Here is a 114,552-nt window from a genome sequence, read left to right on the forward strand (position 1 = left end):
ATATAGTTTTATGATTTAATTAATTACAAAGCCTTCAACGGGGGGTTTGTATGAAATCCTTTGCGGTAATCAGGGGAGAAGACAAAAACAAAGTCAGGATTGCGCTGCACGATTTGCAGCAATACGGGAGCATGAAGTTCAGCTCCTGTCCAAAACGTATCGAACCAAACTATGCAGACACTCTTCTTGTAAAGGTCGTGGGAGTACCCTTGCGTTCAAATTGTAAGTTTGCAGCACTTGTGGGCCTGGAAAATAATGCCGGCTCTGCGATAAACAAACTGAGGAAAATACATCCACCAGCCCATATTGTAATAATAAGCCCCAGGCACGATGCTTACGAAGAATTAATGGATAATTCTGAAATCTATCCTGAATTCGAAATAAACAATTAATGCTTTTAAAAAACATTAAAAAATAAGTTTTCCTGCGAAAATTAAAGAAAATGGGGCCGGGACCGAGAATCGAACTCAGATCGTAGCCTCCACAGGGCTACAGGATAACCGCTACCCTACCCCGGCATTTTGAGAATACCCTACGCGAGGGTATCCTATACATGTATTTCTCTTAAATAAACTTTTCTCTGGATCAATCTTTCAGACGGGAAATTGCAAGCTGTGCGGCCTTTTCACCTGAGAGAAGCATCCCTCCAAAAACAGGACCCATCCGTGGAGAACCTGCAACGGCATTGGCAGCCATACCTGTAACTATCAAACCAGGATAAACCTCCCGGGTATTTTCCATTACAAGACGCTCACCAGTATCAGCCCACATTGGTTTTTCACCCACTACCCCCTTGCCACCAAAAGCTCCGGGAATCTTGCGCTGCACAGTATTGCATACAGTAGCCTCATGGCCGGTTCCATCAAGTACCAGGCGAGAGCGGATTGTGAGAGGATCAACATGAAGACGACCTATTTCAACTGCTGTCCAGTTAATAACAAGCCCGCATACCTCATCGTTATCCCGTATCATAACATCTTCAAAACTTACCAGATTGAATATCTCAACTCCTGCAGAAACTGCTGCACTTATGAGTTTACCCACGGTACCAACCGAGTTTGCCACATAGTAACCTTCTTCATACTCATGATAAGGCACATCAAAGTCATCAAGTATCCTGCGCGCTTCTTCCTGGACCACAATACGCGGGAACATCATGCCACCGCCCCACATACCGCCTCCTACAGATAGTTTCTTCTCAAAAAGTACAGTCTTTAATCCTGCTTCTGCAAGATAACGTGCAGCAACAAGGTTTGCCGGACCTCCGCCCACAAGGGCCACGTCAACATCAGTATAGTCCAGGAAAACATTGGTAAATTCTTCAACTATCGCTCGGGTAATAATTCTCTCATCAAGTTCCATGATCCTGCCTCAAATGCTGCTAATTCTCTCATTTGATAGGCCACATAGATATTAAAACTATTGGGATACAGGAAAAACAAGACCCCTGTCTATGAAATATATTGAAATATCCCTGGCAAAAAGTGCCAGATATTTATCGAAAAGAGATTAGATGCAGAAGTTGTATTGTAATGAATGCAAGAATGAAGCCCTTGAATAAGTATTTTTATTTCATCGCTGAAATCCCGGAATAATCACAATCAATTCTCGACATAAGATGAGACGGTTTGTTGGAAATCATGTATGTCTATTGGTTTGGATATATAACCCGCACATCCTGCATTAATAAATTTCTTATCATCGCCCCTCATTGCATGTGCTGTCAATGCAACTACAGGCGTATCTTTTGTATTTTCAATCTCTTTGAATTTTTCCAGAACTTCAAGGCCGTCCATTTTGGGCAGCTGCATATCAAGCAAGATGAGATCAAAAGCATTTTTCTCTACAACTTCAAGAGCCTGTGAACCGTCTTCTGCCTGCATTACTTCATATCCGTAAGACTCAAGCAAGTCCACTGTAAGTTCCATGTTCATTGGATTGTCTTCAACTACAAGAATTGTGGTCATTCTTAATACCTCTAAATATGATTTGATAATTATCGATAGCTCCCTTTTCCCGGAAAATACCTGACTGATTTGATCACAACTTAAATTACAAAGCTGTTGTAGAGTATGTTTTCATATATATATAGTAATAGGCATACAATTTATAAATCTGAACATTTTATGCAAAATCAGACATAAGAATTACCAAAATTAATTCTTATGGCCTCATAAATCAAATTAACCGTTGCTAGCAGAATCACCATGACTTCTCTTTGAATCAAGATGTTTTATTATTTCAATCAGATGATTGCGAGTAAAAGTTCCTTTCTGGAGAATTGAAACTACATTACTTTCAAAAACAGCTTTATTTTCCAGATCCTTGGCCGTATGGATAATTATAGGGATGCCTGCAGTATTACTGTTTTCCCTCAAAGCTGCCATAACATCAAACCCACTTGTAATTGGCATCATCAAATCCAGGATAATGAGGTCCGGAGAATAGGAAAATGTTTTATCGATGGCCTCCTGGCCACCATAGGCAGGTATAACATTATACCCCTCAATATCAAGGAAAGATTTGAGCATTTCTACTGCAGATGGATCATCGTCCACAACAAGTATTGAGGAAGGAGAACCGCAAGGGGCCTCGAGACCATCCAATACAGTCAATAACCTTTCCCTATCAATGGGTTTGGAAATATAAGCGGATATGTCATACTCTCTTTTAATTGCGTTGGCATTAAGGACAGAAACAATAATTACAGGAATACCGGTAGTATCAGAACTTTTTTTCAATTTGCCTAAAACATCCCACCCATTAACCCCGGGCATCATGATATCAAGCAATATCGCGAAAGGTTTTACGACATTCACATAGCGGGATACAAGATACCCACGAGAAAGGGGCAATGCCCTGTAGCCGGCATTGACAACAGTTGAAACAAGCAAATTACGTGACGAGTAGTCATCCTCAACTACCATTACAATAGGTTCCTTATTGCTGGAATTCAGAGGTTTTTCCAAAAGGGGAAAAGGATCAATATCAGTGTTTTCAGGAGTCCTGGGTGTAGAACCAATAAAATATTGACCATCTTCGGTTTCACCGGTTTTTTCATGATCAGCTTCACAGGAAACCTGGCTTAAAGGAATCGTAAAAGTAAAGGTACTGCCTTCTCCCTTTTTGCTTGTCACCCATACATCACCACCATGCATATTCACAAACCTTTTTACAAGGGACAAACCAAGACCTGTCCCTTCATAATTGCGTGAAGAAGATGTATCTTCCTGGGTAAAAGCATCGAATAAAGTATCCTGAGCTTTTTCAGAGATTCCTACCCCGGTATCTGATACCGAAACGTACAATACATCGTTTTCCACATGGGAAAGTAAACACACGTTTCCCCCCTCGGGTGTAAATTTTATTGCATTGCTGAGGAGATTGTAAAGTACCTGCTTGAATTTGCCCTTATCGGCACATATCTCTTCCGAATAATTATGTTCAACTGAAAGAGAAAGAGATTTCTTATTTCCAAGAGGCATAACAAGTTCCACTACTTCTCTGGAAGCCTCATTTAAAGAGAAAGTCTCACATTCAAGCTCCATCTTACCGGCTTCCACTTTTGACAGGTCAAGAATATCATTAATCAGGTTTAAGAGATGTTTGCCGCTTTTGGCAATGTTGGACACATATTTCTTCTGAGGATCATTGAGTTCACCCCTTACTTCTTCCAGCAGGATATCCGAAAATCCAATCACCGAATTCAAGGGTGTTCTCAATTCATGACTCATGTTTGCCAGAAATTCACTCTTGGACCGATTTGCCTGTTCTGCAGCCATTTTTGCATTGTAGAGAGCTTCTTCAATATTTTTTCGCTCTGTCATATTATAGACTACACCCACGATTACAAGATCCCCATTGGATTTTTCAAGTGGGAGAAGGGTTTCTTCGACCTGGTAGCCTTCTATAGTGAATTCAAAATTGCGAGTTTGCCCATCCAGTGCAGCATATAAATGAGGAAGGAGGGTTTCAACCATATCTGCAGGCAATACATCTTCAGGCAGCTTACCTACGAAATCATTTTTATCGAACTTAAATCTATCAAGCATTTTACCCCCTATTGAAATATATCTCAAATCACTGTCATGCAGGACAACTATTCCATTGGGAAAATTAGATATGATCAATTCAAGCTGTTTATCACGTTCCTGTTTTTCTTTTTCTGCACGGTCCCTCTGATAGATTTCCACCTGTAAATTACGGTTCTTACTGTTAATAGCCTGACTGGCCCCACCAAGAGTAACTATTGTGATACCCATCAAAAGAAAGACATACCAATACTGATTAATCACATCGGAAAGAGCGACTTGCCCATAGTTTTCATATGGCCCTATTTTTAATTCTTTCATGGAGTCATGGACTGTGCCATAATCCAGAGGAACAGTCCAGCCTGCATATCCACCTTTTATGGTGGCTTCCGAAAAACGAGGCAATTGAAGCAGGTTCGCAAGCATTTTTTCGGCTACATCCTCAGATACATGAGGACTGCGGGAAAAAGCCCACTGTGGATATAGACGGGTGCTGTGCTTCTGTAAGAAAGGAGAAGCAAAATGATCTCCCTCATATAAACCAGTAGAATGATCCACATTCAAGCACTTGATATCAACAAAAGATATCTTGCCTTCCTTTTTCATAGATTCAAGGATCCCGGTACTAACAATCCCCACATCAACATCCCCGCAAAGCACTGCTTCTACCACTTTGTCCTCTGTACCCCCATAAGTGACATCCATGGCATCTATATCCAATCCTGCATCATTAAATTCTCTCGCAGCTATCCACCATCCCCCAAAGGAATGTTCGTTAACTGCCATTACCGATAAACTTTCAACATCATTAAGAGAATTCACATCTATCCTGTCGTTTTTCGTGAATATGACTGAACCAAAGACAGTGTATGAGCGGCCTCCCCAGGATTCTTTCAAAGTTGCTATCCTCTGGACATTGTGATCGACTTCCAGCTCAACATATACCAGTGGGTTTGTGATAAGGAAATCAATTTGTTCATTAGCTATTTCAGAAGGCATCTGTTCAAAATCCATGGGGACAAGCACCACATCCCTTTCCGGGAAACCAGCATCCAGATAATCTATAGTAGGCCCCCATCTCTCCATTGCAGCTTCATCTCCCCTATTTGCAAGCACCCCAATCCTGAGCTGATCATCGGAAGCAGAAACTACAATAATGCAAGTCAAAATAAGAAATAATAAGGTGATAGACATACATAAGTACCTGGATATTGGTTTCATGGGTTAATATATAGAAAAATTATCTCATATAAATATAACCAACTGAATTTGTATTCAAAGACGGAGAATACATATAAAAGTCTCAATATTATCAATATAAAGCAGCAATAATGAAAAACCGAAAGAGTTAGAAGAAGATAACTATCTTTAACAGAGCATCTAAAATTTAAGTTTACAGGAAAAGCTATGGACAAACTTTTAATACTCCAACACGACCCATATGAACTAAAGGAGAAAATATGGCAAGATCCGCACAACGTTCCAGTCTGAAAAAAATACCCCAGGAATCAATCGAGGCAAAAGAAGCTACTGCAGAGATTGTAATTTTGCAACCTATTGGTTATCCCCTCTGTGGAATTATTGAAGAATACCCACGCATCGAAGAACCCGAACTTTTCGAATGTTATGCAAGAATGCAATGGAATGGTTACATTGCCCGAAAAAACGATTACCTCTTTGATCACCGAATGTTCCCTGATTTTGCATACAGGATCCAGGAAGTAAGACCCGAAGCTACAATAATAGGCCAATCCACAACAATTGTAGTAAATCAGGAAGAGAAAGAAAAAACGGATATCGAATACCCCGTGGAAATTGCATTTGATGATATCGTCGGACAGGTTAAAGCAAAACGCAAATGTAAACTCATCGAGCGATATCTGGAAGAGCCCGAAAGGTTTGGCAAATGGGCACCCCGCAATATCCTTTTTCATGGACCATCAGGTACAGGAAAGACCATGGTCGCAAAAGCCCTTGCAAATAAAACTGAGGTGGCATTCCTCCCGATCAAGGCCACACAACTTATAGGAGAGTTTGTAGGTGAAGGATCCCGGCAGATACACCAGTTGTATGAAAGAGCTGCTGAAATTGCACCCAGCATTATTTTCATAGACGAACTGGATGCCATTGCCCTTGACAGGCGATACCAGGAACTCAGAGGCGATGTCGCCGAGATCGTCAACGCCCTGCTCACTGAAATGGACGGCATCAACCAAAGAGAAGGAGTATGCACCATCTGTGCCACAAACAGGACAGCAGTACTCGACGGCGCAGTGAGGAGCCGTTTTGAAGAAGAGATAGAATTTGTACTCCCCGACAAAGAGGAAAGAAAAGAAATAATAGAGCTCAATCTACAGACATTTCCCATAAAAGCTGAAGCTAACGTGGGCGAACTTGCAAAATTGACCAACGGTCTTTCGGGAAGGGACATTGTGGAAAAAGTCCTCAAAAGTGCTCTCCACCATGCAATAATGGATGATATGGAAAAAGTTGAAGCACATTATTTTGAAAAAGCTGCATCCGGGTTGCAGAAAAAGGAAACAAATACCCATCTTTACGCCTGAGAAGAGGTGAAAAAATGACAGAAATAGAAGAATCAGACAGGTTCGAGTGCAAAGTTGTCAACATAATAAACAACCTGAAGTGGAAAGGAGTAATGGTTAAAGAGATAAAAAGTGGAGGGAATGTTTATTTTGCCCGCACTGATCCGAAGAGGGATTTGAAAGCCGGAGATACCCTATACCTGGGAGTCAGAGAATTACCAAGCCAGATGGAAGAGATGCAGGCCGAAGTTACCCTTTACGACAAAAATGATGAGAAAATCGATTGGACCTTCATTTAAAGGCCCAGGAAAACTGCCCTATTATTCCCCATAGAGAACTTCAAATTCCATCAGGTCATCTGCCACACAGGTATTTTCGAAAACTTCTTTTGCCTCCTCCAGAAGTACTGAGGAATCGTCAGTATACCTCGAGCTGATATGAGTCAGGATGAGCCGCTTTACCTTTGCTTTTTGTGCCGCCTCGGCAGCCTCTTTTGCTGTCGAATGCAATGATTCATGGGCCCAATCCGCTTTTTCCTGTGCAAGTGTCCCATCATGAATTAATACATCAGCGTTTTTACTTGCCCTAATAATTGCCTCACATGGACGAGTATCACCAGTATAGATAAGTTTACGCCCTTTGCGGCAGGGACCTATCACTTCATTCGGTTGGACTAGCCTGCCATTTACTTCTACCGGTTCCCCTTTTTGGAGACGGGAAAATAGTGGGCCTATGGGTACACCCAGCTCTTCAGCACGACGACGGTCAAATCTGCCCGGGCGCTCATTTTCTACAAGAGCATAGGCAAGGGAAGGGACACTGTGCTCACTTGCAATGGCATTTATCGCATAACCCTCCCGAAAGACAGTATCCCCGGCTTTGAGAGGTACTGCCTTGACCTCAAAATTCAATCTGCTGTAGCCAAGCAATGATACCAATTTTACAAATTGTTCCACCCAGGCAGGACCGTATATAGTCAGTGGAGCATCCCTGCCGTGGAAAGAAAGAGTTTGCAAAAGGCCCGGGATTCCCAGAACATGGTCTGCATGAAAATGTGTAATGAATATAGAGGAAAGGGACATCATGCCCGTCCTGGCACGCATCATTTGTTGCTGAGTACCCTCCCCACAGTCAAAAAGGAGCAACTCCCCATCCCTGTTAACCAGAATAGAAGAGGGATTCCTGTTCACAGTTGGGAGAGCTCCCCCAGTACCAAGGAACACTACACGAAGCATAATAAATATCATAAGTAAAAGCATTATTTATGATTATCCAAACTCGTGAGAAGTCTATATTCGAAAGGTTCATATACAATATTACAATTAATGAACTCTCCTAATAGCAAAGCTTAGTATTATACTTAAATCACAAAACAGAGGTTCCAATCATGATATCCCAGGGAAGATCAAAGAGAACGGCCACATCTGCCAAGAGAAAAACAGCACGCGGAAAAAGGAAATATGAAATCGGCAGTGAACCTGCAGAAACACATGTCGCGGAAACAAGAAGGAAATCTGTAAAGACCAGGGGCGGCTCCCACAAAATAAAGCTTCTCCAGGAAAAAATTGCCAATGTCACAGATCCCTCTACCGGCAAGACAGTAGCCACAACAATCGAGAATGTTACCGACAACGAAGCCAACGAGCACTATGTCAGGCGTAACATACTCACAAAGGGAAGCATCATCAAGACCGAACTTGGAGATGCCAGGATCACCAGTCGTCCGGGCCAGGATGGCGTTGTCAACGCAATACTTACACAATAAATAAAAAATACAGGTGGTTCAAAGAGCATGGACAGGAAAACAAGGGACATATTGGAGATTCTGGAAAATGATGCCAGATCAAGCTATGAGGACATCTCCGCCCTTGTTGACATGACCCCGGAAGAAGTCCAGAAGCGAATCCATCAGCTTGAAAAAGCAAAGATAATCCGCAAATATAAAACAGTGATTGACTGGGAACTTGCCGGGGAAGATTATGTCTATGCGATCATTGAACTGAAGGTAACACTGGAACGCAAGCAGGGATACCAGGGTATCGCAGAAAGACTGTACCGATTCCCAGAAGTGCGTTCTGTCAGACTGCTTTCAGGAGAACATGACATAGCCCTTACGGTCCGTGGCAAATCCATGAAGCAGGTCGCTTTTTTTGTTGCAGAGAAAATAGCCACCCTGGAACAGGTGCATAATACTGCCACCCATTTCGTACTCAAGACATACAAAGAAGACGGGTTGATTATGGAAGAGCCCGAACATGTAAAACGTCTGCCAGTTTCCCCCTAAAGGAGGTATGAAAACTGACAGAAACTTCACGCTTTGTAGCCAGTTATCTGGACAGGGTTCCCCCTTCGGGAATCCGCCGCTTTTTTGACATGGTCTCCGACAATGAGGACGTAATATCCCTCGGAGTTGGAGAACCTGATTATATTACTCCCTGGCACATCCGGGAAGCCTGCATTCATTCACTGGAACAGGGAGAAACATCCTATACATCCAACTATGGACTTGTAGAACTCAGAGACGAAATATCCAGGACCTATACCCAGAAGCAAGGACTGTACTATGACCCCACATCCGAAATACTGGTGACATCTGGGGTAAGTGAGGCACTGGACCTGGCGGTACGTGCTATCACCGATCCGGGTGACGAGATAATAATTGTGGAACCCTCTTACGTTGCCTATGCACCGGCAATCATTTTTGCGGGAGGATACCCGGTTTCTGTACAAACATGCAGGGAAGACAAATTCAAACTTACTTCCGAAAACCTGAAAAAGGCGATCACTCCTAAAACCAAAGCCATCCTGCTCAATTATCCAAACAATCCCACCGGGGCCGTGATGGATAAAAAGGAACTGGAACCCATCGCAGACATTGTGGAAGAGCATGATATAATGGTCATCTCAGATGAAGTCTATGAGAGAATGACCTATGACACACAGCATACATGTTTTGCCTCCCTTGATGGTATGAGGGAACGCACCATAGTCCTCAACGGATTTTCCAAGGCATATTCGATGACCGGTTTTAGAATGGCCTATGCACTCGCCCCGGCACCGGTGTTATCAGCCATGATGCGCATACACCAGTATAGCATGCTTTGTGCCCCTATAACTGCACAGGTAGGAGCGATCGAGGCCCTCAAGAATGGTGAGGAAGAAGTGGAGAAAATGGTCAATGAATATAACCGGCGCCGCAGACTTATTGTCAAAGGATTCAATAATATAGGCCTGGACTGCTTCAACCCGGGCGGAGCTTTTTACGCATTCCCATCTGTTGCATCCACAGGCCTGACATCGGAACAATTTGCCGAAAGGCTGCTTGAACAGCAACAGGTTGTTACCATACCAGGAGATGTATTCGGCAGGGCAGGAAATGGATACCTCAGATGTGCCTATGCGGCCTCCAGGGAAGACATCAAGGAAGCTCTTGAGAGAATCGAGACTTTCATATCAAACATCTAAAAACGGGCCCGCAAAGTGATTATGAAGGGAAATCACTTCCCATCACTTTTCTTATCTTTCACGTAAATCAACCGGTTATTGCTGGAATTATCCGCCCGGACTTCATCGATATCAAAAAGATCTATTGCCCGGAAAATGTCCCACATTTTTTTGTAACCATAATTACGAGGATCAAAATCCGGCTGTTTCTGCACAAGATTGCTTCCCACATTGCCCAGGAAGGCCCATCCACTTTCTTCAGCTGAATCTTCTACAGCATCCCTTAGCATTTTAACTAGCTTGCTGTCACCTTTGAGGCGGTTAGTATCCCATTTTCCCGGGGCCTGCATTGGTGACTCAGATACTGTGCCTACTACATCTTCCTCTTTACGCAGGTTTTCCGTATATATGAACTTGTCACAAGCCGCAATAAAGGGTTTTGGAGTCTTGATTTCTCCGAAACCATAGACCTTGCGACCTGATTCCCTGATCCGGGATGAAAGACGTGTGAAATCACTGTCACTTGAAACAATACAGAAACCATCCAGGGGCTCGGAATAAAGCAGGTCCATCGCATCGATAATAAGGGAGCTATCGGTAGCATTTTTGCCGTAAGTATAGCTGAATTGCTGTATCGGCTGGATGGAATGTTCCAGGAGGCTGTCCTTCCAGTTTTTCAGATTGGGACGCGTCCAGTCACCGTAAATCCGTTTTACGCTTGCGATCCCGTATTTGGCTATTTCCGAAAAAAGTCCCTCCACTATGGAAGGTTGTGCATTGTCAGCATCGATAAGTACTGCCAGTTTCTTCTGTACTGCATCGGTCTCCATTAATATTCCCCAAAAACATAGTGTGAAATCCAGAGCACATCAATCTAATAAATAACCTACTGGGTTAATAAATATAACGAGTTCATATCGGTTTGTACTGTCGAACCTAACTAAATTCAGACATCAACAAACCATTCCCTAACCATATAAACAGAAATCCCGGCAAACAAAGCCAATAAACCCGCAAGCAAGAAAACAGTTTGCAGCCCAAAATAAAAGTAAACCATCCCCATCAGGGCAGGAGACAAACTCATTCCCACATATTTTGTGGAATTGTGAATGGAAAGTACACCCCCTCGCACCTGAGGCGGGGATATGTGAACTATCATCCCGTCTATGACCGTCTGGGAAAGGCCATACCCACAGCCAAAAATGAACATAAGGGCAAAGACAGGGAGCACAGAGTCCACCTGTGTCAGCAACAATATAGCAACACTTACAAGGAAAAAGCCAATACCTATCATTGAAATCATCTCAAACTTTGCGGCTATTTTACGTACATTTGAAGCGACAATAATAACGGCAATCCCCTGGAAAGCAAGCACAATTCCGGATTTATCTGCAGTATATCCGAAATAATCCTTAAGCATAAACGGAACATAAACTACTACTGAATACAGCAGGAAAAATGTCACAAAAACCAGAAATATTGTGTAGGCTACACGGAAATCCCGCATTGCAACAAATGCATCCAGTAACCCCCTTTTATTGATTTCCAGATTTTGGGGTCTTGTTTCGGGCAGATGGAAAAACATAATTACTGCAAAGGGCAGGGAAAGAGCATAGAACAGGAATGGATAATTCCAGCCGGCAATTGCCAGGCCACCTCCAATAAGAGGAGCCGCGATTACGCCAATCGCTATCGTCGTACTGACCCGACCCATTGCTTGTAAACGTTCACTACCATCATAAGCTTCTCCGATAATCAACATTGCAAGAGACATCATTCCGGCCACTCCCGTACCCTGCAAAAGTCTCAGAACCAGAAGGGTTTGCAAATTAGTGGCAAAAAAACTTGCCAGCCCCATTAAGCCATATATCAAAAGGCAGGGCACCAGTACTTTTTTCCGATTCAGCCGGTCCACAAAATGACCAATGATGAGAGTGAAAATTGCGGTGGAGATGGTATAGACCGAAATAACAAGCCCTATCTCATGAGATGTTGTATCAAGAGGAGACACCATATCAGGCAAAACAGGCGCAAGAATTGCACCGCCTGCCATGGCAAAAAAAGCAGTGATACAAAGCAACAAGAGATGACTTTTCCCGAACTTCATAGTTCACACCAAATACCAGAGCCAACCGACACAGTTGCGAAAGGATTCTTCATATAAATAAATGAGTGAGGAATCAGACAAAACACAGGAATTAAAAATCAGAAAACAGGGGAATTATTCCATACATATGCGGATGTTTATGGCATTTCTTCCCTTACAAGTTCCGTATCAATTTTATTAATAAGATAACTTACTTTATCATACCACTGGTCAACACTTTCCTGAAGCATTCGCCTGACCTCGGCGGGGTTTACGGCCACATATTCATAAAAATAACCACCTACATCTATGGTATGGGTTTCCCTGTAAACGAGTCCACAGGAGATCAGGTTCTGGAGAGAACGATAAGCTGTACTGCGCTCACGGCCCAGATACTTGCCAAGTTTTTCGGCTGTCAGAGGGCCATTGGAAAGCAGTATCTTATAAGCCTTTAGATCCAGGTCTTTTAAACCCAGAATACACTTGGCAACATCATCACATTCACAATTCGCTTTCAGCATTTCCGAAATTGAACCCGTCATTTTAAAATTCACCTGAAGCCCTATAAACAAAGTTGCACAGATTGTACAAAACCATACTAACAAAATCGTTAATTATATATATAGTTTTTTAGCAACGGTAGTCCAGTGCCCCCAATAATACCAGAAAATGAAAGGTCCGATGAACCGCTTGATACAGAGCGATTAATCTATCATCCGGACATGATACGTGCCAATGAGTGGGTACTCAATGAATATGAGGCACCTACGCGCAAATTCTGCATATTCGTCCCCTGTTCGATGAGGAAGCCCTACCATACGAGTCCATCCCACAGGATGTATGACAGGATCATTTTTGATCTGCTAAAGCCCGAAGATGTCCATATCGTAGTTTTCGGGACATGTGGTGTAACTCCACGGGAAATCGATAATGAGTATCCTTTTACAGATTATAAATTCATGATGGGAAAATGCAACGTGGCAAAGATCAAGCGGGATTTTATAAATATGGAAAGCAAAAGAATTGCAACATATCTCGAGAAGACCCGTGATAATTATAGCCACAGGATAGCCTACTGCACGGGAGACTTCAGGAAGGCAATGCTCAAAGGTCTTGAGAAGACGGATATCGAAGTAGATATCGCACCCCGACAGAAAACAATGGAAGAGCACATCCGCCCCAACAAGAGATTCATTTACGGCAGCCTGAGCCAGAAAGGATATCTTCAGGACCTCTCCGATGCAATCACCGCTAAATTGGACATCGAAAAAAGAGTCGTGGGAATTGACCCCGGGTGTTCAGAAAACGATAATGACTGGTATCTTTTATAAACCTGAGCAAACGTGCAGAGTCAATTGCTGGATCACATTAATAAAATATACACAAAGAATAAATAAAAAGAGATACTTTGTCCATCCTAATTGAAATACCTATACATAAATTTTGTAAAAATATTATACATCATATAATATATAATGTGATTGATGTGCATACTTTAGAACTTAATGAACCCGCGAGCAAATCAAAAATATTTGCGGATATGATCCAGCAGTCCACAGATGCCATGATATATACTACTCCTGATTTTACCATCAATTTTGTAAACCGAACTGCAGAAGAAATGTTCGGATGGACCCTGCCTGAAATAAAAGGCAAACCAATAAGCATCTTCCATGAGAACGATATGACTTGGGAACAGAAAAAAGAAATGTTTTCAAACCTTTATTCAGGAAAGGCTCATGAGGTTGAAGGCATCAGTAAACGCAAGGATGGAAGTACGTTTTACTGCCAGATTAAAATATCACCTCTTTTTACAGAAAAATCCAGAATATACGGATACCTGGGAATAATAAGGGACATCACTGAAGAAAAACAGAATGAAGACAGTTTGATTAAAGAAATAGACCTTTTAACCGGCCTAATCGGCACTGCTAGAGTGATTGTGGCTGTTCTTGACAGGCAGGGAAAGATAGTATATTATAATCCCCATATGGAAAAACTCTCCGGCTACGAACTAAAGGAAGTAAAAGGAGAAAATTGGTTTTCCAGATTCATACCTGGCATAGAAAAGGAAAAAATCAAATCTGCATTCAAAAAGGCGATTGCCGGTCATCCTACTGAAGGCAATATCAACCCTATTGTCACAAAAGAAGGCAATGAAGTCATTGTCGAGTGGTATGACACGGCCTTAAAAGATGATAATGGAGAAGTCACCGGCCTTCTTGCCATCGGAAATGACATTACACAAAGAGTCGAAGCTGAAGAAAAATTAAAGACGATATATGAAAACATGCCCGGTGGCATCCTGATGATAGGTCATGATTACATCATAAAAGATGTAAACTACCGTACATGTGAGATTACAGGCTATAAAAGGGAAGAACTTGTTGGACAACTATGTGACATCGTTTGCCCCAAGGGATCCGCCTCAAAAAAATGCCCCATATGGGAGGAAGGAGAGGAAGGATTCAGGGGAATGGATACCACAATAAAGTGCAAAAACGGAAGAAAAAAACCTATATTAAAAAATGCACAGGAAATTACCATAAATGGAGATAAATACATCCTGGAATTGTTTCAGGATATCTCAGAACGTAAGAATGCCGAAGAAAATGCCATCGAAGCAAAAAAGGCTGCAGAACAGGCAAATCGGTCCAAGAGTGAATTTCTGGCAAACATGAGTCATGAATTGAGAACACCTTTGAATTCGGTGATTGGATTTTCGGATATTCTGTCAAAAGAAGTAAGAGGAGAACTCAATGATCCTCAGAAGAAATATGTGTCCAACATTGCCAAAAGCGGCAATCACCTGCTAAGTCTGATTAATGATATTCTTGACCTGTCAAAAGTGGAAGCCGGCAAGATGGAGCTTGAATACAGTAGTTTTGACCTGCATGAAGTATTGGATGAAATCAGCATATTGACCAAACCTCTTACCTCCAAAAAGAGTATAGACCTGCAAATGGATTTACCTCCTGAAGATATCAGGGTTTATGCTGACAGGAAAAAATTCAAACAGATTATGTATAACCTGCTGAGCAATGCATCCAAGTTCACCCCGGATAAAGGAACAATTACAATTATTGCCAATCAAGAAAAGGACGAATTGAAAGTTGCAGTCTCGGACACTGGCATAGGCATACCAGAGGCTGATCGGGCTACAATTTTCGAACCTTTCCAGCAGGTCAAATCCTCCAAATCCAGTGAACATAAGGGCACCGGACTCGGGCTTTCCCTTGTCAGGGAACTCGTGGAAATGCACGGCGGACAGGTCGGACTTAAAAGTGAAGTAGGAAAGGGAAGTACATTTACCTTCACAATACCGGATAAACCGACTACGAATTGATAATTAGAGATTATATAAATTATAAACTGAAACCTATCACTTCATCCCAGGCTTTTTTGAGGCTGATTTCAGTACCACCATCCTCCATGAGAATATTAAGCATCTTGTGTACAACATCCGAATCATGGACAAGCACACAATCTTCACAGCTCCAAACCCTGCTACCTGTAGTGCTATCTATCCATTTACCCCCCGTGCGCATATCCTCGCATGGATAGAAGGGGCAGAAACAGAAAGTACAGTCCTGACCTTCGAAATGACAGGGATAGTATTCACAGGTATTGCGGCTTGAAGAACACCCGGATGAAACGCCTTTTATGGTTTCTTTCAGTTTTTCCTCGGCATAATCCTTACCGGATTCTGTAAGGACCTCACCAATTGCGTGAATCAGTATATCCGTTTCTTCAGGAGGCCGAACGGCAAGACGGATAAAATCGTTTTCCATCAGCGGGAAAGAACTGCAATCCCTTATAAGTACACCATGTCTTGCAAGCCTTTTCGTGAGTTCTACAGAATCCATAAGGAGCTCGGAGATATCCACAAGTATATAATTTACAGAACTTGAATGAGGATGGAAACCGTAGATGTCGATCAGCCGATCTATAAGATAATCCCTGTATTCTGTTATCTTCTGGCGGGACACATCAAGGTATGTTGATTCCATACCGCCCTCCATCCCCATCAGGGCACATCCCACCTCTTCAGCAAGAGATCCCATATTCCAGGGCAGACGGGCAGTATTCAATTTTTCAGCCATTGCCCCAGATGCAACACCAAATCCCATACGTATACCCGGCAGTGCAAATGATTTGGTAAGGGACCTCATTACGAAAACATGATCATTAGAGATGGCAACGTCAACGACAGTGCTTGATACATCGGACAGTTCAATAAAAGCTTCATCAACAAAAAGCAGGGTACCTGTTTCTGCACAAAGTCCTGCAAGGCGCAGGATATCTTCCCTTGCCAGCAACTTACCTGTAGGATTATTTGGATTGCACACAAAAAGGATACGTGCCGATTCCAGGGCATCCTCAGAGATGGAAAGCAGGGATTCTATCGGGTAATACACAATCTTTGCCCCTGCAACCCTGCATTGCTGCTCATATTCAGCAAAAGTGGGCTGAGGAATCATTACCTCATCCCCTTCGTTGAGAATGCAGCCGGCGACAAGCCTGATGATTTCCGATGAACCATTACCGGGGACAATGTTAACAGCACCTGCGCCCCCACCCACAAAAAAGGCAGCTTCAGTCCTGTATTCAAGATAGCGATTATCAGGATATTGCCCCATTCTTTCAAAGGAAGTGGCAAACAAATCCTGCAGGTCCATACCCCATTCAGGATTATCAAAGGGGCTGCCCAGAGGATTCAAACTAGCACTAAAATCCACTATATCGGACAGGGGAATGGAATACTGCTGTGAGGTCTTCCGGATAAGTCCGCCATGGGTGGAAGGAATTAACTCAAGTATATTTTCTTTGAAGGGGAGCATATGTTTATCATCTGCCGGCTTTAATTGGTGTTTTTCAAGATGCATGAAGTTATATAAAGCAATTTTTAGCAGCGAACTTATAATTAATATAATTTATGATAGGAAACTGTTATTTCCCGTTACACACCCATAAAGTTAAATACAAATTCAAAGAAATAAAGCAGACTATCCTGTGGAAACCTGATCAGGTAGATCAAATGGACTCTAGATCCATTCAGCCGGGTTAGATTCCCGGGGTTTCCGCCAGTAAAATAGAAAGTGACGGTCTGGATATGTTGCAAAATTAGACGCCTCAGCAAATGTAGATATCAGAAGTCGCCCCTATAGCCGGAGCAATCCCCTATGGAAAGGAAACCACTAGATTTACTTATAGACACCAACGGAGTGTGGCTCTCAAGGAACGGGTTACTCCATGGTGTAAAGAACTTCGAGGTGTCGAGGAACCATATTCATATCACTACTGACTGCGGAAGCCGTTTTACAGTACGCAATTCCAGAAAAAGTCGCTCCGCAAGGGCGCTACGCAACAATAAATATCGCAAAGCATGCAAAAACTGCAAACTTTCCGATGAGCGTATTAATCGTTTTGTCACAAAAGATTTCGGCAGGGGAAGCCAGGCACGTGTCATCACAGCTTCAAAAACAAAAAAGAGCAAACCTCCAAAGGCAACAGTGGTAAAAGCTGTTTCCAGCAAGTCAAATGAAATGCCTCCTGTTGCAAAAGAGGCAAAAAAAGAAAAGGTTGTAAAACCGGATTACACGCCTGCCCAGAAAAAAAGAATTACAACGCTGCTTAGCCCTGCAGACGACCTTAGTTCGGTAAAAGAACTCCCCCCCTTCAAGGAGCTGGAGACAGAACTTGTCAAAAAGAGAAAGCAAGACCTGCGTCATATGTATGAGAAGGACCGCAGACATCAGCTGGCCCAGCTTGAAAGGGACATTTCCCTCTTTTTAATAGAAAAGGGATTCATGGAAGTACGTACTTCAGTCCTGATCCCGGCTAAATTCATTGAAAGAATGGGAATCACTGAAGAAGATCCCCTCTACAAGCAGATATTCCGGGTGGATGAGAATACATGCCTGCGGCCCATGCTTGCCCCGGGATTATACAATTATCTGCACAATTTTGATAATATAATGCCCGATCCTCTCAAGATATTCGAAATCGGGACCTGCTATAGGAAGGAGTCCGACGGCAAGGAGCATCTTGAAGAGTTTACAATGATTAATTTTTGCCAGATGGGCTCGGGATGCACAAGAGAAAACCTGCTGAATGTTATCGATGACCTGCTCAAATATCTGAACATCGATTACGAGGTAATCTCGGATAATTGCATGGTGTATGGAGATACCATTGACATAATGCATGGAGATATGGAAATATCTTCAGCCGTTGTGGGACCCATTCCACAGGACCTCGACTGGGGAGTAAACAAACCCTGGATGGGCGCAGGAATGGGACTTGAGAGATTACTCAAGGTAAAGCACAAATACACAAACATCAAGCGTTCAAGCAGGTCTATATCATACTATAACGGAATTACAACCAATCTCAGGTGAATAATTTGTTTGAAAACATGGACAATGAACAGCTGGACAAATTTGCATCCTCAATAAATAAAGGATACCAGCTCAGGGACCAGGAAATAAGAGACCTGCTGGCCATAGAGGATGAAGAAGAGATGCAGAAGTTGTTCCATGTGGCACGCATGGTGCGGGATGGCTTTTTTGGAAATAAGGTCTTCCTGTACAGTTTTGTGTATTTTTCAACATACTGTAAGAATCAGTGTTCGTTTTGCTACTATAACTGTAAGAACAATATCCCCCGCTACAGGCTCACCCCTGATGAGATCGAAAAGGTCTGCGAGGCACTTGAAAATGATCCCATCCACATGGTAGACCTGACAATGGGAGAGGACCCTTATTATCACGACCATCCTGAGAGACTGGCCAGTGCTGTACAAAAAGTTAAGGACAAACTTGGCCTTCCAATAATGATTTCCCCGGGAGTAGTGGGAAAAGATACCCTCAAGCAGATGTATGATAACGGGGCCGATTTCCTGGCACTATACCAGGAAACATATGACCAGGAATTATACAACAAGCTCAGGGTAGGTCAGGTATACGACCAGAGAATAAACTGCCGCCAGAATGCAAAGGAAATTGGTTACTGTGTAGAGGACGGAATCCTTACCGAAATAGAACCTGAAAACGAATCAACTCTGATATCCCTCAAGGGCCTGCGTAAATCAAATCCAAATATGGTACGTGTAATGACATTCGTACCCCAGGAAGGCACACCTCTGGCAAGCCGAGAACCCGGAAGCAGCAAATCAGAACTAAAAATAATATCGATCCTAAGACTCATGTTCCCGGACAGGTTGATCCCTGCTTCCCTTGACCTTGAAGGCATGGAAGGTATGGTTTACCGGCTGGATGCGGGAGCAAACGTTGTGACATCCATCATTCCTTCCGGATCTGCACTGGAAGGCGTAGTTAACTATGACAGGGAACTGACAGAACGCAACCGTGATGCATGGAGCGTGGTGGAAAAGCTTCAGAGCATGGGAATGGAACCGGGAAAGCAGGAAGATTTCAATCAGATACTGGGAAGGTAGAATGAAAACAATATGTCTGATTGGGGGCAAGCTACAGGGCTTCGAAGTGGCTTATCTTGCCAGGAAATCCGGGATACAGGTACATCTGATCGACAGGAAAAACAAACCTCTGATACGTAATATGGCGGATGAGCATTTCTGCTTTGATATTACAGAAAGACCAGAAAGGCTCATAGAATTATCCTGCCACTCAGATGCTATAATCCCGACAAATGAAAACCTTGATACCCTTCTCTTTTTGAAAAAAATAGAACCAGAACTACATTGCCCTCTTCTTTTCGATTTTACCGCCTATCATACCAGCATGGACAAAAAGCGTTCAAGAAAATATTTCAAATCGAACGATATACCCATCCCTTCAGAAAAACCCCAATCTCCTCCTTATTTTGTGAAACCCCCATGCATGAGCAGCAGTAAGGGGGCGCGCATAATTGACAACGAAAGTGAACTGGCAAACATTGATGAGTCGATGGTCATTGAAGAATATGTACCCGGACCAGTTGTTTCACTGGAAGTGGTGGGTGACGGGAACAATTTCATGATAGGCCAGCAGACACAGGTCCATATTGACCAGGAATATGATTGCCACAGGGTCACCCCAATGGAGACAGATGCAAATTTCAGGGAAATAGCACACCTGCTGGCCAGCAATCTGTGCCTTAAAGGAATCATGGATGTGGAGGCAATACTCTCCCCTGAAGGAATCCGGGTTATTGAGATTGATGCACGATTCCCCAGCCAGACACCTACCGTAGTATATCACAGTAGTGGTGTAAACCTGCTCGAATGGCTAATGGGAAGTTTTGCAGGAAAAACAAGGGAAAACAAACCTCTTCCTGTTGGCAAACAATGTAACTATGAGCACCTGATGGCATCCGATGGAAAACTTATCCCTGTTGGAGAACATGTACTTTCAGGCGGTGATGACTACCGGCTATTCCATGAGTCAAACGGGTTGGAAATATTCAAATGCAGGTGTGAAAGGCCAACCTATACCCTTATATGCAGCGCCACGACCCGGCAAGAGATGTGTGGTAAAAGAAAAAAAGCAATTCAACTCATCAAATCCGATATGAAGCAATAAAAGGAGGATCAATATGGCACTACTTACACCACAAGATCTGGAAGGACTTACAAAGCAACTTGAGTGCAATAACAATACTATCAAAAAAGCAACCGGAATGGACATTGCTGACATATGCAAACAAATATATGGCACCACTCTTGACGGAGAAAAGGTAGGTATTGTGCCTATAACTTCCGGTAACGGTATCATTACCAATTTTTCATCATCCCTGCTTACGATAACCGAATATTTCGGCCTTGATGGTGCTGTAACCGAGCATCCTGACGTTACCGGTTACTATGAAGCTGTTTCCAGTGATGCCGATATAATACTGATGGCAGATGACCACATTTTTATTGCACATAATATGAGAAACGGCAAAATTGCAACCAATCATGTATGCACAGGCGTGGTTTACGCTGAAATCGCCTCCCGTTACAGATATGCCGACTCAAAAGATATACTTGTAATCGGCCTGGGAAGAGTGGGTTATGCCGGAGCACAACATCTTGTAAAAAGGGATTTCGATGTGTATGCCTATGACCCCGACCGGGAAACTATGGAAAAAGCCCGCAAAGAACTGGGCATCATACCCTACGAACCCGAAGAAGAACACAAGTTCTCCATGGTCCTGGAGGCTACACCAAACCCCAATACGATCTCTGAAGGCATGGTGGCAGAAAGATGCCTCGTATCCACACCGGGAATCCCCTGTGGCTTACCTGAAGACATTGGGGAAAGGAACGAAATCGATCTGGTAATGGAACCTCTGATGATCGGCGTGGCTTCAATGCTTTATGCTGTAATGTAAAGTAGAGAGCCCTCAAGATCAAAACAAGTGTATTGATAGCGCTTTTTTCATGAAAAATTAGACATGAAAAGATATATATATGCTAAATGCGTAGCCAGATTACCTTTTAGAATAAAAATAAGTTTTAAGGAGTAAAGGTTATGGTTGAATATACACCCAAAGAGAGATTAGCACGCGTATTTGCAGGTGAAAAAGTAGACAGGATGCCTGCTATCTGTGCCACCCAGACAGGAACAGTAGAACAGATGGATGCAGTAGACGCTTACTGGCCAGAAGCTCACGAAGATCCTGTAAAAATGGCAGCATTGGCAGAAGCAGGGCACACAGTCGTAGGATTTGAAGCAGTGCGTGTTCCTTTCGACATCACAGCAGAAGCAGAATTTTTCGGATGCGGAATCAAGCCAAGTACCAAGGAACAGCAGCCATCCGTAATCAGCCACGTTGTCAGCAAGATCGAAGACGTCGAGCAATTCGAAGGATATAACGTTGAAGATGGCAGGATCGGAAACGTATGTAAGGCAGTCAAGATCCTCTCAGACAAATACGGCGACGAACTTCCAATCATCGGCAGTATGATCGGACCATTCTCCCTCGCACAGCATCTTAACGGTGACTCCTGGTTCATGAACATCATGACAGATCAGGAATTTGGCCTCAAGCTCATGGAATTCACCACTGAATTCTGCACACAGTACGCCCTCAAGCAGGTCGAGAACGGTGCCGACACCTTTGCAATCATTGATCCAACAGCCAGCTACCAGCTTATTGGTGCTGACTTCTACAAGACTTTCGTAGTCCCATTCCACCAGAAGATTGTTGAAGCACTTCACGAGAAGGGAGTACCATCCATCCTCCACATCTGCGGAGACACAACAAACGGACTTGCGATCATGGAAACCTGCGGCGTAGACGCAATCAGTGTAGACCAGAATGTCGACCCTGCAGCAGCAGTTGAGAATGTGGACAAGGCCCTCATCTTAGGTAACCTCGACCCTGTAAGTGTCCTATGGAACCAGGGTGAAGACAATGTCGAAGGCGTAAAGGAAGAAGCCAAGAACGTCCTCGATGCAGGAGTACAGCTTCTCGCACCGGGTTGCGGTATTGTGAGCAAGACTCCTACCCAGAACCTTCAGGCAATGATCGAAGCAGCAAAGAACTGGACATACTAAGTCCAGTTTTTTATCTCTTTTTTTATAAATTCTAAATTTGTTTGATTTTTACAAGCTTTAGATGCTTACTGCAGTATTTATATTTGCATTATCCTACTGGCATCATTAGCTTAATATATGCAGCATAAGAGATTTTCTATAATATCATTTTGAGAAAGTTATATATACTTCCTCCTTTATGTGTCAAATATAGTACATTAGAGGAATAACAATGAAAATCTGCATAACATCAAAAGGCAATGAACCTGATTCAGATATTGAGCCCCGTTTTGGCAGAGCTCCTTATTTCATAATTGCCGACACCGAGAACGGAGAATTTGAAACAAAGGAGAACCCCGCAGTGAGTGCTACCGGTGGTGCCGGCATACAGGCTGCCCAAGAAGTCGCAAAAATGAAGGCAGATGTTTTGATCACCGGTAATGTGGGACCTAATGCCTACGAAGTCCTTTCCACAGCAGGGATAGAAGTCGTAACCACTTCCGGTGTATCAGTAAAAGAAGCAATTGAACAGTATAATAAAGGAACCCTGGAAAAAGTATCCGGTCCAACTGCCAAAGCACATGCAGGCATGGGTCGCGGACAGGGCAGAGGAGGAAGAAAATGAAAGTATGCATACCGGCAACCGAAAACAGTGGAATAGATTCACCCGTAGGGCAGCACTTTGGTAAAGTCCCTTATTACGCAATATACGACAGTGAGACCGGCAAGATAAATGTTCTGGAAAATACCAGTGAGCATATGGGCGGCGTCGGATTGCCCCCCGAATTACTTGCAAATGAAGGCGTTGAAACCATGCTCTGTGGAGGCCTGGGGTGGAAAGCTGTCCAGATGTTCGACCAGTTTGGCATCAAAGTTTTCGTGGGAGCACAGGGAAAAGTTAGTGATGCCATAGAGGACTGGAAAAATGAAAGGCTCGAACAAGCTGGTGCAAACAACTCCTGCAGTGGACATGATCACGAACACTGATGTGATCGTATGCTAGAAAAAAAATGGTTCCTGAAAGATGCTATTGTAGATACGGGCATGTGCACCCTTTGTGGTGCATGTGCTGCTGTTTGTCCTTATGATCTTATACGTTTTGATGAAAACGGACCATATCTTAAAGATGAATGCTACAGGAATGGAGAGGGAGCATGCAAAGATGTATGTCAGCGGGTAATGACCGATGCTTCCCGGATAGCGCTTAACACTTTCAATTTCAAGGCAAAGCCTCCAAGCTTGTTGGGACAATACGAAAAGATAGTGTCCGCAAGAGCAACAAATGAGACTCTTGCAGAGAAAGGACAGGATGGAGGAGCTGTCTCATCCCTTATTGCATACTGTATGAACAAGGGACTTATAGACGGTGCCATAACAACAGCTGGTTTTGCCAAACCTGCAGCAAACATAATTGGAAAAGGGGAAGATATAACAACATCTCAGGGAGCAAAATATTCAACCGTTCCATTATTATCCACCCTCAGAAATGAAAAAGATAATTTCAACAAAGTAGCACTCGTAGGAACTCCATGTCAAACCTATGGTGTCCGTAGAATGCAATATTTCAACGGCCTTAACGTGCACCCTGTAGAAATAGGAATGGATGGAGAATTTGCCAATAATCCTACTATTGAATACACGATTGGTCTCTTTTGCATGGAAAATTTCAATTATCACAAGCTATCCGATTTCCTGGAAAATCAGGGAATCAAACTTAACGATATTAAAAAATATTCCATCCAACTTGATGAAATGATTATAACCACGGATAATAAAAATATTGAGATCTCTCTGAAGGACCTTCAAGATTGTGTATGGGATGGCTGTAAGATATGCAGGGACGCAGTATCAAAGGTCGCTGATATTTCTGCAGGAAGTTCCGGGTCTTCAAAAGGGTGGACTACATTGATAGCCCGCAATGCCAAAGGATTGAAATTGCTTAATGATGCAAATGAAGCGGGCTATATTGAGATTTCAAATGAAGTAGATATTGAAATGACAAAAGAACTGGCAGAATTCAAAATGAGAAAGTTCCGTCATGAACTTGACAAACGTCTCAATTCAGAAAAAAAAGTCAGCTGCTACTGGGTTCGTGACTATCCGGGCGTAAGGCCTGAAGTAAATGGAACCAATTTTGTCAAAATAAAAACCGATTCAGGGATTACCACCCATGAATACCTGGGAAAAGTTGCCGAACTTGCCAAAAAATATGGTGACGGTACACTGGAAATGACCACAAGAAAAAGCATAGAAATACAGGGCGTGCCTGGAAGAAACATCGATGATCTTATGGCAGAGATCTATGACAAAGGGTTAAAAACAATTGGAATGGGGTATGCTACAGCATGCCCGGGAATGGATTATTGCCCCGAAGGCCTGGTAAGTACAAAAGAAATTGCCAACAAACTTACAATGCATTTTGCCCAGAAATTGACTCCACATAAAATGAAAGTAGGTGTCGCCGGTTGTCCAAATAGTTGTGTCCGCGTAAGAGACCATGACATAGGTATAATGGGCCAGCTCAGGCCTGTCATTGATGAAATAAAGTGCACAGGCTGTGGAAGATGTACCGAACTATGCAAATTTAATGCCATATCAATAAAGGGAAGAAAAGCAGTTATAAACCGGGATCTTTGTGGAAATTGTGGATGGTGTGTCCGAGGATGCCCCCATGAAGCTGCTCTGGAAGATAAACGCGGTTACTCTTTATGGATAGGAGGTAATGGTGCACGCCGTCCTACAGAGGGAGTATTGATCAAATCATTCTGTGACGAGGAAGAAATCATAGAAACGATCAATGATATAGCTAGAGCATTCATAAAATATCGCACAAACCCCGGTAAAGAAAGGTTAGGCAATATTATGGACAAAATCGGCCAGGGAACTTTTATCAAAGAAATCCTGAAAAACTGAAGTGAATAACTATGAAAATAACTGTGGCAAGCGGAAAGGGAGGAACCGGGAAAACAACAGTTGCTGTAAATTTCTTCCTTTCCGTTCCAAAAATCAGCCTCCTTGACTGTGATGTGGAGGAGCCAAATTCCAATCTGTTTTTACACAATGACCTTGAAAAAGTAAAAGATGTTACGATACCAGTTCCTGTAATCGATGAGCAAAAATGCGAACATTGCGGCAAATGTGCTGATTTTTGTAATTACAATGCACTTGCAGCACTACCACAAAAGGTGATGGTCTTTTCCGATCTATGTCACGGTTGTGGAGGCTGTAGCCTCGTCTGTCCCAATGATGCTATCAGTGAAACAGGACGCAGCATAGGGGACATAGAGCGATCCTTTTCAGGAAAATTCCATACAGGACTCCTGAATATAGGAGAAGCAATGGCATCACCCCTGATAAAAGAACTCAAGACCTATGCAGGCGAAAATACAGTAATAATGGACGCCCCCCCTGGTACCGCATGCCCGATGATCACAACAGTTGAAGATACTGACTATTGCATCCTTGTTACCGAACCCACACCATTTGGACTCAATGACCTGAAACTAGCAGCGGAAGTTGTCCGGGAGATGAAAATTCCTGCGGGAGTGATAATCAACCGTGCAGGAGTAGGGGATGGAGGTGTTGAAGAATATTGCCATCAAACCGGTCTACCAATAATAATGGAAATTCCCTACGACCGCAGAATAGCTGTAGCTTATTCAGAAGGCATACCTTTTGTTGAAACAATGCCGCAGTGGAAAGAAAAATTCCTGCAGATGTTTGAAACTATAAAGGAGGCAGTTAGATGAGACAACTCACAGTAATCAGTGGCAAAGGTGGCACCGGCAAAACCACCCTCACTTCTTCCTTTGCAGCTCTTGCAGAAAATGCCACCATTGCAGACTGTGATGTCGATGCTGCAAACATGCACCTGCTGTTGCAACCTGAAATAATAAAAACCTATGATTTTACCGCGTTACCTACAGCAGTCATACACCCTGAACAATGTACAGGATGCGGAATATGTGTTGACCATTGCAGATTCGGGGCAATAAAGGAAGGTTTCGAAATCGATCCCTATATATGTGAAGGTTGTGGAGTCTGCGAGTATGTCTGCCCTGTCGATGCAGTGACAATGGAATATAATAAATGCGGGGAAGCCTATGAATCAAAAACCCGGTTCGGACCGCTTGTCCATGCCAAACTCGGAATAGGGGAAGAAGCTGGAGGAAAACTTGTCACACTCGTTCGGGAAATTGCAGAAGAGGTAGCCCAAAAAAATAATTGTGACACAATAATCATAGATGGACCACCGGGCACCGGTTGTTCGGTAATTGCAGCCCTTACTGGTGTGGACATTGCCCTTGTAGTCACCGAACCCACCGTAGCCGGAATACATGATCTGAAAAGAGTGATAGAAGTAGCAGAACATTTCGATATACCATCTCTTGTTTGCATAAACAAATCCGATATAAACGACAGCAAAAGAAGAGAAATAGAAACTTTCTGCACTCAGAAGGGCATTAGAATTGCAGGCGAAATCCCCTATGATACAACACCCACCGAGGCAATGGTGAAGGGAAAAACAATTGTGGAATATACCGACAATTCTTTTGCAAAATGTGTCATAGAAGTATGGGAAAAAGTAAAAGAAGAGATGGGATCATGAGATGTGCAGCCTGTCAGGAGAAGGAATGTCGCAACGGGAAAGATTGCAGCGGTGTTGCAGAAGATATCGAATATAGCGGTGAAGACCTTGATTGTATGCAGGTTGCAGCTGCTATCGAAGGGCAACATTATATGCAAAAAACCCGGCTGGAAGAGCTTATCCTGTTTGCCAAACAAATGGGTTACCAGAAACTGGGAATTGCTTTTTGTATCGGGCTGGCAAATGAAGCCGCAACTATCACCCGGATACTGAAAAAGGATTTCGAGGTTTATTCTGTCTGCTGCAAAGTATGTGGAATCCCCAAGGAAAAATATTCCCTTGAAAAGATACAGCCCGAAAAATTAGAGGTTACATGTAACCCCAAGGGACAGGCCTTCTTACTTGCCAAAAAACAAACCGAGCTTAATATCATCGTTGGTCTCTGCATGGGTCATGACATTATATTTACCCGCAACAGTGAAGCCCCGGTAACCACCCTGATTGTCAAGGACAGGGTGCTTGCACATAATCCTGCAGGTGCAATCTATTCCGGCTATTACCTGCGTAAGAAATTCAATATGGAAGATTGAATATGCAACTTACCGTTGTTTATGATAATAATGCAGCCGAAGGTTTTCATGCAGGATGGGGTTTTGCCTGCCTGATTCGACATGGAGACACCACGCTTCTTTTTGATACAGGTTGGAACGGACCCGCCCTGCTGGAAAACCTTCAAAATGTGGGAGTGAGACCCTCAGAAATAGACATACTTATCCTATCCCACCAGCACTGGGATCATATAGGAGGGCTGTCTGCAATATTACATAATTCAGATACCCTGGAAGTGTATGTACCCCGGGAATTCTCCCCGAATCTAAAAAAAGAAATAGCCAGACATTCCCATCTTATAGAAGTCACAAAATCCAGGCAGGTCTGCAAAGGAGTTTTTAGCACCGGTCAACTGGGAAAAAGCATAAAAGAACAATCCCTTATCCTGCAATCTGAAGATGAATTGTATGTTATAACCGGATGTGCCCACCCGGGATTGGGGGAAATAATTGACAACGCTGCAAAAAGGGGCCATGTCACAGGTGTACTCGGAGGACTGCATGATTTCAATGACATGGATATATTGGGCCGACTTTCATACATCGCAGCCGGACACTGCACATCTCACCATGATGAAATTAGAAGAAAATTTCCGGATAAATTTGCATACATTTATGCAGGATACTCCGTAGACATATGACAATATAGCAAGAACTATATTCTAAGATTTCTATAATGTTTGATAGGAGGATACGTATGTTATCAAAGATACCAATTGACCTTGATGCTGTAGAGGATGAGAACATAGACAAGGAAATCTTAAGGGCTGGCATTATAGCCGAACTTGATGCTATAAACCTCTATGAACAGATGGCCGAACTATCTTCCAGCGAGGAGATCCGTGCAGTGCTGCTTGACATTGCAAAGGAAGAAAAGACCCACGTGGGAGAATTCCAGACCATGCTGCTTGAATACGATGATGAACAGGCAGATGAACTGGAAGCAGGCAGAAAAGAAGTTGAAGAAGAAGTCCTTAAATAAAAGAACTTAAGGATTTTACCAAGCCAGAGGTGGAATTATGGAAATTATACCCACCATCGGGCTTGATCCTTTTTTATTTGATTTTCTGGAAAAACTCATCCTATCCCTGATGATAGGTATAATCATCGGGATAGAAAGAGAACACCGAAGAGCAGAACATCCGGTTTTTGCAGGTGTGCGTACATATTCTCTGGCTGCTGTCACAGGCATGCTGGCAACAATTGCAGGAAAGACAATCGGTAATGATATTATAATTGCTGCAGCCGTTTTGATAATAGCATGTAGTATTGCCCTGATATACCGTACCTACACAATGCGGGGCAAACTGGGCATGACAAGTGCCCTGTCTCTCTTCTGCACCTTTCTACTGGGAATTTTGGTAGCAAACGGCAATTACCTGTTTGCTATTGCCGGCGGAGTTGCAATAACTTTCCTGACTATTGAAAAGCGCCCCCTCCATTCTTTTGCCCAAAATCTTTCCAATGAAGATATCCTGAACAGCCTGCAGTTCCTTGCCGTGGCTTTCATCCTATATCCCCTGGTACCTGATGAAGAATTATGGGGCATTGTGGATCTTAAAGCCACAATCCTTATTGTCGTACTTGTGATGTTTATTGGGTTTATCAGTTACATTTCCCTCAAACGCTTCGGAGCAGGGGGAGGCATACCCTATTCTGGGTTGTTGGGAGGATTTGTGAGCAGTGAGGCCACCACTGCTGCCCTGGCATCGATAGCAAAGGAAAAATCCGGGCTTGTAAATGCTTTTTACATCGGGGTCCTTTTATCCAACCTTTCCATGTTCATCAGTAACCTGGTGATTGCCCTGATTGTAGATAATTCAGGCAAGACCACCCTGAATATGCTACCTCCCCAATTATTGATGATACTGGTAGTAATAGGGATTTTTTGGAAGAACAAGAATATAGCAAAGAAAATGGAAGGAACCCTTGACATTGGTTCACCCTTTGCCCTGAAGCCTGCACTGCGTTTCGGAGCGATATTTTTGGTATTACAGCTTTTTGCAACTTTTGCCAACGAATACGCGGGAACATATGGCACATATGTAACTGCGCTGGGAGGTGTGGCCAGCAGTTCGGCAGTGACAGCTTCCATGGCATCCCTGGCAGTAAAGGGCGAAATTTCTTACATGTTGGCCGCTGAGACAGCAGTTATTGCCGGTATTGTGAGCACACTCAACAAAATCACCTACATCCGGATTGCAGGTGCTTTGGAACTTGAAAAAAGAGCCCGCATGACATTGATACTGTTATCTATTGTGGGAATTATAGGGCTTGTTGTATGGGTATATGCAGATGTTAAACCTGTCTTCTGAGCAAAACCTCATAAGACTTAAATATATTTTTAGATAACTCCCACCATGGAAAAGATAACAGGGCTTGAGCTTTCCCCGCGTAAAATAGAATACCTCAAATATATTCATCAGAGAAAAGAAAACGTACGCACCAATGAACTTTCAGCCCACCTTAAGGTAGACCCCTCTACAACAACCAAGACAATCAACGAACTTGCAGAGGAGGGATACGTCAACCATGTACCTTATCGTGGTGTGAAACTTACAGAAAAAGGGAAAGAATATGCTGCTTTTCTGATTCGCAGACACAGGATATTGAGCCTTATGCTCAAAAACTATGGCCTCTCACCCGAAGAAGCCTGCAGCGAGGTGAACCGTTTTGAAAGCTTTGTTTCCCTGCAGGCTATCGATACCATATGCAGTACCATGGGGCATCCGACAATGGGAGTGTGTGGCAAAATAGAGCACCCCCACTGTGACGTATAAAATTTAGATATCCAGCTCCTTTATTCTGGAAAGAACCGCCTGAGCATCTTTTCTTTTGATATCCACTTCAGTGTCACGACAAAAATCAAGTAAATATGCTGCCGTCTGTTCATCCAGCATTCCTTTGTCCCGGGCACTTTTTATTATGCCATAGTAGCTCCTTAGAGAATAATGGGTAGCTTTTGCAATATCCAGCAGGAAAGTTTCCTGACCTGACGAAATGATGCCCTCATCCATAGCAGAGAGGAAGGTACACCGGATATTCACAAGTGGAGCAGAAATGGACTCATAGGTATCAGGGTTTGTGGCAACCGCCACTTCATCGTCATCTTCAATCACACCATCGCGGTACCATTCATAGATTTTACCCACACCTATCATGCCGTGGCGATCCATTTCGGATGCACGCAAAGCTCCCATGCTACAGCCGCCGACAATTGTTACATTTTTGCGCAGAGCCCCCAGTATTTCCCTGTGACCAACCGCAGCCCTGTGGAAAAAAATACCATCAATGATGCCAATCAAGTCATAACCCTGTTTTACAGCCTGTGTAACATCTCCGCGTTTAACAGGGCCCTGGACGGTGGCACCACTGAGTTTTCCTGCTTCTTGAAGATCTATACTGGTGCCGGCAAAAACGATTGTTTTCATACTTTCGGCCTGCGTTTCCAGGGTTTTTCCCTTTCAGTACCTTTTCTTTTGCCTGCCAGACGAATCCTTTTACCAACCCTTTCACGATCAAGAGTGTATTGCTCGAATCCGGGAATTATTACCCTGACTACAGGTATATTGATAGAACTACGGCTCAAATCCACAACAATAGCATTGCGAGCAATCTTTTCCAGATGGTACAGAACGGTATTGATGTTTCCTGCGGGTGTCGCAGAGGAGATGTCCTGCATATCTGCCAGGGATATCTTATCCACACCTTCCTCATACCAGTAAACGTTCATCCTTCTCATACGTTCATACCCAATCTTGCGGACCAGGTCTTCCCGGGTTGTATCCTCACGTGCTCCGTGTATCTGGACAACACGGGACTGTGCAGCCTCAGTAATAGCACGCATAACAGCAATCTCTGGCCTTAGATGAGAACCCGCCCCCATAACCAGCAGGGCTGGATCTTTCAGCTGTACATCATCCGTAGCAGCGACCACTGTTGTTACAGGAGTGTCATGTAGCAAAACCCATAGACGAATATCCACACCACTATCCCTGAAGGCTTTGAGCATCTCGTAGGCCTGCCCGTCTTTTTCAGTTAGCACAAGTTCCATTCCAGGATTGCGGTTGAACTCGGCCATACTTAAAGCATCCCTTTCAATTACTTCCAGCAAACCATGCAGTATGGCTTCTTCCATAACATTACCCGAGGCAAGTCCATTGGTATTGCTGCGGAAAAGATGGGCGGACATACCCGGAGCATCATAGGGATGATAAACAGCATTGGAAGGCACATATACTTCTTTTCCGGAAAGCAGGTCAAAACCTCCTGTCCATTCGATCAATGAAGAAGAATCAAGAGGTTGCGGCATCAGGAATTCTTCAGGATGGATCAGGTCATGCTGGACGCCAGCTTCTTCCATTGTAGCCATGAATTCATCAGCAGCTACGTTTTCGCCAATGTCCGCATTCACCCCGTTGCGCTCTGCAAGACAGCGTTCGTAGCATTCCATAATTGTGGAGATGCGGGCCTGCTGCGGATTCACCCCTTTACCGGAATAAACGGAGATGGCACCATCAGCAGCTGTGGGGCGGATGCCTGAAAACACAGGGATACCCAGCCGATCAAGATCAGTAATATTGGCAATACGGGTCACACCAATTGTATCCAGGCCGACACTGGCCTTTTCCAGGGTTGCTTCACCATCCAGCACCCTCTGGCTGTCTCCCGCATACTTTACAGAAGGATCAATGTTTATGATAGGCATGGAAGGGAAGTCTCCTGCATCGCTAATAATCCTTACGATAACAGGTATTGCAAGGGCCGATAACGTTGCAATTAAGACAATTTATTGGTAAATGCAAGGATAAATGAGAATTGTACCACCAATGTAATGCATTTCCATAACCCGACAAAAACATCAACAAACAAATATATATAGAAAGAACACCGATAAAGTTGTTTAATATTCTAATATGCTGCTGATGCCTGAGGGGTCATGTATGGCAGCAGAGTATTGAAATTGAAGAAGACAGGAGGTTATACTATATGACAACTATAATGAAAAAACATGATATTCTAAGATGTGAAGACAAGAAGGGAAAATGCTATTCAGTGGTAGGAGGACGTACAGAAGGCAAACTCAATGAAGATGATGAGGAACTCTACCACTTTATGGTAGGCGGGATGCAGGCCAAATAACCTGCAAAACCTATTTTACTCTTTATCAATAACTTGCCTGCATGTATGACGTCGAAAATATACGTGCAGATTTTCCCGTATTAAAGGATAACATATATCTGGACAATGCCGCCACCACTCAGACCCCGGTGCAGGCGGTAAGGGCCATGGAAGACTATTTCTTCAAGTATGCGGCAAACCACGGAAGGGGAGCCCATCACCTGGCCCGCCAGACCACTGATCGTTTTGAAGATGCCAGGGAAACAATAGCGGATTTGCTGAACTGCCCGGCAGAAAATACCATTTTTACCAAGAATGCAACCGAAGGCCTTAATCTGATAGCCCAGGGCATAGACTGGCAGGAGGGTGACCACATAATAACAACACTGATGGAACATCACTCAGACCTGCTACCCTGGATGGAACTCAGAGAAAGGGGAGTTGAAATTACCATTGTGGAACCGGACAATGAAGGGCATGTGTCCGTGGGTACCCTGGAGCAGTATATCCGCCCTTCCACACGCCTTGTTGCGATTACACATATATCCAATTCCTTCGGTTCCATACAGGATGTGAATGGCATCTGCAAACTTACCCGGGACCACGGAAGCCTTTGCCTGATAGATGGTTCCCAATCCGCAGGGCACATGCCGGTAAACCTCAAACAGATGGATTGTGATTTTTTCGTTACCCCAGGACACAAAGGCCTGCTGGGCCCCCAGGGAACCGGCGTTGCATATATCAAAGAACCCGAATCAATCAAACCTCTCAATGTAGGAGGAGGAGCTGTAAGATCGGTTACTACCACCAGCTACGAACTGGAAGAAACACCTGCCAGGTTTGAAGCCGGCACACCCAACATCCCGGGAGGAATCGGGCTGGGCAGGGCTGTGAAATATGTCCAGGAAATAGGAGCCAGCGACATCGAGAAACATGAAAGACAACTTGCAAAAAATGCCGCATACAAACTTGCGCAAATAGAAGGAGTGGATGTATACGGCCCCCAGGACAGGGGTGCAGTTGTACCTTTCAATGTCCGGGGACTTAATCCCCACGATGTGGCAATGATACTGGATGAAACCCGGCAGATATGCCTGCGCAGTGGTTACCACTGTGCCATGCCGGGGATTGATTTCATGAAGCTGGAAGGAACGGTGCGGGCATCCTTTGCCCTGTATAACACCGAAGAAGAAGTCGATGCCCTGGTGGAAACCGTTGAACAGATCACCACCCTGGCCTGATATTATTCCATCATCAATCGGGTGAGAGAAGCACGGGCATCCTTAATCTCATCCAGATCTACGTCAATGTGCTCATTGTTTACTGTAATCCTTACACTGCCACCACCGGTAGTACCAATTACAACATGCGGGATATTGCCAAGCTGTGCAGAGACTGCATCCGGGTCATCTGTTGCAAGCAGAGCCCTGCCGTGGGACTCGGAAAAGAGCACATCTTCCATGGACATATTATTTTTAATTTCAGAGAGGTTCACTTTTACACCCACATTTCCGCACATCTCACAAAGAGCAGCTGCAAGCCCGCCCTGTGAAACATCGTGAGAAGCAGCGACTTTACCAGCCCTGATTGTTGTAATCAGGGACTCAACTATTTCCGCCATATCAGCCGGCACTTGAGGAGCATTCCCTGCATTTGGACTACCCCTTACAGTATAGTATTCCGAACCACCCAGTTCTGCTTTTGTGGTTCCCACAAGGATGACAGACTGACCTACCCCTGTAAATTCCGAAGGTGGGACTGCAGAAACATCCTCCACTTCCCCTACAACTCCTATTGCAGGAGTTGGAAGGATTGCGGTATGGTGCTCCTCACTCTCGTTGTACAGGGAAACATTACCCCCTACCACCGGAATGGAAAGTTCACGTGCTGCATCAGCAAGTCCATTTATGGCATACTTGAATTGCCAGTAGATATCAGACTTTTCAGGATTGCCGAAGTTCAGGCAATCTACCAGGGCCAGGCCACGTCCGCCTTTTACAGCAAGGTTCATTGCATTTTCAGCAAGAGTTCCCTTTCCTCCTTCGTAAGGATCAAGATAGGTATGCCTGGGATTACAACCACAGGAAAGAGCTATGCCCCTGTCACCGACAATTCGCTGGATTGCAGAATCACTTCCTGGTTTGGCTACAGTCCGTATCTGGACCTCATGGTCATACTGGCGGTATATCCAGTCCTTTGAAGCCACATTGTGGGATGCAAGCACATCAAGAACTGCCTGTTTCAGGTCGCCTGTTGCATCCGGTACAGGATCTTTTTTGATTGTAAAAGGTGTGGAAGGGCGCTCAAAGGTGGGTGCACCTTCTGTTAAAAGATGGATGGGAATATCCGTCTCAGTATTGCCTTCAAACTCAACTGTAAAGTAAGGTCTCTCGGTCAATTCGCCAATGACAGCACCGTTGAGATCATATTTTTCGGCAATTTGGAGCATATAGTCCACATTTTCAGGTTCCACTTCGAAAAGAATACGCTCCTGAGATTCTGCTATCATAATCTCAAAGGCATTCATTCCGGCCTCCCTCTGGGGCACACTGTCTGCAAGTATATGAATACCCAGACCACCCTTGGAAGCCATTTCTGAAGAAGCACCTGCAAGTCCGGCAGCCCCTAAGTCACGGCAGGATTTTACGACACCTGCTGCAACTGTTTCAAGAGAGAGTTCAATAAGAAGTTTTTCAGTAAAAGGATCACCTATCTGGATGCTGGGCCGGTCCTCTGCCTCGGCGCTTTCAGACAGGTCCCTGGAAGCAAAAGAGGCACCACCCAGGCCATCACGTCCGGTAGTGGAGCCAATAAGTACGATCTTATTACCTGCCTTTTGGGCAGTGGCAGTTACAAGCTGATCTTCCCTAGCAAGCCCCACACATACAACATTCACCAGAGGATTGCCGCTGTAGCGTTCGTCAAAAAATGCTTCCCCCCTAACAACCGGCACACCTATACAGTTACCATACCCACCGATGCCTTCGATGATATGCTCAAACAGATACAGATTCTTGGGAGTGTTCAGGGGGCCGAAATAGAGCGGATCCATAAGGGCAATTGGACGGGCACCCATTGAGATGATATCACGGACAATGCCCCCCACACCTGTAGCCGAGCCATTGTAGGGATCGACATAGGATGGATGATTATGGCTTTCCATACCCAGGGCAAGTACCCAGCCATCACCAAACCGCACAATTGCAGCATCATCACCAGGACCTATGATTACACGGTCACCGGTAGTTGTAAAACTCTTAAGCAATGGGGCGCTGGAGCGATAGGAGCAATGTTCACTCCAGAGATTGAGAAAACAACCCTGCTCCACATTATTCGGCTGCCGTCCCATTTTTTCTACAATGATCTTCAGGTCATCTTCAGGTAGCATGTGAGAACCTCATTAAATTGGAATGATGTACCCATAAATAGGGCATGTAAATAAACATTTCTTATGAAGGGATGTTTTCCAGGGACATCTGCTGCCCTACCTCAAGTCCATACTTCTCCACGGAACCTGCAGCCATTTCAACCATATATAGGGTTGCATTTTTTGCGCGGGCAAGTCCCAGCCATGGGCGTAGGGATTCAATTTGTGTTATACGATAATTCGAATCGAGGAAAAAAACATCCAGGGAGAAGGGAACAAAAAACATATGTATGGAAAATTTGCAGGGTTTGTTTATAGAAAAAAACATAGCATAATCCTGCGGGATATTCATCCTGAACATCAGACCCATTGTTCTTTTCAGTAACGTATCGGCCAATTCAACGTCTCTTGCAATCATTTTACCATTAACTTTTAATAGCATCGCATTTAACTTCTATTTGTCTGTATATAAATTATACAGACAACATAATACTAAATTTTCGGAGGAAAAACCAGAAGATGAGTTCAGAAATGTGCTCTGTTTGCGGATTGCCAAAAGAATTGTGTATCTGCGAAGAAGTGGCCAAGGAGCAACAGAGAATAACCGTAAAGGTAAACAGGCGAAGGTATGGAAAAGAAGTTACAGTGGTAGAAGGTTTTGATGCCAATGAAATTGATCTCCATGAACTTTCAACATACCTCAAATCAAAATTCGCCTGCGGTGGTACAGTACGTGGCAATGCCGTAGAGTTGCAGGGCAATCATCTTGGAAGGATGAAAGACGTTCTGGTCCAGAAAGGGTTTTCTCCCGATCAGATCAAGAATTAAACTTTTTTCAATGACTAATTATATGACAGAAATCCGAAAAACATCTGTCCCGGCAAAAGGAAGAAGCACAAAATCTTTTTTGAGCCGGCCTTTTCAGTTACATATAGCACCTTATCCTGCAGTAAAGAGAGGGTTTAGTGTCATCTGAATAAAACTAACATTGAGGATACCATTAAATGAAACCTACCTGTGAAATAATGGTGCAAAGGGTATTGCCAGCCATCAGAGCCGTGCTTGCACGTGAGCTTATGAATGAACATAAGTGCACACAGCAACAGGTGGCCAACCTATTGGGTCTGTCAAGAGCCGCCGTATCCCAGTACGTAAGTGAGAAAAGAGGTGCAGAAGTAGGATTTTCTGAAAATACAAATGAAGAAATCCGAAATTTTGCCTTCTGCCTTGCAACGGATGGCCTAACCCCCAAGCAAAAAGTAAAACGTATGTGTGAAGTATGCAAACATGTCCAGAAGTCCGGCTGGCTTTACAAGAATGCACCAGAAGTAGGATATTGTATCCTGTGCGGTGAAGATGATTGAAAAATCGGTGTATTGAATGTAAAGGGAAAGGACTTTGTGGGAGAGCGCGGTGTCCCATACTTGAAAAGTTCAGGGCCACCGCTAAATATTCCCCTCAAAAGCAAGGGGAAAAAACTATTTTTGGAGCATCTCCTCCTGCTGTATTTGTTGGTAGGTATGGATATCCCGAGGTAAGTGCCGGACCCATGGTACCTCCTTTACTGGAAAGTGAGGACGCTGCACAACTGGAGGACCCTCATGCATTACTTGGCATGGGAATAGACGATATCATACAAAAAAGATGCCAGCTGGTACGGGCTAACACCACTGTTAAAGTAGAACAATTTGAAAAAAGCCGCCTGATAGAAAAAGCCCAGGAAATGGCACTCTCCCGCAAACCTGTGGATACAGAAGTGTTGCTCAGCAAACCCTTAAAGCCTGCCCAAAAATTCGATGGTGTGCTCACACCGATGGGGCCGGCCGGGAAAATGGAACGTTTTCATATCGCAGAAAACCCGAAGGTTCCTGATAAAGTTGACTACCTGACCTATGACACCGATGTAAAGGCGACTGATGCTGCCCTGGAGCTTTATGGCCATGATATTGGATGTGAGCATATAACCCGGCTTCTTTCCATTGGTTTGCTTGGCCAGGAAAGGAAACTTGTCCCCACACGCTGGGCAATTACCGCCACAGATGATATGGTAGGCAAAGAACTGGCAAAGGGTTTACTGGATTACCCCGAAATAAAGGATATACAACTATACAGCGGAGGTAATCTTGGAAACCACTTTGAAATACTGTTGATACCCCGGAGTTATTCTTTTGAGTTGCTGGAGTTGTGGATGGCACGTACAGTGTGGTCTGCAGACAAACCCTGGATTGGACAGGACATGGAAGGAACTTCAGGAAAGAAAGGATATTCACCCCTGGCAGGAGGCTATTATGCAGCCCGTCTGCCGGTTCTGGAAAAACTTGAGAGCATAAGAAAGCAGGCTGCAGTATTTGTAATCAGGGAAATTACTCCTGATTACTGGGCACCCCTGGGAGTGTGGGTTGTCAGAGAAGCAGCACGCAATGCCCTTACAACAGAGCCATATTCTTTTGAAACCCTGGAAGAAGCACTGATGGATATGAAGACCCGCATCAATACGCCCTTCTACCAGTGGAGAGAAAAATCAGAGCTTCTGTCCTTTATAAAGGAGCAAACAACGCTATCAAGGTTTTTATCATAAGCATTCAAAGCAGCTCTGCAGCAGTAAAATTGGTGTTAGAAAAAGAAAGAGGATGCAGTGGTGCCTGACACCTGACTGAATTGATGAAGACAACCGCGTACACCAGACAGGACTGAAAAAATGCAGCCAACAGCCCGCCAACAATGACATTTACAGTTTAATTTTCAAATATTTCGGGGACAAGACGACGTGCCATTTTTTCATAGGTTCCGGATACATCACCCTTGTTAAACCTGAATACATCCTTATCCAGGGATTCACGGGTGCCTGCGTCCCAAAAACGACAGGTGTCACAGGATATTTCATCGGCAAGTACAATTTCACCGTTTGCCCAACCGAACTCAAGTTTGAAATCAACGAGTAAAAGGCCCTGTTTTTCCATGTAACTTTTGAGGATGGAATTGATATTCAAAGCAAGTTCACGGATTTTTGCAATATCCTCACTTGTGGCTATCCCAAGGGCAAGAGCTATGTCCTCGTTCAGCATGGGATCCCCATATTCATCGCTCTTATAATCCATTACAAGCACGGGTTCTTTGAATTCGTCCCCTTCAGTGAAAGGATATTTCCGGGTGATAGAACCTGCAGCTATGTTGCGTGGAATCACCTCAATAGGAATAATTTCCACTTTTTCCACAAGCATCCGTTCGTCGTCAAACATCCCAAGATAATGGGTATTTATACCCACGTCCTCAAGCATCTCGAACAACTTGCGAGATATCTGGGCATTATAATATCCCTTTTTCTCAGCCTCACTTTTCTTCTTGCCATCAAAAGCGGTAAGGCTGTCCCTGAAATGGGATACAAGTACTTTCGGATCATTCGTTGTATAGATGGTCTTGGCTTTTCCTGAGTATAATTCTTCCTTGATCTGGATATCAGACATCATGCAATCTCCTTCCATAGTAGATACACAAAATCCAATATAAATCTATCACACCGTTTACACATAGTATAATATATAGCAATTTAAAGTAACACAAAATATTATTAATACGCAAGACAATTGAAATAAAGGTGATAACATGGAACAAGAACTTATGCGAATCGGAGTTTCCCTGCCCAATAACCTGCTGGAAAAGTTTGATTCCATTATAGAACAGCGTGGTTACTCATCCCGGTCTGAAGGAATAAGGGATGCTATTCGAAGTTATATAAATTATCATGAATGGATGGGTGATATCAGTGGCAGGAGAGTTGGTACTATAACCCTGATCTATGATCATACAAAAAGGGGTTTGTCCAATGCCATTGCAGATGCACAACATGATTACACAGACCTTATTAAAACTTCAATCCACATACATCTTGATCCTGAGAACTGTATGGAAATCATAATCTTTGACGGGGACGGGGAGAAAATAAAGAAACTTGATGAAAATCTTATTTCCCTCAAAGGTGTCAAGTATGTCAAACTCAATACGACACCACCTGCGGAAAAATTGTGAAGAATAACATTAATTGAGCACATTAACAGTAAAAAAGAATGATCCATAAATATGTCACTCAAGATACTCATATTCGTTTGCGGAGAAGGGCTTGGCCATACAGGCAGGTGCCTTGCAGCCGGCAGGGAATTATCCAGTGCAGGACATGAAGTTACCTATGGTGCTTATGGTTATTCCGCAAAATTTCTGGCCGAACATGGAATGAATGTAAAAGAGATCCCTCCCGAAATTCGACTTGTGGGAGAGAAAGGGTCTCTTAACCTGGGAAAATCCATAAAGGAAAGTATTAAGTTGGGACAGGTACCCGGCCTTTTTAATGTTCAAAGTCTTGTTGATGAAGAAAAACCGGCTGTAATTCTTTCAGACAGTTATTACCTTGGAACTATAGCAGCCCTGAGAAGGAAGATACCGGTTGCATTGATGGTTAACCAATCCAATATGGAAATATTCTTTCAGGAGAATTATTTGTTTCAGGGCCTGGGGATAATTGCGAAAGAATTCTATAACGGAATTTTCAAACGCGTGGATAGGACAATCATACCCGATTACCCACAACCCAATACTATCTGTGCCCTAAATCTCAACTTTGAGGATGAATCGACTTCAAAAGTGGAATACACGGGCCCTCTACCCGCCAGAAGTTATGAAGATGTGATAGCACAAGATTTGCCCAGACCTCATGTACTTTCCCTTATAGGTGGTTTTGGCTACAGGGCACCTATTTTTCGCAGAATAATCGAAGCTGCCAGTATGGACAGCACTATCAACTATACGCTGCTCTCCGGCCCCGGTCTTGACAGAGAAGAACTACCCCCACTCCCTGATAATGCAGAACTTCTACCGTTTATTCCCGACCAGTTCCCCTACCTTAAAAGCTGCGACCTGGCAATTGCTCCAGGAGGCCATACAACCATGATGGAGGCTCTTGCCTATGGCGTACCAATGTTGTCGTTCCCTGACAGGGGACACAGCGAACAGCAAAATAATGCAGCGGGACTTGAAGCTAAAGGATGCGGAAAGCAGATGGATTACAAAGCATCGGCTTCTGAAATACTCGAAGCTGTCAGAGAAGCTGTAAACGGTAAATACAGGGATAAAACCGAACAAATGAAAAAAAGTTCTAGTGAAATAAACGGACCTGAAAAGCTAAGAAAAATACTAGAAGAAATGGCATACCAAAGATTATAAATGTCTGATCTACATCTAGAGAATAGCCTCTGCATGCTGATTCCACAAAATCGTTACCAGCATGGCATCCAGCAAAAAATATAAGGTGCACAGGATGAATAAGTTCGCAAAATGGCTTGCTGTTTCTTCAATAATCAGTATTGTGACAATAATAGGGGTATTCGTTTACACAATCGACCCTAAAACTACGGAGAGTCTTTACAATATCCGCCCACTTTACCTTGTTGCGGCTGCTGGCATTCATTTACTGGGATTTGCTATGTGGGGAATCCGGACTAAAATAATGGCGGGAGCCCTGGGGTACAACCTTGAAATCAAAAAGGCATTTGAAATCGTTATATCCAGCTCGTTTCTTGCAGCAATGACCCCTTCGTCTGTAGGAGGAGAACCATTAAGGATACATCTGCTTCAGAGTGACCGAATGCCTGTAGGAAGTGCCACCGCAGTCGTGCTTGGCGAAAGGGTACTGGACGCTATAATAATATTGACAGCCGCACCCTTTGCACTATCCCTCTTTGGAGAAGTACTTGGAGGCGGCAAACTTGACAGTTTACTTATGTTTGGTCAATTATTCTTATTTTTCATACTTGCAATACTTCTATATGCAATCTGGAAGCCCCACTACACACGCAGATTTCTCCAGTGGATAGTAAATAAGTGCAGCAGGCTCTTTGGAGACGATAAAAAACACATATTCTGCAAAATATCTGAAAAAGTTGACACCGAACTTGAAGAGTTTCATTACAGTATATTCTTTTTCCTGAAAGAAGGCAGGCTGGGATTAATGGCAGGAATATTATGCACATTTGCATTCTGGTTCATTGAATTTTCCATGTTACCTGTACTTCTCATGGGCCTAAACCAGTACCCTTCAGCAATCATTGTTTATGCGGCCCAGGTTCTGCTGATGATCGTGGTAATCATACCCGCAACACCAGGTTCCAGTGGAGTTGCGGAGATTGGGGCAACCACACTTTTTTCAGTTTTCGTGCCTACTTATATGCTGGGAATCGTTGTGGTGGCATGGAGGGCACTGACATTCTACCTGAACCTGCTTGTCGGCGGGTTTGTGAGCTTCAATATTCTCAAGGATACAGTTGAAGTCGATGAACTTTTAAAATAATTCCCTTATGAAGAAAAGCGCTTTCTGAAACGTTTCAACAATGAGCCCACACGGACTTTGATGTTATATTCAGTACCACAATAATCACATTGCATAACCGAATCAAAATTGATTCGCCTGTTACACCCCACGCACGGCAGTTTTGGACCTTTGAATTTCCAGGCTATCATGGCCACAATCCAGCGATAAATGGCAAATAAATGCTCACTGTAGCGAAAAGCAATCATACAACATACAATCGCAAGCAATATACCTGCTATAAGATCGCTCAGCCAGTGAATCCCCAGATAGAGAATTGTGAAAAGAATTGCTGCTGTGGTAATAACTGCAAAAACCTGATATCTGCGGGATTTCACATTATGCAGGACCATTATCATAGCCATTACCGAAAGAGCCGCATGGAGACTCGGGAAACAATTATTGAGTTCAGGATCCACAATACGCACACCTTCGGCTATGAGCGGACTCAAATTATAAAGAAGCGGAGTTACACCTGAAAGAGTATAACCGGTCACATGAACAGGGAAAAATATGTAGAACGGAAATGCCAGCATATAAATCAGGATGAAAGCCACCACAAACTCCTGTATGGCTTTGTGCCTTTGCAGATAAACCAGAAGCAAGAATGTGAATACCATTAAGAAGGGAAACATTAAAAGATAAAAAAAACCGCTTACATAAGTTAGCAGAGGAGTAGCGATTTCCTGAAGAAGGCTTACTGTATTACCTTCCAGGATCATGATGTAACGAGCATAATTCTGGTTTGCCGGGATTCCAAGCAATGTGGCAGCAGTTGTTTGCATATGCACAAGTGCAAAAACTATTAACATTGGGATGGCATAAATCGCAACATCCACCACAAAATGGATAAATCCTTTCACACTGCTGAATTCAGGACGCCTGTTCTCGACAGGCACAAAAAAAACATACCCGGCAGTAACCATAAGAAATAATAATGGAATCATTACGATTGTCATTATATATTGAGATAACCATTGCCCGCTGAAGCTGGATATAATCTCAGAGAGCAAAAACTGGATGAAAGAATACATATCCGACCTACCGGTTTTCAATATGCGGAGACTTATATATATATTTTAGGTAACTGAGCATAAAATCCATATTTCAAGTGAACCCAGGACAACCAATAATAAAGGGAAGAAATCGCCTTTAGCCCGTTAAAAATATTAACATTCAAAACATAGGTTCATTATCAAAAAGGAGGTCAATTCATGCAATCTTTCATAGTGAAACATTACCTTGGAACAGAACTTGATATCTATTGTGGCGGACCCGATACCTTTAAAGGTACCGTTGAATCATGCGCAGACGGCGTGCTAACCATAAATAAAGACAACAGATACACCCATATAGCCATCGACAAAATCATAGCTGTCTGGGAAGAAAAATAAAATTCAAGCAGGCTCATGCCTGTATTTTTTATGGAATAATGTATGCAACTCTATTGGCTTGCAAAAAAAGACAAAAACCCAAAGCATTACTTCAATAAAGACAAAGTAAAAAATATATGACAGGCAGTTGCCTGTCGGTTTGTGAAATAGAAATTTCAGACTACTTCTCCAAAAGCGAATTTCGAAAGGACTTTGGTTACTTTTATTGAAAGTTCATCGCCCACTTCTGTTTCGGGCACAAAAATGACAAAACCGTCAATACGAGCTATTCCGTCGCCTTTCTTGGCAATATCTTCAATCACAACATCGTAGGTTTCCCCAGATTCTACCGGAGCACTTGATTCAACACGTTCGAACAAACTAATACACATCCTTATTTAAGTTAGCCTTTCTAGAAGGCACAAATTAATAAATACACTTCCCCTATATCAAACCTTTGCAAGAAGGAAAAACAGGGGCAGTACCATAAATATATATCATTTGGGAATTTAATAAGATAGACATATCAGTACAACATATTTTCGGGATGAACTAAATGGAAGAGTTACAGATAAAAGTGGAGAAAGCGCATCCTATCGATTTTGGCAGGGGTATAATACGACTTGATCCAAGTACCCTCCTGAGCCTGCAGCTTTCCCCCGGAGACATTGTCCTCATCGAAGGAAAGCGTCAAACTACGGCAAAGGTATGGCGTGCTGACAGGCAGGATTGGGGACAGGGAATTGCCCGTATAGATGGTTATACACGACAGAATGCAGAAGTGGGGATTGGTGAGAGGATAACGCTTAGTAAGGCAGAGCCAATAGCCGCGGAAAAAGTACTCCTTGCACCTCCCGAGGGAATCGTCATGGAGTTTGGTGACAACACCAGTGCCGTGATCAAACATAACATCCTGAAACGTCCCCTTATAAAAGGTGACATTATTCCTATAATCAGTTCCATGGGGCAAACCACCCCTGGCAGTCAGGCCATTCCTCTAATAGCTGTTGAAACGGAGCCATCTGATGGCATACTTATCATCAATGAAAATACTGAGATCCAGCTCCAGCAGAAACCTGTAGTGGGTTATGAGGGAGCTGCCAGAGGTATCAACTACGAGGATATCGGCGGACTTAGAACGGAAATTCAACGGGTACGTGAAATGATAGAACTCCCGTTGAAACATCACGAGCTTTTCCTACGTCTTAATATAGATCCACCAAAGGGTGTTATTCTCTATGGACCACCCGGCACAGGGAAAACCCTGATAGCAAGAGCAGTTGCCAGCGAATCTAATGCCTATTTCATCAACATTGCCGGCCCGGAAATAATGGGTAAATATTACGGGGAAAGTGAGGAAAGGCTGCGAAAAATATTTGATGAAGCTGCGGAGAATGCCCCTTCAATAATATTTGTTGACGAAGTAGATTCCATTGCCCCAAAAAGGGAAGATGTGACCGGAGAAGTAGAAAGAAGGGTTGTAGCCCAGCTTCTCACCCTGATGGACGGAATGGATGAACGTAAACAGGTAGTTGTAATTGCAGCCACAAACAGGCTTGATTCTATTGACCCGGCCCTGCGCCGCCCTGGCAGATTTGACAGGGAAATCGAAATTGGTGTACCCGATAGTGAAGACCGGCTCGAAATACTCCAGATCCACACCCGTGGAATGCCACTGAACGAAAATATCGATGAAGAATATTTTGAACACCTGGCAGAATATACCCAGGGTTTTGTGGGAGCCGATTTATTAGCCCTTGTACAGGAAGCCTCCATGCGGGCACTGAGGAGATTACTTCCCGACATCAATCTCGATGAAGAGGAAATTCCACAGGAAATACTCGAGAAACTGGAAGTCACGCCCGATGACTTCGAGGAAGCCCTGAAAGAAATTGAGCCCTCGGCAATGAGGGAAGTTATGGTCGAAATACCGTCTGTGGGATGGGATGATGTTGGCGGGCTGGACCTTGCCAGAGAAGATATCAGCGAAGCAGTCGAGTGGCCTCTTAAATGGCCCGATAAAATAAGCCGGATGGGCATAAAACCTCCCACAGGAATACTTTTATATGGCCCTCCGGGAACAGGCAAAACCCTGCTTGCCAAAGCTGTGGCAAACGAAGCTAATGCCAATTTCATAAGTGTCAAAGGACCCCAGATATTGTCCAAATACGTAGGGGAATCTGAAAAAGCAATTCGTGATACTTTCAAAAAAGCACGACAGGTTGCACCCTGCATAATATTCTTTGACGAAATCGATGCTATATCTTCGACAAGACAGGGTGGCAGTGATGTAGGCAGCCGGGTTTCCGAACAGGTTGTCAATCAGATGCTTACCGAGATGGATGGACTTGAACCCCTGAATGAGGTGGTTGTCATTGCGGCCACCAACAGGCCTGACCTTATTGACCCGGCATTACTTCGATCAGGAAGATTTGACAGGCTTGTAATGGTAGGAGCCGCCTCCGCAGATGGCAGGGAACAAATATTCCGGATTCACACAATGGACATACCCCTGGATAGTGATGTTGACATAAAGGAACTTGCCACAATGACTGAAGGCTATGTAGGATCAGATATAGAATCCATATGCAGGGAAGCAGCAATGTTATCCCTTAGAGAAAATTTCGATAATGAAAAAGTAAGCAAAAGGCATTTCCTTTCCGCAATGGAGAAAGTAAAACCAACGGTTAATGAAGACATGATAGATTTCTATAACCGGATACAGGAAAAACTAAAGGGCGGATCTATCCGCAAAACGGATGCAGGATCATTTACAGGATATATTTGAACAGGAGGCTACTAATATGCCAAAGGTATTTGCAAAGAACCTATCCAACAAACAGGTCATGACAACAGACGGAACAGAAATTGGTATACTGGACAATATAGTAATGGAAGTCAAAACCGGCAAACTTGAAGACCTGATGGTCAAACCCGACATCGGGCTTGACACATCTAAATATGTTACCGATGGCCAATTTTTGAAGATACCCTTCAAAGCAGTCCGCTCAATCAAGGATTATATCGTTGTGGACAAGCAGATAGCCACCAGTATTGATTAAAGGAATTTTTTCCGGTTTAAGATATTCAGGGCCTCCACGGTACCTTCTCCGAAGGACATGGAGGTCACATAATCCGCAATCGACTTCAGGTCTGGATCGGCATTGCTTACAGCGATCCCATAGCCTGCTACCTCGAACATTTCCCGGTCATTTGCAGAGTCACCTATCGCAACAAAATCAGAAACATCCAGGTCCATAAGAGATGCCATTTTTGCCAGTCCTGTGCCCTTATTGATCTTTCTACTTTTAATATGCAAAGCAAATCTGGTATCAATAACCTCCATATGAAACCCTGCCCTTTCAAGACTGGACTGTAAAACCTCTGCATCGATATTTCGCCTCAGGGCAATTTCTGTTTTGCGCAGGTCATTATCAAGCCGGATTAAGTCAAAGCGAGGAGTGAGGTAAGAGAATGCTTTTTCGCATTCCTCCATACTATCGGAGATGTGAGGTTTAGTATCAAATCCTGTGGATATGACACCTCCATTTTCAGAAATAACCTTACCTCCAAGTCCTATAAGCTTGGAAGTTGCTGCAGCATAACAGAGTACATTTCCCGTGGCAAGAACTACAGGAATACCCAGATTCCTCAGATGTTCTGCTGCCATAAAATGAAGACGGCGGTCACTGTAAGTGATTGTGCCATCAATATCAATTGCAAGTGCTTTAAATTTCATTATGGGTAATAGGCGCGTTTGGTAAATAATTTTTCTCAGGCATCACAAAGCCCATCTGTAGTAATACACGCAACAGCTTCTCCATCGGGCAAACAAGGCGAATCCACGAGTTTCACGATTCTTTTGTCCCCCTTGGATTTGCGTATATAGAGCCTGAATGTGGCAGTATGTCCCAGAATATGGCCTCCAATCGGACGGGTAGGATCTCCAAAGAATGCATCCGGTTTTGACATTACCTGATTGGTAACTATCACAGAGGCATTGTTCAGGTCCCCGAAACGTTGCAGGTCATGCAAGTGTTTGTTCAGTTTCTGCTGCCTGTCAGCCAGTGTACCCCGGCCTACATACTCGGCCCTGAAATGAGCTGTTAAGGAATCCACTATAACCAATCTGACCGGTTTATCGGTATTTTTGAGTTTGTTGGCCATTTCCATTGCTGCATCAACCAGAAGGATCTGGTGATTGGAATTGTAAGCCCTTGCAACATGTATATTTTTCAAAAACTCGGCAGGATCAAAATCCTGTTCAAATTTTTGCGAAAGACCTGCAACCATCTGCTCAATACGTTCAGGCCGGAACGTATTCTCTGTGTCTATAATTATGACAGAACCGTCAAGTCCGCCCATTTCCTTTGGCAACTGCGTATTAACCGCCAGCTGATGGGCTATCTGGGTCTTACCCGAACCAAATTCCCCATACATCTCGGTGATTGACTGGGTCTCTATCCCACCACCCATCAATTCATCGAATTCTTCACAACCGGTGTGGAGTTTGCCTACTTCCATGCGCCTCTGCATCACGAAATCTCCTGTTTCAAAACCACCTATATCGGCTGCACTGCGCGCAGCACTTATGATTTTGGCAGCTGTGGATTCACCGATCTCGGCAGTTGCCACAAGCTCAGAAGGGGAAGCAACTGCAACTGCTTCCACACTGTTATACCCCGCATCATTCAATTTCTGGGCTGTTGCAGGCCCCACATGATCAAGTTCTTCAAGCAAAATTTCACTCATATCTGATACTCCTTTAGGTGCACTGGTTTTCCCTCTTGTACACTGTACTTATGATGCTATCCTGTTGAACGTATTTATAGGTAGCCAAAGCGAATTGAAAGTATTCAGGAAAACGATGCTCTCCTTTCCAGTAAACTGTATTCTTTCATGAACATATACACTGCAAGCAGAATTGCCAGAAGATCCGAAATCGGAAACGCTATCCACACACCGGTAGTACCAAAAAACCAGGGCAAAACAAGTACTAAAGGAAGCAAAAAAACCTGCCTGGCTGTTGAAAGAATGAAAGAAGGCCGTGCCTTACCAAGTGCCTGATACATACCGCCACTCACAAACTGGATACCAAGCAGGGGAACCGCAAGGACCATTATCTTTGTAGCATCTGTTCCCTCCTTTATAAGAGTTGCATCTGTTGTAAAGATCGAAAAAAGATAAGATGAGAAAAAGAACAACATTAAAAAACCTGCTACTGCAATCACAGATGAGATTATCACGGAGATGCGCAATGTATCTCTTACCCTCTCGAATTTATGTGCCCCATAATTAAATCCAATTATCGGTTGCATACCCTGTAAAAGCCCTATCATAGGCATAAAGGAAAACATAAGCATGCGGTTAAAGATACCATAAATTGCAATCGAGACATCCCCCCCATACAATGCCAGGATATTATTCACAACAACCACTATAGCACTTGTGGAAGAATTGCGTGCAAAAGGGGATGCGCCTATTGCGACCATTTCTCTTATTATGCCCCTATCCGGTCTCATAAAGCCCGCATGGAATTGCAGGCTACTTTTACCCGACAGGAAATAATGTATCAGAAATATTGTTGTGGCAAACTGGGAGATTACCGTTGCAGCCGCAGCCCCCCTTATACCCATGTCAAGACCAAATATCAGGATGGGATCAAGTAATATGTTAAGGCCGGCACCTATAAGCATTGTATACATGGCGACTTTAGCATTGCCTTCAGACCTCACCACATTATTGATAGCCTGGGCAAACGTGATTAAAGGAATTCCATAAAGTATAATTTGTAAATAGTCCCTGGCAAAAGGCAATATCGTCGGTGTTGCTCCAAAGGCTTTGAGAATGGGCACAATAAAAATTGAGCCGAAGATAAAGACCAAGAATCCCAGAGAAAGAGACAGACCAACCATATTACCAAAGGTGCGTTCCGCACCTTCCAGATCATCGCCACCCAGCCGGCGGGAAATTATGGAAGAGCCACCCAAACCGATTGCCAGGGAAACAGCCATCGCTATCATTATTACAGGGAAACTGACAGCAATACCACCAATACCCTGGACACTTTCCCCTCCAAGGGCACGACCGACAAAAATCGTATCAACGATATTGTATAGACCCATTACCACCATACCAACTGTGGCCGGTGCCGAAAGCCTGAAAAGGAGCCTGCCGACACTTTCCGCCCCGAGGGCACGGCTCTGCTCCTTCACCTACACGCCCTCACGCAATTCTAAATGGCTTTTTCCAGCAAATTTCTGAATAGGGTTTTTTCCTCTTCTGAAAAACCAGCAAGCATACTTTCACTTCGTTTTTGCGAAAGCTGGCGGATAAAACGATGCATACGATGACCTTCCTCTGTAAGGTTTACCACCAATGCGCGCCGGTCTTCTGGATCCGGCGTCCGCTGCACATAACCCGCATCCTCAAGTCTTTTCAATGCCCTTGTGACCGTGGCCCGGTTGACCATCAGCATGCGGGATAATTCCTCAGGACGAATCCCGTCAACATGGTACAGAGCAAGCAAAAACCTGAATTGACCGCCTCCTATCCCATATATTTCCAGTTCCTGCGAAAGGTAACGCAGATTATGTCGGTGAAGGCAGGCAATCATTGCTCCCAAACTGTGCACATGTTCATCCTGAATCATAGCCGGAGGATGAAATCGGAGTTATATAATTGTTGCGTATGCAACTAATATTTACAAATATTTATCAACCGGGAAAACCTCACACAAACCATGCCAAAAACTGCTGTGGGAGGCACCTTCGAATACCTCCATGATGGCCATCGTAAACTTCTGCGCAGAGCTTTTGAAATCGCGGCAGGAGATTTACTTGACATCGGCCTCACATCCGACTCGATGGCAGGGGAAAAGGACAGGAACATACCCTCCTATGCCACCCGTCGCAGCCAGCTTGAAGATTATATTGAAAGCCTTAACATTCCTGATAAAAATTACCAGATCGAAAAACTGGAAGACCCTTTTGGCACCACCGTCAATGGCGACTACATATATATTGTGGTTTCCCCGGAAACATACACTGTTGCTGAAAAAATAAACAAACTCCGCAGGCAGGATGGATTGGAACAACTTGAAATTGTCAAAATTGACTATGTCATGGCAGAGGACGAAAAACCCATATCATCAACCCGGATATCAAATGGTGAGATTGATATACATGGCCACCTGAGAGGAAAGTTTTAAAGGAAAAATCCCTTATTTCCCTGCATGGGACGGGAATTTACAGACAGAGACATGGATATTTTTAACAAACTTGCCCCCGAAGCTGGCGGAAACAATATTTCACAGATGGGACATCCCTATCCATTTATTCTCAGGCCGATTTCCCATCGTTTTGCCGAGTCAGGAGAAGATTTCCGCAATCGCCTGGAAAAACTGAAACGGGAAGATGTGGAATACCTGGCAGACCTTGCAATTGAGGGAAAAGAGGATGTAAGGGGACTGGAAGATGAGGACAGGGATTCTTTTTTCAGCGTTCTTGAAGGTTTTTCACCCGAAAAACTGGAAGAACTCAAGGACAAGTTGGGGATGATCTGAATTGCCTCTCCTTTTCGGAACTGCAGGGACACCTCTTAGTGCTAAAGGCAGGGGAAGCGAAGGAGGGATCCAACGGGTAAAAGAACTCGGCCTGGGTTGCATGGAACTGGAATTTGTACGGGGAGTGCGCATGAAGGAACCCACTGCGGAAAAAATAGCAGATACAGCCCACAAAACCGGCATTTCCCTGAGTGTTCATGCACCCTACTACATAAACCTGAATTCAAAAGAAGAAGAAAAAATCCAGGCCAGCATCAAACGTATCTATGATTCTGCCTATATAGGCAATATCTGTGGAGCCAGCTCAATAGTGTTCCATCCAGCCTACTATCATGAACAAAGTGGGAACACCGTTTTTTCAAAAGTGGAGGCTCTGCTGGAAAAACTTGCAGGCCAACTGGAAGATGAAGGGATCAATACTACCCTGCGTCCGGAAACCACAGGTAAACCCAGCCAGTTTGGCAATCTGGAAGAAACCCTTGCTCTTTCAGCAGGTATTGAAGGTGTCCTGCCATGCATCGATTTTGCCCATTTGCATGCCCGCTCAAAGGGGGAGGAAAACAGCTATGCAGAATTCAGCGCAGTGCTGGAAAAAGTCGAGGAATACCTGGGCAAGGAAGGTCTGAGGAATATGCACATGCATATTTCGGGAATCGAGTATACCACCAAAGGAGAAAAGAATCATCTTGTGCTCGAGGAATCAGACCTTAAATTTTCAGAACTCATGCAAGCATTGAAGGACTTCGGGGCACAAGGGCTTGTGATCTGTGAGAGCCCAAATCTAGAAGAGGACGCCCTACTGCTACAGAAGACTTATGAAAATAAGTAAAGATCAGGTAGGACCTTTATTTGTTATAATTTGCACAAACATCGAAGAAATTCATGAATAATTCCTCGCCTTTGTCCGTATGTGCAACCTCGGGGTGCCACTGGACACCGTACAGCGGTTTGTCCGGATGTTTCATAGCTTCGATACCGCATATATCAGAGTGGGCAAGTTTCAGAAAACCCGGTGGTAGTTCTGTAACCTCATCCCCATGTGAAGCCCAGGTAGAAATGCGGGGACCAAGGCCCTTGAGAATATCATCCTCCTCCACAACCTCTACGTCCACGGCAGCATATCCTCCATGGCTGCCGGCTCCTGTTGACCCCCCATAGGCATGTGCGATAAGCTGGTGACCCAGGCATATACCAAGTATAGGAATATCCAGTTCTTTTGCGTATTCTTCACATAGACCCCCTCTTTCCAGAGAAGGACCGCCGCTAAATATCAGTCCATCCGGTTTTTCGGCAAGAATCTCCTCAATCGGGGTTGTGTTGGGAACAATACTTGTATCCATATCAAGATCCCTTACGGTCCTGTGAATAAGGTGACAAAATTGTCCGTGATTATTGATTACAAGGATTCTCAACTCTTCCATATCTGCCAGAAGGAGAACTGCATATATAAGCTTATTCCGGCAAATTATCAACTTTCATTATATAAGCAAACGCTTATAGAAAATAAAAAGGGAAAATTATAAATAGAGTCGAGTGATACCATGTCACATACTAACATGATATTTACGGAGGGGTAATATGCCAGAAATAGGAAAACAAATTCGAATAGAAAGAATAATGGACAGAGACAGCAGGAATATGGTTATCATACCTATGGACCACGGAATCACAGATGGACCAATAAAGGGATTGATCAACATAGCAGATTCCATAAATAGTGTTGCTGAAGGGGGAGCCAATGCAGTACTTATGCAAAAAGGCATGATCCTCCACGGTCATAGAGGATATGGTCATGATGTAGGACTCATACTCCATATGAGTGCATCAACTTCACTGGGCCCCGATCCCAATGACAAAGTGCTGGTGTGTACTGTAGAGGAAGCATCCCGCATGGGAGCAGATGCCGTATCCGTACACATCAATGTGGGATCGGAAACCGAATCCGAACAACTTAAGATACTGGGTCACATAGGTAGACAGTGTGACTACTGGGGCATACCCCTGATTGCTATGATGTACCCGCGGGGCAGAAAGGTCACAAACCCGAGGGACCCACAGATGGTAGCCCACGCGGCCCGTGTAGGAGCTGAGCTTGGAGCTGACGTGATCAAGACTGTCTACACCGGAGACATTGAAAGTTTCTCCAAGGTTGTAGAAGGCTGCCCTGTACCCGTAGTAATCGCAGGTGGACCAAAGACTAACACTGACAGGGAATTCCTGGAAATGATTCGTGAAGCAATGGATGCGGGTGCCCGTGGTGTTGCCATTGGCAGGAATGTGTTCCAGCACCCAAGCCCTACACGGATGACCCGGGCAATCACAGAGATCGCACACAAAAACCAAACCGTGGATGAAGCTCTCAAGCAACTTCAGTGAGGATACAAAATGAAAAAGCAGGTATGGATACGTGCCGACGAAGGCGACTGGGAAGACAAGAAGGAACGTATAACAGGCGGCCTGGAATCAGGTGCCGACTGTGTTCTGGTAGAGGCAGAGGATGTAGATAAAGCAAAAGAACTCGGAGACATCAAGATTGCTGCATTTACCGATAATGCGGATACTGCCGCAGACATAATCGTTATCGGTCGCGGAGGAGAAGGCGACGGGACACTTCCATTACCTGTGGACATGAGCAACTCCCGGGATTTTGAACAGCTAGCAACATTGAGACGCCAGAAAAAGAGTATCGCTGCCCTGGTTGTAATCCAGGACAAAAAATATGAGAAATTTGCCGCTGCAATTGGGACTGAATGTGATTACCTAATAGCTATCGGCACAGACTGGAAAGTCATCCCTCTGGAAAACCTCATAGCACAACTCCAGGAAAAGGAAGTGAATATAATATCCGGTGTCAGAGACCCCGATGAGGCTAAACTTGCCCTGGAGACCATGGAACATGGATCCGATGGCGTCCTGCTGGATACCGCAAATCCCGACACCCTCAAAAAAACTGTAAAACTTGCAGAAGAAGCAGGTGTAGAGGGAGTTGATCTTGTATCTGCCACCATCACCAAAATAGAGCCTGTAGGAATGGGCGACAGGGTTTGCGTGGATACCTGTAACCTGATGGAAAAAGGGGAAGGTATGCTTGTGGGCTCCCAATCCGCCGGAATGTTCCTTGTACATTCTGAATCCGAAGAAAGTCCCTATGTAGCATCCAGACCTTTCAGGGTAAATGCCGGAGCAGTTCATGCTTATGTTAAGATAGGAGATAAGACAAGATACCTGTCCGAGCTGGAAGCAGGCGACGAAGTAACTATTGTCAATTCAGAAGGCCAGCAACGTAAAGGAATTGTGGGGAGGGTCAAGATCGAACGCCGCCCCCTGATGCTTGTGGAAGCCCAATCCAAAGACGGCAATACAGTGAAAAATATCCTCCAGAATGCAGAAACAATAAAACTGGTTTCAAGCAATGGAAAACCAGTATCCATAGCCTCTCTGAAGGAAGGAGACGAGGTGCTGGTGCATATGGAAGACACTGGCAGGCACTTCGGGATGAAAGTCCAGGAAACAATCATAGAGAAATGAACATGACAGATTTTGTCACCGGAAAAGATGTCAAAATTGTCGCATCCATTGACAGCGACCCTCTTTTACAGGCACGCATCGCCAAAATGCTTGGTGCGGATATTCTGGAAATCAGGCTGGATTTGCTTGAAATAAAAGAGGCCGTGCAGGCAAAGAAATTGTTCGACTTGCTGGATAAGCAGGGCGGATTATCTCGTATTGCAACCAATCGTGTACATTTTGAAGGCGGCAACTGGCAGGGACAAGAAGGGCAAAGAATCACCCTCCTGGAAGACCTGATTCCTTATGTAGATATGATTGATATAGAACGCAAAAGTACCGATTGCCTTCGAAACCGACTTGTGGAGGAGGCAAAATCACAGGGGACAAAGGTAATAATGTCCTCCCATTTCTTTGAGAGCACACCTCCTTTAAAAGAGATGGTTGCTATTCTCAACGAATGCACGGATAAGGGAGCCGATATAGCCAAACTCGCAGTCATGCCCCAAAAACCCGAAGATATACTGGAGCTTTTCCATGCTGCCTTGCAGGCAAAGGGAGAAGTTTGTGTTATTGCTATGGGGGAGCTGGGACGTCACAGCAGGGTTGTTGCCTGCAGGTACGGTTCATTACTGACCTACGGCTGCGTGGAAAAACCGGTCGCTCCGGGTCAGATCAGAATAGACCAGCTAAAAATAGCTCTGGAGACTATCGTATGAAACAGGTATTCGGTGTACTGGGAGACCCTATTGAACACTCCCTTTCCCCTGCAATGCACAATGCAGCGTTCAGGGAACTGGGGATGGATTGTGAATACCACGCATTCAGGGTAAGGCAAAAAAACCTAAAATATGCTATCTCGGGAGCGCAGGCAATGGGTTTTGGCGGTCTCAATATAACAGTCCCCCACAAAGAAAAAGCATTAGAATTTACAAACCCCGATACACTGGCACGCAGGATAGGGGCTGTCAACACCGTATCCTTCAATGATGAAATACGGGGACACAACACAGATGGGCTGGGAGCTGAAATGGCTCTGCGGGAAGCAGGTGTGGGAATAAATTCCTCTAGCGTAGTTCTTGTCGGTGCCGGGGGTGCCGCCCGTGCAATTGCCTTTCACTTCGCAGAAAAGGGAGCTTGTGTGACAATCGCAAACCGTACCCCTGAAAAGGCAGAAGCTCTTGCAAAGGATGTCGGTTGCAGTCATGCAGGGCTAGAGGACCTAAAAGGACTATTGAAAGACAGTGACATACTGATCAATGCCACATCCGTGGGAATGCATCCGCATATTGATACAACCATTGCCAGTCGGGAAATCCTGCATCCGGATTTGGCTGTTTTTGACATCGTTTACAATCCCCTGCAGACAAAACTGCTGCGTCAAGCAGAACTTGCAGGCGCCAAGCCGATCGGTGGGGTTGCAATGCTTGTCCACCAGGGAGCTGAAGCATTCCGTATCTGGACAGGTCAAAAGCCACCTGTGGAAGTCATGCGCAAGGCGGTACTGGAGGGGCTGGGTTGAAAATACTCATCATTGGCGGCACCGGGGAAATGGGCCAGTGGTTTGCAACCTTTTTCAAAAGCCGGGGATATGAAGTATGGATCAGTGGGAAAAGTGGAAAAATGGAAGTTGCCGAAAGACTTGGTGTCCATTTTACAGCTGAGCCTGACATTGTAATCCCGACATGTGACATTGTGATAGTTTCAGTACCAATCAACATAACACCCACCCTTATAGAACAGACTGGGCCTAAAATGAAAAAGGGAAGTTTGCTCATGGACCTGACATCGCTGAAGAAAAAACCTGTTGAGGCCATGAAAAGATATGTTCCTGAAAATGTAGAGTTTCTGGGAACCCATCCAATGTTTGGGCCTTCTATTCCCTCCCTGCAGGGCCAGACCTTTATCCTCACACCTGTAGATGGCAGATGTGAAAGATGGTTTGACCATATATTCAACCTCTTAAGTGAAGAAGAGGCGAGTATAGAAGTCATAACTCCCGATGAACATGACCACTTTGTATCCATTGTGCAGGGACTCACCCATTTTGCCTATATTACCATTGGCGCGACCATGCAGAAGCTGGATTTTGATGTGAAAGGTTCCCGGCGTTTTATGAGTCCGGTATATGATATAATGTTAGACTTTGTGGGACGTATCCTGGGGCAAAACCCCGAACTTTATGCCCTGATACAGATGGAAAATCCTGAAGTTATCCGTGTACATGACATATTTATAGAGCGATGCAGACATTTTTCTTCAATGGTACGTTCCCATGACACAGGGCAATTCTGTGAAGACATGAAAGCAGCAGCCCTCCATTTTGGCGACACGTCCTCTGCCTTACGTCGCTCGGACAAACTCATAAACAGCAAGGTAGCCGAATTCGAGGAACTCGTACACTCCACAGGTCATGAAAGGGGACTTTTGCACATATATTCCGGAAAGATGCATGTTGGAATTGTGAAAAAGGTTACTTCAAGTAATGTAACCCTTAAAGAAGGGAAAAAGGAACTGCAACTCAAAATCGGTAACATAAGAATCCTGTCAGCAGATGAACTGAATCACTGGAAAGAGAATAAACTCAAACCAACCCTGCGCGACATCTCTGTTTTCATTCCCCGTTCAGCCAGGCCTTTTACGATACAACAAATCCTGGATTGTCGCATAGATGGTGTAAAAGTCGAAACTATCGATACCTATCCACACAAAAAGGGTCCGAGTGCAACCTTCCGTTTAAACATACGCGGCGATCTGGACGCCTACGAAATACACAGGGAAATGGAAGAATTACTGGAAGGCATGGGATGTAGCCTGCGCAAGTAAAGCAATTATTTATGCCAGCAGTCACATAGCCGATCAAAGACAACACAGGGTGATAGGTTGAAAAAACAAACACAAAAAAGTGGAGTGAAAGCTCTTTTCGGGAAAGATATTACCGAATACCTCAGGTTTTACAAAATGGGACTGCTTCTGATAGCAGGGCTGGGCATATATCTCGGACTCATGGGATTATACCTGATAATTGTTGATAATAACTACATTCCAGGTATTGCCCTTTTTATTGCAGCCCTTCTCATATCCCCGCCACCCATCGGGATATCAAATATGATAATCAGGCATTTCAACATAGAACTTTCAATGGGACTAAAATTAGGAATAGCCACCATGCTGATGTTTATTGCATGGTGGCAACTGGGATTTTAAAGAGGGCTGACAAGATCTTCCAGGGCTGACCTGGGATCTTCTGCCTTTACTATACCTGATGCAAGCAGAACGCCTACAGAACCAAGATCCATTGCAGCGGTGAGGTCTTCTCCCCGGGAAATACCCGCCCCACACAAAACCTGAACATCAGGATTTATTCTTTTTACAGCTTCAACCGAGCCTTTCACAACATCCGGGTCAGCCTGAGAAACCGGTACACCCGTGCCAATAAGTTCGGGAGGTTCCACCGCAACATATTCCGGAGCCAGGGCAGCAGCTGCTGCTGTTGTGGGAATATTATTGGTACACACGATCGTGGTCAGGCCTTCAGCCCGTGCTGCACTCACCGATGCTTCAATATCAGCAAGGTTGAGCCTGCGTTCGGAATGATTGATAAGACAACCCACAGCCCCTGCCTGTTGTACACAGGAAGCCATTACGTGGCCTGTATTGCTACCCGGTGAAACACCATCCACATGCTGAGCATAGACAGGTACATCCACCTGAGAAGCAACCCTGTAGATGTCACAAAGTTGGGGAGCAACTCCAATGGTCACTCCCGCTTCTGCGGCTACATCCCTGCAAGCAGCAGCAATTTTTACTGCTGCCTCACCTGTACCCTGTGAATAGGTTTTGAAGTTCACAACTATCAGGGGCGAGTCCATGGGAATCTCCTCAGAAATCAGTCATTACCCTGAATTGGTCTATCTCGGGCTTATTCAGACCTTCGACAAACTGTTCTGCAGACTGGCGTATATCCTTGGAATTGGTAATTGCACGTCCGACAACAAGGACATCCGCACCTGCCTTGAGAGCATCAGGGATTGTATGCACACGCACCCCACCGGCGACTGCCACAAGGATCTTAGGCGACAGTTCCTTGATAGCCTCAATGCTACCCCATGCATAAGCGGTATCCTCTACATCTATGGCGCGGTGAAGCTCCACAACATCAGGAAGCTCATTGAGTTTTTCCAGTACATCCATCGGATCCGGATGGTTGAGTGTATCCATTACCGCATAGATTCCCGTCTTGTGAGCCTCGGATATTGCCTTTTCAAGAGTTGGTACCGGTGCAAGGGCGGAAACCACAATTGCATCAGCTGTGGCATCTGCCACCATACGTGCCTCAAGGTTACCGGTATCCAGTGTCTTCAGGTCAGCCACGATGAAAGCATCCGGTTTGACTTCACGCAGTTTGGTGATTACATCCACACCGTAACGTTTGATCAGAGGGGTGCCCGCTTCAAGGATGAGGTGGTCACTCTTGGGCAGCTGTCTTACAACATTGAGCACTGCTTCCAGATTCGGATTATCCAGTGCTACCTGCAGATATGGAGGGTCCCATAGTCTGGAAACCTTGAATCCCATAATTGCATGGGAACCCTTGTCCTTTTCATCCAGTACAGTGTCTACGGCAGGGAAATTTTCCATTGCCCTTTTCAGTGCAAGTTTGGTAGCACCGTAATTATACCTGTAGATGCGGTTGTAATCCAAAGCCTGAGGGTGTATGAACACACTGGCCACGATCACAAGATCATCTGCTTTTTCTTTGGGCACAATTTCTTCTTCCACGGCATCTGCAACCGCTTTTGAAACCGCTGCCTGTGCAGGACCAAATATCTGGGATGCCTGGTCCATATTCTTTACAGTTACCTTGGGAACGATGAGGGTGGAAGGTTTTGTGGGTAGGTTCGGCCTGATCACAGAAAGCAGGGGAGTATGCCCTGCGGATAACTGAGTCATACCGGTGGCAAAGGCCTGCCCAACAGGTCCTTCCTTATCACCGATCATAAGATCAATATGTGCGAGTTCGGGTTCCTCGCCAATAAGTGCTTCTCCAATTAACATCATGCTCGATCAGCTGCTAGATTGGAATGAACGTATATATGATTTCTGATGAAATAAACTCAAACCGTATATACATAATTATTTATTTTTTGGGCAACTGATATTGATATGTGCTGCGGAAAACCTATTCCATGATATCGGGCGACAAAAGGATTAAAAAATTACATCTGTTGATCGCTTTTGTTGCAACATACTTTGCCATCTGGCTTCCTGACATACAGGGAGTTTTAGGAATGGAAAATGTGAACATTAGTTCCACACTGGTTTTCGGCACACTGAACGGACTGCTTCTTGGCCCGATATATGGGGCCATTGTATCCCTTGCGGCTATTTCAGTCCATCGCATAGCACATGTTGATATGCTGCTTAATAATCCATTCTATCTCATAAGCCCTCTATTCCTTGCAAGTGCCTCCTTTGTAGCGGGACTGGCAATCGCGGGGAAGAAAAAGAAAGCAATCATTCTCCCGTGCCTATTAATCGCGGCCTGGTTCGCAACAGAGGTAGGCAGAGAGATTTTTTATTACCCCTGGTTACACATATTATCTATTGCATTTTTCCTTACTTTTACCAGAATAGAAAACAAAATATCCTTTTTTTCCAAAAACAAAGGATATCTGTATCTTTTTGCATGTTCACTACTTGCCGTCTCCACAGACCATCTTGCAGGAAGCCTGTCAGCACTCTTTATATTCGACCTTGGAAGCAGTATGTATAAAGAGGTAATATTTATTTACCCGCTTGAAAGGATATTAATTGCGACTATATCAGCTCTTATATTCTACGCTTTCATCGTGTGGATCAACCTGCTGAAAGCAAATGCCAGTGTGCTGAACGAAAACGAAGAACACAATGTCAAAGATGTAATGGATTATATCAATAGCGAAGTAAAAGACATAATTGAAAAAGAAAAATGAATTAATAATTGATACTATTCTTCAATCTATCAATAGCACTGGAAAAAGGATGGGAAGGTTCTTTGACAGTAAATACTTTGGAGAGGCCATGCATGGATACCTCACACATGCATGGAATCGAAGTAAGCACAGGAACTCCATATTTTTTGCTCATTTGTAATGATTGTTCATTAAGACACATGTTTTCCACAATCCCACATTTTTTGCCCAGAGGAGTATATATTCCATCAATCGCCTGCTTTATGTTTGTGAGACAGTATTCATTGGGTTTTACTACCATCAGAACGTAATCACTGCTTGCCACAATATTGGCCGATGTGAAATCCACCCCGGGACTTGTATCCATAATTACAACATCAAAACCTTCCTTTTGAAGATTTTTTTTGGATTGAATCAATGCTTTGAGTGCATTTGATTGCCATTTCCTGTCCTTTGAAGAAAATTCCCTGATAGCAGAAATTTCGGGATTGGAGTAACCTACATAAAAACGAGCCTCAGAAGCAATGCTTTTTGAACTGTCGACTATTACTTCCCGTATGTTTTTCTTGTAATCAAAAATATCATTTATCCACTTATCCGAGGGAGGGAACATACCATTGAATGCGCTGGGAGATTTCAGGTCCATATCAAGCAAACAAACATCCTTACCTTCTTTTGCATAAGCACACGCAAGATTGATAGCAACACTTGTTTTTCCCGTACCTCCACGTGGAGAGTGGACTGCAATTGTAAACGTATCTTTCATTTGATTTGCCCACAGATTAATTGCTTAATTAAATAAACCACCATCAATAATAAATTCGTAACAATTATACCAGTTCTTGATGGAAATTTTTTTTGTTTTTAAATGTAGAGACCCATTCTTGAGAATGAAGATGTATTATACATTAATTGCTCTGCTGAATGTTAATCACAGTGATTAATGTAAATTTTTTCCCCGATATATGTATTATGGTAATTGAACTGAAAAAAAGACTTTTCTGCCATTTCTGTACTTATGTACATGACCCATGCGCACAAGCTGATTGAGATAATTGCTTTCAACTGCTCTTTCCTTTGATGTTTTTTCCGAAATCTGTGCAGCGGTTGCAGTTCCCATTTCAAATAAGACGGTAGCTGTTGTGCGCAAATGATCCGGCAGGGAAAGAAGAGTCATTACATCGAGCTCATTTAAATCATCTTCCTGTGAAACATGAGACGAAGAATCCTGCTGGAATAACAGCCTGTCGAGCTTATCGTTGATTTCATTCAAAGCTACAAGAATATTGTTCATTTCAACTTCAGAAACCATATGGCCACCATAAATTGTATTCTAGTATTACAGTAATACTGTATTCCATAAAACTATAAAAAAGTACAGTATGCACAGAAAAGAGTTACAGATATTTTACCATATACGGACCTTCCAGTACATACCCCAGTTTCCGGTAATATTCACGCACTCCAATCCCACTGATAACACTGAGTTTTTCAAAACCGGCATCTTTTGCCATTTTCTCAGCCTCAGAAATCAACCTGAGACCATAACCCCTGTGCTGCCAGTCTTGATCCTTTGCAGATCCACCGACGACAACCATTGAACCATAAACATGTAATTCCCGTACAAGAGCCGAATTATCAAGTTCCGGTCGATGTGGATTGTGCGGAAACCTCAACCTCAAAAATCCAATCAAGATGTCCTGACTGACATCCTCAAAAGAGAGGAAATGTTCCTGCCCACCACAGGAAGAATAGGATTGCACCATAAATTCAATATCTTCTATTGAAGGTGGCCTTTCTTTCAGGATATTATGGCCAACTTCCCTGCAACGTATACACCTGCATTTGCCACCTTTTTGTATAAGTCGCTGGCCTGCAAGCTGGCGAATATTACTTTTTTTCACACCGGCCAATATCTGCTGTGCAGGAATATCCCGCTGGATACGTTGTAGCCGCACCCACTTGGGAAGTATTGCTTTTATGTCAGCAAGCAGTTCCACAGCTTCTTCATCATAGAGGGGAGCGTACTTGCCTGCCCTCCACATTTTTTCAAGCTCTGTACCTTCGGTTACAAGAGTGGGATAGATCTTCAGGAAATCCGGCATGAAACGCGAGTCACTGAACAGTTTCTTAAATGCCCGCAGGTCCCGCTCATTATCCGAACCCGGAAGACGGGGCATTATATGGAAGCCTACTTTCAGGGCACTATCGCGCAATACGCGGTTAGCCTCAGCGGTGTCGGCAACTGTATGGCCCCGACGCATCCTTGAAAGTACAAAATCGTATACACTTTGCACCCCAATTTCCACTTTTGTAGCACCAAAATCCAGAAGCCGGTCTACCTCCACAGGAGATGTCCAGTCAGGACGCGTCTCATATGTTATACCTATGTTGCGAACCGCAGAACTTTCATTGGCCTCCTGTACATCTTCAATAGGAATATAGCCGTAAACATTATGGACGCTATCACGCCATTGATGCCCCTTAAAATCATTCATTGCCTCAAGACAACGTTTGGTGAACCATTCCTGGTAATCCATATTACGGGAGGTGAACGTACCCCCCATGACTATAAGTTCTGCCTTATCGACTTCGTGCCCGATTTCCTGCAACTGTTTCAGACGTGCGTGCACTATCCTGTAGGGGTCATACTCATACTGTATGCCCCTCATGGCAGCAGGTTCCCTTCCCATATAACTCTGGGGAGATTCAAAAGAAGATGCAGGCCCGCCGGGGCAGGGCACACAGATACCGTGAGGACAGGGTGCGGGAGATGTCATAACCGCAATAACAGCCACCCCGGATATCGTTCTTACAGGCTTACGCCGCAGTAGGCTGCGCACAAATTCCTTTTCACCTTCAGAGGCAGCGGCTATCACATCGGAATTACGAGGCAGGGTTGACAGACCATATTGCCTGCTAATGTTCAGCTTTTTCCTGTTGAACTGCACCTTATCCAATGTGGAATCTTCAAGAACCAGCTCAACAAGTTTCCTGCAAGCTTTAGCAAAATCACCCTCATCAGACATTGGCCATCTCCGTGACCAATCGTTCAAGATGTATCCTGTCGTTAGCAGAATTCCTGACATTCAGGTCAGCATCTGCAATCTTCAACAGGATCTGGGCAAGGATTGCGGGAGATTCACCGGTATCACTCACAACCCGATACAAATGCCTGACAATTTCCACTCCGGACATACCTTCTTCAATAAGCATTTTATCAATCGCTTTACGTGCCAGGGGGAAATCCGCAGCTGAGATAGCTTCCTGAAGGGAAGAAATGCCCTCGGGGACATCTTCCATTACTACTTCAAAGATTATGTCTGCAGATAGTTTTTCGCCGGCGTATTGGAGAGCTGCAGACTGGAGAAGCCGCAGGGCACAATCCACATTGCCCTTACAATGACGTGCAAGACCTCCAAGGGCTTCTCGGTCATAAGCAAGACCCTCACTACCAGCAACATCACCAAGGAAACCTACTAGTTCTTCATCCGACACGTAGGTGAAAAATAATTGCAATCCACGGGAGCGCAGGGGAGAAATGAGTCTTGAGGGCTGAGTTGTGGAAAAAATGAACCTGCAGGTGCGACTGTAGCGTTCCATGATCCGGCGCAAAGCATGCTGGGCGCTTTCGTTGAGGGATTCCGCACTATCGACAAATATAATCTTATAATCCGCATCGATTGAACCCATACTGGCATATTCATTTACCAGGTCCTTAAATATCGAAATAACACTTGACCTGATCTTTTTGGGATCATCCGTCCCCAGAAAACGCACAAAACGTTTGTCCCTTACAAGATAACGTTTACCCTGATCGAAAAAATCTGAGGCATTGAAATAGGTGAAGTTGTGCTCAAAATTATCACCATAGATGCCTCTTGCAAGGGCAAATACAGCAGAGGCCTTCCCACTTCCTGCAGGACCGTGGACTACAAGATGAGGCAATTTCCCGGAAGAAGCCAGATGTTGCATTACCGATATTGCCTTTTCATTTCCTACAAAATCATCCAGATCCTGTGGCCTGTATTTCAATGTCCAGAGATCTTTCATTGCACCTCTCCGTCTTCCTGAAGTACTTCTTTTATCACCTTACCGTATACCGGACGGGCAATAAGTACACCGATCAATACACCGACAATGGTGGTTATGGCGAAACCCTTCAGGGCCCCAAAGCCCATGACAACCAGAGGCGACATTGCAATAATAGTGGTTGCAGCGGCTGCAAAGATTATGCTGAAAGCCCGGGTAATCCTCGAAAGGTAAACCTTTGTCGGGGGTAATTTACCCTCATAGAGCACCTCGTCGGTAATTATCACAAGGTGATCGATACCCGTACCTATCACTGCTATTATACCGGCAATGCTTGGAAGATCAAGTTGCCATCCCACAGCTGCAGCAAACCCGAGGATCATGAGTACTTCACTAACAGAAGTGGCCACCATAGGCACAAGAATCTGTTTTTTACCATAACGACGGTAGACTACACCGGCAACTGCAAGCATAGAAAGTAATCCTGCAATAATCGCCTGCAGTTTAAACTGATCTCCCAGGGAGGCATCGACCTGTCCGGAGCCTACGAGCTCCACATTGACCGGCAGGGCTCCTGCACGCAGGTGAATTTGGAGTTGCTCGGCCTGTGTCTTGCTATCTTCATCAACACCAGTGGATGCCTGCCAGGAAGCAATTGGAGTAGTACGTAGAGAGGAAGCAGCTGATGGGCTGAGAGGTGCACCATACACTTCTTCGTCATCCAGATACATATAAAGCCAATGGGAGTTAGGATCATTCACTGCGCCTGTTTCTATCGCTACCTGCTGCAGGGCCACTGCACCTTCCCTGCTAAGTGTGAATGGAGTATACCACTGACCGTCTTGTTGAGAAGGAATACCCACACTGGATATGGAATCACCATAAAGTACATGCCTTGTATTATTACCCTCAACCTGCATTCTTATTTCAAATTTACCTGGCTGCTGTGCAATTTCTTTAGCAGTTGTCAGGTCCACACCTGCAAAATCGATCAGTATGTAGTCATCGCCAACAGTGCGCACTGGTATGTCTCTCAGACCCAGGGCATTGAATTTTTCACTGAGTATATCCACCGTAAGATCTCTTGTCTCTGTACGTACACCCTGCCGGTAGATTTTATTACCGTTTTCATCAGTAAGCAGGAAACCATTGACATCTTCAAGCAAACTTTCAACCGTTTCCTGGTCTGCTTTGGTTCTTATTTCATACTCAATCCCATCAGGAGTCGCATAAGGTACCACTTCAGAACCAAATTCCTCAGAAAGATAGGTGGATATTAATTGCTGTTTGGTTGTGTAAATTGTAATTTCATAGGTGTCACCTCTCTGCGTTATAGACGAATCACTAAATCCCAGTAAGTTCAGGTATGATTGAGTGATTTCCCCTTCTGTTTCTAATGCAATAGATAACCTAGATCGATCCGAAGTTTGCACTACATTTTTGACTGTTACAGGAGAACCTATAGCTTTTTCGATAATTGCACTGGCTGTCAGGCCTTCATCCACATCTGCCTGAATAACAGCTCCCTGCAGGCTTACCTGAAGCCAGGAGCCGCCTTCCAGATCAAGACCGTAATTAAGATTGGAGTTAAAACCATCATCAGATGAGTACCATGGCTGGATTGCAACAAGCGAAATCAAAATTGCAAGGATAAAGATGCGTATTCTCCAATCACTTAAGAGACCTTTTGGCTTTTCTTCACTCATGACTTCACCACCTTTGGGTTTCTCTTTGAATACCACCGTATAATACCTGTGTTTAGAAGCCAGGTGTTTATGATATCGGCAAGCAGACCGAATATCAATACAATCGAAATGTCAGAAAGGAGAGTCATTTGCGATAATGAGGGAATCAATACATAGGAATAAGTCGAAACCATATACATTGCAACAACCGCAGCAAGGGTTGTGGAAGTCATTGTAAGTCCAGTATGCATGGCGAGAGATATTTTTTCATTTGCAGAACCACGGCGTTTAAACATACGTGTCGTGAGTAAAACATCACTATCCACAGAATAACCAATTATCATCAAAAGTGCTGCCACTGTTCCCAGGGAAAGTTCAACTCCTGCAAGGGTCATCAATGCAGCTGCTATACAAATGTCAGATATTGAAGATATAACCACTGCTAAAGAAGGTATAAAATTGCGAAAGACCAAAAAAATCACTACTGACATACCAAGTAGTGAAAGGAGTAAAGCCTGAAGAGCTTGTAACTGCAAATCTTCCCCGTAGATAGCTCCGACCTGCTGGATTTCTACAGAGGAATACGCAGAAATTATGTCTTTTTCAACTTCCAATTGAAGATTCTTTTCCATAGGTCCAAATTGAAGAACTGCTCTATCACCGGTTTTGCGGATATCTACAAGAGGATAGTCCATGTAATTTGACTCCAGTTCCCCAGTGCTTTCATCAGTCTGGAAGGAGATCATTGTTCCACCCTTAAACTCCATACCCAAGTTTACAGGAGTCCCCGACGTGGAATAAGTAAAACCCATAATGAGTAAAGCAATCACAAATATTGCAATTGGTATTGCCACAATTTGCCTGTCAGTATGGCTTTTTATGAAATTGTCAAATTTACCAATAATTAATGACATGATTTTTATGCTCCAATGATGTGAAATTAAATGCCGTTGTGAATGTGAGCTTGCATCAATGCATACTATAATATTATATAAACTGTTTTCTTGCAAACGTGTTTTTATAGATAAAGCGCAATTTTTCAGAATCTTTAACACAGGAGAGGTATACAGTTGTGAACTACCCTCTAAATAAAAACCATCTGGAGTCCTGCTTCAATTATGAGGGAGAAAGATCCCTCGTACATATAATAAAAATGTTTTTTCACACGTATAATTGGTAATTAATATATATCCCCCTAACCAACTTTACAGGTATGCCATATAGACCATCCGTTGACGAATATTTTCTTGAAATAGCCACCGTTATAGCCAAAAGATCCACATGTCTTCGCAACCGGGTGGGAGCGGTTATCGTACGGGATAAACAGATCCTTTCCACCGGTTACAACGGAGCCCCGAGTAATATGGAACACTGTCTGGATATCGGATGTATCCGGCAAAAAAACAATATCGAATCAGGCACACGTCATGAGAAATGCCGGGCAGTGCATGCCGAACAGAATGCCATTATACAGGCAGCATTGCATGGAGCTGGAATCGAAGGGGCAACTCTCTACTGTACACACCAACCCTGCATCCTGTGTACCAAAATGATAATCAATTCCCGAATAAACCGGGTGGTTTACCTGACATCATATCCGGATACTGATGCTCTGGATTTCTTTAATGATGCGGGAGTGGAGATAATAAATCTGCCAGTATCAAGACTTCTTGGAAATGCGTAAAGCTTTCTTAATGAGATCCATATTGTCCGGCCGGTACAACTGGCGTGCAGATGTTTTTTCCTCGGTAAACAGGGGTATACCCCGTACAACAACTACCGGATTACCTCCACTACCCTCTCCCATCAGCAGGTTTGCAGCCGCTGCCACTTCATCGGCAACCGCTTCCTCACTGATCTGCATTTCATAGCCGAAAAGATCCTTCGTACCCTTCCAGTGATAAATGGGAGCAGCATGGTACAACCCTATTGCAACACCTGTCTGACCCAGTCTGAAAGCCCTGCCATTGGTATCAGTTACCACAACAGCAATCCTGCAACCTGTAATCTCTTCAACACTCTCACCTATACTTCTGGCACTGGCATCCCCGTCCCGGGGAAGATCGGCAAGTAAATCGTTCTCGACATTGGAATCATCCACTCCCGCATTGATGCATACATGTGCCCTGTCGGATTGAACAAGCATCACAGGAGATTCAACAAAACACTCGCTGCACCTGTCAAGTACCGCCTGTACAAGCCGTGGATCCTTATCATCCTTTCTGCCAATCGCAATTGCCTGGGCAGAGGGGTTAATATTGTCAAGGGAAAACAGTTCATTTTCGGCTTTTGCAATGATGGTAGAAGCAATAACCAGCACATCACCATCTTCCAGCACGGCATGCTCACATATAATGGCCGCAATATCGTCACCGGGTTTTATCAGAGGTATATCATCAACAGTAAAGGCTTCCATCTTCACCTTTTTTCAACTCCACAGGAAAATACAGCAGCTCATAAATAATACTAGCCCTATATATTAACCTGCGGCGATGATGAGAGTTACCCCCACCGAGCAAAGTATGAGGACAAAACTTAACTGATGCCGCAAAAAATGAAACCTCCCTGCAAACTGCAGAGAGGTAATATCACATTTAATTAACTTATTCGATTGAGATCTTCGGTTTTTCAGCTTCTTTGGTTTTTGGTAATGTGACTGTCAGCACCCCTTCCTCAAGTTTGGCCGTGGCGCCTTCCTCAGTCACAGAAGCCGGCAAAGAAACCGCCCTGGAGAAACTTGAATACCTGCGCTCTTTCTGGAAGTAACCTTCTTCCTCTTTCTCTTCTTCCTTTTTACATTCTGCACTGATCTCAATCATGCCCTCGGATACACGGATGTCCACATCCTCCTTATTGACACCTGGCAGATCTGTGGTAACCACTACTGAATCATCCTTCTCCTGGACATCCACAAGAGGAGCCATCGTTTCGCCACCCTTCCATTGCACCGAAGGTAAGAATTCCCTGAAAAGGTCGTTTAGGTAATCCTGTGTCTGTTTGATCTCATCGAATGGATCCCATCTACTTACTGAAGGTGAATTTCCCCTGCGTATTAATCCTCTTTTCATATTATACCACTCCTGTTATTCCTGTTGTGGAAATAACAGGACATCATTATGTGATTACATCTTTAAGTGCTTTTCGAAACTCAAAGGGAAAGCAGGGTATGTATCAGTTCGCAACCTTTGACAGTTGAAAGTATACCATCTGTTGCTGCATCTTCTGAGTAAGTTTTGACGATATCGGCATCCTGATTGAAAGAGGGATAGATCACAAAGGGTACAGGATCTGGAGTATGGGTTCTTACTGCAATTGGTGTAGGGTGGTCGGGAAGGACAAGTACGTTACACTCTTCTGGCAGTTTTTCTATTCCTTTAAGAATGGTACCCACAACTTTGGAATCAAAATCCTCTACTGCCTGTATCTTGGCTTCCAAACTACCCATATGTCCGGCTTCATCGGGAGCTTCCACATGAACAAAAACAATGTCATGATCTTTCAGAGATTCAAGGGCATATTCTGCCTTGCCTATATAATTTGTATCAAGATATCCTGTAGCTCCGGGAACTTCAATTACATCCATTCCTTCACAGATGCCCAGGCCCTTGATAAGGTCCACTGCAGATATTACAGCTGCTTTTAATCCGTACATTTCTTCAAAAGAAGGCATCGAAGGAGCATAACCCTGACCCCAGAACCATATGGAATTGGCAGGCCTCTTACCTTCTTCAATGCGTTTTTTATTAACAGGATGCTCGGAAAGAATATCCCAGGATGCCCTAATCAATTCTTCCAGTTTTTCTGCAGAATCACCCCGCGGCATGTGATCTGAAGCCGGGTCCTCAACCACATCGTGAGGAGGGGTACAGACAGCATCCGCACCAAATTGGGCAACCATAAGATGGCGATAACTGATCCCCGGATAAAAATGGACGTCCCCACCCAGTTCATCCTCAATCGCCTGCATGAGTTGACTTGCTTCTTCGGTGGAAATATGACCGGCACTGTGATCCAGTATATTGCCATTTTCAATTGTTATCAGGTTACAACGGAAAGCAACATCATTTTTATTCAGCTCAATCCCCATACTTGCCGCCTCTAAGGGAGCACGTCCCGAATAATATTTGGCAGGGTCATAACCCAGAATGGACATATTAGCCACATCGCTGCCTGCGGGCATTCCATCCGGAACATTGGTAGCCAGACCATTTATTCCCTCCAGCGCCATACGGTCCATGTGGGGAATATCCGCAGCTTCTAATACAGTTTTGTCTCCCAACTCCCTAATAGGATAATCTGCCATTCCGTCACCAATTAATACAATATGTTTCATACAAACACCTGCCATCTTTTTAAATACAAAACTGTCAATTATTCATAAGACAATCAAAAATATAAGCATACGAGGGTGAGGACTAATGAAATATATACGTTTTGCAATTGCCGTCATTTGTGTATTCACATTCTTCTGTGGTTTTGCCAGTGCTGCAGAAGAAATGGAGGAACAAATCCAGCATGCTGAAACCATAGTTTCAATCGGAGATGAAATCGAATTGGAGCAGGGATACACAGCTGACATTGTCGATGTGAACATTGACAATGGGGAACTCTGGCTCAAGCTCTACCTGGACGGGGAAAAGGTCGAGGAGGGTTTTGTCAAAAAGAATAATCCGTTCAGGTACGTGAGGACCATAGAGGAAGAAGACGATGAAGAAACTGACTACCTGATATTCAATTTCAGCCTGCAGGGCACCAAAAAAGGAAATGGGGAAACATCCTCTGAAATCCTGATTAAACAATATCGTGACCCGGAGATTGACCTGGATAAATACTTGGTGTTGGATAAAACCGTCTCCTTAGATATCGGGTCGGAAGTGGACCTCAAAGAAGATTACACCATTGAAGCTTCCGAACTTGACGAAAATACGGTTACTATTACACTCAGGAAAAACGGGAATGTCGTAAAAGAAGAGGAATATATGGAGGAAGGGGATGTTTTTGTTTATACCCGTACAAAAGGCGACCGGATAATGACAATTTTTATGGGAAAAGTCGGAAGCATATTTGAAGGTGAAGATACAGATGTTGTATTTCTGGAAAACGTGGTCCAGAGAACTGATACAGACATAGGGGAAGGAATACAAATCGAGATCGATGTTCCAGCAGAGAATCCAGAGAACGAAAAAATAATCATACACTACACGTTAAATGATGATGCAGACACTGTGGAAGTGTATATGGAAGGAGACCTCATTGACACAAGACAGAACCTGGATGAAGGTACCTATCCTGCAATCATAGAAGAATTATCCAACGGTGAATACAACATAGAAGTAAAGGCAATTACTTCCGACGGATCAGTAGTCACTGAATCTGCAATATTAAAAGTGGGGGAAAGGCTGGGAGAAAGGGAGGATGGAGAGCAGGGTGAAGATATTATTGAAAAGGCACAGAATATAACCTCTGCTGCTGAGAATGCTGCCAATAAGATCAATGAAACTGCCAATGTACTGGAAAAAGTTCCCGCACCGGGTGCATTTTTTGTTATATTCATACTACTGGGAGCATGGATGTGGTGCAGGAGGAGGTGACAATATTTATATGCGCCTCTTCCCTATAACAGCCAGAATTCACAAATCATCCAATAACGTGATACTAATATGAGATATGTAATGAAATTCGGCGGGACATCCATTGAAAATGGAGAAAAAATCCGCCATGTAGCAGAATTACTGAAAGACTACAGGGTTCAGGGCCACGAAATTGTGGCAGTGACCTCGGCCCTTGGTGGAGTCACCGACGGGCTGATGGAAATAGGTATTGATGCGTCCCATAAAGGCAAGGTTTCCCGGGTAAAGGAATTTATGGCAGACCTTGCCAAAAAACACTACGATGCAATTGAGATTGCCATTGATGATGCCAGGATTGCCGATGAAACAATCCGCACGATCGATGCTCTTATCGATGAACTCGAAAAAGCACTCATCGGCATCTGCTATTTGGGAGAACTCTCCCCGCGTTCCATAGATTACATATCCTCCTATGGGGAAAGACTTGCAGCTCCTGTTGTTAGCGGAGCTGTGCAAAGTCAGGGAATTAATTCCAGTTCATTTACCGGTGGGGAGGCCGGCATTGTAACCAACAGTGAATTTGGTTGTGCCAGACCCTTCGAAAAAACCTATGAAAATGTTGGCAATATCCTAAAAAGAGTCGTTGCGACACATGTTCCTATAGTTACCGGTTTTATCGCAGAGAATGAAGAAGGAATCATTACGACCCTGGGACGCAGTGGGTCAGATTTCACTGCTTCGATCATAGGAGCTGCTATAGAGGCTGACGAGATCTGGTTATGGAAAGAGGTTCACGGCATAATGACCAGTGACCCCCGAATTGTCCCGGATGCACGTCCGATACCCCAGATATCCTATATTGAAGCAATGGAACTGTCCTATTTCGGTGCAAAGGTACTCCATCCCCGTACAATTGAACCTGCGATCAAACATGGAATACCCGTGCGGGTGAAAAATACATTTGACCCTGAATTTGAAGGAACATTGATTGTTTCAGACCAGCGACTTCGCAAGGATGTAGTAAAAGCCGTGACCCTGATACGGTCGGTAGCCGCAATAAACATCTCCGGGGCCGGTATGGTAGGTGCGATCGGTACAGCCGCCAGGGTATTTTCCACACTTGCCAATGCAGGGGTGAACATTATAATGATAAGTCAGAGTTCCTCGGAAGCAAACATGTCGTTCGTTGTGGATGAGGCTCATCTGGAAGATGCTGTAGCTGCCCTGAAATCCGAGATGAACCGGGATGTAATAGGAGAGGTGGCCTGCGACAGGAATATCTGTGTGGTAGCGGTTGTAGGTGCCGGTATGGATGGTATCCCCGGTGTGGCAGGCAGGGTATTCAGCACACTGGGCAAGGAAAAAATAAATGTTATCATGATCAGTCAGGGATCTTCCCAGCACAACATTTCATTCGTTGTCAGCTCCGATGAAGCCGAAGAGGCAGTACGCCTGTTAAACCATGAATTTGAACTTGGAAATTAAACAGAGGGATTAAATGGACAAAAAACTTACCTACGCCGATTCAGGAGTTGACATTCATCAGGAAGAGTCCACCATAGGCAATCTCACAGGAGGTATGACTTATAGCAGGGAGGGATTGGGTGCTCCCATGACAAGCATCGGGCATTACGCAGGCCTGATGGATTTCGGGGATTTTGCGCTTGCAATGGCCACCGATGGCGTGGGCTCCAAGGTGCTGATTGCAAATGAGATGAAAAAATGGGACACCGTGGGGATTGACTGTATTGCCATGAATGTCAATGACCTGATCGCCATTGGTGCCGAACCTGTCAGTTTTGTGGATTACCTGGCAATCGAGAAACACTCTGATGAATTCGCACGCCAGATAGGCAAGGGGCTTGCAAAGGGAGCCGAGATCTCCCGAATGTCCATTTTGGGCGGAGAGACCGCAACCCTTCCCGAAATAATAAAAGGGTTCGACCTTGCAGGCACATGCCTGGGGAAGGTGGACAAGGATGCGATCATTACGGGAGAGGAGGTCGCAGAAGGCGACGTGCTTGTAGGTGTACCCAGCAGCGGAGTCCACAGCAATGGATATACCCTTGTGAGAAAGATTATCGAGAATTCCAAATATTCCTATCATGACCCTCTGCCCTATGACAGCTCCCGCACCATCGGCGAGGAACTGCTGACCCCCACACGTATCTACATGGAAGTGCTCGATGCAATCCGTAAGTGCGAGGTACACGGCCTGGCACATATTACCGGCAGCGGCCTGCTGAAGTTGCGCAGGGTAAGCGAACTTGGATTTGATTTCACCGACCCTATCGAGCCCCCAGAGATTTTCCGTTTCCTGCAGAAGCAAGGCAATGTAGAGGAACTGGAAATGTATCGCACCTTCAATATGGGAATGGGATTTTTGCTTATTGTCCCGCCACATGAGGCTAAAAAGGTTGCAGAGATAGTCGACGGGAAAATTGTGGGCAGGATTACGGAAAAAGATATCCGTGTAAAAGACATAATTATTGAATGATCAACATGGCATGTATCAGTGACCTTCCCTATGAGATCCTGCTAAAGGGCGCATCCGTCAAAAAAAGTGAGGAGTTTATTCGCGAAAACTGTGATGAGGTCTACCACGTCCCTGGTGGCTACAGTCTGGCCGGAGTGATGCTTAAAGGCGGCAAGACCATACCCATAGGCGTCAAGGGCAATTCCATTTATTTCCAGTACGTCAAACCCTGCAAGGGACTGTTCGTACTTAAACTGGATGATGCAGAGGAAGAAATTGAAAAATTGAGGCAGGGAAACTACCAGTAATTACAACCTGGTACTCTTGCCTTTATCCACAGCACACCCCAGGAAATCCGCAGAAGGGAATTCATGGACCGTCGTGGCAATGACCAAGCCCTCACCAAACTCTTTTTTCACCATCACAGCCCGACCCTGATCATCTTTCAGGAGCACTTCTCCATCGGTACTTGAAAAGTAACCATCACATTCCACCGGCTCCTGCGGCTCTGCTACGATACAGGGCATCCCCTCATCCACAACCTCCAGCAGGGATTGCATGTGCTCTTCCACATAGGACAGTTTAAAGGGCAGCCAGTCATACTCATACTCCGCCACACAGGCCCCGAATACCACTAGCACACCGCCCCTTTTCACAAAATTGGCTATCTTGCGTCCCTTATTCTCAATACCTTTCGCCACCTTCGTATAGGCCGGATTTGCAAAACCCGTGGGCACCATCAGGCACTTTGATGAAGGCAAAAAAGGTGTACCCAGCGAGTTGCCGTCCACCCGCAGGCATTCGTAGCCATGTTCCTTGAACAGCTTTTCAAAAAGGATGGGAGTATCCCAGAGCAACATTACGTCGGTCATGATTGAGGATTCTCAATCAGATATTATAATTGTGGCGGGTGCTTGGAAAAGGCGAAAAACTGAACATGTAAGAGTAACGATTCGTCAACCCGTAAAGTTGTTCAGATGTCGTCTATTGTGACGGTCACCTGACGGCCATCTGTCATTCCAAATGTCACGTATATGGTATCACCAGATACCCAAACTTCATTGCCTCCATTATTAACAAAATCACGAAGTACGACATTCACATCACTCGATGCATCAACCTGAGCGTTGATGTCCAACGAAGCCACATCTCCCAGCTGGAACTGACCATTCCTGTAACCTAAGGTAGTACCACCATATATCAAGACTTCGCTGGCCCAGCCCGAATTGTCGATGCGCCTCGCCGCACTGTCGGTCGTTGTCACCGAAATATTCTGAATCGTAACAGGAGAATCTTCGTTATTCGAGATTTCGAACTCTAAACTACCCTTTCCATAAAAGGCATCTGGTAGCCCTGATCCCTGAATATAGCTTATTGCAGGAACATCGAGGTCATTAACGGTCACTTCCACCACATCGGAAGCCTTAACCCCATCATCATTGGTCACCGTTAAAGTCACTTCAACCACCTGATCTCCATCGACATCTGCACCGGAGGCATCAAAGGTCGCTGTTGGGTCCGTATTGTCCGCATCTGTAATACTTACAGAGGCACCACCTGGATTGTCCGTTATAGTCCACTCATAAGTCACTATATTGCCGCCTGGGTCGGAACTTCCACTGCCATCGAGCATTCCAGTAGTGCCTTCATCAATAGTAAAGTCACCGCCGGCGTCTGCCTGAGGAGGTCCAGAAGGTTTAATAGTAAAATTATAAGAAGAACCGTCTGCCATTATTAATGTAATATCAACTGATTCACCTGCAATGTCTATAGGGGCCCCTGAACTTGTTCCTCCTCCACTGCCATCAGTAAACTGGTAGAGTGAAAAGGTTGCATTCGAATTTGCAGCAAGTACAGGTTCATCATTTGCATTATTTGCTTCACTCAAATCAAAAGTATAGGGAAGGGTTTCACCATACCCAAAATCGGTAGTATATCCAAAACCATCACTCTCAACATAGAATTCACTCTCCCACTGACCTATACCCCCTTCGGGATCATTAAGACCTCCAACAGTTGCATTCTCAGGAGTGATATTTATAGAAACTACTGTTAGATCCTCATCACCATAATTCCTAACATTGAACTGGACACCCGATGGAGTTCCATCACTATCAATATCAAGTGCAATTGCATCATTTAGATAGACCAAAGGACCAATAACTACAACTGTTTCCGAAGTTGTTGCAGTCTCTCCATCATCATCGGCCACCCTGAGTTTAACATCATAAGAACCCGGAGTGGAATATGAATGAGTTGCAGTGACACCTGTTGCATCATACGACCCATCATTTGTCCAGTCCCACTCATAACTAGTAATGGAACCATCCGGATCATAAGAGGCACTTGCATCGAATGTAATAGATTGTCCCATTGGCGTAAGTGAAGGAGAATAGGAAAAACTTGCTACTGGTGGTTGGTTCTGTGGACCACTACCGCCATTACCACTGTCACCACTATCCCCAATTGAACCATAGGCATCATAGATTACCAGACTGGAAGCGGTATGTACCAATTTAGAAGGAACATTATCTTCGTCGATATCGTAATTGAACTGTGAAGAAGTATTAATCTCTATTACATCCCCCAAAGCCCATTCATCCGAATCGTAATTCGCCCGGATCTGCCCGGAGGTGAAGGTCTCATAGGAGCCATTGACATAGACCAAAATTTCAAGGTCTTCTACCTCAACTGTTTCCCCTCCGCTGTGACGGAAATAGAGAGTGTCGGTTTCGTTATCGACCCAGTGGTCAATATCCACCCTGACATTATCGGGCTCGTCAAGAGAAGATAAAACAAAAGCAGCGGCTGCCGCTATTGCAAGTACGATGATGCCGGTCAGCAGTATTTCACTGAAAACCTCAATGACCGCATCATCTTTTCTGGCAAAATCGCGGAGCCGTTTTATCATGATATGCTTTATGATATCATGAATATATTAATTTATCTTATATATTATACTGCATTGAGATACCGGTTGGTTTCCCAGTCATGCACCTGTAATTTGTAGGCATCCCATTCGGCATAGGCAATCCGCAGCAGGTTATCATGCACATGTGCACCCAATGCATCCCTGAGGAAATCGTCCTTTGCCAGATGATTGGCTGCATCCAGCAGGGTTGGGGGCAAGGTTTCAATGTTCCTGTCAGCAAGACCCTTGGGAGTGAGATCATAAATATTCACATCGGTGCCTTCACCTGGATCGATCTGTTCCTTGATACCTTTCAAACCTGCAGCCAGGATTGCCGCAAAGGTCAGATAGGGATTACAGGACGGATCGGGACTTCTAAGTTCCACACGGGTACTCTGACCCCTGGCAGCAGGAATCCTGACAAGGGAACTGCGGTTTGGACCGGACCAGGTGATATACACCGGTGCTTCATAACCCGGCACCAGACGTTTATATGAATTGATCAATGGATTGGAAATTGCAGTGATACCTTTGATGTGTTCCAGGACCCCGCCAATGAAATGATAGGCCATTTGATCCACTTCTTCCTCATCCTGCGGATCATAGAAAGCATTCTTGCCATCTTTGGAAAGAGAAAGGTTGACATGCATTCCTGAACCGTTTTCAGAAGTAAGGGGTTTGGGCATGAAAGTGGCATGCAGACCGTTAAGTTTTGCTATCGTACGGGTAACATACCTGAAGGTTACCACGTTGTCAGCAGTCGAGAGAGCATCGTCATACTTGAAATCGATCTCATGCTGGCCGAAAGCGACTTCGTGGTGGGCGGCCTCGATATTGAAGCCCAGATCGATCAAACCGAGAACAATCTCCCTGCGTATATCCTCTGCAAGGTCTGCAGGTGCAAATTCAAAGTAGCGTCCGAAATCATGGGGTTTGGTGGTTGCCTTGCCGTTTTCGACCTGGAAAAGGAAAAATTCCAGTTCAGGACCCACATTGAAAGAAAATCCCATGTCATGGGCCTCCTTCAGAACCCTGCGCAGGACATACCTGGGATCTCCTTCAAAGGGAGAGCCATCCGGCTTGCAGATATCACAAACCATACGGGCTACAACTCCCTTTCCCTGATCCCAGGGGAGCAGGGCAAAAGACCTTACATCTGGTCTCAGTACCATATCGGATTCGTCTATTCTCACAAATCCTTCGATTGATGAACCGTCAAAGGAAATACCTGTTTCAAGGGCTTTTTTAACCTGCGTGACAGGAATTTCCACATCTTTGACTACTCCCTGAATATCGGTGAATTGTAGTCTGATGAATTTGACATTGTTGTTCTCTATCTCGTTGTATACGTCTTCCTTGCTCTTAATGTTCATTAAATCGCCTTAATAGCTTTGTACGAACTATATGAATGTGTTTTTTAGGATTAGTATTGTATATCATGTTTTTGGTAGGAAAAAGCGTCTAATCCTGATATAATCAGTTTTACTCTATATCGCCATCCTCAAAAATAAGAAATACAATCCCCATCAAACTGGTTATATTTAATGATAGTATTCCATAAAATTTTTTAGACATACAAGTGATTTACATATTGAAATGCTTGAACAATATACAATACATTATGTAGCAAAAACATGCCTTTATGAAAAGATATATATACATAATGTCAATTATAGTTTACATGGTGATTTACGTGCAAACCAAAGATATAGGCATGTTAGTTGTAGGGATTTTATTAACCCTGATTGGAGTAGCAATTTACATCCTAGAACCAGGATGGATCATAAATCCAAGCGGAACTGGTGGCGCATTCCTAGGTGCAGGTGTTGCACTTATTTTAATCAGTATCCGTAGCATTCGACTCCAGAAAAAAGGAACTGTAGTTGAAGATGAAAGAATATTTCATATAGCTGAGAAAGCCAGTCACAAAACATTGACGATTCTTATAATCCTCGAAGGTATATTGATGGCATTTCTTGGAGTTACAGCATTCGATGTCCAGGCATACCCGATTGTGTCCCTGTTGTTTGCTATAACAATGCTGTCCTATGCTGGATTTTACTACTGGTACAAAAGACAAATGTGATCCAGGATGGATATTGAATGAAGAACACACTAAAAGTCTGGAGAGCAAAGAAAGATATTACTCAGGAAGATCTGGCCAATGAAATGGAAGTGACAAGGCAAACTATCAATGCTATAGAACGTGGCAAATACGATCCAAGTATAAAATTGGCGTTCAAGATGGCACGATTCTTCGAATGTTCAATTGAAGATATTTTTCTCTATGAAAAATGATGTTAACGCCTAGGTTTACATCATATTCTTCCGATTATAATACACGTATCAAATTTGCCTGTCCCATTGGTGGATATCTTGCAGTCATCACGGGACCATAGAATACCTGTATTTCCATACCTTCTTCCAGATCATCGGGATCCAGGATCTTTCCGACATTGTCCTCAATCGTAGTATTAGTTGTTAGAGTATACCGTATTCCTTTATCATGTCCATCAGCACGGAGTTCATCACCTTCAAACATGATGGTGGCATGATCATCAGACTTTAGAAAGGATGATAGATTGGCTCTGTAGAAATTCTATACTAAGTTACACAAAAAATATATGATATAGACAGGAGGTATACAGCGCAGTATCTTCCACATCTAATGGAATCAATCATTTTACGACATCAGGAAACGTTTTTTCAAACCTTTCCCCATCCTCTTGCCAGGTTACTTTTACTTCAATCAGAGTTGCCCATTCGTCAATATCATTTTTGCTTATATTGGATGCATCAAACGTTGCATTGCCTTTGAAACCCCTCCAGGAATCAGTTCCTAAGTTTCCAATATGCATTTTATTTCCTTCAAGAGAAATCAATCTTGATGACACTTCAGGATGAAGTATAATTTCGCAGCTAACATTTTTTGCCGATATATCTCCATTATTTCCAACACTGGTTGTTCATTGGATTTGTTGGATATCGGTTCGATAATCATTAATGGCACCTACAGAATACCCAATATCTCCAGTAATTTCAGCCCCTTCTGTTTCGTCCTGTATACAGCCCGAGAGAAGAATTAAAGGTAGTGATATCAGAAATATAAATGATATTTTCAACTTATTATTTCCAGATAACTAAATACTTCTTTTATTTTGTGTATGAATATTCATGATATCACATTCATATATTGCACTTAGGGTTTCCGAATAATAATTTTGTGATATATTTGAAGTGACCCATAAAGTGGATGCTTTGAATATAATGTGCCTCTTTGAACATAAAGTAAGCCACTTGACTCTAAAGTCGGTTAGTTGACGATAAAGTAGGGTACTTTATGGGCAAGCCCTTCAAATAAGCAAACTATAAATACAACCGATGCGGTAAACGATTAGTTACTAGTGACTAAAGTCACGTTTATACATTAAACATTAGGAGTAATTAAGATGGGCAATCTTAGACAACCAAATGCAAATGAAGCAACAAGGACCTTCAACAGGTCCAAAAGTGTTGCCCCGATGTCCGGAATCTGCACACGCTGTGTGGACGGATGCCGTGGTAACTGTGAAATATTCAAATCATCATTCAGAGGACGTGAAGTCCTGTACCCGGGACCTTTCGGCGAAGTGACAGCCGGAGCAGACAAGGACTATCCTGTAGACTATTCTCACCTCAACATCCAGGGATATGCAGTCGGTGCAGTCGGCCTTCCTGATGGAATAGAAGCCAGCCCCGAAACCGCAAGATTCCCCAACGTAGACACCGAAACCGAATATGGATGGAACAAGAAAGTGAAAATGAGGCTGCCTGCATTCACCGGTGCCCTCGGTTCCACCGATATCGCAAGGAAAAACTGGAACGAGTTCGCCGTTGGTGCAGCAATCACCGGAATCACCCTTGTATGTGGCGAAAACGTGTGCGGAATCGACCCGGAACTCAAACGTGACAACAACGGCCTGGTCACCGAATCGCCGGAAATGGACAGAAGGATCGCAGCCTACAATAAATATCACGAAGGCTACGGTGAAATGCTTGTCCAGATGAATGTAGAAGACACAAAACTCGGTGTTGCAGAATACATCTCCAGCAAACACGAAATGGACACCCTTGAACTCAAATGGGGACAGGGCGCCAAATGTATCGGTGGAGAAATCAAGGTACGTGACCTAGACCGTGCACTTGAACTCAAGAGGCGTGGATACATTGTAACCCCGGACCCCGAAAACGCAGCCGTCCAGGAAGCTTACAAGGTCGGTGCAATCAGGGAATTTGAACGTCACTCCAGACTTGGTTTTGTTGACAAGGAAGGCTTCCTCGAAGAAGTTGACCGTCTCAGGTCCATAGGCTATGACCGTATCACCTTAAAGACCGGTGCATACTCCATGGTTGAAGCCGCAATGGCACTCAAATACTCCTCCGAAGCAAAGATCGACCTGTTAACCTTCGATGGTGCACCAGGTGGTACAGGTATGAGCCCCTGGCCAATGATGGAAGAATGGGGTATCCCGACATTCTATCTACAGTCCCTTGTCTATGAGTTCGCAGAAAAACTCAACAACAAAGGTGAAAGAGTACCTGATCTCGCAATGGCCGGTGGGTTCTCCAGCGAAGACGGTATCTACAAAGCACTTGCAATGGGCTCCCCATACTTCAAGGCAGTATGCATGGGCCGTGGTCTCATGATACCAGGCATGGTCGGTAAGAACATCGGCAAATGGCTCGATGAAGACAACCTGCCAAAAACCGTCTCCGAATTCGGCCACCGTCCAGAAGAAATCTTTGTCCACTACGAAGACCTGGAAGAACGCTATGGAGAAGATGTCAAGAACATCCCACTGGGCGCAATGGGTATCTACTCCTACGGAGAGAAACTCAAAGTCGGTCTGCAGCAGCTCATGGCCGGTTCACGCAGATTCAACATCAACACACTGTCCCGCAAAGACGTAATGGCCCTCACCGAGGAAGCCGCAGAAGTTTCAGGCATCGATTATGTCATGAATGCCTACAGGGACGTAGCAGAACAGATTCTGGACGAATAAGGGGATTCCCCCTTATTTTACTTCCTTTTTAAAATAGATCAGAGAGCAGCTTTGCATGCTGCCAGCTTCAAATGAACTTTACTCCCACATCATCCATTTTGTTCCTGGCTGCTATGTTTATCAGCAGGGGGGTAAGGGATTCGATCATGGAAGAGGCCTGTAAGGGACCTGCATCCAATGGTCGCAAGTTTGGTATATCATCTGTGAGTTTGCAGACAACTTCTTTTGAAGCCATATCATTCCCACAGACAGCAATATCATAATCCAGCGCAAGAGAGAGATCTTCAAGATGTTTGGCAGGAACATTGTGAAAACCCGATACCAGTCGAATGTGTGGAGGAAGGAGTTGTGCAATTTCCTCGGCGGCACTCCCACCAACAGGTTGTGTATAACAGAAATATTCCGCATTGTATGCAGAATCCCGTACATCAATTTCCATATGTTTTGCATCCGGAATGATGTAACAGCTGTCCTTTTCCATAGGAACAACCACAGAAACAACAATCTGGTCCTTAAGCACAGGAGTAATAGTTTCAATAACAGATGAAACATGACGATACTTTATTGCAAGCAATACGACATCGGCCATTTGTGCAGCTGTTTTATTATCTACACCTTCAAAGGATCCTTTCTTTCCAAGATCTTCCAGCATACACCTGTACTCTTTTGCCGCTGAAGATGCTCTTTCTGCATTTCTTGAGCCAATGATGATATCATGAAGACTGCCCCACCGCAGAGCAAAGCCTTTACCGATATGTCCCGTGCCGCCCAGTATCGCTATTTTCATGAACCTTCCATCTCTCATAATAACGTTTATACCTATTGGTTGTCAGACGTCAGGTATATAAAGTAGAATCCCGGTACTCCTATTTGCGTATTGTAAGGTCCTTGCACAAGAATATGGCACAAGCCATTCGATGAGTGTACAGACAACCTCAGTACGCTACAGCAGGAGGCGATGTGACATTACGCCTGTCACGAGGGTAACCGGGATGGACAGCGGATATTCCATAGGATGATATCCTGGAGTTAGTGCGTCGGGATACAGCATCGTTCTCCACAAAATATAATTGATGGAATAATATGCCTATCCGGGATGCCATACACACAAAGGGGAATGGTTGTATAATTGATTTTGAAATTAATCCCGGCTCCAGCAAACTGGTAGTTCCTTCAGGTTACAATATATGGCGCAACAGGGTTGAGGGCAAATTAACCGAACCCGCACAGAAAGGAAAAGCCAACGACCAGCTTATACAACAGCTAAGTCATATATTTCAAATAAACAGCTCCTCAATAACCATTGTATCCGGTGCAAAAACTACCAAAAAATCGGTACATCTCGAAAACATGGGTCCAAAAAAAGCAGAAGATGTCCTGGAGCAATACCTGTGAGAAGATAATATGCACAAAGTCACAAATGTCCTTATCCTGCTCAAAAGCATGATTTACGAAAGTACCGGTCCACTGGAGACCCTGAGATTTGCAAAACACTACAGTGAACAGGGCCTGAATGTAAATATAGTCCTCTTTGGCCCCATGGGAGTAATGCTTGCCAAAAAGGATAAAGCAGGAGCCCTGGAATACGACCAGAAAATCGATGAATGTATGAATCTGGGTGTGAACTTTATGTGTTGCAAACTGGGTTCTTCACTTGTAGGGCTCAAATATGAAGAAATGATACCGGGGATTGAGATGGTCGAACCCGAAGCTATTGCAGATACCATTCTGGAATTTAGCCAGAAACAACAACTTATAATTACGCTTTAAAAAATATTACAGGGATTTGATATAATCCCTGACCTGCTGTGCAGTACCTTCAGCCTTGAAAGCCCCGAGGAACATAAGAGTCTCAGCATAGACCTTTGCATCAATTGCACGCCTTGTATTCTCACCAACAGCATCTATGCGGTCAAAGAACTGCCTTACTGCATACTTGCTGAATTTGCCGAATATCTCATTATCACTCTTTTCGGGAGCTTTACTGCGGAAATTCTCAATAGTCCATTTCCGGATGTCACTGAAAAGCTCGGGTTCATATATCCTGAACACTTCCCATACTATATTCTGGAAAAATGTGGCAACGTTGCCCTTCAGGATATCCCCATGAGGGAAATGCTCGTAAATGAGTTCCCTGGGAGTACCTGTAATCCCGTGCTGGGCGATCCTGACACTAAAGCCATTCTCTTTCAGGGCATCAGCAACCGCAATGGTCTGCTCTATATCAACTGAAACCTGCTGTATGAGATTTCCATTTGTATCATAGGTGTTCCCATGAGCACTACCGTTTGCGATTGCGATAACATGTGGATACACATTATTTTCATTAAGCGCTTTGATGAAGGTTACTGCTTCTTCGGGTTTGGTAAGTACCCTTCCGTTTTCATCCTCCCTGCCTATTTCACCAACCTCAACTTCAAGTCCATATTTACGACCACCCATTTTATCCTGGATGTGATGGGCGATCTCTGTAGTTGCATCAATATTCTGGGATAATTCTTCCCGGAGATTGCCTCCCTGGAAATTGAAAAGATGAGAAGCATCGATTGCAAAAGAGGTATATCCCGCATCAATCTGCCCACTTACAAGTTCCTTTGTGGATTCAATATCCTCAGGAGTACCTTTCTTGATCCCAATATGGTCGGCATGCAGAGACCATACATCCAGACCAACTTCATTGGCTGTTTTCTTGCACCTTTTTGAAAATTCAGCCGGGGTCATACCTGAATAACCACCGTCCAGATCGGATTCAGAACGGGCGAGTTCTACCATCAGGGGAGCATCTGCATCTTTGGCTGCTTTCATAATTCCACGCATAACAAGAGAGATACGCGGATTTGCAGCAAGGATTATGGTATCTTTATCCAGCAAACTGTTAAATAAATAGGAACTTGGCAACGGTTCGAATTTGGATTCACTCATAGCTTTTAAACCTCATTCTGTTTATATGATACCTACATGTAACTTGCAATTCATAATGATTTCTGTCTGGTAATGCAAACACCAGAAGGAATAAATACAAAAACTAGAATTTCTCACAAAAAACGACAGGAGGAGAAAGATGGAAGAATTGCTTAAACTCAAGGACAAACTTGAAAAAATGACGTCTGCCGAACTCTATGAATATGTAAAGGAGAACTATCCGGAAAATCCCGATGCGGGCCTGGGAAAGAAAAAACTGGTAATCCGCAGGGTCTTGAACCTGGAAAGGGAAAAAATGAATCAGTAAGAGCACACCTCTCAGAAACCACCGAGCATAGGCTGGATCACCAGCTTATATATTGCAAATCCGAAAAGGAAGATAACAATCAAAACAAGAACTGCGACCAAAAAGCATTCCCTGTTCAATTTCTCATTTTTATCTTTGCAAAAATGCATAGCCATACCCCTGATAAAAGGGTAGTATCCAATAATATATCAACCTTCTGAAGAAGAAAAAGAGAGACCTTTTCAGGCCTCTTCATCTATCAGGCGGGTACCAACTCCCATAATCCTGATTTTGGTTTCCATTGGGAAATCCCAACCTTCCGGCACAATCTCATCCTTCTTGACGTCAATTTCCACATGATCCGGGTCCAAACCGGCGTCTTCCATGTATTGCATGACCATGGATTGTCCTGTTTCCCTGGCGTATTTTATAGCATCTTTATATTCATAGAAACTCTGTCGCCCTTTTTCGGAAAATACATAGTATTCCCAATCAGGGGCTGCCATAGAAGCAGGCCTTATAAGGAAATCAACCCTCCTTACACCTTTGGCTGCAAGGGCACCTGTGGCATTCCCGACATCGGAATATTTTGGTACAATAATCTCGGCATCAATAATATTTCCAAGTATGTCCTTATAAGCAACCACGGGGCCACCGATAAGAACAACCGGGATATCAACCTTAAACTTTGTAGGACAATCTATATCGAATATTTTACGAATCTCTTCCCTTGGAATACCTTCCAGGAAAAAGGAAATCAGGTCTGAGGCCATATTCTTGGCAAAGGTTTCCTTGACATACCTGGCAAATTCCTCGCCGGTTCTCTTACACAGGGAGCCCAGGTATTCAGCACCTACCTCCGCTGCCTCCACATTGCGGGCGGTGTAATCCCCCAGTACATGCAGAGCGTCCGTGGGTGTAAAACCAATACACTGCACAAGCCTTTTCTGAATAAGGCTGTCCAGAATCCTGGTTGAGGGATACCTGCCCATGCGGCTGCGTAATTCCCTCAGCGAAGTGGGACTACTAGAGATGGAATCAAGCAATTCCTGCTCCAGATCATTAAGACCCATGGCTTCATATTCAGTACGTGTAAAGAAGGTCGTGGGCTGGAAATTCATGCCGATCAAAGTTTTGGTGGGCATGGGATTGATCTTGAGAAGTTCCAGAAAATCGGGATAGAGATCCGCTGCTCTGCAAAGGGGAATTACACGTCGCGGCCCAACATTCAATTTGCCGTCCTTTACCCATATGTGACTGTCACCACCCATTGCAGATGTTTCCATCTTTATGGCCTTGACACGAGTTTTCCAGCCACCGACAACCGCCCCCATCTCACTCATTTCAGGAACGCCGTCTTTTATAACGGAAATATCGGTACTTGTACCGCCCACATCAATAACTGCGCATGAATCATTTCCTGTCAAAAAGGAAGCTCCTACAAGGCTTCCCGCAGGGCCAGAAAAAATAGATTCAATGGGCTTTTCCAGTGCACTTTTGATACCGATAACAGAGCCATCGCATTTGAGCATGAATATCTTCGGACTGATTCCCCTGGAAGTTACATCCTTTTCCACAGTGGACATGAACCTTTCTGTAATGGGCAACAGCTGAGCATTGAAAAAGGCAGTCGTTGCTCTTTCAAAGGCACCAAGGTCCTGAGAGAGCTCGTGTGCACATACCACAGGAAGACCTGTAGCCTCGCGGATTATCTGCTTGGCCCGGATTTCATGGTCCGGGTTACGAATACTGAAAAAGGAAGAGATTGCAAAAGCTGCAACCTTGTCCTTTATTTTCACCGCAAAATCCCTGACTGCTTCCTCATCCAGGGGTTCTTTCTCCCCACCATTATATGTATGACCACCGGCAACTTTTACGTAATGGGGAGTCGGAAGTTTTTCCTTGAGATCATAATTTCCGATCAAAAACAAGCCAACGGGGAAACCCGTACCTTCAAGAATCGTGTTTGTCGAAAGGGTTGTTGATACGGAAACAATCTTTACTTTCTTGAGTTTTTCCTGGTCGAGACCATCAATTGAGTTTTTTATCCCATTCAGTGGATCGGGATATGTTGTAAGTGCTTTATTTGAATCAAGAATACTATCAGTGTCATCATCCAGAAGAACAGAATCAGTATAAGTTCCTCCAGCATCAATTCCCAAACTGTATACCATGCCGGAACACCTCCAATATATTAGCAATTTATATGTACAAATAGGCTAAATTGAGTTATAAAAGGTTCCATAAATTCACGGCTACATAAAGATACCGCATTATCCTATCAGCGTGAACATTCTAAAAAGAGGCGCATGGTATCTAAAATCAAAGCGAGAGGCACAGATAAGGAGCCAAATATCTAAAACAAGAAATAACCTGCCAAAATGTATAAATCTTTGTCTATATATAGATAAAACTGCAAACCATTTAACAAAGTGAGGGACGGGGCATGAATAAAAAAGAGGATTTTTAGTGGGAAAAATCACCTGTTTCCGAAAGGGAAAAGGAAAAAATCATACCGATCCCACTTAAATCCAATCACTGGACAGAAGAGAAACCAAATATGGATGATGCAGATATTGTTGTAGATGAATTTAAGGAAAGAATTGCCCGCATTATATCTGATAAGAGGGCAAAAGAGTGATACTCAAATTCCAGAAGGCAAGCAACAATATAAAAACCAACATAAGGACTACCCAATCATATTTTTCCATTTTTAATTCAAAAAGGGATGTCCTGTAGTTACCCTGATAACACCTGCTCTCCATTCCCAGGGATATATCGTCCATCATCCTGAAGGCTCCTCTGAGCAAGGGTACTGCCAGTGAAACCAATCCTGAAATCCTTTTTTGTCTTCCCAGACCCCTGCACAGCTGTGCCTGATACACTTCTTTCAGGAACCTGTTCAAGACAGGAACCAGATGGATGGAGAGGGACATCATGGTGGCAATTTCAAAAGAACTCACTCCTAAGATCTTGCCTGGCAGGGGACGAAGTAGCCTTTCAACTCCCGCCGTCATGTGAGCAGGAGAAGTCGTAGCCGCCAACAGGGAGGCAAATTGTATCAAAAGAATAAAACGCCCTACAATCCTCAGGCCCTCATAAAAGCCTTCTGAGGTGGCAGAAAATCCATACAAATCCATAAAACTATTCCCCGGTATCAGGAATAGCTGGAATATAAAAATTAAGATTAAGAAGGGGGCAATTGGACGAAGGTTTCGTAGCATCGCAATACGCACAGAAGAAAGATAGTATAAAACTATGAATAATGCAAATATCAGGACCAAACCTGTAACATGCAACCTGAAGATCAAAATGCTGATCAGCATCGTAGCTATTAGTTTTGTGCGGGGATCAAGCTTGTGCAAGAAGGAATCTCCAGGGACAAAACCCAAAAAATAATCAGGCATCATCCACATCTCCGATTTCTAATTTTTCCAATTGCCTGATTGCACTTTCCACTGTAAACGTATCCGGGTTCACTGGTAAACCCCTTGAATGCAGCCTCTTCATCAAAGCGGTTACAGGCGGCAGAGGGAGACTATCATCCAAAATGTAATGTTGCCTTTGACCATCAAAACAAATTATTCCATCCCGCAGGTAGATAATTCGCGGAGCTACTTCAAGCAGTTTATCTAGGTGATGGGAAATTACGATAACCCCTACTCCCATATTCTGCAAGGTCTGTATAATATGAGGGAGGTGCGTTTTTCCTTTTGTATCAAGCCCTGCAAAAGGTTCATCGAGCACCATATATCTGGGAGACTGGGCAATTATTCCTGCCAAAGACACCAATTTCTGTTCCCCTCCACTGATCCCGAAGGGAGATACTTCAAGGAGGGATTTATCCAGACCCACTATATCTACTGCCTTGTTGACCTGCCTTTCAATATCCCTTCTATCAAAACCAAAATTAGAAGGACCAAAGGCAATGTCATCATAAACCGTTTTTTCAAAGAGTTGTCTGGAAGAATGCTGAAATAGGACACCTATCATTTCCCTGACTTTTTTAGCATGGTATGGATAACCATCAATTTGCACAATGCCGTTGTCTGGTTCGAGCAGACCAACAAGAAGACGCAACAAGGTTGATTTGCCCGCGCCTACAGGCCCCGTCAAGCCCACAATCTCACCGGGCTTTATGTACATGGATACATTTTGCAAAACTAAATTTTGCCCGTATGAAAATTTCAAATTCTTGACTTCAATTGCCAGATAGATTCCTCCAGTGTATTAACATCAGGGTTTGAAACATCAATCTCTTTGAGACCGTTATCCCGCAGCCACAGGGCAAGTTCAGTAAGAGGAGGAATTGAAATACCGGGGTTTGACACAGCAGGGGAATCAAAAAACAAAGAGGATTTGCCATCATAAACGACCCTCCCCTTTTCAAAAGCTATAACCCTTTCAGCAAGATGTACTTCCTCCAGGTTGTGGGTGACCATTATTATCGTCTTGCCCTTTTCATGAAGCCTGGTGATGGTTGCAAGTACCTGTTGTTTTGAGAAAGAATCCAGCATGGAGGTTACCTCGTCAAATATCACACATTCAGGCTCCATGACAAGGACACCTGCAAGGGCTGCAAGTTGCATCTGTCCGCCGCTTAGTTCCAAAGGAGATTTGCCGGCCAGATGGGATATCCCCAGATCTGAAAGAGAACTATCCGTTTTGTTGCGGATTACTGATGGAGGACAGGCCAGGTTTTCAAGACCAAAAGCCACGTCTTCCTCTACAGTGGCACCTACGAACTGGGTTAAAGGGTTCTGGAAAACCATACCAATTTTCCTGCGTATAGCAATTAGATTGGAAATAGTGCATGTATCCATATCCCAAATTTTCACCATTCCTTCATCCGGCAGCAGTAAACCGTTCAGATGTCTGACAAAGGTAGACTTACCACTACCATTACCTCCTACTATGACTACGAATTCACCGCTGTCAATCGACACATTGATGCCGTCAAGAACACGTTGATTTTCCTTGAAACCAAAGCTTAAATCTTCAATCTCTATCATACCAAAGATTCCGTCTTGAGGTAGCGATAAATAATGGTCGCGGCTGCAATCTTGATGGCAGCTCCCGGGATAAATGGAGCAACACCTAATGCAAGTGTTTCGTGCGCCCCCAGGGATGCCACATACATCAGCTGGAAATAGCCGGGAACGTAGATAGCAATCATACCTATAAGGAATATAGCCACCATACCGGCAATTGATCCGTTCTGGAATTTTTCAAAGAGATAACCAATTACAAGAGCTGCCAGAATAAAACCGATGATATAGCCCCCTGTGGGACCCAGCAGCACACCAAGTCCGGAGCTACCACCTGAAAATACAGGTAAACCGACAATACCGAGCAAAACATAGATGAACATACTCAGCATGCCCCATCGAGCACCCAGCACCGCCCCTGCAAGAATTACAAATAATGTCTGCAGGGTAACAGGTACCAACCCCACGGGGACACTGATATAAGCACCCACCGCAGTCATGGAAGCAAAAAGGGCAGCATAAACCATTTTCCTGACGGAAGAATCGGATAAACCATTGTTGTTAACCATGAAAAATAAATGGTTAACGGTATTTTTAAATTTTACCCTGAAAAGAAATCACATTCAAAAAAATAGAAGGTGGTATAATCCACCTTATCTTACATATCCATGTCCATATCAGGCATTTCAGGTGCTGCCTGATTGGAGTGAGGGGATGCTGCAACAACGTCATCAATTCTAAGAACCATGACAGCTGCTTCTGTTCCGGCGTTAATTGCCTGTGTCTTGGCACGGAGTGGTTCGATTACATCGTTTTCCCACATGTCAACAATCTCACCGGTATATACATTAAGCCCCATCCTCTTGTTGCCTTCTTCGTGCTTGGAACGCAGTTCAACAAGTTTGTTTATTGGGTCATAGCCTGAATTTTCAGCAAGGGTTTCAGGAATTACTTCAAATGCTTCTGCGAATTTGGCAACTGCAAGCTGTTCCCTGCCACTGAGGGAAGATGCATATTCACCCAGACGCATGGAGAGTTCTACTTCCGGAGATCCGCCGCCTGCAACTACTTTACCATCTTCCAGAGCCACAGCGACTACGTGAAGAGCGTCGTCTATTGCATGCTGGAGAGAATCTACAACGTGCTGTGTACCACCATGAAGGATTATTGAAACTGCTTTCTTTTCCCTGCATCCTGTGATATAGGTCATCTTGTTGCCTTTTATGTCACGTTCTTCTACAAGATTTGCAGAACCCAGGTCATTGGCAGTGATTTCATCGATATCCTGAATGTTGGTTGCACCAGTCGCTTCACAGATACGATCCAGATCACTCTTTTTAAGCCTCTTGGCGGCATAGACGCCAGCCTTTTCGAGATAATATTGTGCAAGGTCATCAATTCCCTTCTGGCAGAAGACAACATTTGCACCGGAATCCAGAATCTTGTCGGTCATCTGTTTGACCATCTTTTCTTCCTGGTCCAAAAACATCTGCATCTGGTCCGGGGAAGATATCTTGATCTCGGCATCCATCTCGGTCTTTTTGAATTCAACCGGGATACTGAGAACAAGGATTTTTGCATCCTCTATCTTTTCAGGCATGTTGGGATGTGTGCGGGCTTTATCAAGAACAAGGCCTTTTACAAGTTTGGACTCACCAACACTTTCACCGGCCTGTTTTTCTATTTTGATGTCACTTACATCTGCAACATAGCCATCATCCGTTTCTTCTCCTATGAGAGATACGGCTTCAACGGTAAGCTCTGCAAGCATTTCCTTGTGAGATTCTGCACCTTTTCCGGTAATTGCGGTTTTTGCCACTTTTTTGAGGGCTTCAGTATCGTCACGTGAAATATCTATACTTATACTTTTTACGATTTCAACCGCCTTTTTGGATGCCTGCCTGTAACCTGTTGCAATAATTGTGGGGTGTACACCTTTCTTGAGAAGTTCCTCTGCCTTGGAAAGGAATTCACCGGCCAGTACGGCTGCTGTGGTCGTACCGTCTCCGACTTCATCATCCTGGGTCTTGGCCACCTCAACGATCATTTTGGCTGTAGGATGTTCAATGTCCATTTCCTTGAGAATGGTTGCACCGTCATTGGTGATTACCACATCACCCATTGAATCCACAAGCATCTTGTCCATACCCTTGGGACCAAGGGTAGTACGGACTGCGTTGGCAACTGCCTTGCCTGCCAGAATGTTGTTGCTCTGGGCATCTCTGCCCCTTGTTACCTGACTTCCGTCTGCTAAAATGTATATCGGCTGTCCTGCCAAACTTTGACCTCCTTATATAATTATGATCCAGTAAATTGCATCACGAAAAGAGCACTATGTACTCTCAACCTGTTCGTTCTAGATGATTGAACTTCTATATAAACGTTGCTTGAACGAGTTAGAAAAAGAGTAAGACATTTACAGTCGACAGGCACAGATAAAGTAGTATCCTATAAAAAAGGAAGGGGTCAATCAGCGGCGACCCCGGAGAATGTTCACAACAAGAAGCATGCCTATCCCCAGGAAAATGCCAAACCCTGGTACAGCTTCAGACGATTCTTCTCCAGCTTCGGGTGCTTCCTGCTCCACAGATTGCCTTACATCTTCAACCTCTTCAGCAAAACGCTCTCCTACAAGCATTGGATCTCCTTCATAACCAAGAGTTTCGAAATCCATCATACCGGTCTCGAGGTGACAATCACTACAATCAAGAGAGTTCTCAGCTGGTGGAACCTCATGGTTAATGCTCTCATAAAGGGATGTTTCAACGAATTCATATTCACCACTATAAGACACATCTACATACTCCATTCCAGAAGCTGAAGCCTTATCCCAATCATATGTGGCCCAATAGGAATTTTCGCCACCAAACAAATCAGGTACTATCAGGTATTTATACTCAGCATCACTGATTTGTTTTGCCCTGTGAATCTTGAAGGGATAAATCTGTGAATCTGCATCATTCCTTGAACCCAGAGGTGCATTCATGACAGTCACTCCATCAGTGTTGATTTTATCTCCCAACTTATAGAGAGCTGAAGATCCATTGTACCAGGCATAACTTGGTGTCACATTCTTTTCCCAAACAAAGGAACCTTTTTTCTTGTTATAGGTAGCTTTACCATATTCATCCGTTGGTACAGGATCGATATCCTGCCCTGCCTGAGACCAATCCCAGTACATCTTGGTAGGCACCTCACGTGCATATTGAGGAATATGACATGTCTGGCAGGCAATTGCATCAACGTGGCCGTCCAGACGTTCCTTATATTCACCAGTATGAGGAGTCTGGCCGTGACAGTCGGAACATTCCACACGACATTCACTATCTGGCAGTCCGGCAAACCGTCCGGCTACATTATGGTCGCTTGTTTCATGGCAATTCTGGCATTTGAAATCCAGAAGACCCATGTGTACATCCAGTTCCACAGATGGATTACTTAGTGCAGAAGACATGTCACCATGTTTCACATTATCGCCGCCACCACCATAAAAATGACAGTTGCCTCCACATGTATCCCTGGTGGGAGAACCTACACTTTGAGCGACCTCTGCAAGATCAACGGAAGCGTCTACGGCACCTGCACCTGTTGGAATCTTATTATACGTTCCTGTATTATCATGGCACACCAGGCAATCTATATTTGATGCATTGTTAAAATCAAAAGTGTCGTCTTCCCAGCCATAACCGGCATGACACGAAGTACATCGTGGTTCATTGGAAGCAATGGCCACACAGAAATTATTTATAACCGTTCTTTTACCCATATCCTTATAAGCTTCTATCTCTCCACATTCACAATCACCGCAGCTGGTCCATAACCAATGGGTTGAATTGAGCATGTCCTTTGCCTGTGGTTCATGGCAACCTATACACTCCTCAGTCACCTCAGGCCCGCTATCGTAGGGTCCTGTAAGAAAACTATGGTTAATTTCAGTTGCACAGGCAATACCAGAGAGACAAACAATTGATATAAACAGAATTAAAATAACCTGCCCTCTCATATACATACAAACCTCCTTCATATATTGCAATATAGATATGCTATAAAATAAATTGAGACTGATTCTATATAAAGACTAAGAACTGCGGATGAAAAACTACTATTTAAAAATAAATAAAAATAGTTAGAGGGCGACTGTGCAAATATCAGAATTCAATCCTTCATTCCCTGCGAATAAACTGTCTCCACAACCTTGAGATTTTTACAGTTACAGAAATTGTGGCAGTATCAATAACACCGGGACCTTTTGCAGAAATAAGATCAAAACTCATAGGTGAACGACCAGCAAATTGAACAGTCCAGTTTTTTGGTCATAAGGACAAGTAGGATATATAGAATTATAAAATCATAAAATTATTGATTAGAATATTATTAGAAAGGACAATATCAAAAAAAGATACTCATAAGAGGCACCACCGTGAGGGGTTAATTAACTCCACACGAAAAAAGTGCCTCCGAAAAGTACAATGACGTCCCGACTGAGACTTGAACTCAGGTCTAAGGCTCCGCAGGCCCCAAGGATATCCGCTACCCTACCGGGACACTCACTGACTTGGGTTCCTAATTATCTTCTCGAATATAAATGTTTGGTGGTAAAGCGTTAAACCACCAACAAAAGTTAAATCCATCAAGCATGTGATTGATAGAACATGACAATGACTATAGGCCTTGCAGGAAAGCCAAATGCAGGCAAATCAACATTCTTCAAAGCCGCAACTATGGCAGAGGTGGATATTGCCAATTATCCATTCACCACCATTGATGCCAATCGCGGGGTTACCTATGTTCGTACCACCTGCCCGTGCATCGAGCGGGACAAGAGATGTGGCAACTGTGAAGACGGGATACGCTTTGTACCAATCGAGATCATTGATGTGGCCGGCCTTGTGCCCGATGCCCATCAGGGCCGCGGGCTGGGAAATGCCTTTCTGGACGAACTGAGCCAGGCCCAGGCAATCATTCACGTAATTGACGCCTCCGGCGCCACAGATATAGAGGGTAATCCGGGCGACATCGCCAGCCATGATCCCCTGGAAGATATCGACTTCCTCAACCGGGAAATAACCATGTGGATGAAAGGCATCCTGTGTCGCAACTGGGAACGCCTGGCACGCAAAATAAAAGCAGAGAATCTAAAGGTAGAAGAGGCAATTGCAAACCAGCTCATGGGAGCCGGGGTCTGTGAAGAACACGTGAACATAGCAATAGACCAGCTCGACAAACGCGAATATATCAAATGGGAAGATGAAGATATGTGCCAGCTCTGCGAGTACATCCGCCTGCTCAGTAAACCTGTCATCATCGCCGCGAACAAACTAGATATAGCCCCGCCGGAAAATGTCGAAAACCTTGAAAAACTTGAGATGATAGTCGTACCCACAAGTGCTGCAGCAGAGTTGGCCATCCGAAATGCGGCCAGTACCGGAGCAATTGATTACAAACCTGGGGATGAGGACTTTGCCATAGAGGAAAGCGACCTGAGTGAAAAACAGATAAAGGGTCTGGAAAAGCTTAAAAGTTTCGTGGTATCCCGCAAACCCCACGGGTGTGGAGTACAGGAATGTATCAACAGGGCAGTATTTGACCAGCTCAACCTCATTGTAGTCTACCCTGTCGAAGATGAAGGCCACTGGACCGACAAAAAAGGTCGCATGCTTCCCGATGCCTACCTGGTCAAAAAAGGTTCCACTGCGCATGAACTTGCATACAAGGTGCACACCGACATCGGAGATCGTTTCCTATATGCTGTAGACGGGCGTACCCGCATGAGACTCGGAGACAAATACGAACTCAAGGACGGAGATGTTATAAAGATCGTCTCAACCGCCAAATGACATCTCAGAAGGAGGGCTTTGGATTGCTACATAAATTATATGAAAAACGTCTCCTGAATAAAATACAACAGGGACAGCAAAATCCACCTTCCTCTCTTGCCATAGTCCTGCCTGAAACAGATCTACTCCAAAAGAATAGTAGCCAAAAAACACTCCAATTCATAAACTGGTGCCAGGATTTTGGCATCAAGAAAATCTATTTTAATGTGGACATTCTGGATGAAAAAGCCGATCTCAAAAATAAGATGGTTTACAGATTAGTTCAGTTTATTGAAAGAATATGCGCCAAACTGCCCCCTAAAACCGGCTATGACGTATATGGAGATGACGGCAGTACATTACTCACAAAACCCGGAAAAGACCCCAGTATCATTTTTGTACTGGGATACGGCGGAAAAAAAGAGATTACCTCTTCTGTCAGGACCATTCTCTGTGATGTAGAAAAAGGAAACATAGAACCGGAAGATATTGATGAAAATATTCTGGAATCCCATCTGACAATAGAAGGAGAACCGGATTTGATAATACGTTCGGGGGGAAGACATCTTTCAGATTTTCTTATATGGCAATCCGTCTATTCAGAACTGTATTTCACAGATATTAACTGGAACAGCTTCAGAAGGATTGATTTTTTGCGTATCATCAGGGATTTCCAGAAAAGGAAACGCCGCTATGGAAAGTAAGGAAGTGTTTACATGGTAGCCTATGCTGTAATTATTTGCACCAAATGCCGCTTGCAATGCCAGGTTATAGAAGACCGGAGCCAAAAAACCATAAAATGCCAGAGATGTGGTGCAACCTTGCAGTTTCGTAAATTGAGGAAATTCCACAGGACAGAAATACTCGATGAAGCAATAGCGGCACGAACCGCTCTTCAGGCAAAGATACAGGGATCCGATTCAAAAAAAGTCAGCCAGATCCTAGCAGATGCAAGCGTTGATCAGCTCCAGCCAAGCCCGCCTAATCAAAAAAGATCTGCAAATCCTTCTAAATATATCATAAATGCTCTTGAAAACCAGGAAAAAATTCAGATCAGACAGCTATTCCAAATGGCTGAAGATGCAGGTTTTGAGAGGGAAAAAATTGAGAAAGCCCTTGAAAACCTGAAAAATTCGGGAGACATCTACACTCCCGGCAAAGGATATCTTAAACTTGCCTGAATTAGAACCTGCAAACAAGGTAGCATAAGTTATATTTAGGGAAAATACATAATAAGGTGGTTCAGACAAACCGTTTTCGACCTGCACTTAAATAAAAATCCTGGATGTAAGGTATCAAAATGTCCGACAATACACTTGATATAATAGAACTTTTGTTGACGGCCCAGATATACAACCAGAACCAAGTATTGGATGTCAACGATCTTCCAAAACCCATAAGGAAGCACTACTGGAAAAAAGAGGCCAAAGGAGTACCACGACCCATTCATGTTTCACTCACTGACGTGAATAAACTGTATGGAGAAAGTGAAACTAAAAAGGTATTAAAGGGCCTTCCCTTCGTAGAAATCGATGAAGTTGGTTACAAGATCAAATTAACTTCTCTTGACATGGCCATTAGCTGGTTCGAAAAACAGGACACCTCCAGTCGTATCGAAGAAAACCCCGCATTGGCCTATTACTTTGAGAAAGCAGAAAAAGAAGGAGTCAGCTACAGTAAAGTACGGGACAGTACCAAACCCAAGGAAGTCGACAGGGAATGGATAGAATCCCTCAAAGCCGAAGTAATGGAGGAAGAAGGCGGAGAAGATATGCTCAAACTGGCACAACTCCTGGCCCCGGAAGATATACAGCAGGGGATGTCCGAACTAATCCTCACAAAAAAACAGGAATCCGAAGTTGACAAGATAGTCAAAGCCATCAAGTTCCGGGATTACCTGAAGGAAATCGGGCTGTACGATGTGGGCAAGATTTTGCTGGTTGGACCCCCGGGTACAGGGAAAACATCAGTTGCAAGAGCACTATCCGAAATGTTATCCATTCCTTTTGTTGAAGTAAAATTATCCATGATTACAGATCAGTATCTTGGTGAAACTGCAAAAAACATTGACAGGGTATTTGAACTGGCAAAAAAACTCAATCCATGCATTCTTTTTGTGGATGAATTCGACTTTATTGCAAAAACCCGGACCTCGGATGAACATGCAGCCCTGAAAAGAGCTGTCAACACTCTCCTCAAGGCAATCGATGAAATAAGTCTCACAAGGGATGGAGTACTCCTGATCGCTGCTACCAACCATCCCCACATGCTGGACTCAGCTGCATGGAGGAGATTTGATGAAATACTTGAATTCCCCTTTCCGGATTATGACATGAGGAAAAATATTCTTGACATCGTCACAAGGCATATCGAAGGAGACTTTGACACTGCAGCGATTGCTGAAATTACAGAAGGTTACAGTGGATCCGACCTGAGAGTGGTGATCCGGGAGGGTGTTCTGGATGCCCTGCTGGAGGAGCGTCGGGAGCTCTGTAACAAAGATCTTCTTAATGCGGTGGAATCATTCAATAATCGTTCACATATAAAATCCGAAAAATACCTCCAGCGGTATGACAGGGTGTCTTAAGTGAAAGTGACATTACTGGGCACAGGAGATGCGCCCGGTACACCGGTAATCGGTTGTAACTGTCCCACCTGCCAGGATGGACAAAAAGGGGGGAAAAGCAACCGTCTCAGATGTTCTATTCTTGTAGAAGCCGAGAAAGGTACAATTTTGCTGGACACCGGCCCCGACCTGCGCCAGCAATTGCTTGAGCACAATATAAAGCATGTGGACGGAGTGATATGGACCCACGGCCATTATGATCATTTTACCGGTTTTGGAGAATTCCACAGGGTGCAAAGAAAGGTAGATGTATACGGCCTTGCTGAAACCCTTGATTACATCCTGGAATACCTGGCCTTTTTGAAACCCAGAAGAAACAATGTGAAAATCAATGAAACCTTTGAAATTATAGGGCTCAGGATTACTCTTTTTGAAGTCAAGCACCGACCGGTAAGCAATCCGGTAGGCATACTTATAGAAGAAGATGGTAAAAAAGTGGTATTCACAGGAGATTGCGAAAAGGAAATCCCACAAAAGAGTCTTGAAATGATTGACAGTCCTGACCTTTTAATTGCCGATGCGATTGTACCGGATTCAGATGTTTTGCATATCAAAAAACATATGGATGCAAAGGATGCAATGGAACTTGCCCAAAAAATAAAGGCAAAAGAGGTCGTTTTTACCCACATAAGCCACTTTTTCAAACCCCATTCCATCGCAGCACAGAAATTTCCAATGGGATATGATGGAATGCAATTTGTGATATAACCTTCAACGTTCTTTATCCTTTTTCCAGTCTTCTTCTGCCATCCGTATCGTTTCATTCAGTTTTCTACGGTTTCGCAGGAAATTCCCAATGACCAGAAGCACGCCTGCGCCAAGTATTGATGTACCGATCAGCAGGCTACGGGGCGCATTTTCTGAGTAAAATTTGAGATAGAGAGTCTTAAACTTAATTTCTTCTTCCTCTTCTCCCCCATTATCGGAAGGCAAGAAGCCTTTTGCAATAGAAGACAATGATGAAGAAGTATCCTGACGCAGATCATTCCAGACAAGTACTTCCCTGCCCTGTCCATCGATATACCTGGAATCGGGTGCTGGTTCAACCTTCCCTATAAACTGGTTGCCTGTTGTATACCCTTCTGGAAGGACCACCCTGACAGTGGAAAGGTGTGATGGCACATACATGAAATCCTGCCCCATAGGCACTTCCATTGTATAGGCCACAAATCCTGTAAGGCTTTGATTGAAGGAAATTACCTGTTTGGTCTGCCCGGACTCGGATTCTTCAGAAAGGGTATAGTCTATCGAATCCATTGGCCCTGAGGCAGATAACTGTCTGACTGTTGCAGCTGGATTACCGTTATTTCCACCGGGTTTGGCCACAATTACAATGTTTGAAAGTACATCAGAACCTGGATTTGTAATATCTTCCAGGGGAACTACCTCAAGAAGATTTACATTCTCAAATACATAAACCGCTTTTACAGGCGAATCGGGGAAAAGGTAAAAAGTAGTCGTATTAATGCCACACTCACATGAATCGTTAGCAATGAACGGATCCAGTGTATACTCCGATGCATTGGTTGTTTCAGCGGCTTCATCAACAGGTATAATGTCATCGATGCAACCACTAAGATAGATGGCTGAAGTGAGTATCAGAAATAGGACTACCACTTGTTTTCGCATTATACTATCCACCGATCGATTATTTAAAAAAGTTATCGGTGTCCAAGAAGGGAAGGGATTGCCCCTTCACTCATTCTTCGACTACCGTAAGGAAAACACCCATGCTTTCAAGAGCTGCAGCAACCTCGTTATAGGCTACATAGAGTTCCTTCTTCTGATCACCCATTTCCGAGGCAGGAGGTTCCGAGGCAAACCAGATCTCTTTATCTGTGGTACCGCGTGTTATGGATACGCAGGAAAGCATATCCGACTGCACAAGACGATATACAGAATCCACCCCGGTAGGAGTTACCCAGGCAACATAGGAAGATCGCAGGGATTCAACGAACCTGTGCCAGTTCACGGAAGCAGAACTTTCCAGCCTTACATGCAGATGTGCTCTTTCACCGGCAAGTTGTTCATCGATTCTCTTGAGGAATTTCTGGAATTTGGGATCGTCGTCCTCAACTGTAACTGCTGCTTCAGCTGCCAGGTTCTTTGCCTCTTCCTTGAAGAAAGGAGCAAGGTTGACAGCACTTGATGGTTTCGTAAACAGAGACACTCCGAAAAAGGCAACTGCGCTAAGTCCCATACCAGCAATGACACCGTGGTTCATCAGTATCGGGTGAACTGTCTGGAGATATGCAGGAGCCATTGGAGCTGTCATGTAAATATCATACACAATCAGGCTTATCTGAACAACTGCACCCACAATAAGACCTGCCATGGCACCTTCCTTGGTAGCACGCTTCCAGTAAAGACCTCCCATCAATGGGAAGAAGTAGGAAGCACTGGCAATGTATGTGGCTATATGAATAGCCTCAAGGATACTGGTAATGAAAAACGAACCCACAGTAGCTGCAAGGACTATGAAAAGTACACTGAGCCTGTTGACCGCAAGCATCTGTTTCATGGTGGCATCCGGTTTAATGAAACGCTGGTAGATATCACGGGACACACAGGATGCCCCGGAAGTTGCAAAGGTATCCGTGCAGGACATAGCAGCAGCAGCCAGGCCTATCGCACTCAGGGCAATAACGAGCGGGGAAAAGTTTTCAAGCACAAAAACAAGCAATGCCGGTTCTGCCTGAGCCATTCCCATAGGGAAACCTGCAGCCGGTATTTCCGGGTAAATGGAACTCAGAGCGATAGCAATTACCGCACAACCTGCAAATACAATTGTTATCAGGAGGGAACCCAGAAGCAGCCCATTACGTGCGGACTTGGAATCACGTGCAGCCCATACTTTCTGCCAGGGGTCCTGCTCGGTGATCCAGCCGGGAACGATTGCAAACAAAAATATCAATACCATCGGGATTCCAATGGACAGCGGGTTCCACCAGCCAGAAGAGACATTGGAAAATAACTCACCTGCGTTGGCAGGAGTATCGACAGCACCACCTGTAGCTGCTCCTACAGCAACAATTGCAATGACTATCGTGAACACGGAGAGGAAAAGGAACTGCACCACATCAGTCCAGACAACCGCACTGAGACCTCCTAAAGTCACATAAACAGAGACTGCCAGAGCAACAATCAGGGCTGCATACAATGGATCAAACCCATAGAATATCTCAAGTACCAGAGCAAAACCTTTGATATCAGCCACTGCAAAAAGAATCATGACGATGGTAATTATAATACCTATCGGCGCCCTGATTGCTGCACTGTAACGTTGTTCAAGTAATTCTGCCTGGGTTATTGCGGGCAGATTCTTTATCTTTTTTACAAATATAGCAATTATAAGAAGAGCAAGAATGTTGGGAGCCACGAATCCCCATATTGAACCCATTCCCTGCAGCATAAAGAATGCAATAACTGCAAGCAGGCCTCCTGCCGTCAACCAGGACGCTGCTGAGGAGAATCCTACCCCAATCGTCCCGATACGTCTGCCGGCAAGCCAGAAATCGGTTACGGTGTTTTGTTTTTTGGTAAAATACCAGCCTATACCAATCAGTCCAGCTAAGTAGACTGCCAATAAAATCAAGAATAATTGAGAACTTTCCATAATAATACCTCCAATCTTATGAAGATTTACTAAATAGCATCGGCTTATTGGTGATACATAGATGAATTAGTATATAAAACTTTTAAAAAAAGCCTGCTGGCGACATCCATATAAGTTTCCTTTCAAAACAGAATGTTATGAAAATAATTACCCTTACAACAGATTTCAAGGATCTCTATCCTGCCTCCATGAAAGCGGTTATCCTGAACATGTGCGAAGATCCGATATTCATCGACCTGACACATGATATAAAACAGGGAGATATATTATCTGCGGCTTTTGCCCTTTACACCACCACACATTTTTTCCCTTCAGGTACAATCCATCTGGCTGTGGTGGACCCGGGGGTCGGCACCAGCAGAAAAGCCATTATTGTACGCGCAGCAAATCAGTACTTTGTTGGACCGGATAACGGACTGCTTATCCCTGCTGCACGCAGGATTGGCGATATTGAGGTTTTCGAGATTGGAGAAAAAGCCATGCTGGACAGGGTATCCAATACATTTCATGGCAGGGATATATTCGCTCCTGTAGCCGGTTTGCTGGCATCTGGCCATGAAGCAGAGGATATAGGCCAACCCATAGAAGCCTTTGAAGAAATTAGTTTCGGAGAAGCCAATGCAGCTGTGGACAAACTTTATGGAAGAGTGCTGTACATCGACAGTTTTGGAAATGTAATAACAAATATTCCGGCAAAGATGCTGGAAGATTTTGCAAAACCCGCAGAAAAGTTAGTCGTGCAGGGAAATGTAGCGTCTTATTCCCCGACATATGGCAAAGTACAAAAGGATGAATTGCTGATCCTTACAGGCAGCCACGACTTTCTGGAAATAGCTGTCAATGGTGGGAATGCTGCGCAAAGACTGAATATTACAGGTCATCCGGAAATTTGGATAGAAAAATGATCACATCCATTCGTAATGGCGCAACGCCTCCAGATTGTAATTATACAGTAAGCTGTTTTCAGCATAACCGAAGAAAAGGCATTTATCGCATTCATTCACGGTTTTGGCCATGGTCGATTTACTTGCCTCCCAGGCATTTTCCACACCCTTTCTGATATCAGCAAGAGGTTGGCGATGAACCCTGCATGTTTCCACCATACCATCACAACCCACATTCAGTATAATATCAGGAGCATGGCATTTGAAAGACGGTTTTCTGTTACGTACCATTTTGAGATAGGTGAGAGAATTAATAATTGGATAGCCCTGTGATTTCATCCCTATCAGTGAATCCAGAGCTCTGCGATATGCCTCACGGTCTTTGACCTCCATATTCTCCCATACATCATCCTTGATATTTTCAAATTCATACAGAGGTTCAAAAGAAATCCTGGCACCAATCTCTGCTGCAAAGTACACAAGATCGGTTAGTTCATCCACGTTTTTAGAGCTTATAACACAATTCAACAGGACAGGACGTTCCATTATTTCAACACTTTTCTTGATTCCGGGAAGGATGCGGGAAATATCGATACCCCTTATCTCCCTGTAACTTTCCAGGCCGTCTACTGAAATCGAAAGGAAATCAAGGTTTGAAAGATCTGGCAAGCGTTTTTCCAGAAGTAGACCATTGGTTACCAGTGAGGTCATTATGCCTTTTGAATGAGCATGTTCCAGAATAGCAGGAAGGTCTTCTCGAAGCAGAGGTTCCGTTGTCCAGGCATTGTAGACACCTATACCAAAATCTGCAGCCTCGTCAAGCATTTGAGCAATCTCCTCAAATGACATATCCGATTTTTCTTCCTGCCAGTATTCACAGAAAGGACATTGCATATTGCAACGGGAATTTACACCGTGTGACAGAACATAGGGACGCCTACGCATTTTCATTTGCCATATCGGACGCAGGGCAGATACAATTGAGAAACGGGACATTGACCACATCCTTGTTGGTCAATACAGATAAAGTCGACTGTTTATTTTAAAAAAAGTAAAAAGGTGTCCGCCGTAGCGGACAAAGTGAGGGAATTATCCAAAGAGTGCACCAAGACCGGCCATTCCGCTCTCTTCTGATTCGTCTTCTTCCTCTTCTTCCTCAGCTTCAGCTGCCTCTTCTGTAGCTTCAGCAGGTGCTGCTGCTGGTGCTGCTGCAGGTGCTGCTGCAACTGCTGCGGTGCTCATAGCTTCTTCGATGTCTACATCTTCAAGAGCTGCAATGAGAGCTTTTGCACGTGCTTCGTCTACATCGGTACCTGCTGCCTCAAGGACAGCTTTTACTGCATCTTCAGTAACATCTTTTCCAGCGTTGTGGAGTAAAAGTGCTGCATATATATATTCCATTGTGAATCACCTGTAATTAATCTTAAATCTCATCCGAAAAGTGCTCCAAGACCGGCCATTCCGCCCTCTTCTGCATCCTCTTCTTCCTCTTCTACTTCTTCCTCAGCTGCTTCTTCAGCAGGCTGTTCCTCAACTGTTGCAGCTGCACTTTGTGCTGCTGCACCCAGAACAGATTTGAGATCCTCGTCCACTGCATCTTCATTGTTTGCAGATACAGCAGATGCGAGTGAAATCATCTGGGAATGTGCTTTTCCAAGCAGGGAATCCATGATCTCTGGTTCCAGTACTGTTGCATTGATACCAAGGTTCATTGCTTCGGAAGATGCCTTGGAGATCAAAGTGCTGATCGTAGCGGTTGTTGGATATGCTACATTGACTGCCAGATTGAAAGCCTGTCTGGACGCTGCGGCAATATCGGAGAAGTATTTATCATTGTCAATTGCCAGTACATCGGGAGTAAAGATAGAACCATCTTCGAAAACTGCATGAAGGTCAAGTCCCACTTCTATAGGGAATATCTCAAGCCTTGCAAGCATTGAAGCAAGGTTCTGGGATACTACATTACCTTCTTCTGTAACAACCTTGTTTTCGCTGACTACAACTTTACCGCCATCGATAGATGCCGGGATACCAGCACTCTGGAGATCTCCGAGAATGGGGCCCGGCGGGAAACTGGTTGGACCTTTTTCCACCTTAATATCCTGGGGAGCAATTGCACCTGCCTTTATTGGTGAAGGTGTCTTGCTCTGCTCAAGCAACTTATAGAGTTTGAAAGGATTCTCATTGGTGAAAATTAGTGCACACTGTTGATTAAGATAATCAATCATTTCAGAACAATCTTTAGAGGAGCCTTCCAGTGCCCTGTTGACAAGAGTGTTCCTGGATACTTTGAGGACTGCCACATCTTTCAGTTCACGTCTCATAGCCTGGAGTTGTTTGGCCGGGATACCTCCCACACCTACAATACCAAACAATGGATATTTTTCTATGAGAGCCTTTATATCCTCTATTTCCTGTTTTTTCCATTGAGGGATATGTTCACTGTGGTGAAGCTCTTCTTCCATCATACCACCCTCAAAGATTTGCCCATTGTGGTTGTAACATATATGGACTTGAGATTCTGTTTTCCTTTATCAAGTACAGACTCAACCCTGTTCACAATGCTTTCAATGTTCTCTGCAATTCTTTCTGCATCCATATCCCTTCTTCCCACTGCAACATGGAAAGTGAGTTTATCCTTGGAACGAATGCGAATAGAATTCTTAGAGGATTTTATCATGTCCGCCACGTTTTTATCTGGCGTAAGTGGGACAGGCATCTTACCTCTGGGACCGAGAATTGCACCAAGGGTTTTACCGATAAGTGGCATGTACTGCACTTCGGCAATGAAGAAGTCACATTCATTAGCAATGGCACGTGCGCGACTTTTGTCATCTGCGAGGTCATTAATATCTTCCTCGGTGAAAACATAGTCACAGCCCGCTTCCTTTGCCTGAAGGCCTACTTCACCCTTTGCAAAAACAGCGATCTTAAGGTCCTTGCCAAGGCCATTGGGGAGATAAATTTCTTCATCCACACGATATTTGGGCTGGCTCATGTCAAGGTTTTTTAAATTGATGGCAAGATCCACACTTTCCGCAAAATTGCGCTGTGGGGATTCCTCAAATAACCTTTCGACTGTGTTTAATATAGATTCTTCTACCATACTGTACCTCCCGTAGTGATCATCAGCCGCAAAGGCCTCCTACGGAACGATTTATTGTCATCTATACGGGCTCACCAATATAGGACAATTATTTTTAAACCTATCGGTCAAATGAAAAGCATGGGGTTACCATGCTTCAGAGGCAAGTGCCTCATCAAATTTACCTTCATCAACTGCCTTTTGGCAATCCCGGGGATCCATTCCTTCACCGGTAACTCCCATTGGCACACATGTACCTAGAACTTCCTTGATGCCTGCTTTCATTTCATAGGAAAGAAGGTCGTCCTTTTTCATACGGGCTATCTTGGCAAGCTGGGTGATATTGAGATTTCCTACAATTTCACTGCTACCTTCTTCACCTGCGCCTTTGCCTATACCGGCTTCCTGGAGGACAAGAGCGGCTGTTGGAGGAGTACCTACTTCGATCTCCACACTTTTATCATCGCCCACAATGACCTTTACAGGAACCTGCATTCCATTGTAATCACTGGTCTTTTCATTTATAGTGTCAACAACTTCCTTTATGTTCACACCCAATGGTCCGAGCGCCGGACCCAGTGGAGGACCCGGGTTTGCTTTACCGCCGGCAACCAATGCTTCAACAACACTTGACATTAATCATCACCTTTTAATTTTGATTGAAATAATTATTTTTAATTGGCTTTACTCCTCTTCTTTGCGGAGTATTCTCACTGTATCCCCACGAATAGTGATGGGGATAGGTACCACAGCATCGAAAAGCTCGACAGTGATTTCTTCATGTCCTTCATCAACACGCTTGACACGTGCTTTTTCTCCCTTGAAAGGACCTGAAGTAACCTCTATGATCGCGCCTTCCGTGATTCCTGTAACCGTCGGTTTGGGAGTCAGGAAATGCATGATTTCTTCCATGCTCGATTGACCCTTCACAACAGCCCTTGCATGTGGAACTGTCTGAATAGCCTGTTCGACCTCACCTGAATTGGAAGATTCCACAAGTACATAACCCTTAAGCTCATCCGGTGCAAGAAGAGCCCTTATATCCAGATTCTCCTTTTTAGCCACTTTGGCCAGCATTCCGGCAACTGAGCGTTCCTGATTTGCAGTCGTCTTAATCACGAATATAGAGCTATCTTCACTCATAGAGTTACACCCATGTCGGCAATTCGGTCAGCAATATATAGACCACAAAGCCAACAAAGCCGATTGCTACAATCCCTGCACCTGCAACCTTTGAGATCATGAGGAACTCTTCCCGGGCAGGCTTTCTGGAAAGTTTCAGCACCCTGTAATAGGACTTCAGGATCTGGCTGACACTGCGATTGTTCATTGCTGATTTTAATATGTTCTCTGCCAAAATATCCACAACCGATAAACGTTGAATAATTGGTATGGAAGTAGTTAGAGTAAAATTATGCTATAAAACTATAGCGCCACTCACATAACCTTATATGTAAAATACCTTTCGACTGGAGGAATATGATATCCAAAATAGAAAATGCAGGAAATCATCCCACAAAGTCTATTCCATATCTCCTTGTAACGTTCTTTGCTCCGCCCGGTCCATATATTTGCGGTGATTTGACACCTGTCACAACTATCATTGTGCGCACTGTGTGTTCCAGATCCGGATCGACCTGTGCACCCCATATGAGTCTTGCGCCGGGGTCTATCCTGCTATAGACTTCCTGAACTACTCCTTCTGCTTCTGAAACAGTCATATCCTGACCACCGACAACATTGACAAGTGCAGATGTTGCACCGGAGATATCCACGTCAAGAAGTGGACTGCGTAATGCTTTCTGTACGGATTCACTGGCCTTACTGTCACCATCAGCCTCACCCAGACCGATCATGGCAACTCCACCATTCTGCATTACGGTACGTACATCGGCAAAGTCAAGGTTAACAAGACCGGGTTTGGTTATCAGTTCGGTAATTCCTTTTACAGCCCTCATCAACACTTCATCCGATACCTTGAACGCTGCCTGCAAAGGCAAACGAGGCACTACTTCCAGAAGTTTGTCATTGGGTACTACAATTACAGTATCCGCAACATCCCTGAGTCTCTCCAGTCCTGCTTCAGCATTGGTACGGCGCACCTCTCCCTCTACTGCAAAAGGCAGAGTTACAACAGCAATGGTAAGAGCACCTGCATCCCTGGCAGCCTCTGCTACCACGGCTGCGGAACCGGTTCCGGTACCTCCACCAAGCCCTGCTGTGATGAATACCATGTCGGTACCTTCGACCACTTCAGTGAGTTCATCAATACTTTCAAGTGCAGCATCCTCTCCAATTTGAGGAAGACTGCCGGCACCCAGACCTCGGGTCTTTTTCTTGCCGATCAGGATTTTATTATCACAACTAACATTCAGAAGGTGTTGAGCATCAGTATTGAGGGCTACAAGTTGTGCTCCCTTAATTCCCTCATTCGTCATCCTCTGGACGCTGTTCGAACCTCCTCCGCCACATCCAATAACTTTAATATTGGTATGCATACCTTTCAAAACTGCTTCGATCTCCGCATTGACATCCTTCGGTCCCGATGCTTCGGCACTTACTTGTCTTTCTTCTGCTGAGCGAGCTAATGCCTCTTCAACAATGGATTTCATACTCAATTTCCTCCACGAGCACAAAGATAATCATGAATTCAACGAATCATATTTTTCAGGACAAGATCTTTTGTAATTGTCTCATGAACCATATCCGGATGGATAATATTTCCATCAACCTCAACAGGAATTCCCCTGGCAAGTTTACCAAACAGAGGTCCTCCGGGGACGCCTATACTCTCCGCTTTTATCGGATTGAACTTCCGGAATGTAAGATACAATAGATTGTCCTCTCTAATATACTCAATTTCATAATGTTCTTTTAGTATTTTAATGCATTCATCTATAATCTGAGTCTGCAAGTCTTCTGCATCTTTCTTTTCGAATAACAGGAAAGAACCCCTATAAGTCCCGTTGTCCCTCTGCAGATATACAAGCGGATATCCCTGCAGCATATCCAGGAAACGGTCCGGATTACTCTTCCAGGTATAGTGGACCAGTCTCTCATCTATGACCAACTCAACTGGATCCGGGACAACATCAGGTGAAGAATTTTCCAGCTCTTTCCTGAGAACATCTGTAAATAACGGTGGTGTTGTGGGTTCTATGCCTCTGGACCGTACCAGGATATTCTTGAAAATATCCCAGGGGACATTTCCAATCTGCTGAATGTCACTCTCCCTCAAAACCAGCAGGTCATTTTTCCGGGCAAGATCATGCAGATACTCTTGGTCAGAAGATGAAAGGGCCTTCCTGTCCATATAAACAAAATCCGCCCCCGACTTATCCACTGCCCGACTAAAAAGGGATTCATCAACAAATTCCAGCTGGTAGGAAGGAATATTATGGCCAAAGGTCACATTATTGTTAAGAACAATCTCTGATTGCCGGGCTGCATAATGCCCACCCCCAAATCCCAGAGCTATTGGCAACTTCCGGGTATCGAAGGTAAGTATGGATCTGGCAAGTACATCTGCGGCCCCTTTATCATCCCACTGCGCGGGACCACTGCCAATCTCTGCATAAATGGAAGGAATTTGCAAGTCTGTAGGGCCATGATGTGTGGATTCCATAGACACATCATAATCCATACCTGCAGAAAAGGACTGCAGCTGCATCAGTAAAGGTTTCAGGGCAGAGGAATAAGCAATTGAAAGCTTTCCGGGATAGCCACCGAATTTTGCCTCCGAAGGATTGCCTGTAAAATGGGCGGTAAGAAGTTTACGGCCATCATCACTTTTATGTTTGGAAGCAAAAATGAAACATGAAGGAATGAATCCAAGATGGCCCAGTTTGTCGTCCAGGCCATCCTGAAAGATATGATGGATGGAAACTTCCACAAGCAGGAACTTTCCGGATTCATATACATTGGCAATATCCTCATAAATAGGCTCAATGGATTGCTTTTCCCATTCATCCATTTCCAGAATATGGGACATTATATTCATACTCGCAGCATCCACACTGGAGCATACAATCGTTGGTTTTGGAGTTGACATTTGTGACATGATAACAGACCGATTTTAATTTACTTTGATACCATCCTTATACCTTACCTTTTTACTAAACATTTCTTTTTCAGGTCAAACACCCATCTGCTGACACCACATGCTACATTGCCGCACCGTCGCACACCAATTATTTCGTAACCTGCATCCTGAAAGAACTGTTTTGATTTTTCCATATCCTCTGCTACCTGAAAAGTGTAGAAATGCATCATGCCTCCTTCTTTCAAAAGGGGGGAGAGTAAAGAAAAGAAATGGTCCTGCCCATAGGGAGTAGGAACTATGAACCTGTCAAACTTCATATCAAGAATAACCGGAATATCCGTTGCATCTGCATTTATGGGGTGGATGCTTCCCCTGAAATGATTCAACTGTATATTCTCGGCCAGCCAGTGACATGCATGCCGGTTCTTTTCGACACAAAAAACACGTACATCCCCTATAGCAGCAGGGATTGCAAACGGCCCCACACCACAGAAAGGAACCAGTACATCTTCCCCGGGAAGAACAAGGGATGTTACCCTGTGCCTTTCATAACCCAGCCGGGGATTAAAAAATACTTCCTAAAGATCCAAACGATAGCGGTGTTTGAATTCCCCGTGTGTAGTTACAGTACTGTCACCCAGCAAAATCTCAAAATCTGAAACACGATGATCGCCTTTGACCCGACTTACTTTATTAAGAACAGTCTGGATACTACTCCTCATGGATACAATTTTTGTTGCAATCATTTCAGAATAATTCCGCAGAGCAGGAGGAATACTGACAATTGCAATGTCACCGACAACATCGAATCGGTTAGGGACATATTCAATCAATTCTGCAGGCAGTTCCTTTTCCACGAGGTCTTTGAGACTGGTTTTACTCATGTTTTCACTTGTTGCTATTACACAATGATTACATATTTAAATCAATTAATCCAATATTGCCAGGAGGAGTGGATTTAATATGCCAGTTGCAAAATATAAAGGAGTCGTACTTGCAGATAGTAATGCTACCGAAAGAGTGGAAGGAAATCATTATTTCCCACCAGAATCGGCCAATATGGAATATTTCAGAGACAGCGATACAGTAACTGTCTGCCCCTGGAAAGGCAGAGCCAGTTATTATGATATCGTTCTTGAAAATAGCACACTGAAGGATGGTGCGTGGTATTATCCGCAACCAAAACCTGCAGCATCAAACATTAAAGGGTACCTGGCATTTGATACACGGGGTGGAGTGGAAATTACCGACTGATTCAAACACTTGCATCCCTGATCATTAAATTTTGACCTTAGATTGTTTAAAAGGATTTCAGGGACCGGACGTGCATGAATTCATAGAAGCCAAAGTCAGACAGCTCCCTGCCTACCCCGCTTTGCTTCATACCTCCAAAGGGCATGCATGCTTCCGGTTTGAAGAAACCGTTAATCCCTACAACTCCTGCCTGAATCCTTTTTCCGATTTGAAGCAGATGCTCTGAATCACCACCCCAGATACTCGCACCCAGTCCATAGGGAGTGGCGTTTGCAACCTTTATTGCTTCAGCTTCATCTTTCACGGAGACCAAGGGAGCAACGGGGCCGAACGTTTCCTGACGCATTACATCCATATTATCAGTTATTCCGGAAAGCACAACCGGAGAATAGAAAAATCCTGCACCTTCAACCCACCCGCCGTCAAGTTCAACCTTTGCACCTTTTTCAATGGAATCTGCCACCTGGGAACCCAATCTGTGCATTTCTTCTGCCCGTACAAGAGGACCAATGTCTGTGTCCTCTTCCAGCGGATCACCAACTTTCATACTACGTGTTTGATCAATGAAGTGTCTTTTAAATTCCTCCATTAATGGCTCTTCCACGATAAAACGCTTGGCAGCAATACAGGTTTGACCGGTATTGATAAATCTCGCAGCAACAGCCGCCTTTGCAGCTCTTTGTACGTCAGCTCCTTCAAGGACAACGAAAGGATCACTTCCTCCAAGTTCGAGCACGTATTTCTTCAGGGATGAAGCTGCCTCCACAGCCACCCGGCGCCCGGCTTCAGTTCCTCCCGTAAAGGACACAGCGGCAATTTCGTCAGATGAGATTAGGGAAGAAGCTGTCTTGCCATCAATCAGAAGAGTTTGAAATACACCTCCCGGCAATCCGGCCTGCTGCATTATTTCTTCGATTTTCAGGGCACATGCCGGTACACTGGATGAATGTTTGAGCAGGATGGTATTGCCACCAGCCAGGATATGGGAAGCCGCACTGAGCACCTGCCAGAAGGGAAAATTCCAGGGTTTTATGCACAGAACCGGACCCATCGGTTCAAAGAATACACTGGAATAGGTCGCATCGGTATCTTCCACACGTGGCTCCATAAGGGAAGGTGTCCTGTCAGCATAGTAATCAAATGTCAGGGCACATTTTTCGATCTCACCCAACGACTGTTTGATGGGTTTTCCCATCTCCCGGGTGATCAGTTCTGCACACTCCTGCTTGCGCTGGCGCAACACTTTCCCAACTTGCCGCAGATAATCACACCGCACATCGACATTAAGGAATTTCCAATCCAGAAATGCCTGATATGAGTTTTCAAGGATGTCCCTGACATCTTCCGACTTATGTATCGAAAAAGATTCCACCAGCTCCCCGGTTGATGGATTGATTGATTCCATGGATGACATGCAGGAAAGTATGTATTTGCAATATAAGGAATTTTGCCAGCCTTTAGTCCTTCCCGCTATTTATGTCACAATACCGTCTGCTAGCTTCCGAACCCAGACTGCGCCGGTAATCCGATCGTATCTGCTTTCTGGAAGTCCTGATCATCAATTCTTCCACTTCTTCATCAGAAAGGCATTCTTCGGCATCTTTGTTGTGATTTGGTACATCGGACATGATTGTTTGGATTTGGTCCTGTGAAATATTATAGTTTTTGGGGGACCCCAAAGAAAATATTAAAACTATATCCGGATTACAATACCTATAAATCCTTCCACAACACATCCAAATAGCTATGCAGCAGTTACTCGACACGGCTGAAAAGATAAGGACAATGGAGATTCGCGGGGCAGGCAGGATTGCCGCTGCAGCTGCCCGGGCATTGCGGGATTATGTGGAAATGCTGGAAACCTCGTCCTTTGAAGAATTTGTAGCAAAAGTAGAAAAAGCCAAATCCATTCTTATTGAAACCCGACCCACAGCTGTCTCCCTGCCCAATGCGGTAATGCTGGCGGGCAGTTATGATGCAGAAACTGTGGAAGAAGCGCGTAGCCAGATCCTGGATAACGCCACAGAATTTATCCGAAATGCCGACACAGCCCTTGATAACATAGGGGAGATCGGTGCAAAACGCCTCCGTGACGGGGATACCGTCATGACCCACTGTAATTCCCACGCAGCTCTTGCAATTATAAAAACCGCACACAAGCAGGGCAAGAGAATAAAAGTTTATGCAACCGAGTCCCGCCCTCGCAGACAGGGGTTCATCACAATAAAAGAACTCAGTGACGCCGGAATTGACACAACCCTGATTGTAGACTCCGCAGTGCGATATACAATG

122 protein-coding genes, 2 tRNA genes and 2 pseudogenes (1 of these 126 running past the window's edge) are annotated in these 114,552 nt (G+C 44.3%); 63 read left to right on the forward strand and 63 right to left on the reverse strand.

All coding sequences use genetic code 11. The annotated features are described in order from the left end of the window. Positions 1-50 precede the first annotated feature (50 nt). Entirely contained in the window at positions 51-392 is a 342-nt protein-coding gene (locus tag BHR79_RS02050; protein WP_013036774.1) for a DUF356 domain-containing protein, read from the forward strand. A gap of 51 nt (positions 393-443) precedes the next feature. Here BHR79_RS02050 and BHR79_RS02055 read toward each other — a convergent pair. From BHR79_RS02055 to BHR79_RS02070, 4 genes are all read right to left on the reverse strand, one after another. Further along, positions 444-518 (reverse strand) — tRNA-His (locus tag BHR79_RS02055). 67 nt (positions 519-585) lie between these two features. Continuing rightward, complete coding sequence (locus BHR79_RS02060) at positions 586-1,362, reverse strand: sulfide-dependent adenosine diphosphate thiazole synthase (RefSeq protein ID WP_072560730.1); 777 nt, start codon at positions 1,360-1,362, stop codon at positions 586-588. Between the two features lie 239 nt (positions 1,363-1,601). Next, positions 1,602-1,967: a response regulator gene (locus BHR79_RS02065; protein ID WP_072560732.1), complete on the reverse strand. Its 366-nt coding sequence runs from the start codon at positions 1,965-1,967 to the stop codon at positions 1,602-1,604. A 216-nt stretch (positions 1,968-2,183) separates the two neighbouring features. Next, positions 2,184-5,198, reverse strand: coding sequence for a PhnD/SsuA/transferrin family substrate-binding protein (locus tag BHR79_RS02070; RefSeq protein ID WP_159429223.1), 3,015 nt, complete (start codon positions 5,196-5,198; stop codon positions 2,184-2,186). Between the two features lie 293 nt (positions 5,199-5,491). Between BHR79_RS02070 and BHR79_RS02075 the strand changes: the two genes are divergently transcribed. Beyond that, a complete protein-coding gene (locus tag BHR79_RS02075) occupies positions 5,492-6,595 on the forward strand; it encodes an AAA family ATPase (protein WP_072560736.1) in 1,104 nt (367 codons plus the stop codon). Positions 6,596-6,609: 14 nt separating this feature from the next. After that, complete coding sequence (locus BHR79_RS02080; protein WP_072560738.1) at positions 6,610-6,873, forward strand: hypothetical protein; 264 nt, start codon at positions 6,610-6,612, stop codon at positions 6,871-6,873. Positions 6,874-6,894: 21 nt separating this feature from the next. Here the strand turns inward: BHR79_RS02080 and rnz are convergent, their stop codons facing one another. Next, positions 6,895-7,809 (reverse strand): ribonuclease Z, encoded by a 915-nt coding sequence (gene rnz, locus BHR79_RS02085; protein WP_072562258.1) that lies wholly within the window; start codon positions 7,807-7,809, stop codon positions 6,895-6,897. Positions 7,810-7,961: 152 nt separating this feature from the next. On the opposite strand from rnz, the gene BHR79_RS02090 reads away from it, so the two are divergent. From BHR79_RS02090 to BHR79_RS02100, 3 genes are all read left to right on the forward strand, one after another. Beyond that, the gene (locus tag BHR79_RS02090; RefSeq protein ID WP_072560740.1) at positions 7,962-8,339 is read left to right on the forward strand and encodes a 30S ribosomal protein S8e; all 378 of its coding nucleotides are present in this window, start codon (positions 7,962-7,964) and stop codon (positions 8,337-8,339) included. A gap of 27 nt (positions 8,340-8,366) precedes the next feature. Then, positions 8,367-8,858: an Lrp/AsnC family transcriptional regulator gene (locus BHR79_RS02095; RefSeq protein WP_072560742.1), complete on the forward strand. Its 492-nt coding sequence runs from the start codon at positions 8,367-8,369 to the stop codon at positions 8,856-8,858. Positions 8,859-8,947: 89 nt separating this feature from the next. After that, positions 8,948-10,039 (forward strand): aminotransferase class I/II-fold pyridoxal phosphate-dependent enzyme, encoded by a 1,092-nt coding sequence (locus BHR79_RS02100; RefSeq protein WP_234970370.1) that lies wholly within the window; start codon positions 8,948-8,950, stop codon positions 10,037-10,039. Between the two features lie 32 nt (positions 10,040-10,071). On the opposite strand, the gene BHR79_RS02105 is transcribed toward BHR79_RS02100, so the two are convergent. From BHR79_RS02105 to BHR79_RS02115, 3 genes are all read right to left on the reverse strand, one after another. Next, entirely contained in the window at positions 10,072-10,848 is a 777-nt protein-coding gene (locus BHR79_RS02105) for an NYN domain-containing protein (RefSeq protein WP_072560746.1), read from the reverse strand. Positions 10,849-10,964: 116 nt separating this feature from the next. After that, positions 10,965-12,125: an MFS transporter gene (locus tag BHR79_RS02110; RefSeq protein ID WP_072560747.1), complete on the reverse strand. Its 1,161-nt coding sequence runs from the start codon at positions 12,123-12,125 to the stop codon at positions 10,965-10,967. A 137-nt stretch (positions 12,126-12,262) separates the two neighbouring features. After that, complete coding sequence (locus tag BHR79_RS02115; RefSeq protein ID WP_072560749.1) at positions 12,263-12,646, reverse strand: helix-turn-helix domain-containing protein; 384 nt, start codon at positions 12,644-12,646, stop codon at positions 12,263-12,265. A gap of 105 nt (positions 12,647-12,751) precedes the next feature. Between BHR79_RS02115 and BHR79_RS02120 the strand changes: the two genes are divergently transcribed. Next, positions 12,752-13,435, forward strand: coding sequence for a DUF5591 domain-containing protein (locus BHR79_RS02120; RefSeq protein WP_072560751.1), 684 nt, complete (start codon positions 12,752-12,754; stop codon positions 13,433-13,435). Positions 13,436-13,590: 155 nt separating this feature from the next. Continuing rightward, positions 13,591-15,450, forward strand: coding sequence for a PAS domain-containing protein (locus BHR79_RS10375; RefSeq protein WP_143743534.1), 1,860 nt, complete (start codon positions 13,591-13,593; stop codon positions 15,448-15,450). Between the two features lie 19 nt (positions 15,451-15,469). Here the strand turns inward: BHR79_RS10375 and BHR79_RS02135 are convergent, their stop codons facing one another. Beyond that, positions 15,470-16,990 (reverse strand): aminotransferase class I/II-fold pyridoxal phosphate-dependent enzyme, encoded by a 1,521-nt coding sequence (locus BHR79_RS02135; RefSeq protein WP_072560753.1) that lies wholly within the window; start codon positions 16,988-16,990, stop codon positions 15,470-15,472. 297 nt (positions 16,991-17,287) lie between these two features. Between BHR79_RS02135 and pylS the strand changes: the two genes are divergently transcribed. The 15 genes from pylS (at position 17,288) to BHR79_RS02210 (ending at position 30,564) form a co-directional block, all read left to right on the forward strand. Continuing rightward, complete coding sequence (pylS, locus tag BHR79_RS02140) at positions 17,288-18,505, forward strand: pyrrolysine--tRNA(Pyl) ligase (RefSeq protein WP_072560754.1); 1,218 nt, start codon at positions 17,288-17,290, stop codon at positions 18,503-18,505. Between the two features lie 5 nt (positions 18,506-18,510). Beyond that, complete coding sequence (gene pylB, locus BHR79_RS02145; protein WP_072560756.1) at positions 18,511-19,563, forward strand: methylornithine synthase PylB; 1,053 nt, start codon at positions 18,511-18,513, stop codon at positions 19,561-19,563. A 1-nt stretch (position 19,564) separates the two neighbouring features. Further along, positions 19,565-20,647, forward strand: a complete 1,083-nt coding sequence (gene pylC / locus BHR79_RS02150; protein ID WP_072560758.1) for a 3-methylornithine--L-lysine ligase PylC — start codon at positions 19,565-19,567, stop codon at positions 20,645-20,647. A 13-nt stretch (positions 20,648-20,660) separates the two neighbouring features. After that, positions 20,661-21,440: a 3-methylornithyl-N6-L-lysine dehydrogenase PylD gene (pylD, locus tag BHR79_RS02155; RefSeq protein ID WP_072560760.1), complete on the forward strand. Its 780-nt coding sequence runs from the start codon at positions 20,661-20,663 to the stop codon at positions 21,438-21,440. Between the two features lie 140 nt (positions 21,441-21,580). Beyond that, a complete protein-coding gene (mtbA, locus tag BHR79_RS02160; protein WP_072560761.1) occupies positions 21,581-22,609 on the forward strand; it encodes a methylcobamide:CoM methyltransferase MtbA in 1,029 nt (342 codons plus the stop codon). A gap of 211 nt (positions 22,610-22,820) precedes the next feature. Next, positions 22,821-23,213, forward strand: a complete 393-nt coding sequence (locus BHR79_RS02165; RefSeq protein ID WP_072560763.1) for a NifB/NifX family molybdenum-iron cluster-binding protein — start codon at positions 22,821-22,823, stop codon at positions 23,211-23,213. After that, on the forward strand, positions 23,210-23,575 hold the full coding sequence (locus BHR79_RS02170; protein ID WP_072560765.1) for a NifB/NifX family molybdenum-iron cluster-binding protein: 366 nt from the start codon (positions 23,210-23,212) through the stop codon (positions 23,573-23,575). The genes BHR79_RS02165 and BHR79_RS02170 overlap by 4 nt, the downstream gene beginning before the upstream one ends. A gap of 9 nt (positions 23,576-23,584) precedes the next feature. Then, positions 23,585-25,501 carry a Coenzyme F420 hydrogenase/dehydrogenase, beta subunit C-terminal domain gene (locus BHR79_RS02175; RefSeq protein WP_072560767.1) on the forward strand — a complete coding sequence of 639 codons (1,917 nt, stop codon included), beginning with the start codon at positions 23,585-23,587 and terminating at the stop codon, positions 25,499-25,501. Between the two features lie 11 nt (positions 25,502-25,512). After that, positions 25,513-26,337, forward strand: a complete 825-nt coding sequence (locus tag BHR79_RS02180) for an ATP-binding protein (protein ID WP_072560769.1) — start codon at positions 25,513-25,515, stop codon at positions 26,335-26,337. After that, positions 26,334-27,197 carry an ATP-binding protein gene (locus tag BHR79_RS02185; protein WP_072560771.1) on the forward strand — a complete coding sequence of 288 codons (864 nt, stop codon included), beginning with the start codon at positions 26,334-26,336 and terminating at the stop codon, positions 27,195-27,197. Before BHR79_RS02180 ends, BHR79_RS02185 begins: the two co-directional genes overlap by 4 nt. Next, positions 27,164-27,766: a DUF1847 domain-containing protein gene (locus tag BHR79_RS02190; RefSeq protein ID WP_234970371.1), complete on the forward strand. Its 603-nt coding sequence runs from the start codon at positions 27,164-27,166 to the stop codon at positions 27,764-27,766. Before BHR79_RS02185 ends, BHR79_RS02190 begins: the two co-directional genes overlap by 34 nt. Positions 27,767-27,768: 2 nt before the next feature. Further along, positions 27,769-28,425, forward strand: a complete 657-nt coding sequence (locus BHR79_RS02195; RefSeq protein ID WP_072560775.1) for an MBL fold metallo-hydrolase — start codon at positions 27,769-27,771, stop codon at positions 28,423-28,425. Between the two features lie 56 nt (positions 28,426-28,481). Further along, the gene (locus tag BHR79_RS02200) at positions 28,482-28,766 is read left to right on the forward strand and encodes a ferritin family protein (RefSeq protein WP_072560777.1); all 285 of its coding nucleotides are present in this window, start codon (positions 28,482-28,484) and stop codon (positions 28,764-28,766) included. A 37-nt stretch (positions 28,767-28,803) separates the two neighbouring features. Next, the gene (locus tag BHR79_RS02205; protein ID WP_072560778.1) at positions 28,804-30,099 is read left to right on the forward strand and encodes an MgtC/SapB family protein; all 1,296 of its coding nucleotides are present in this window, start codon (positions 28,804-28,806) and stop codon (positions 30,097-30,099) included. A 45-nt stretch (positions 30,100-30,144) separates the two neighbouring features. Beyond that, positions 30,145-30,564 carry a metal-dependent transcriptional regulator gene (locus BHR79_RS02210; RefSeq protein ID WP_072560779.1) on the forward strand — a complete coding sequence of 140 codons (420 nt, stop codon included), beginning with the start codon at positions 30,145-30,147 and terminating at the stop codon, positions 30,562-30,564. A 3-nt stretch (positions 30,565-30,567) separates the two neighbouring features. On the opposite strand, the gene BHR79_RS02215 is transcribed toward BHR79_RS02210, so the two are convergent. Both BHR79_RS02215 and BHR79_RS02220 read right to left on the reverse strand, forming a co-directional pair. After that, positions 30,568-31,215 carry a TfuA-related McrA-glycine thioamidation protein gene (locus BHR79_RS02215; RefSeq protein ID WP_083432992.1) on the reverse strand — a complete coding sequence of 216 codons (648 nt, stop codon included), beginning with the start codon at positions 31,213-31,215 and terminating at the stop codon, positions 30,568-30,570. Next, positions 31,212-32,492, reverse strand: coding sequence for a YcaO-related McrA-glycine thioamidation protein (locus BHR79_RS02220; RefSeq protein WP_072560781.1), 1,281 nt, complete (start codon positions 32,490-32,492; stop codon positions 31,212-31,214). The genes BHR79_RS02215 and BHR79_RS02220 overlap by 4 nt, the downstream gene beginning before the upstream one ends. A 281-nt stretch (positions 32,493-32,773) precedes the next feature. On the opposite strand from BHR79_RS02220, the gene BHR79_RS10455 reads away from it, so the two are divergent. Together BHR79_RS10455 and BHR79_RS02225 are read left to right on the forward strand one after the other, a co-directional pair. Next, entirely contained in the window at positions 32,774-32,926 is a 153-nt protein-coding gene (locus tag BHR79_RS10455; protein ID WP_157198640.1) for a hypothetical protein, read from the forward strand. A 41-nt stretch (positions 32,927-32,967) separates the two neighbouring features. Next, positions 32,968-34,146: an aminotransferase class V-fold PLP-dependent enzyme gene (locus tag BHR79_RS02225; RefSeq protein ID WP_072560782.1), complete on the forward strand. Its 1,179-nt coding sequence runs from the start codon at positions 32,968-32,970 to the stop codon at positions 34,144-34,146. A 2-nt stretch (positions 34,147-34,148) separates the two neighbouring features. Here BHR79_RS02225 and purL read toward each other — a convergent pair whose 3' ends face one another. Both purL and BHR79_RS02235 read right to left on the reverse strand, forming a co-directional pair. Next, on the reverse strand, positions 34,149-36,293 hold the full coding sequence (gene purL, locus BHR79_RS02230) for a phosphoribosylformylglycinamidine synthase subunit PurL (RefSeq protein ID WP_072560783.1): 2,145 nt from the start codon (positions 36,291-36,293) through the stop codon (positions 34,149-34,151). Between the two features lie 61 nt (positions 36,294-36,354). Continuing rightward, on the reverse strand, positions 36,355-36,714 hold the full coding sequence (locus tag BHR79_RS02235) for a DUF192 domain-containing protein (RefSeq protein WP_072560784.1): 360 nt from the start codon (positions 36,712-36,714) through the stop codon (positions 36,355-36,357). Positions 36,715-36,791: 77 nt separating this feature from the next. On the opposite strand from BHR79_RS02235, the gene yciH reads away from it, so the two are divergent. From yciH to BHR79_RS02250, 3 genes are all read left to right on the forward strand, one after another. Next, positions 36,792-37,100: a stress response translation initiation inhibitor YciH gene (gene yciH, locus BHR79_RS02240; protein ID WP_013036737.1), complete on the forward strand. Its 309-nt coding sequence runs from the start codon at positions 36,792-36,794 to the stop codon at positions 37,098-37,100. 176 nt (positions 37,101-37,276) lie between these two features. Then, on the forward strand, positions 37,277-37,636 hold the full coding sequence (locus tag BHR79_RS02245; protein ID WP_072560785.1) for a transcriptional regulator: 360 nt from the start codon (positions 37,277-37,279) through the stop codon (positions 37,634-37,636). Then, positions 37,633-38,850, forward strand: coding sequence for an Nre family DNA repair protein (locus BHR79_RS02250; RefSeq protein WP_072560786.1), 1,218 nt, complete (start codon positions 37,633-37,635; stop codon positions 38,848-38,850). The genes BHR79_RS02245 and BHR79_RS02250 overlap by 4 nt, the downstream gene beginning before the upstream one ends. A gap of 157 nt (positions 38,851-39,007) precedes the next feature. Here BHR79_RS02250 and purC read toward each other — a convergent pair whose 3' ends face one another. Next, a complete protein-coding gene (purC, locus tag BHR79_RS02255) occupies positions 39,008-39,739 on the reverse strand; it encodes a phosphoribosylaminoimidazolesuccinocarboxamide synthase (protein WP_072560787.1) in 732 nt (243 codons plus the stop codon). 136 nt (positions 39,740-39,875) lie between these two features. On the opposite strand from purC, the gene nikR reads away from it, so the two are divergent. The 3 genes from nikR (at position 39,876) to BHR79_RS02270 (ending at position 42,609) form a co-directional block, all read left to right on the forward strand. Then, positions 39,876-40,298 carry a nickel-responsive transcriptional regulator NikR gene (nikR, locus tag BHR79_RS02260; RefSeq protein WP_072560789.1) on the forward strand — a complete coding sequence of 141 codons (423 nt, stop codon included), beginning with the start codon at positions 39,876-39,878 and terminating at the stop codon, positions 40,296-40,298. Between the two features lie 51 nt (positions 40,299-40,349). Continuing rightward, positions 40,350-41,486 carry a UDP-N-acetylglucosamine--N-acetylmuramyl-(pentapeptide) pyrophosphoryl-undecaprenol N-acetylglucosamine transferase gene (locus BHR79_RS02265; protein WP_072560791.1) on the forward strand — a complete coding sequence of 379 codons (1,137 nt, stop codon included), beginning with the start codon at positions 40,350-40,352 and terminating at the stop codon, positions 41,484-41,486. A 94-nt stretch (positions 41,487-41,580) separates the two neighbouring features. Further along, positions 41,581-42,609, forward strand: coding sequence for a lysylphosphatidylglycerol synthase transmembrane domain-containing protein (locus tag BHR79_RS02270; RefSeq protein WP_072560793.1), 1,029 nt, complete (start codon positions 41,581-41,583; stop codon positions 42,607-42,609). Positions 42,610-42,614: 5 nt separating this feature from the next. On the opposite strand, the gene BHR79_RS02275 is transcribed toward BHR79_RS02270, so the two are convergent. Further along, a complete protein-coding gene (locus tag BHR79_RS02275) occupies positions 42,615-43,553 on the reverse strand; it encodes a phosphatase PAP2 family protein (RefSeq protein ID WP_169818153.1) in 939 nt (312 codons plus the stop codon). A 288-nt stretch (positions 43,554-43,841) separates the two neighbouring features. Here BHR79_RS02275 and BHR79_RS02280 point away from each other — a divergent pair, with 288 nt between their 5' ends. Then, the gene (locus BHR79_RS02280) at positions 43,842-44,021 is read left to right on the forward strand and encodes an MM0924 family protein (RefSeq protein ID WP_072560797.1); all 180 of its coding nucleotides are present in this window, start codon (positions 43,842-43,844) and stop codon (positions 44,019-44,021) included. 155 nt (positions 44,022-44,176) lie between these two features. Here the strand turns inward: BHR79_RS02280 and BHR79_RS02285 are convergent, their stop codons facing one another. Next, on the reverse strand, positions 44,177-44,380 hold the full coding sequence (locus tag BHR79_RS02285; RefSeq protein WP_013036727.1) for a TRAM domain-containing protein: 204 nt from the start codon (positions 44,378-44,380) through the stop codon (positions 44,177-44,179). Positions 44,381-44,556: 176 nt separating this feature from the next. Here BHR79_RS02285 and BHR79_RS02290 point away from each other — a divergent pair, with 176 nt between their 5' ends. Beyond that, on the forward strand, positions 44,557-46,788 hold the full coding sequence (locus BHR79_RS02290; protein ID WP_072560801.1) for a CDC48 family AAA ATPase: 2,232 nt from the start codon (positions 44,557-44,559) through the stop codon (positions 46,786-46,788). A 16-nt stretch (positions 46,789-46,804) separates the two neighbouring features. Next, a complete protein-coding gene (locus BHR79_RS02295) occupies positions 46,805-47,062 on the forward strand; it encodes a PRC-barrel domain-containing protein (protein ID WP_072562259.1) in 258 nt (85 codons plus the stop codon). Here BHR79_RS02295 and BHR79_RS02300 read toward each other — a convergent pair. The 4 genes from BHR79_RS02300 to BHR79_RS02315 all read right to left on the reverse strand — a co-directional run bounded on the left by BHR79_RS02300 (position 47,059) and on the right by BHR79_RS02315 (position 50,652). Beyond that, a complete protein-coding gene (locus tag BHR79_RS02300; RefSeq protein WP_072560803.1) occupies positions 47,059-47,739 on the reverse strand; it encodes a phosphoglycolate phosphatase in 681 nt (226 codons plus the stop codon). The two genes, BHR79_RS02295 and BHR79_RS02300, sit on opposite strands and share 4 nt — an antisense overlap. Before the next feature lie 35 nt (positions 47,740-47,774). Next, entirely contained in the window at positions 47,775-48,752 is a 978-nt protein-coding gene (gene radA, locus BHR79_RS02305) for a DNA repair and recombination protein RadA (protein ID WP_072560805.1), read from the reverse strand. A gap of 104 nt (positions 48,753-48,856) precedes the next feature. After that, positions 48,857-50,215: an MATE family efflux transporter gene (locus BHR79_RS02310; RefSeq protein ID WP_083432994.1), complete on the reverse strand. Its 1,359-nt coding sequence runs from the start codon at positions 50,213-50,215 to the stop codon at positions 48,857-48,859. A gap of 20 nt (positions 50,216-50,235) precedes the next feature. Further along, complete coding sequence (locus BHR79_RS02315; protein ID WP_072560806.1) at positions 50,236-50,652, reverse strand: MarR family winged helix-turn-helix transcriptional regulator; 417 nt, start codon at positions 50,650-50,652, stop codon at positions 50,236-50,238. A gap of 90 nt (positions 50,653-50,742) precedes the next feature. Here BHR79_RS02315 and BHR79_RS02320 point away from each other — a divergent pair, with 90 nt between their 5' ends. The 3 genes from BHR79_RS02320 to BHR79_RS02330 are packed head-to-tail and all read left to right on the forward strand — an operon-like array spanning position 50,743 to position 52,393. Then, positions 50,743-51,210 (forward strand): phosphopantetheine adenylyltransferase, encoded by a 468-nt coding sequence (locus BHR79_RS02320; RefSeq protein WP_072560807.1) that lies wholly within the window; start codon positions 50,743-50,745, stop codon positions 51,208-51,210. Positions 51,211-51,234: 24 nt separating this feature from the next. After that, positions 51,235-51,564, forward strand: a complete 330-nt coding sequence (locus tag BHR79_RS02325; RefSeq protein ID WP_072560808.1) for a hypothetical protein — start codon at positions 51,235-51,237, stop codon at positions 51,562-51,564. A gap of 1 nt (position 51,565) precedes the next feature. Further along, positions 51,566-52,393 carry a TIM barrel protein gene (locus BHR79_RS02330; protein WP_072560809.1) on the forward strand — a complete coding sequence of 276 codons (828 nt, stop codon included), beginning with the start codon at positions 51,566-51,568 and terminating at the stop codon, positions 52,391-52,393. A gap of 16 nt (positions 52,394-52,409) precedes the next feature. On the opposite strand, the gene BHR79_RS02335 is transcribed toward BHR79_RS02330, so the two are convergent. Next, positions 52,410-52,985 carry a GMP synthase subunit A gene (locus tag BHR79_RS02335; RefSeq protein WP_072562261.1) on the reverse strand — a complete coding sequence of 192 codons (576 nt, stop codon included), beginning with the start codon at positions 52,983-52,985 and terminating at the stop codon, positions 52,410-52,412. A gap of 157 nt (positions 52,986-53,142) precedes the next feature. Here BHR79_RS02335 and BHR79_RS02340 point away from each other — a divergent pair, with 157 nt between their 5' ends. The 6 genes from BHR79_RS02340 to BHR79_RS02365 are packed head-to-tail and all read left to right on the forward strand — an operon-like array spanning position 53,143 to position 58,278. Beyond that, positions 53,143-53,940: a 2-amino-3,7-dideoxy-D-threo-hept-6-ulosonate synthase gene (locus BHR79_RS02340; protein ID WP_072560810.1), complete on the forward strand. Its 798-nt coding sequence runs from the start codon at positions 53,143-53,145 to the stop codon at positions 53,938-53,940. A gap of 9 nt (positions 53,941-53,949) precedes the next feature. Further along, a complete protein-coding gene (locus BHR79_RS02345) occupies positions 53,950-55,092 on the forward strand; it encodes a 3-dehydroquinate synthase II (RefSeq protein ID WP_072560811.1) in 1,143 nt (380 codons plus the stop codon). 2 nt (positions 55,093-55,094) lie between these two features. Further along, complete coding sequence (gene aroD, locus BHR79_RS02350) at positions 55,095-55,790, forward strand: type I 3-dehydroquinate dehydratase (protein ID WP_072560812.1); 696 nt, start codon at positions 55,095-55,097, stop codon at positions 55,788-55,790. Continuing rightward, a complete protein-coding gene (locus BHR79_RS02355) occupies positions 55,787-56,593 on the forward strand; it encodes a shikimate dehydrogenase (RefSeq protein ID WP_072560813.1) in 807 nt (268 codons plus the stop codon). Before aroD ends, BHR79_RS02355 begins: the two co-directional genes overlap by 4 nt. Next, positions 56,590-57,897, forward strand: a complete 1,308-nt coding sequence (locus tag BHR79_RS02360) for a prephenate dehydrogenase (protein WP_072560814.1) — start codon at positions 56,590-56,592, stop codon at positions 57,895-57,897. Before BHR79_RS02355 ends, BHR79_RS02360 begins: the two co-directional genes overlap by 4 nt. Positions 57,898-57,954: 57 nt before the next feature. Next, on the forward strand, positions 57,955-58,278 hold the full coding sequence (locus tag BHR79_RS02365) for a hypothetical protein (protein WP_072560815.1): 324 nt from the start codon (positions 57,955-57,957) through the stop codon (positions 58,276-58,278). On the opposite strand, the gene tpiA is transcribed toward BHR79_RS02365, so the two are convergent. Continuing rightward, positions 58,275-58,943 (reverse strand): triose-phosphate isomerase, encoded by a 669-nt coding sequence (gene tpiA, locus BHR79_RS02370; RefSeq protein ID WP_072560816.1) that lies wholly within the window; start codon positions 58,941-58,943, stop codon positions 58,275-58,277. The genes BHR79_RS02365 and tpiA overlap by 4 nt on opposite strands. 10 nt (positions 58,944-58,953) lie before the next feature. Next, positions 58,954-60,132 (reverse strand): bifunctional 5,6,7,8-tetrahydromethanopterin hydro-lyase/3-hexulose-6-phosphate synthase, encoded by a 1,179-nt coding sequence (locus BHR79_RS02375; RefSeq protein WP_072560817.1) that lies wholly within the window; start codon positions 60,130-60,132, stop codon positions 58,954-58,956. A gap of 128 nt (positions 60,133-60,260) precedes the next feature. Here BHR79_RS02375 and BHR79_RS02380 point away from each other — a divergent pair, with 128 nt between their 5' ends. Next, positions 60,261-61,046 (forward strand): hypothetical protein, encoded by a 786-nt coding sequence (locus BHR79_RS02380; RefSeq protein ID WP_072560818.1) that lies wholly within the window; start codon positions 60,261-60,263, stop codon positions 61,044-61,046. Between the two features lies 1 nt (position 61,047). Here BHR79_RS02380 and BHR79_RS02385 read toward each other — a convergent pair whose 3' ends face one another. The 6 genes from BHR79_RS02385 to BHR79_RS02410 all read right to left on the reverse strand — a co-directional run bounded on the left by BHR79_RS02385 (position 61,048) and on the right by BHR79_RS02410 (position 67,656). Beyond that, positions 61,048-61,791: a ParA family protein gene (locus tag BHR79_RS02385; protein ID WP_072560819.1), complete on the reverse strand. Its 744-nt coding sequence runs from the start codon at positions 61,789-61,791 to the stop codon at positions 61,048-61,050. Between the two features lie 204 nt (positions 61,792-61,995). Next, positions 61,996-62,337, reverse strand: a complete 342-nt coding sequence (locus BHR79_RS02390) for a transcriptional regulator (RefSeq protein ID WP_072560820.1) — start codon at positions 62,335-62,337, stop codon at positions 61,996-61,998. 85 nt (positions 62,338-62,422) lie between these two features. Continuing rightward, positions 62,423-64,054, reverse strand: coding sequence for a tRNA uridine(34) 5-carboxymethylaminomethyl modification radical SAM/GNAT enzyme Elp3 (locus BHR79_RS02395; protein ID WP_072560821.1), 1,632 nt, complete (start codon positions 64,052-64,054; stop codon positions 62,423-62,425). Further along, a complete protein-coding gene (locus BHR79_RS02400; RefSeq protein ID WP_072560822.1) occupies positions 64,047-65,078 on the reverse strand; it encodes an AAA family ATPase in 1,032 nt (343 codons plus the stop codon). Before BHR79_RS02400 ends, BHR79_RS02395 begins: the two co-directional genes overlap by 8 nt. Then, positions 65,075-66,763 (reverse strand): preprotein translocase subunit SecD, encoded by a 1,689-nt coding sequence (locus BHR79_RS02405; RefSeq protein ID WP_072562262.1) that lies wholly within the window; start codon positions 66,761-66,763, stop codon positions 65,075-65,077. The genes BHR79_RS02400 and BHR79_RS02405 overlap by 4 nt, the downstream gene beginning before the upstream one ends. Then, positions 66,760-67,656, reverse strand: coding sequence for a protein translocase subunit SecF (locus tag BHR79_RS02410; RefSeq protein ID WP_072560823.1), 897 nt, complete (start codon positions 67,654-67,656; stop codon positions 66,760-66,762). The genes BHR79_RS02405 and BHR79_RS02410 overlap by 4 nt, the downstream gene beginning before the upstream one ends. Before the next feature lie 299 nt (positions 67,657-67,955). Here BHR79_RS02410 and BHR79_RS02415 point away from each other — a divergent pair, with 299 nt between their 5' ends. Beyond that, positions 67,956-68,426, forward strand: a complete 471-nt coding sequence (locus BHR79_RS02415; RefSeq protein ID WP_072560824.1) for a deoxycytidylate deaminase — start codon at positions 67,956-67,958, stop codon at positions 68,424-68,426. Here the strand turns inward: BHR79_RS02415 and BHR79_RS02420 are convergent. The 3 genes from BHR79_RS02420 to BHR79_RS02430 form a co-directional block, all read right to left on the reverse strand. Then, a complete protein-coding gene (locus BHR79_RS02420; RefSeq protein WP_072560825.1) occupies positions 68,403-69,164 on the reverse strand; it encodes a coenzyme F420-0:L-glutamate ligase in 762 nt (253 codons plus the stop codon). The genes BHR79_RS02415 and BHR79_RS02420 overlap by 24 nt on opposite strands. A 181-nt stretch (positions 69,165-69,345) precedes the next feature. After that, on the reverse strand, positions 69,346-69,810 hold the full coding sequence (locus BHR79_RS02425) for an Hsp20/alpha crystallin family protein (RefSeq protein WP_072560826.1): 465 nt from the start codon (positions 69,808-69,810) through the stop codon (positions 69,346-69,348). An 80-nt stretch (positions 69,811-69,890) separates the two neighbouring features. Next, on the reverse strand, positions 69,891-71,075 hold the full coding sequence (locus BHR79_RS02430; protein ID WP_072560828.1) for a cofactor-independent phosphoglycerate mutase: 1,185 nt from the start codon (positions 71,073-71,075) through the stop codon (positions 69,891-69,893). Positions 71,076-71,160: 85 nt separating this feature from the next. Here BHR79_RS02430 and BHR79_RS02435 point away from each other — a divergent pair, with 85 nt between their 5' ends. From BHR79_RS02435 to BHR79_RS02450, 4 genes are all read left to right on the forward strand, one after another. Then, positions 71,161-72,333, forward strand: a complete 1,173-nt coding sequence (locus BHR79_RS02435; RefSeq protein WP_072560830.1) for an S-layer protein domain-containing protein — start codon at positions 71,161-71,163, stop codon at positions 72,331-72,333. Between the two features lie 81 nt (positions 72,334-72,414). Continuing rightward, the gene (locus BHR79_RS02440; protein WP_234970372.1) at positions 72,415-73,797 is read left to right on the forward strand and encodes an aspartate kinase; all 1,383 of its coding nucleotides are present in this window, start codon (positions 72,415-72,417) and stop codon (positions 73,795-73,797) included. Positions 73,798-73,810: 13 nt separating this feature from the next. Then, a complete protein-coding gene (gene purM, locus BHR79_RS02445) occupies positions 73,811-74,809 on the forward strand; it encodes a phosphoribosylformylglycinamidine cyclo-ligase (RefSeq protein WP_072560834.1) in 999 nt (332 codons plus the stop codon). After that, positions 74,806-75,096 (forward strand): DUF1894 domain-containing protein, encoded by a 291-nt coding sequence (locus BHR79_RS02450; RefSeq protein ID WP_083432997.1) that lies wholly within the window; start codon positions 74,806-74,808, stop codon positions 75,094-75,096. Before purM ends, BHR79_RS02450 begins: the two co-directional genes overlap by 4 nt. Here the strand turns inward: BHR79_RS02450 and BHR79_RS02455 are convergent, their stop codons facing one another. The 3 genes from BHR79_RS02455 to glnA form a co-directional block, all read right to left on the reverse strand. After that, the gene (locus BHR79_RS02455; protein WP_072560836.1) at positions 75,097-75,660 is read right to left on the reverse strand and encodes a hypothetical protein; all 564 of its coding nucleotides are present in this window, start codon (positions 75,658-75,660) and stop codon (positions 75,097-75,099) included. 101 nt (positions 75,661-75,761) lie between these two features. Beyond that, on the reverse strand, positions 75,762-77,699 hold the full coding sequence (locus tag BHR79_RS02460) for a type IV pilin N-terminal domain-containing protein (protein ID WP_072560838.1): 1,938 nt from the start codon (positions 77,697-77,699) through the stop codon (positions 75,762-75,764). A gap of 44 nt (positions 77,700-77,743) precedes the next feature. After that, complete coding sequence (gene glnA, locus BHR79_RS02465; protein WP_072560840.1) at positions 77,744-79,072, reverse strand: type I glutamate--ammonia ligase; 1,329 nt, start codon at positions 79,070-79,072, stop codon at positions 77,744-77,746. Between the two features lie 290 nt (positions 79,073-79,362). Here glnA and BHR79_RS02470 point away from each other — a divergent pair, with 290 nt between their 5' ends. Beyond that, entirely contained in the window at positions 79,363-79,785 is a 423-nt protein-coding gene (locus BHR79_RS02470; RefSeq protein WP_240632159.1) for a DUF2178 domain-containing protein, read from the forward strand. Positions 79,786-79,802: 17 nt separating this feature from the next. Beyond that, positions 79,803-79,997 (forward strand): helix-turn-helix transcriptional regulator, encoded by a 195-nt coding sequence (locus BHR79_RS02475; protein ID WP_072560842.1) that lies wholly within the window; start codon positions 79,803-79,805, stop codon positions 79,995-79,997. A gap of 34 nt (positions 79,998-80,031) precedes the next feature. Here the strand turns inward: BHR79_RS02475 and BHR79_RS02480 are convergent, their stop codons facing one another. Next, positions 80,032-80,241: a hypothetical protein gene (locus BHR79_RS02480; RefSeq protein ID WP_072560844.1), complete on the reverse strand. Its 210-nt coding sequence runs from the start codon at positions 80,239-80,241 to the stop codon at positions 80,032-80,034. Positions 80,242-80,377: 136 nt separating this feature from the next. Beyond that, positions 80,378-80,557, reverse strand: coding sequence for a hypothetical protein (locus BHR79_RS02485; RefSeq protein ID WP_072560846.1), 180 nt, complete (start codon positions 80,555-80,557; stop codon positions 80,378-80,380). 591 nt (positions 80,558-81,148) lie between these two features. Between BHR79_RS02485 and BHR79_RS02490 the strand changes: the two genes are divergently transcribed. Next, positions 81,149-82,741, forward strand: coding sequence for a glutamate synthase-related protein (locus tag BHR79_RS02490; protein ID WP_072560848.1), 1,593 nt, complete (start codon positions 81,149-81,151; stop codon positions 82,739-82,741). A 67-nt stretch (positions 82,742-82,808) separates the two neighbouring features. On the opposite strand, the gene BHR79_RS02495 is transcribed toward BHR79_RS02490, so the two are convergent. Both BHR79_RS02495 and BHR79_RS10785 read right to left on the reverse strand, forming a co-directional pair. Further along, complete coding sequence (locus BHR79_RS02495) at positions 82,809-83,528, reverse strand: NAD(P)-binding domain-containing protein (protein WP_072560850.1); 720 nt, start codon at positions 83,526-83,528, stop codon at positions 82,809-82,811. A 148-nt stretch (positions 83,529-83,676) separates the two neighbouring features. Then, a complete protein-coding gene (locus BHR79_RS10785) occupies positions 83,677-83,802 on the reverse strand; it encodes a hypothetical protein (RefSeq protein WP_268765979.1) in 126 nt (41 codons plus the stop codon). Positions 83,803-83,824: 22 nt separating this feature from the next. On the opposite strand from BHR79_RS10785, the gene BHR79_RS02500 reads away from it, so the two are divergent. Further along, the gene (locus BHR79_RS02500) at positions 83,825-84,136 is read left to right on the forward strand and encodes a DUF167 domain-containing protein (protein ID WP_072560852.1); all 312 of its coding nucleotides are present in this window, start codon (positions 83,825-83,827) and stop codon (positions 84,134-84,136) included. A 9-nt stretch (positions 84,137-84,145) separates the two neighbouring features. After that, positions 84,146-84,511, forward strand: a complete 366-nt coding sequence (locus tag BHR79_RS02505) for a DsrE/DsrF/DrsH-like family protein (protein ID WP_072359584.1) — start codon at positions 84,146-84,148, stop codon at positions 84,509-84,511. Between the two features lie 6 nt (positions 84,512-84,517). Here BHR79_RS02505 and BHR79_RS02510 read toward each other — a convergent pair whose 3' ends face one another. Then, positions 84,518-85,663: a class II fructose-bisphosphate aldolase gene (locus tag BHR79_RS02510; protein ID WP_072560854.1), complete on the reverse strand. Its 1,146-nt coding sequence runs from the start codon at positions 85,661-85,663 to the stop codon at positions 84,518-84,520. Between the two features lie 139 nt (positions 85,664-85,802). Here BHR79_RS02510 and BHR79_RS10630 point away from each other — a divergent pair, with 139 nt between their 5' ends. Next, a complete protein-coding gene (locus BHR79_RS10630) occupies positions 85,803-85,970 on the forward strand; it encodes a hypothetical protein (protein WP_169818154.1) in 168 nt (55 codons plus the stop codon). Positions 85,971-86,191: 221 nt separating this feature from the next. On the opposite strand, the gene BHR79_RS02515 is transcribed toward BHR79_RS10630, so the two are convergent. The 8 genes and pseudogenes from BHR79_RS02515 to BHR79_RS02550 form a co-directional block, all read right to left on the reverse strand. Then, entirely contained in the window at positions 86,192-88,123 is a 1,932-nt protein-coding gene (locus tag BHR79_RS02515) for a hydantoinase/oxoprolinase family protein (protein ID WP_072560855.1), read from the reverse strand. A 438-nt stretch (positions 88,124-88,561) separates the two neighbouring features. Beyond that, entirely contained in the window at positions 88,562-89,365 is an 804-nt protein-coding gene (locus BHR79_RS02520; protein WP_083432999.1) for an energy-coupling factor transporter transmembrane component T family protein, read from the reverse strand. Further along, a pseudogene (locus BHR79_RS02525) lies at positions 89,349-90,098 on the reverse strand (ATP-binding cassette domain-containing protein); the annotation flags it as partial. The pseudogene BHR79_RS02525 and the gene BHR79_RS02520, both read right to left, overlap by 17 nt. A gap of 38 nt (positions 90,099-90,136) precedes the next feature. Further along, positions 90,137-90,961: an ATP-binding cassette domain-containing protein gene (locus tag BHR79_RS02530; RefSeq protein ID WP_072560861.1), complete on the reverse strand. Its 825-nt coding sequence runs from the start codon at positions 90,959-90,961 to the stop codon at positions 90,137-90,139. Then, positions 90,958-91,506, reverse strand: a complete 549-nt coding sequence (locus BHR79_RS02535) for a biotin transporter BioY (protein ID WP_072560863.1) — start codon at positions 91,504-91,506, stop codon at positions 90,958-90,960. Before BHR79_RS02535 ends, BHR79_RS02530 begins: the two co-directional genes overlap by 4 nt. An 89-nt stretch (positions 91,507-91,595) precedes the next feature. Then, on the reverse strand, positions 91,596-93,215 hold the full coding sequence (thsA, locus tag BHR79_RS02540) for a thermosome subunit alpha (protein WP_072560864.1): 1,620 nt from the start codon (positions 93,213-93,215) through the stop codon (positions 91,596-91,598). Between the two features lie 192 nt (positions 93,216-93,407). Beyond that, on the reverse strand, positions 93,408-94,946 hold the full coding sequence (locus BHR79_RS02545) for a tetrathionate reductase family octaheme c-type cytochrome (protein ID WP_072560866.1): 1,539 nt from the start codon (positions 94,944-94,946) through the stop codon (positions 93,408-93,410). Between the two features lie 464 nt (positions 94,947-95,410). Beyond that, positions 95,411-95,482 (reverse strand) — tRNA-Arg (locus BHR79_RS02550). Positions 95,483-95,589: 107 nt separating this feature from the next. On the opposite strand from BHR79_RS02550, the gene BHR79_RS02555 reads away from it, so the two are divergent. The 5 genes from BHR79_RS02555 (at position 95,590) to BHR79_RS02575 (ending at position 100,087) form a co-directional block, all read left to right on the forward strand. Beyond that, positions 95,590-96,774 carry a redox-regulated ATPase YchF gene (locus tag BHR79_RS02555; RefSeq protein WP_072560868.1) on the forward strand — a complete coding sequence of 395 codons (1,185 nt, stop codon included), beginning with the start codon at positions 95,590-95,592 and terminating at the stop codon, positions 96,772-96,774. 23 nt (positions 96,775-96,797) lie between these two features. Further along, positions 96,798-97,457, forward strand: coding sequence for an undecaprenyl diphosphate synthase family protein (locus tag BHR79_RS10465; RefSeq protein ID WP_234970374.1), 660 nt, complete (start codon positions 96,798-96,800; stop codon positions 97,455-97,457). 12 nt (positions 97,458-97,469) lie between these two features. Next, positions 97,470-97,934: a DUF5817 domain-containing protein gene (locus tag BHR79_RS02565; RefSeq protein WP_072560872.1), complete on the forward strand. Its 465-nt coding sequence runs from the start codon at positions 97,470-97,472 to the stop codon at positions 97,932-97,934. A 119-nt stretch (positions 97,935-98,053) separates the two neighbouring features. Beyond that, a complete protein-coding gene (locus BHR79_RS02570; RefSeq protein WP_072560874.1) occupies positions 98,054-99,340 on the forward strand; it encodes an ATP-binding protein in 1,287 nt (428 codons plus the stop codon). Then, positions 99,341-100,087: an MBL fold metallo-hydrolase gene (locus BHR79_RS02575; RefSeq protein WP_072560876.1), complete on the forward strand. Its 747-nt coding sequence runs from the start codon at positions 99,341-99,343 to the stop codon at positions 100,085-100,087. It begins immediately after the preceding gene. A gap of 3 nt (positions 100,088-100,090) precedes the next feature. On the opposite strand, the gene BHR79_RS02580 is transcribed toward BHR79_RS02575, so the two are convergent. Next, on the reverse strand, positions 100,091-101,008 hold the full coding sequence (locus BHR79_RS02580; RefSeq protein WP_072560877.1) for a DUF5803 family protein: 918 nt from the start codon (positions 101,006-101,008) through the stop codon (positions 100,091-100,093). A 70-nt stretch (positions 101,009-101,078) separates the two neighbouring features. Continuing rightward, the gene (locus tag BHR79_RS02585; RefSeq protein WP_072560879.1) at positions 101,079-102,995 is read right to left on the reverse strand and encodes a sodium:solute symporter family protein; all 1,917 of its coding nucleotides are present in this window, start codon (positions 102,993-102,995) and stop codon (positions 101,079-101,081) included. Between the two features lie 137 nt (positions 102,996-103,132). On the opposite strand from BHR79_RS02585, the gene BHR79_RS02590 reads away from it, so the two are divergent. Next, complete coding sequence (locus tag BHR79_RS02590; RefSeq protein ID WP_072560881.1) at positions 103,133-103,900, forward strand: SAM hydrolase/SAM-dependent halogenase family protein; 768 nt, start codon at positions 103,133-103,135, stop codon at positions 103,898-103,900. On the opposite strand, the gene BHR79_RS02595 is transcribed toward BHR79_RS02590, so the two are convergent. The 11 genes and pseudogenes from BHR79_RS02595 to BHR79_RS10920 all read right to left on the reverse strand — a co-directional run bounded on the left by BHR79_RS02595 (position 103,901) and on the right by BHR79_RS10920 (position 111,890). Next, positions 103,901-104,875: a radical SAM protein gene (locus BHR79_RS02595; protein ID WP_072560883.1), complete on the reverse strand. Its 975-nt coding sequence runs from the start codon at positions 104,873-104,875 to the stop codon at positions 103,901-103,903. It abuts the gene before it with no gap. Between the two features lie 93 nt (positions 104,876-104,968). Continuing rightward, positions 104,969-105,280, reverse strand: a complete 312-nt coding sequence (gene rpl12p, locus BHR79_RS02600; RefSeq protein WP_072560884.1) for a 50S ribosomal protein P1 — start codon at positions 105,278-105,280, stop codon at positions 104,969-104,971. Between the two features lie 29 nt (positions 105,281-105,309). Beyond that, complete coding sequence (locus tag BHR79_RS02605) at positions 105,310-106,344, reverse strand: 50S ribosomal protein L10 (protein WP_072359582.1); 1,035 nt, start codon at positions 106,342-106,344, stop codon at positions 105,310-105,312. Continuing rightward, on the reverse strand, positions 106,344-106,985 hold the full coding sequence (locus BHR79_RS02610) for a 50S ribosomal protein L1 (RefSeq protein WP_072560886.1): 642 nt from the start codon (positions 106,983-106,985) through the stop codon (positions 106,344-106,346). The genes BHR79_RS02605 and BHR79_RS02610 overlap by 1 nt, the downstream gene beginning before the upstream one ends. 126 nt (positions 106,986-107,111) lie before the next feature. Beyond that, positions 107,112-107,600 (reverse strand): 50S ribosomal protein L11, encoded by a 489-nt coding sequence (locus BHR79_RS02615; RefSeq protein WP_072560888.1) that lies wholly within the window; start codon positions 107,598-107,600, stop codon positions 107,112-107,114. 48 nt (positions 107,601-107,648) lie between these two features. Then, entirely contained in the window at positions 107,649-108,107 is a 459-nt protein-coding gene (locus BHR79_RS02620) for a transcription elongation factor Spt5 (RefSeq protein WP_072560890.1), read from the reverse strand. A 4-nt stretch (positions 108,108-108,111) separates the two neighbouring features. After that, the gene (locus tag BHR79_RS02625; RefSeq protein ID WP_370448644.1) at positions 108,112-108,309 is read right to left on the reverse strand and encodes a protein translocase SEC61 complex subunit gamma; all 198 of its coding nucleotides are present in this window, start codon (positions 108,307-108,309) and stop codon (positions 108,112-108,114) included. 163 nt (positions 108,310-108,472) lie between these two features. Beyond that, positions 108,473-109,576 (reverse strand): cell division protein FtsZ, encoded by a 1,104-nt coding sequence (gene ftsZ, locus BHR79_RS02630; RefSeq protein ID WP_072358587.1) that lies wholly within the window; start codon positions 109,574-109,576, stop codon positions 108,473-108,475. Between the two features lie 38 nt (positions 109,577-109,614). Further along, on the reverse strand, positions 109,615-111,024 hold the full coding sequence (locus BHR79_RS02635; protein WP_083433001.1) for a D-aminoacyl-tRNA deacylase: 1,410 nt from the start codon (positions 111,022-111,024) through the stop codon (positions 109,615-109,617). Between the two features lie 44 nt (positions 111,025-111,068). Beyond that, a pseudogene (locus BHR79_RS10915) lies at positions 111,069-111,569 on the reverse strand (RsmD family RNA methyltransferase); the annotation flags it as partial. 15 nt (positions 111,570-111,584) lie between these two features. After that, a complete protein-coding gene (locus BHR79_RS10920; protein WP_083433003.1) occupies positions 111,585-111,890 on the reverse strand; it encodes a class I SAM-dependent methyltransferase family protein in 306 nt (101 codons plus the stop codon). A gap of 79 nt (positions 111,891-111,969) precedes the next feature. Here BHR79_RS10920 and BHR79_RS02645 point away from each other — a divergent pair, with 79 nt between their 5' ends. Then, positions 111,970-112,260: a DUF427 domain-containing protein gene (locus BHR79_RS02645; RefSeq protein WP_072560894.1), complete on the forward strand. Its 291-nt coding sequence runs from the start codon at positions 111,970-111,972 to the stop codon at positions 112,258-112,260. Between the two features lie 46 nt (positions 112,261-112,306). Here the strand turns inward: BHR79_RS02645 and BHR79_RS02650 are convergent, their stop codons facing one another. Both BHR79_RS02650 and BHR79_RS10635 read right to left on the reverse strand, forming a co-directional pair. After that, positions 112,307-113,674: an aldehyde dehydrogenase family protein gene (locus BHR79_RS02650; RefSeq protein WP_072560897.1), complete on the reverse strand. Its 1,368-nt coding sequence runs from the start codon at positions 113,672-113,674 to the stop codon at positions 112,307-112,309. 43 nt (positions 113,675-113,717) lie between these two features. Further along, positions 113,718-113,888: a hypothetical protein gene (locus tag BHR79_RS10635; RefSeq protein WP_169818157.1), complete on the reverse strand. Its 171-nt coding sequence runs from the start codon at positions 113,886-113,888 to the stop codon at positions 113,718-113,720. A gap of 118 nt (positions 113,889-114,006) precedes the next feature. Here BHR79_RS10635 and BHR79_RS02655 point away from each other — a divergent pair, with 118 nt between their 5' ends. Next, positions 114,007-114,552 carry the 5' portion of a ribose 1,5-bisphosphate isomerase gene (locus tag BHR79_RS02655; RefSeq protein ID WP_072560899.1) on the forward strand. The gene runs 381 nt beyond the window's last position, so only the first 546 of its 927 coding nucleotides appear in the window; its start codon is at positions 114,007-114,009; the stop codon falls past the right edge of the window.

The sequence above is a fragment of the Methanohalophilus halophilus genome (genome assembly GCF_001889405.1).
In the GTDB taxonomy this organism is placed as follows: domain Archaea; phylum Halobacteriota; class Methanosarcinia; order Methanosarcinales; family Methanosarcinaceae; genus Methanohalophilus; species Methanohalophilus halophilus.

Excerpts from the sequence above, each read along its gene's own strand:
- BHR79_RS02050 (WP_013036774.1), top strand. The coding sequence starts at position 51 with ATGAAATCCTTTGCGGTAATCAGGGGAGAAGACAAAAACAAAGTCAGG.
- BHR79_RS02060 (WP_072560730.1), bottom strand. The coding sequence starts at position 1,362 with ATGGAACTTGATGAGAGAATTATTACCCGAGCGATAGTTGAAGAATTT.
- BHR79_RS02065 (WP_072560732.1), bottom strand. The coding sequence starts at position 1,967 with ATGACCACAATTCTTGTAGTTGAAGACAATCCAATGAACATGGAACTT.
- BHR79_RS02075 (WP_072560736.1), top strand. The coding sequence starts at position 5,492 with ATGGCAAGATCCGCACAACGTTCCAGTCTGAAAAAAATACCCCAGGAA.
- BHR79_RS02080 (WP_072560738.1), top strand. The coding sequence starts at position 6,610 with ATGACAGAAATAGAAGAATCAGACAGGTTCGAGTGCAAAGTTGTCAAC.
- rnz (WP_072562258.1), bottom strand. The coding sequence starts at position 7,809 with ATGCTTCGTGTAGTGTTCCTTGGTACTGGGGGAGCTCTCCCAACTGTG.
- BHR79_RS02090 (WP_072560740.1), top strand. The coding sequence starts at position 7,962 with ATGATATCCCAGGGAAGATCAAAGAGAACGGCCACATCTGCCAAGAGA.
- BHR79_RS02095 (WP_072560742.1), top strand. The coding sequence starts at position 8,367 with ATGGACAGGAAAACAAGGGACATATTGGAGATTCTGGAAAATGATGCC.
- BHR79_RS02100 (WP_234970370.1), top strand. The coding sequence starts at position 8,948 with ATGGTCTCCGACAATGAGGACGTAATATCCCTCGGAGTTGGAGAACCT.
- BHR79_RS02105 (WP_072560746.1), bottom strand. The coding sequence starts at position 10,848 with ATGGAGACCGATGCAGTACAGAAGAAACTGGCAGTACTTATCGATGCT.
- BHR79_RS02110 (WP_072560747.1), bottom strand. The coding sequence starts at position 12,125 with ATGAAGTTCGGGAAAAGTCATCTCTTGTTGCTTTGTATCACTGCTTTT.
- BHR79_RS02115 (WP_072560749.1), bottom strand. The coding sequence starts at position 12,646 with ATGACGGGTTCAATTTCGGAAATGCTGAAAGCGAATTGTGAATGTGAT.
- BHR79_RS02135 (WP_072560753.1), bottom strand. The coding sequence starts at position 16,990 with ATGCATCTTGAAAAACACCAATTAAAGCCGGCAGATGATAAACATATG.
- pylS (WP_072560754.1), top strand. The coding sequence starts at position 17,288 with ATGGAAAGGAAACCACTAGATTTACTTATAGACACCAACGGAGTGTGG.
- pylC (WP_072560758.1), top strand. The coding sequence starts at position 19,565 with ATGAAAACAATATGTCTGATTGGGGGCAAGCTACAGGGCTTCGAAGTG.
- pylD (WP_072560760.1), top strand. The coding sequence starts at position 20,661 with ATGGCACTACTTACACCACAAGATCTGGAAGGACTTACAAAGCAACTT.
- mtbA (WP_072560761.1), top strand. The coding sequence starts at position 21,581 with ATGGTTGAATATACACCCAAAGAGAGATTAGCACGCGTATTTGCAGGT.
- BHR79_RS02165 (WP_072560763.1), top strand. The coding sequence starts at position 22,821 with ATGAAAATCTGCATAACATCAAAAGGCAATGAACCTGATTCAGATATT.
- BHR79_RS02170 (WP_072560765.1), top strand. The coding sequence starts at position 23,210 with ATGAAAGTATGCATACCGGCAACCGAAAACAGTGGAATAGATTCACCC.
- BHR79_RS02175 (WP_072560767.1), top strand. The coding sequence starts at position 23,585 with ATGCTAGAAAAAAAATGGTTCCTGAAAGATGCTATTGTAGATACGGGC.
- BHR79_RS02180 (WP_072560769.1), top strand. The coding sequence starts at position 25,513 with ATGAAAATAACTGTGGCAAGCGGAAAGGGAGGAACCGGGAAAACAACA.
- BHR79_RS02185 (WP_072560771.1), top strand. The coding sequence starts at position 26,334 with ATGAGACAACTCACAGTAATCAGTGGCAAAGGTGGCACCGGCAAAACC.
- BHR79_RS02190 (WP_234970371.1), top strand. The coding sequence starts at position 27,164 with ATGGGAAAAAGTAAAAGAAGAGATGGGATCATGAGATGTGCAGCCTGT.
- BHR79_RS02195 (WP_072560775.1), top strand. The coding sequence starts at position 27,769 with ATGCAACTTACCGTTGTTTATGATAATAATGCAGCCGAAGGTTTTCAT.
- BHR79_RS02200 (WP_072560777.1), top strand. The coding sequence starts at position 28,482 with ATGTTATCAAAGATACCAATTGACCTTGATGCTGTAGAGGATGAGAAC.
- BHR79_RS02205 (WP_072560778.1), top strand. The coding sequence starts at position 28,804 with ATGGAAATTATACCCACCATCGGGCTTGATCCTTTTTTATTTGATTTT.
- BHR79_RS02210 (WP_072560779.1), top strand. The coding sequence starts at position 30,145 with ATGGAAAAGATAACAGGGCTTGAGCTTTCCCCGCGTAAAATAGAATAC.
- BHR79_RS02215 (WP_083432992.1), bottom strand. The coding sequence starts at position 31,215 with ATGAAAACAATCGTTTTTGCCGGCACCAGTATAGATCTTCAAGAAGCA.
- BHR79_RS02220 (WP_072560781.1), bottom strand. The coding sequence starts at position 32,492 with ATGCCTATCATAAACATTGATCCTTCTGTAAAGTATGCGGGAGACAGC.
- BHR79_RS10455 (WP_157198640.1), top strand. The coding sequence starts at position 32,774 with ATGACAACTATAATGAAAAAACATGATATTCTAAGATGTGAAGACAAG.
- BHR79_RS02225 (WP_072560782.1), top strand. The coding sequence starts at position 32,968 with ATGTATGACGTCGAAAATATACGTGCAGATTTTCCCGTATTAAAGGAT.
- purL (WP_072560783.1), bottom strand. The coding sequence starts at position 36,293 with ATGCTACCTGAAGATGACCTGAAGATCATTGTAGAAAAAATGGGACGG.
- BHR79_RS02235 (WP_072560784.1), bottom strand. The coding sequence starts at position 36,714 with ATGCTATTAAAAGTTAATGGTAAAATGATTGCAAGAGACGTTGAATTG.
- yciH (WP_013036737.1), top strand. The coding sequence starts at position 36,792 with ATGAGTTCAGAAATGTGCTCTGTTTGCGGATTGCCAAAAGAATTGTGT.
- BHR79_RS02245 (WP_072560785.1), top strand. The coding sequence starts at position 37,277 with ATGAAACCTACCTGTGAAATAATGGTGCAAAGGGTATTGCCAGCCATC.
- purC (WP_072560787.1), bottom strand. The coding sequence starts at position 39,739 with ATGATGTCTGATATCCAGATCAAGGAAGAATTATACTCAGGAAAAGCC.
- nikR (WP_072560789.1), top strand. The coding sequence starts at position 39,876 with ATGGAACAAGAACTTATGCGAATCGGAGTTTCCCTGCCCAATAACCTG.
- BHR79_RS02265 (WP_072560791.1), top strand. The coding sequence starts at position 40,350 with ATGTCACTCAAGATACTCATATTCGTTTGCGGAGAAGGGCTTGGCCAT.
- BHR79_RS02270 (WP_072560793.1), top strand. The coding sequence starts at position 41,581 with ATGAATAAGTTCGCAAAATGGCTTGCTGTTTCTTCAATAATCAGTATT.
- BHR79_RS02275 (WP_169818153.1), bottom strand. The coding sequence starts at position 43,553 with ATGGTTACTGCCGGGTATGTTTTTTTTGTGCCTGTCGAGAACAGGCGT.
- BHR79_RS02280 (WP_072560797.1), top strand. The coding sequence starts at position 43,842 with ATGCAATCTTTCATAGTGAAACATTACCTTGGAACAGAACTTGATATC.
- BHR79_RS02290 (WP_072560801.1), top strand. The coding sequence starts at position 44,557 with ATGGAAGAGTTACAGATAAAAGTGGAGAAAGCGCATCCTATCGATTTT.
- BHR79_RS02295 (WP_072562259.1), top strand. The coding sequence starts at position 46,805 with ATGCCAAAGGTATTTGCAAAGAACCTATCCAACAAACAGGTCATGACA.
- BHR79_RS02300 (WP_072560803.1), bottom strand. The coding sequence starts at position 47,739 with ATGAAATTTAAAGCACTTGCAATTGATATTGATGGCACAATCACTTAC.
- radA (WP_072560805.1), bottom strand. The coding sequence starts at position 48,752 with ATGAGTGAAATTTTGCTTGAAGAACTTGATCATGTGGGGCCTGCAACA.
- BHR79_RS02315 (WP_072560806.1), bottom strand. The coding sequence starts at position 50,652 with ATGATTCAGGATGAACATGTGCACAGTTTGGGAGCAATGATTGCCTGC.
- BHR79_RS02320 (WP_072560807.1), top strand. The coding sequence starts at position 50,743 with ATGCCAAAAACTGCTGTGGGAGGCACCTTCGAATACCTCCATGATGGC.
- BHR79_RS02325 (WP_072560808.1), top strand. The coding sequence starts at position 51,235 with ATGGGACGGGAATTTACAGACAGAGACATGGATATTTTTAACAAACTT.
- BHR79_RS02335 (WP_072562261.1), bottom strand. The coding sequence starts at position 52,985 with ATGGAAGAGTTGAGAATCCTTGTAATCAATAATCACGGACAATTTTGT.
- BHR79_RS02340 (WP_072560810.1), top strand. The coding sequence starts at position 53,143 with ATGCCAGAAATAGGAAAACAAATTCGAATAGAAAGAATAATGGACAGA.
- BHR79_RS02345 (WP_072560811.1), top strand. The coding sequence starts at position 53,950 with ATGAAAAAGCAGGTATGGATACGTGCCGACGAAGGCGACTGGGAAGAC.
- aroD (WP_072560812.1), top strand. The coding sequence starts at position 55,095 with ATGACAGATTTTGTCACCGGAAAAGATGTCAAAATTGTCGCATCCATT.
- BHR79_RS02355 (WP_072560813.1), top strand. The coding sequence starts at position 55,787 with ATGAAACAGGTATTCGGTGTACTGGGAGACCCTATTGAACACTCCCTT.
- tpiA (WP_072560816.1), bottom strand. The coding sequence starts at position 58,943 with ATGGACTCGCCCCTGATAGTTGTGAACTTCAAAACCTATTCACAGGGT.
- BHR79_RS02375 (WP_072560817.1), bottom strand. The coding sequence starts at position 60,132 with ATGATGTTAATTGGAGAAGCACTTATTGGCGAGGAACCCGAACTCGCA.
- BHR79_RS02380 (WP_072560818.1), top strand. The coding sequence starts at position 60,261 with ATGATATCGGGCGACAAAAGGATTAAAAAATTACATCTGTTGATCGCT.
- BHR79_RS02385 (WP_072560819.1), bottom strand. The coding sequence starts at position 61,791 with ATGAAAGATACGTTTACAATTGCAGTCCACTCTCCACGTGGAGGTACG.
- BHR79_RS02390 (WP_072560820.1), bottom strand. The coding sequence starts at position 62,337 with ATGGTTTCTGAAGTTGAAATGAACAATATTCTTGTAGCTTTGAATGAA.
- BHR79_RS02395 (WP_072560821.1), bottom strand. The coding sequence starts at position 64,054 with ATGTCTGATGAGGGTGATTTTGCTAAAGCTTGCAGGAAACTTGTTGAG.
- BHR79_RS02400 (WP_072560822.1), bottom strand. The coding sequence starts at position 65,078 with ATGAAAGATCTCTGGACATTGAAATACAGGCCACAGGATCTGGATGAT.
- BHR79_RS02405 (WP_072562262.1), bottom strand. The coding sequence starts at position 66,763 with ATGAGTGAAGAAAAGCCAAAAGGTCTCTTAAGTGATTGGAGAATACGC.
- BHR79_RS02410 (WP_072560823.1), bottom strand. The coding sequence starts at position 67,656 with ATGTCATTAATTATTGGTAAATTTGACAATTTCATAAAAAGCCATACT.
- BHR79_RS02415 (WP_072560824.1), top strand. The coding sequence starts at position 67,956 with ATGCCATATAGACCATCCGTTGACGAATATTTTCTTGAAATAGCCACC.
- BHR79_RS02425 (WP_072560826.1), bottom strand. The coding sequence starts at position 69,810 with ATGAAAAGAGGATTAATACGCAGGGGAAATTCACCTTCAGTAAGTAGA.
- BHR79_RS02430 (WP_072560828.1), bottom strand. The coding sequence starts at position 71,075 with ATGAAACATATTGTATTAATTGGTGACGGAATGGCAGATTATCCTATT.
- BHR79_RS02435 (WP_072560830.1), top strand. The coding sequence starts at position 71,161 with ATGAAATATATACGTTTTGCAATTGCCGTCATTTGTGTATTCACATTC.
- BHR79_RS02440 (WP_234970372.1), top strand. The coding sequence starts at position 72,415 with ATGAAATTCGGCGGGACATCCATTGAAAATGGAGAAAAAATCCGCCAT.
- purM (WP_072560834.1), top strand. The coding sequence starts at position 73,811 with ATGGACAAAAAACTTACCTACGCCGATTCAGGAGTTGACATTCATCAG.
- BHR79_RS02450 (WP_083432997.1), top strand. The coding sequence starts at position 74,806 with ATGATCAACATGGCATGTATCAGTGACCTTCCCTATGAGATCCTGCTA.
- BHR79_RS02455 (WP_072560836.1), bottom strand. The coding sequence starts at position 75,660 with ATGACCGACGTAATGTTGCTCTGGGATACTCCCATCCTTTTTGAAAAG.
- BHR79_RS02460 (WP_072560838.1), bottom strand. The coding sequence starts at position 77,699 with ATGATAAAACGGCTCCGCGATTTTGCCAGAAAAGATGATGCGGTCATT.
- glnA (WP_072560840.1), bottom strand. The coding sequence starts at position 79,072 with ATGAACATTAAGAGCAAGGAAGACGTATACAACGAGATAGAGAACAAC.
- BHR79_RS02470 (WP_240632159.1), top strand. The coding sequence starts at position 79,363 with ATGTCAATTATAGTTTACATGGTGATTTACGTGCAAACCAAAGATATA.
- BHR79_RS02475 (WP_072560842.1), top strand. The coding sequence starts at position 79,803 with ATGAAGAACACACTAAAAGTCTGGAGAGCAAAGAAAGATATTACTCAG.
- BHR79_RS02480 (WP_072560844.1), bottom strand. The coding sequence starts at position 80,241 with ATGTTTGAAGGTGATGAACTCCGTGCTGATGGACATGATAAAGGAATA.
- BHR79_RS02485 (WP_072560846.1), bottom strand. The coding sequence starts at position 80,557 with ATGCATATTGGAAACTTAGGAACTGATTCCTGGAGGGGTTTCAAAGGC.
- BHR79_RS02490 (WP_072560848.1), top strand. The coding sequence starts at position 81,149 with ATGGGCAATCTTAGACAACCAAATGCAAATGAAGCAACAAGGACCTTC.
- BHR79_RS02495 (WP_072560850.1), bottom strand. The coding sequence starts at position 83,528 with ATGAAAATAGCGATACTGGGCGGCACGGGACATATCGGTAAAGGCTTT.
- BHR79_RS02500 (WP_072560852.1), top strand. The coding sequence starts at position 83,825 with ATGCCTATCCGGGATGCCATACACACAAAGGGGAATGGTTGTATAATT.
- BHR79_RS02505 (WP_072359584.1), top strand. The coding sequence starts at position 84,146 with ATGCACAAAGTCACAAATGTCCTTATCCTGCTCAAAAGCATGATTTAC.
- BHR79_RS02510 (WP_072560854.1), bottom strand. The coding sequence starts at position 85,663 with ATGAGTGAATCCAAATTCGAACCGTTGCCAAGTTCCTATTTATTTAAC.
- BHR79_RS10630 (WP_169818154.1), top strand. The coding sequence starts at position 85,803 with ATGGAAGAATTGCTTAAACTCAAGGACAAACTTGAAAAAATGACGTCT.
- BHR79_RS02515 (WP_072560855.1), bottom strand. The coding sequence starts at position 88,123 with ATGGTATACAGTTTGGGAATTGATGCTGGAGGAACTTATACTGATTCT.
- BHR79_RS02520 (WP_083432999.1), bottom strand. The coding sequence starts at position 89,365 with ATGTGGATGATGCCTGATTATTTTTTGGGTTTTGTCCCTGGAGATTCC.
- BHR79_RS02530 (WP_072560861.1), bottom strand. The coding sequence starts at position 90,961 with ATGATAGAGATTGAAGATTTAAGCTTTGGTTTCAAGGAAAATCAACGT.
- BHR79_RS02535 (WP_072560863.1), bottom strand. The coding sequence starts at position 91,506 with ATGGTTAACAACAATGGTTTATCCGATTCTTCCGTCAGGAAAATGGTT.
- BHR79_RS02545 (WP_072560866.1), bottom strand. The coding sequence starts at position 94,946 with ATGTATATGAGAGGGCAGGTTATTTTAATTCTGTTTATATCAATTGTT.
- BHR79_RS02555 (WP_072560868.1), top strand. The coding sequence starts at position 95,590 with ATGACAATGACTATAGGCCTTGCAGGAAAGCCAAATGCAGGCAAATCA.
- BHR79_RS02565 (WP_072560872.1), top strand. The coding sequence starts at position 97,470 with ATGGTAGCCTATGCTGTAATTATTTGCACCAAATGCCGCTTGCAATGC.
- BHR79_RS02570 (WP_072560874.1), top strand. The coding sequence starts at position 98,054 with ATGTCCGACAATACACTTGATATAATAGAACTTTTGTTGACGGCCCAG.
- BHR79_RS02580 (WP_072560877.1), bottom strand. The coding sequence starts at position 101,008 with ATGCGAAAACAAGTGGTAGTCCTATTTCTGATACTCACTTCAGCCATC.
- BHR79_RS02585 (WP_072560879.1), bottom strand. The coding sequence starts at position 102,995 with ATGGAAAGTTCTCAATTATTCTTGATTTTATTGGCAGTCTACTTAGCT.
- BHR79_RS02590 (WP_072560881.1), top strand. The coding sequence starts at position 103,133 with ATGAAAATAATTACCCTTACAACAGATTTCAAGGATCTCTATCCTGCC.
- BHR79_RS02595 (WP_072560883.1), bottom strand. The coding sequence starts at position 104,875 with ATGTCCCGTTTCTCAATTGTATCTGCCCTGCGTCCGATATGGCAAATG.
- rpl12p (WP_072560884.1), bottom strand. The coding sequence starts at position 105,280 with ATGGAATATATATATGCAGCACTTTTACTCCACAACGCTGGAAAAGAT.
- BHR79_RS02605 (WP_072359582.1), bottom strand. The coding sequence starts at position 106,344 with ATGGAAGAAGAGCTTCACCACAGTGAACATATCCCTCAATGGAAAAAA.
- BHR79_RS02610 (WP_072560886.1), bottom strand. The coding sequence starts at position 106,985 with ATGGTAGAAGAATCTATATTAAACACAGTCGAAAGGTTATTTGAGGAA.
- BHR79_RS02615 (WP_072560888.1), bottom strand. The coding sequence starts at position 107,600 with ATGTCAAGTGTTGTTGAAGCATTGGTTGCCGGCGGTAAAGCAAACCCG.
- BHR79_RS02620 (WP_072560890.1), bottom strand. The coding sequence starts at position 108,107 with ATGAGTGAAGATAGCTCTATATTCGTGATTAAGACGACTGCAAATCAG.
- ftsZ (WP_072358587.1), bottom strand. The coding sequence starts at position 109,576 with ATGAAATCCATTGTTGAAGAGGCATTAGCTCGCTCAGCAGAAGAAAGA.
- BHR79_RS02635 (WP_083433001.1), bottom strand. The coding sequence starts at position 111,024 with ATGTCACAAATGTCAACTCCAAAACCAACGATTGTATGCTCCAGTGTG.
- BHR79_RS10920 (WP_083433003.1), bottom strand. The coding sequence starts at position 111,890 with ATGAGTAAAACCAGTCTCAAAGACCTCGTGGAAAAGGAACTGCCTGCA.
- BHR79_RS02645 (WP_072560894.1), top strand. The coding sequence starts at position 111,970 with ATGCCAGTTGCAAAATATAAAGGAGTCGTACTTGCAGATAGTAATGCT.
- BHR79_RS02650 (WP_072560897.1), bottom strand. The coding sequence starts at position 113,674 with ATGTCATCCATGGAATCAATCAATCCATCAACCGGGGAGCTGGTGGAA.
- BHR79_RS10635 (WP_169818157.1), bottom strand. The coding sequence starts at position 113,888 with ATGTCCGATGTACCAAATCACAACAAAGATGCCGAAGAATGCCTTTCT.